The sequence below is a fragment of the Streptomyces sp. NBC_00376 genome, assembly GCF_036077095.1.
Classification (GTDB): domain Bacteria; phylum Actinomycetota; class Actinomycetes; order Streptomycetales; family Streptomycetaceae; genus Streptomyces.
This window is the reverse complement of record NZ_CP107960.1, coordinates 4,993,484-5,108,826: the sequence shown is the minus strand read 5'-3', so window position 1 is coordinate 5,108,826 and position 115,343 is coordinate 4,993,484. Positions and strand designations below refer to the sequence as shown.

At 70.1% G+C, this 115,343-nt stretch carries 99 protein-coding genes, 2 tRNA genes and 2 pseudogenes (1 of these 103 cut by a window edge); 47 read left to right on the top strand and 56 right to left on the bottom strand.

What is annotated here, in order from left to right; translation table 11 throughout:
* Window positions 1-301, top strand: the final stretch of a protein-coding gene (locus tag OG842_RS23140; RefSeq protein ID WP_266733769.1) for a MerR family transcriptional regulator. 359 nt of this gene lie to the left of the window's left edge; 301 of the gene's 660 nt are visible here — the last part of the coding sequence; the start codon falls outside the window, past its left edge; the stop codon is at window positions 299-301.
* 100 nt (window positions 302-401) lie between these two features.
* Here the strand turns inward: OG842_RS23140 and OG842_RS23135 are convergent, their stop codons facing one another.
* A complete protein-coding gene (locus tag OG842_RS23135; protein ID WP_266732224.1) occupies window positions 402-1,217 on the bottom strand; it encodes an exodeoxyribonuclease III in 816 nt (271 codons plus the stop codon).
* Between the two features lie 50 nt (window positions 1,218-1,267).
* Here OG842_RS23135 and OG842_RS23130 point away from each other — a divergent pair, with 50 nt between their 5' ends.
* The gene (locus OG842_RS23130; RefSeq protein ID WP_266732222.1) at window positions 1,268-1,747 is read left to right on the top strand and encodes a GNAT family N-acetyltransferase; all 480 of its coding nucleotides are present in this window, start codon (window positions 1,268-1,270) and stop codon (window positions 1,745-1,747) included.
* Window positions 1,748-1,783: 36 nt separating this feature from the next.
* On the opposite strand, the gene OG842_RS23125 is transcribed toward OG842_RS23130, so the two are convergent.
* Together OG842_RS23125 and OG842_RS23120 are read right to left on the bottom strand one after the other, a co-directional pair.
* Complete coding sequence (locus OG842_RS23125) at window positions 1,784-2,950, bottom strand: serine hydrolase domain-containing protein (RefSeq protein WP_266732220.1); 1,167 nt, start codon at window positions 2,948-2,950, stop codon at window positions 1,784-1,786.
* Window positions 2,951-3,021: 71 nt separating this feature from the next.
* Window positions 3,022-3,807, bottom strand: a complete 786-nt coding sequence (locus tag OG842_RS23120; protein WP_266732218.1) for an SAM-dependent methyltransferase — start codon at window positions 3,805-3,807, stop codon at window positions 3,022-3,024.
* A gap of 178 nt (window positions 3,808-3,985) precedes the next feature.
* Between OG842_RS23120 and OG842_RS23115 the strand changes: the two genes are divergently transcribed.
* Window positions 3,986-4,972 (top strand): aldo/keto reductase, encoded by a 987-nt coding sequence (locus tag OG842_RS23115; RefSeq protein WP_266732216.1) that lies wholly within the window; start codon window positions 3,986-3,988, stop codon window positions 4,970-4,972.
* Between the two features lie 93 nt (window positions 4,973-5,065).
* On the opposite strand, the gene OG842_RS23110 is transcribed toward OG842_RS23115, so the two are convergent.
* From OG842_RS23110 to galU, 7 genes are all read right to left on the bottom strand, one after another.
* A tRNA-Ala gene (locus OG842_RS23110) sits at window positions 5,066-5,139 on the bottom strand.
* 97 nt (window positions 5,140-5,236) lie between these two features.
* The gene (gene sepX, locus OG842_RS23105; RefSeq protein ID WP_266732214.1) at window positions 5,237-6,373 is read right to left on the bottom strand and encodes a divisome protein SepX/GlpR; all 1,137 of its coding nucleotides are present in this window, start codon (window positions 6,371-6,373) and stop codon (window positions 5,237-5,239) included.
* 158 nt (window positions 6,374-6,531) lie between these two features.
* Window positions 6,532-7,143 carry a GNAT family N-acetyltransferase gene (locus OG842_RS23100; RefSeq protein ID WP_266732212.1) on the bottom strand — a complete coding sequence of 204 codons (612 nt, stop codon included), beginning with the start codon at window positions 7,141-7,143 and terminating at the stop codon, window positions 6,532-6,534.
* A 17-nt stretch (window positions 7,144-7,160) separates the two neighbouring features.
* Window positions 7,161-7,691, bottom strand: coding sequence for a MogA/MoaB family molybdenum cofactor biosynthesis protein (locus tag OG842_RS23095; protein WP_266732210.1), 531 nt, complete (start codon window positions 7,689-7,691; stop codon window positions 7,161-7,163).
* Window positions 7,688-8,224: a cyclic pyranopterin monophosphate synthase MoaC gene (moaC, locus tag OG842_RS23090; RefSeq protein ID WP_266732208.1), complete on the bottom strand. Its 537-nt coding sequence runs from the start codon at window positions 8,222-8,224 to the stop codon at window positions 7,688-7,690. The genes OG842_RS23095 and moaC overlap by 4 nt, the downstream gene beginning before the upstream one ends.
* A gap of 123 nt (window positions 8,225-8,347) precedes the next feature.
* Window positions 8,348-9,658, bottom strand: coding sequence for a molybdotransferase-like divisome protein Glp (gene glp, locus OG842_RS23085; RefSeq protein ID WP_266732206.1), 1,311 nt, complete (start codon window positions 9,656-9,658; stop codon window positions 8,348-8,350).
* A 4-nt stretch (window positions 9,659-9,662) separates the two neighbouring features.
* A complete protein-coding gene (galU, locus tag OG842_RS23080; protein WP_266732204.1) occupies window positions 9,663-10,565 on the bottom strand; it encodes a UTP--glucose-1-phosphate uridylyltransferase GalU in 903 nt (300 codons plus the stop codon).
* A 105-nt stretch (window positions 10,566-10,670) separates the two neighbouring features.
* Between galU and OG842_RS23075 the strand changes: the two genes are divergently transcribed.
* Entirely contained in the window at window positions 10,671-11,252 is a 582-nt protein-coding gene (locus tag OG842_RS23075) for a 5-formyltetrahydrofolate cyclo-ligase (protein WP_266732203.1), read from the top strand.
* Window positions 11,253-11,264: 12 nt separating this feature from the next.
* On the opposite strand, the gene OG842_RS23070 is transcribed toward OG842_RS23075, so the two are convergent.
* Window positions 11,265-14,033: a penicillin acylase family protein gene (locus tag OG842_RS23070; protein WP_266732202.1), complete on the bottom strand. Its 2,769-nt coding sequence runs from the start codon at window positions 14,031-14,033 to the stop codon at window positions 11,265-11,267.
* 408 nt (window positions 14,034-14,441) lie between these two features.
* On the opposite strand from OG842_RS23070, the gene OG842_RS23065 reads away from it, so the two are divergent.
* The 6 genes from OG842_RS23065 (at window position 14,442) to OG842_RS23040 (ending at window position 20,443) form a co-directional block, all read left to right on the top strand.
* Window positions 14,442-15,926 carry a potassium/proton antiporter gene (locus tag OG842_RS23065; protein WP_266733767.1) on the top strand — a complete coding sequence of 495 codons (1,485 nt, stop codon included), beginning with the start codon at window positions 14,442-14,444 and terminating at the stop codon, window positions 15,924-15,926.
* Between the two features lie 426 nt (window positions 15,927-16,352).
* On the top strand, window positions 16,353-17,636 hold the full coding sequence (locus OG842_RS23060) for an MFS transporter (RefSeq protein WP_266732201.1): 1,284 nt from the start codon (window positions 16,353-16,355) through the stop codon (window positions 17,634-17,636).
* Window positions 17,637-17,702: 66 nt separating this feature from the next.
* A complete protein-coding gene (locus OG842_RS23055; RefSeq protein ID WP_266732199.1) occupies window positions 17,703-18,062 on the top strand; it encodes an FmdB family zinc ribbon protein in 360 nt (119 codons plus the stop codon).
* A gap of 89 nt (window positions 18,063-18,151) precedes the next feature.
* Complete coding sequence (locus OG842_RS23050) at window positions 18,152-18,985, top strand: S-methyl-5'-thioadenosine phosphorylase (RefSeq protein ID WP_266732198.1); 834 nt, start codon at window positions 18,152-18,154, stop codon at window positions 18,983-18,985.
* 315 nt (window positions 18,986-19,300) lie between these two features.
* Complete coding sequence (locus tag OG842_RS23045) at window positions 19,301-19,816, top strand: RcpC/CpaB family pilus assembly protein (protein WP_323185773.1); 516 nt, start codon at window positions 19,301-19,303, stop codon at window positions 19,814-19,816.
* Window positions 19,817-19,963: 147 nt separating this feature from the next.
* Window positions 19,964-20,443, top strand: a complete 480-nt coding sequence (locus OG842_RS23040) for an MscL family protein (protein ID WP_266733765.1) — start codon at window positions 19,964-19,966, stop codon at window positions 20,441-20,443.
* A 58-nt stretch (window positions 20,444-20,501) separates the two neighbouring features.
* On the opposite strand, the gene OG842_RS23035 is transcribed toward OG842_RS23040, so the two are convergent.
* The 6 genes from OG842_RS23035 to OG842_RS23010 are packed head-to-tail and all read right to left on the bottom strand — an operon-like array spanning window position 20,502 to window position 25,965.
* Window positions 20,502-20,711 (bottom strand): hypothetical protein, encoded by a 210-nt coding sequence (locus OG842_RS23035; RefSeq protein WP_266732195.1) that lies wholly within the window; start codon window positions 20,709-20,711, stop codon window positions 20,502-20,504.
* A 21-nt stretch (window positions 20,712-20,732) separates the two neighbouring features.
* Window positions 20,733-21,128 carry a hypothetical protein gene (locus tag OG842_RS23030; protein WP_266732194.1) on the bottom strand — a complete coding sequence of 132 codons (396 nt, stop codon included), beginning with the start codon at window positions 21,126-21,128 and terminating at the stop codon, window positions 20,733-20,735.
* Window positions 21,125-21,856 carry a Rieske (2Fe-2S) protein gene (locus tag OG842_RS23025; protein ID WP_266732192.1) on the bottom strand — a complete coding sequence of 244 codons (732 nt, stop codon included), beginning with the start codon at window positions 21,854-21,856 and terminating at the stop codon, window positions 21,125-21,127. The genes OG842_RS23030 and OG842_RS23025 overlap by 4 nt, the downstream gene beginning before the upstream one ends.
* Entirely contained in the window at window positions 21,853-22,455 is a 603-nt protein-coding gene (locus OG842_RS23020) for a 4Fe-4S dicluster domain-containing protein (protein WP_266732190.1), read from the bottom strand. Before OG842_RS23020 ends, OG842_RS23025 begins: the two co-directional genes overlap by 4 nt.
* A gap of 7 nt (window positions 22,456-22,462) precedes the next feature.
* The gene (locus tag OG842_RS23015; RefSeq protein ID WP_266732189.1) at window positions 22,463-24,817 is read right to left on the bottom strand and encodes a molybdopterin oxidoreductase family protein; all 2,355 of its coding nucleotides are present in this window, start codon (window positions 24,815-24,817) and stop codon (window positions 22,463-22,465) included.
* Window positions 24,814-25,965, bottom strand: a complete 1,152-nt coding sequence (locus OG842_RS23010) for a collagen-like triple helix repeat-containing protein (RefSeq protein ID WP_266732188.1) — start codon at window positions 25,963-25,965, stop codon at window positions 24,814-24,816. Before OG842_RS23010 ends, OG842_RS23015 begins: the two co-directional genes overlap by 4 nt.
* Window positions 25,966-26,099: 134 nt before the next feature.
* Between OG842_RS23010 and OG842_RS23005 the strand changes: the two genes are divergently transcribed.
* The 3 genes from OG842_RS23005 (at window position 26,100) to OG842_RS22995 (ending at window position 29,419) form a co-directional block, all read left to right on the top strand.
* Window positions 26,100-27,248: a low temperature requirement protein A gene (locus OG842_RS23005; RefSeq protein ID WP_401877328.1), complete on the top strand. Its 1,149-nt coding sequence runs from the start codon at window positions 26,100-26,102 to the stop codon at window positions 27,246-27,248.
* 99 nt (window positions 27,249-27,347) lie between these two features.
* Window positions 27,348-28,523 (top strand): P1 family peptidase, encoded by a 1,176-nt coding sequence (locus OG842_RS23000; RefSeq protein WP_266732185.1) that lies wholly within the window; start codon window positions 27,348-27,350, stop codon window positions 28,521-28,523.
* Between the two features lie 125 nt (window positions 28,524-28,648).
* Window positions 28,649-29,419, top strand: a complete 771-nt coding sequence (locus OG842_RS22995; RefSeq protein WP_266732183.1) for a DUF6227 family protein — start codon at window positions 28,649-28,651, stop codon at window positions 29,417-29,419.
* 90 nt (window positions 29,420-29,509) lie between these two features.
* Here the strand turns inward: OG842_RS22995 and OG842_RS22990 are convergent, their stop codons facing one another.
* Window positions 29,510-31,093 carry an MFS transporter gene (locus OG842_RS22990; RefSeq protein WP_266732181.1) on the bottom strand — a complete coding sequence of 528 codons (1,584 nt, stop codon included), beginning with the start codon at window positions 31,091-31,093 and terminating at the stop codon, window positions 29,510-29,512.
* Window positions 31,094-31,184: 91 nt separating this feature from the next.
* On the opposite strand from OG842_RS22990, the gene OG842_RS22985 reads away from it, so the two are divergent.
* Window positions 31,185-32,147: a helix-turn-helix transcriptional regulator gene (locus OG842_RS22985; protein ID WP_266733763.1), complete on the top strand. Its 963-nt coding sequence runs from the start codon at window positions 31,185-31,187 to the stop codon at window positions 32,145-32,147.
* A gap of 153 nt (window positions 32,148-32,300) precedes the next feature.
* Here OG842_RS22985 and OG842_RS22980 read toward each other — a convergent pair whose 3' ends face one another.
* A complete protein-coding gene (locus OG842_RS22980) occupies window positions 32,301-33,299 on the bottom strand; it encodes a sigma-70 family RNA polymerase sigma factor (protein ID WP_266732180.1) in 999 nt (332 codons plus the stop codon).
* A 147-nt stretch (window positions 33,300-33,446) separates the two neighbouring features.
* On the opposite strand from OG842_RS22980, the gene OG842_RS22975 reads away from it, so the two are divergent.
* Both OG842_RS22975 and OG842_RS22970 read left to right on the top strand, forming a co-directional pair.
* Window positions 33,447-33,986 carry a GNAT family N-acetyltransferase gene (locus OG842_RS22975; RefSeq protein WP_266732178.1) on the top strand — a complete coding sequence of 180 codons (540 nt, stop codon included), beginning with the start codon at window positions 33,447-33,449 and terminating at the stop codon, window positions 33,984-33,986.
* A gap of 72 nt (window positions 33,987-34,058) precedes the next feature.
* Window positions 34,059-35,093 (top strand): questin oxidase family protein, encoded by a 1,035-nt coding sequence (locus tag OG842_RS22970; protein ID WP_266732177.1) that lies wholly within the window; start codon window positions 34,059-34,061, stop codon window positions 35,091-35,093.
* 73 nt (window positions 35,094-35,166) lie between these two features.
* Here the strand turns inward: OG842_RS22970 and OG842_RS22965 are convergent, their stop codons facing one another.
* Window positions 35,167-35,949 (bottom strand): dioxygenase family protein, encoded by a 783-nt coding sequence (locus OG842_RS22965; protein ID WP_266732175.1) that lies wholly within the window; start codon window positions 35,947-35,949, stop codon window positions 35,167-35,169.
* A 151-nt stretch (window positions 35,950-36,100) separates the two neighbouring features.
* Between OG842_RS22965 and OG842_RS22960 the strand changes: the two genes are divergently transcribed.
* On the top strand, window positions 36,101-36,613 hold the full coding sequence (locus OG842_RS22960) for a MarR family winged helix-turn-helix transcriptional regulator (RefSeq protein WP_266732173.1): 513 nt from the start codon (window positions 36,101-36,103) through the stop codon (window positions 36,611-36,613).
* A gap of 153 nt (window positions 36,614-36,766) precedes the next feature.
* Here OG842_RS22960 and OG842_RS22955 read toward each other — a convergent pair whose 3' ends face one another.
* Together OG842_RS22955 and OG842_RS22950 are read right to left on the bottom strand one after the other, a co-directional pair.
* Window positions 36,767-38,299: an MFS transporter gene (locus tag OG842_RS22955; protein WP_266732171.1), complete on the bottom strand. Its 1,533-nt coding sequence runs from the start codon at window positions 38,297-38,299 to the stop codon at window positions 36,767-36,769.
* Window positions 38,300-38,495: 196 nt separating this feature from the next.
* A complete protein-coding gene (locus tag OG842_RS22950; protein WP_266732169.1) occupies window positions 38,496-39,158 on the bottom strand; it encodes a TetR/AcrR family transcriptional regulator in 663 nt (220 codons plus the stop codon).
* 304 nt (window positions 39,159-39,462) lie between these two features.
* Here OG842_RS22950 and OG842_RS22945 point away from each other — a divergent pair, with 304 nt between their 5' ends.
* Window positions 39,463-40,740: a M6 family metalloprotease domain-containing protein gene (locus OG842_RS22945; RefSeq protein ID WP_266732167.1), complete on the top strand. Its 1,278-nt coding sequence runs from the start codon at window positions 39,463-39,465 to the stop codon at window positions 40,738-40,740.
* 43 nt (window positions 40,741-40,783) lie between these two features.
* On the opposite strand, the gene OG842_RS22940 is transcribed toward OG842_RS22945, so the two are convergent.
* Window positions 40,784-42,511, bottom strand: a complete 1,728-nt coding sequence (locus OG842_RS22940; RefSeq protein ID WP_266732165.1) for a class I adenylate-forming enzyme family protein — start codon at window positions 42,509-42,511, stop codon at window positions 40,784-40,786.
* A gap of 86 nt (window positions 42,512-42,597) precedes the next feature.
* Window positions 42,598-43,170, bottom strand: a complete 573-nt coding sequence (locus OG842_RS22935) for a TlpA family protein disulfide reductase (protein WP_266732163.1) — start codon at window positions 43,168-43,170, stop codon at window positions 42,598-42,600.
* A gap of 880 nt (window positions 43,171-44,050) precedes the next feature.
* On the opposite strand from OG842_RS22935, the gene OG842_RS22930 reads away from it, so the two are divergent.
* Window positions 44,051-45,316 carry an IS701 family transposase gene (locus tag OG842_RS22930; RefSeq protein ID WP_443063998.1) on the top strand — a complete coding sequence of 422 codons (1,266 nt, stop codon included), beginning with the start codon at window positions 44,051-44,053 and terminating at the stop codon, window positions 45,314-45,316.
* Window positions 45,317-45,583: 267 nt separating this feature from the next.
* Here the strand turns inward: OG842_RS22930 and OG842_RS22925 are convergent, their stop codons facing one another.
* Complete coding sequence (locus OG842_RS22925; protein ID WP_266733870.1) at window positions 45,584-46,132, bottom strand: hypothetical protein; 549 nt, start codon at window positions 46,130-46,132, stop codon at window positions 45,584-45,586.
* A 29-nt stretch (window positions 46,133-46,161) separates the two neighbouring features.
* Between OG842_RS22925 and mycP the strand changes: the two are divergent.
* The 9 genes and pseudogenes from mycP to OG842_RS22875 form a co-directional block, all read left to right on the top strand.
* Window positions 46,162-47,256, top strand: a pseudogene (gene mycP, locus OG842_RS22920) (type VII secretion-associated serine protease mycosin); the annotation flags it as partial.
* 147 nt (window positions 47,257-47,403) lie between these two features.
* Window positions 47,404-47,871: pseudogene (locus tag OG842_RS45250) on the top strand (hypothetical protein).
* A gap of 9 nt (window positions 47,872-47,880) precedes the next feature.
* The gene (locus OG842_RS22905) at window positions 47,881-49,704 is read left to right on the top strand and encodes an alpha/beta hydrolase (RefSeq protein ID WP_266732159.1); all 1,824 of its coding nucleotides are present in this window, start codon (window positions 47,881-47,883) and stop codon (window positions 49,702-49,704) included.
* Window positions 49,701-50,255, top strand: coding sequence for a hypothetical protein (locus OG842_RS22900; protein ID WP_266732158.1), 555 nt, complete (start codon window positions 49,701-49,703; stop codon window positions 50,253-50,255). Before OG842_RS22905 ends, OG842_RS22900 begins: the two co-directional genes overlap by 4 nt.
* Before the next feature lie 257 nt (window positions 50,256-50,512).
* A protein-coding gene (locus tag OG842_RS22895) for an IS3 family transposase (protein WP_266732157.1) occupies window positions 50,513-51,675 on the top strand; the annotation gives its coding sequence in 2 pieces (ribosomal slippage) (window positions 50,513-50,797 and window positions 50,800-51,675; 1,161 coding nt in all).
* 129 nt (window positions 51,676-51,804) lie between these two features.
* A complete protein-coding gene (locus tag OG842_RS22890; protein ID WP_266732156.1) occupies window positions 51,805-52,755 on the top strand; it encodes a hypothetical protein in 951 nt (316 codons plus the stop codon).
* Window positions 52,756-52,989: 234 nt separating this feature from the next.
* Window positions 52,990-53,065 (top strand) — tRNA-Arg (locus OG842_RS22885).
* Window positions 53,066-53,153: 88 nt separating this feature from the next.
* On the top strand, window positions 53,154-54,767 hold the full coding sequence (locus tag OG842_RS22880) for a chaplin (protein ID WP_323185772.1): 1,614 nt from the start codon (window positions 53,154-53,156) through the stop codon (window positions 54,765-54,767).
* Between the two features lie 172 nt (window positions 54,768-54,939).
* Window positions 54,940-55,542, top strand: coding sequence for a GNAT family N-acetyltransferase (locus OG842_RS22875; RefSeq protein WP_266732155.1), 603 nt, complete (start codon window positions 54,940-54,942; stop codon window positions 55,540-55,542).
* A 154-nt stretch (window positions 55,543-55,696) separates the two neighbouring features.
* Here the strand turns inward: OG842_RS22875 and OG842_RS22870 are convergent, their stop codons facing one another.
* The 3 genes from OG842_RS22870 to OG842_RS22860 form a co-directional block, all read right to left on the bottom strand.
* A complete protein-coding gene (locus OG842_RS22870; protein WP_266733760.1) occupies window positions 55,697-56,149 on the bottom strand; it encodes a hypothetical protein in 453 nt (150 codons plus the stop codon).
* A gap of 165 nt (window positions 56,150-56,314) precedes the next feature.
* Window positions 56,315-58,207 (bottom strand): MFS transporter, encoded by a 1,893-nt coding sequence (locus OG842_RS22865; RefSeq protein ID WP_266732153.1) that lies wholly within the window; start codon window positions 58,205-58,207, stop codon window positions 56,315-56,317.
* Window positions 58,208-58,400: 193 nt separating this feature from the next.
* The gene (locus OG842_RS22860; RefSeq protein ID WP_266732151.1) at window positions 58,401-60,941 is read right to left on the bottom strand and encodes a D-alanyl-D-alanine carboxypeptidase; all 2,541 of its coding nucleotides are present in this window, start codon (window positions 60,939-60,941) and stop codon (window positions 58,401-58,403) included.
* A 195-nt stretch (window positions 60,942-61,136) separates the two neighbouring features.
* On the opposite strand from OG842_RS22860, the gene OG842_RS22855 reads away from it, so the two are divergent.
* The 3 genes from OG842_RS22855 to OG842_RS22845 all read left to right on the top strand — a co-directional run bounded on the left by OG842_RS22855 (window position 61,137) and on the right by OG842_RS22845 (window position 63,511).
* Window positions 61,137-61,859, top strand: a complete 723-nt coding sequence (locus OG842_RS22855; protein WP_148836626.1) for a GOLPH3/VPS74 family protein — start codon at window positions 61,137-61,139, stop codon at window positions 61,857-61,859.
* A 315-nt stretch (window positions 61,860-62,174) separates the two neighbouring features.
* A complete protein-coding gene (locus tag OG842_RS22850) occupies window positions 62,175-63,044 on the top strand; it encodes a helix-turn-helix domain-containing protein (protein WP_266732148.1) in 870 nt (289 codons plus the stop codon).
* Between the two features lie 260 nt (window positions 63,045-63,304).
* Window positions 63,305-63,511, top strand: coding sequence for a DUF397 domain-containing protein (locus tag OG842_RS22845; RefSeq protein ID WP_266732146.1), 207 nt, complete (start codon window positions 63,305-63,307; stop codon window positions 63,509-63,511).
* A 122-nt stretch (window positions 63,512-63,633) separates the two neighbouring features.
* Here OG842_RS22845 and OG842_RS22840 read toward each other — a convergent pair whose 3' ends face one another.
* Window positions 63,634-64,473, bottom strand: coding sequence for a hypothetical protein (locus OG842_RS22840; protein WP_266732145.1), 840 nt, complete (start codon window positions 64,471-64,473; stop codon window positions 63,634-63,636).
* 80 nt (window positions 64,474-64,553) lie between these two features.
* Here OG842_RS22840 and OG842_RS22835 point away from each other — a divergent pair, with 80 nt between their 5' ends.
* On the top strand, window positions 64,554-65,336 hold the full coding sequence (locus OG842_RS22835; protein WP_266732144.1) for an SDR family oxidoreductase: 783 nt from the start codon (window positions 64,554-64,556) through the stop codon (window positions 65,334-65,336).
* A gap of 326 nt (window positions 65,337-65,662) precedes the next feature.
* The gene (locus OG842_RS22830; RefSeq protein WP_266732143.1) at window positions 65,663-67,234 is read left to right on the top strand and encodes a sodium:solute symporter family protein; all 1,572 of its coding nucleotides are present in this window, start codon (window positions 65,663-65,665) and stop codon (window positions 67,232-67,234) included.
* Window positions 67,235-67,303: 69 nt separating this feature from the next.
* On the opposite strand, the gene OG842_RS22825 is transcribed toward OG842_RS22830, so the two are convergent.
* Window positions 67,304-68,419 carry an ADP-ribosylglycohydrolase family protein gene (locus tag OG842_RS22825; RefSeq protein ID WP_266732141.1) on the bottom strand — a complete coding sequence of 372 codons (1,116 nt, stop codon included), beginning with the start codon at window positions 68,417-68,419 and terminating at the stop codon, window positions 67,304-67,306.
* A gap of 157 nt (window positions 68,420-68,576) precedes the next feature.
* Complete coding sequence (locus OG842_RS22820) at window positions 68,577-69,302, bottom strand: DUF4232 domain-containing protein (RefSeq protein ID WP_266732140.1); 726 nt, start codon at window positions 69,300-69,302, stop codon at window positions 68,577-68,579.
* A gap of 225 nt (window positions 69,303-69,527) precedes the next feature.
* Here OG842_RS22820 and OG842_RS22815 point away from each other — a divergent pair, with 225 nt between their 5' ends.
* Window positions 69,528-70,172 (top strand): dihydrofolate reductase family protein, encoded by a 645-nt coding sequence (locus OG842_RS22815; RefSeq protein ID WP_266732138.1) that lies wholly within the window; start codon window positions 69,528-69,530, stop codon window positions 70,170-70,172.
* 172 nt (window positions 70,173-70,344) lie between these two features.
* On the opposite strand, the gene OG842_RS22810 is transcribed toward OG842_RS22815, so the two are convergent.
* The gene (locus OG842_RS22810; protein WP_266732137.1) at window positions 70,345-70,947 is read right to left on the bottom strand and encodes a PH domain-containing protein; all 603 of its coding nucleotides are present in this window, start codon (window positions 70,945-70,947) and stop codon (window positions 70,345-70,347) included.
* A gap of 1,079 nt (window positions 70,948-72,026) precedes the next feature.
* Window positions 72,027-74,609 carry a bifunctional FO biosynthesis protein CofGH gene (locus tag OG842_RS22805; protein ID WP_266732135.1) on the bottom strand — a complete coding sequence of 861 codons (2,583 nt, stop codon included), beginning with the start codon at window positions 74,607-74,609 and terminating at the stop codon, window positions 72,027-72,029.
* A gap of 146 nt (window positions 74,610-74,755) precedes the next feature.
* Between OG842_RS22805 and OG842_RS22800 the strand changes: the two genes are divergently transcribed.
* Complete coding sequence (locus OG842_RS22800; RefSeq protein ID WP_266732134.1) at window positions 74,756-75,292, top strand: VOC family protein; 537 nt, start codon at window positions 74,756-74,758, stop codon at window positions 75,290-75,292.
* On the top strand, window positions 75,285-76,088 hold the full coding sequence (locus OG842_RS22795; protein WP_266732133.1) for a MerR family transcriptional regulator: 804 nt from the start codon (window positions 75,285-75,287) through the stop codon (window positions 76,086-76,088). Before OG842_RS22800 ends, OG842_RS22795 begins: the two co-directional genes overlap by 8 nt.
* Window positions 76,089-76,136: 48 nt before the next feature.
* On the opposite strand, the gene aac(6') is transcribed toward OG842_RS22795, so the two are convergent.
* The 4 genes from aac(6') to OG842_RS22775 form a co-directional block, all read right to left on the bottom strand.
* A complete protein-coding gene (gene aac(6'), locus OG842_RS22790; RefSeq protein ID WP_266732131.1) occupies window positions 76,137-76,610 on the bottom strand; it encodes an aminoglycoside 6'-N-acetyltransferase in 474 nt (157 codons plus the stop codon).
* A 134-nt stretch (window positions 76,611-76,744) separates the two neighbouring features.
* Window positions 76,745-77,854, bottom strand: coding sequence for a serine hydrolase domain-containing protein (locus OG842_RS22785; RefSeq protein WP_266732129.1), 1,110 nt, complete (start codon window positions 77,852-77,854; stop codon window positions 76,745-76,747).
* Window positions 77,855-78,251: 397 nt separating this feature from the next.
* Window positions 78,252-79,358 carry a serine hydrolase domain-containing protein gene (locus tag OG842_RS22780; RefSeq protein WP_443063997.1) on the bottom strand — a complete coding sequence of 369 codons (1,107 nt, stop codon included), beginning with the start codon at window positions 79,356-79,358 and terminating at the stop codon, window positions 78,252-78,254.
* Between the two features lie 93 nt (window positions 79,359-79,451).
* Complete coding sequence (locus tag OG842_RS22775; protein WP_266732128.1) at window positions 79,452-81,671, bottom strand: MMPL family transporter; 2,220 nt, start codon at window positions 81,669-81,671, stop codon at window positions 79,452-79,454.
* Between the two features lie 265 nt (window positions 81,672-81,936).
* Here OG842_RS22775 and OG842_RS22770 point away from each other — a divergent pair, with 265 nt between their 5' ends.
* Both OG842_RS22770 and OG842_RS22765 read left to right on the top strand, forming a co-directional pair.
* Window positions 81,937-83,124 carry a sensor histidine kinase gene (locus tag OG842_RS22770; RefSeq protein ID WP_266732126.1) on the top strand — a complete coding sequence of 396 codons (1,188 nt, stop codon included), beginning with the start codon at window positions 81,937-81,939 and terminating at the stop codon, window positions 83,122-83,124.
* On the top strand, window positions 83,121-83,816 hold the full coding sequence (locus OG842_RS22765; protein ID WP_266732124.1) for a response regulator: 696 nt from the start codon (window positions 83,121-83,123) through the stop codon (window positions 83,814-83,816). Before OG842_RS22770 ends, OG842_RS22765 begins: the two co-directional genes overlap by 4 nt.
* Before the next feature lie 61 nt (window positions 83,817-83,877).
* Here the strand turns inward: OG842_RS22765 and OG842_RS22760 are convergent, their stop codons facing one another.
* Window positions 83,878-84,297 carry an ATP-binding protein gene (locus tag OG842_RS22760; protein WP_266732123.1) on the bottom strand — a complete coding sequence of 140 codons (420 nt, stop codon included), beginning with the start codon at window positions 84,295-84,297 and terminating at the stop codon, window positions 83,878-83,880.
* Between the two features lie 134 nt (window positions 84,298-84,431).
* Here OG842_RS22760 and OG842_RS22755 point away from each other — a divergent pair, with 134 nt between their 5' ends.
* The 6 genes from OG842_RS22755 to OG842_RS22730 all read left to right on the top strand — a co-directional run bounded on the left by OG842_RS22755 (window position 84,432) and on the right by OG842_RS22730 (window position 88,744).
* Window positions 84,432-85,289: a helix-turn-helix domain-containing protein gene (locus OG842_RS22755; RefSeq protein WP_266732121.1), complete on the top strand. Its 858-nt coding sequence runs from the start codon at window positions 84,432-84,434 to the stop codon at window positions 85,287-85,289.
* Window positions 85,286-85,531 carry a DUF397 domain-containing protein gene (locus OG842_RS22750; protein ID WP_266732120.1) on the top strand — a complete coding sequence of 82 codons (246 nt, stop codon included), beginning with the start codon at window positions 85,286-85,288 and terminating at the stop codon, window positions 85,529-85,531. The genes OG842_RS22755 and OG842_RS22750 overlap by 4 nt, the downstream gene beginning before the upstream one ends.
* Window positions 85,532-85,866: 335 nt before the next feature.
* A complete protein-coding gene (locus tag OG842_RS22745; protein WP_328512451.1) occupies window positions 85,867-86,733 on the top strand; it encodes a helix-turn-helix domain-containing protein in 867 nt (288 codons plus the stop codon).
* A gap of 388 nt (window positions 86,734-87,121) precedes the next feature.
* Window positions 87,122-87,523: an RNHCP domain-containing protein gene (locus OG842_RS22740; protein ID WP_266732117.1), complete on the top strand. Its 402-nt coding sequence runs from the start codon at window positions 87,122-87,124 to the stop codon at window positions 87,521-87,523.
* Between the two features lie 39 nt (window positions 87,524-87,562).
* Window positions 87,563-87,979: an RNHCP domain-containing protein gene (locus OG842_RS22735; RefSeq protein WP_266732115.1), complete on the top strand. Its 417-nt coding sequence runs from the start codon at window positions 87,563-87,565 to the stop codon at window positions 87,977-87,979.
* Window positions 87,980-88,096: 117 nt separating this feature from the next.
* A complete protein-coding gene (locus tag OG842_RS22730; protein WP_266732114.1) occupies window positions 88,097-88,744 on the top strand; it encodes an HAD family hydrolase in 648 nt (215 codons plus the stop codon).
* Window positions 88,745-88,766: 22 nt separating this feature from the next.
* On the opposite strand, the gene OG842_RS22725 is transcribed toward OG842_RS22730, so the two are convergent.
* The 5 genes from OG842_RS22725 to OG842_RS22705 all read right to left on the bottom strand — a co-directional run bounded on the left by OG842_RS22725 (window position 88,767) and on the right by OG842_RS22705 (window position 96,914).
* Window positions 88,767-89,522 carry a hypothetical protein gene (locus OG842_RS22725; protein WP_266732113.1) on the bottom strand — a complete coding sequence of 252 codons (756 nt, stop codon included), beginning with the start codon at window positions 89,520-89,522 and terminating at the stop codon, window positions 88,767-88,769.
* Between the two features lie 337 nt (window positions 89,523-89,859).
* Window positions 89,860-90,498 carry an RlpA-like double-psi beta-barrel domain-containing protein gene (locus OG842_RS22720; protein ID WP_266732112.1) on the bottom strand — a complete coding sequence of 213 codons (639 nt, stop codon included), beginning with the start codon at window positions 90,496-90,498 and terminating at the stop codon, window positions 89,860-89,862.
* Between the two features lie 278 nt (window positions 90,499-90,776).
* A complete protein-coding gene (locus OG842_RS22715; RefSeq protein WP_328512450.1) occupies window positions 90,777-94,277 on the bottom strand; it encodes a hypothetical protein in 3,501 nt (1,166 codons plus the stop codon).
* Window positions 94,278-94,459: 182 nt separating this feature from the next.
* Complete coding sequence (locus OG842_RS22710) at window positions 94,460-95,941, bottom strand: peptidoglycan D,D-transpeptidase FtsI family protein (protein WP_266732109.1); 1,482 nt, start codon at window positions 95,939-95,941, stop codon at window positions 94,460-94,462.
* Window positions 95,942-96,068: 127 nt separating this feature from the next.
* Window positions 96,069-96,914: an LLM class F420-dependent oxidoreductase gene (locus OG842_RS22705; protein ID WP_266732108.1), complete on the bottom strand. Its 846-nt coding sequence runs from the start codon at window positions 96,912-96,914 to the stop codon at window positions 96,069-96,071.
* Window positions 96,915-97,192: 278 nt separating this feature from the next.
* On the opposite strand from OG842_RS22705, the gene OG842_RS22700 reads away from it, so the two are divergent.
* On the top strand, window positions 97,193-98,701 hold the full coding sequence (locus OG842_RS22700; protein WP_443064069.1) for a CehA/McbA family metallohydrolase: 1,509 nt from the start codon (window positions 97,193-97,195) through the stop codon (window positions 98,699-98,701).
* Here the strand turns inward: OG842_RS22700 and OG842_RS22695 are convergent.
* Genes OG842_RS22695 through OG842_RS22685 form a run of 3 tightly spaced genes read right to left on the bottom strand, consistent with a single transcriptional unit; the run spans window position 98,658 to window position 101,608 of the window.
* The gene (locus OG842_RS22695) at window positions 98,658-99,680 is read right to left on the bottom strand and encodes a DMT family transporter (protein ID WP_328512448.1); all 1,023 of its coding nucleotides are present in this window, start codon (window positions 99,678-99,680) and stop codon (window positions 98,658-98,660) included. The two genes, OG842_RS22700 and OG842_RS22695, sit on opposite strands and share 44 nt — an antisense overlap.
* Window positions 99,677-100,288 carry a TetR/AcrR family transcriptional regulator gene (locus tag OG842_RS22690; RefSeq protein ID WP_328512447.1) on the bottom strand — a complete coding sequence of 204 codons (612 nt, stop codon included), beginning with the start codon at window positions 100,286-100,288 and terminating at the stop codon, window positions 99,677-99,679. The genes OG842_RS22695 and OG842_RS22690 overlap by 4 nt, the downstream gene beginning before the upstream one ends.
* A gap of 30 nt (window positions 100,289-100,318) precedes the next feature.
* Entirely contained in the window at window positions 100,319-101,608 is a 1,290-nt protein-coding gene (locus tag OG842_RS22685; protein WP_266732102.1) for an MFS transporter, read from the bottom strand.
* A gap of 282 nt (window positions 101,609-101,890) precedes the next feature.
* On the opposite strand from OG842_RS22685, the gene OG842_RS22680 reads away from it, so the two are divergent.
* Together OG842_RS22680 and OG842_RS22675 are read left to right on the top strand one after the other, a co-directional pair.
* Complete coding sequence (locus OG842_RS22680; RefSeq protein WP_266732100.1) at window positions 101,891-102,460, top strand: DNA polymerase ligase N-terminal domain-containing protein; 570 nt, start codon at window positions 101,891-101,893, stop codon at window positions 102,458-102,460.
* A complete protein-coding gene (locus tag OG842_RS22675; protein WP_266732098.1) occupies window positions 102,457-103,116 on the top strand; it encodes an endonuclease in 660 nt (219 codons plus the stop codon). The genes OG842_RS22680 and OG842_RS22675 overlap by 4 nt, the downstream gene beginning before the upstream one ends.
* Before the next feature lie 58 nt (window positions 103,117-103,174).
* On the opposite strand, the gene OG842_RS22670 is transcribed toward OG842_RS22675, so the two are convergent.
* The 10 genes from OG842_RS22670 to OG842_RS22625 form a co-directional block, all read right to left on the bottom strand.
* Window positions 103,175-104,362, bottom strand: coding sequence for a macrolide family glycosyltransferase (locus OG842_RS22670; RefSeq protein WP_323185771.1), 1,188 nt, complete (start codon window positions 104,360-104,362; stop codon window positions 103,175-103,177).
* A gap of 220 nt (window positions 104,363-104,582) precedes the next feature.
* A complete protein-coding gene (locus tag OG842_RS22665) occupies window positions 104,583-106,148 on the bottom strand; it encodes an APC family permease (protein ID WP_266732096.1) in 1,566 nt (521 codons plus the stop codon).
* A gap of 247 nt (window positions 106,149-106,395) precedes the next feature.
* Entirely contained in the window at window positions 106,396-107,862 is a 1,467-nt protein-coding gene (locus tag OG842_RS22660) for an aldehyde dehydrogenase family protein (protein WP_266732094.1), read from the bottom strand.
* Entirely contained in the window at window positions 107,859-109,598 is a 1,740-nt protein-coding gene (locus tag OG842_RS22655; protein WP_266732092.1) for an N-acyl-D-amino-acid deacylase family protein, read from the bottom strand. Before OG842_RS22655 ends, OG842_RS22660 begins: the two co-directional genes overlap by 4 nt.
* A 163-nt stretch (window positions 109,599-109,761) precedes the next feature.
* Window positions 109,762-110,883: an LLM class flavin-dependent oxidoreductase gene (locus OG842_RS22650; protein ID WP_266732090.1), complete on the bottom strand. Its 1,122-nt coding sequence runs from the start codon at window positions 110,881-110,883 to the stop codon at window positions 109,762-109,764.
* Between the two features lie 113 nt (window positions 110,884-110,996).
* Complete coding sequence (locus tag OG842_RS22645; protein ID WP_266732088.1) at window positions 110,997-111,794, bottom strand: SDR family NAD(P)-dependent oxidoreductase; 798 nt, start codon at window positions 111,792-111,794, stop codon at window positions 110,997-110,999.
* Window positions 111,795-111,804: 10 nt separating this feature from the next.
* Window positions 111,805-112,749: an LLM class F420-dependent oxidoreductase gene (locus OG842_RS22640; protein ID WP_266732086.1), complete on the bottom strand. Its 945-nt coding sequence runs from the start codon at window positions 112,747-112,749 to the stop codon at window positions 111,805-111,807.
* A 105-nt stretch (window positions 112,750-112,854) separates the two neighbouring features.
* Window positions 112,855-113,385: a hypothetical protein gene (locus tag OG842_RS22635; protein ID WP_266732084.1), complete on the bottom strand. Its 531-nt coding sequence runs from the start codon at window positions 113,383-113,385 to the stop codon at window positions 112,855-112,857.
* A 111-nt stretch (window positions 113,386-113,496) separates the two neighbouring features.
* On the bottom strand, window positions 113,497-113,928 hold the full coding sequence (locus OG842_RS22630) for a hypothetical protein (protein ID WP_266732082.1): 432 nt from the start codon (window positions 113,926-113,928) through the stop codon (window positions 113,497-113,499).
* A gap of 139 nt (window positions 113,929-114,067) precedes the next feature.
* Window positions 114,068-114,931: an isocitrate lyase/PEP mutase family protein gene (locus OG842_RS22625; RefSeq protein ID WP_266732080.1), complete on the bottom strand. Its 864-nt coding sequence runs from the start codon at window positions 114,929-114,931 to the stop codon at window positions 114,068-114,070.
* Window positions 114,932-115,343: the final 412 nt, after the last annotated feature.

Below are 115,343 nucleotides of genomic sequence, written 5' to 3'. Positions count from 1 at the left end.
CGGCGACGAGATCGTCCACATCAGCCGCCGCCTGCTGGAGGTCTCGTCCCAGCTGGTACGGGAGGGAGTGCCGCTCGCGACCGTGCTCGCGGCCGGCCGCCGCGTCCGCGAGCACGCCGACGCGCTCGCCGAACTCTTCGTGAGCGTCCTGGAGGACCAGGGCGGCCACGACGGCGAGGCCGAGCCGCCGCAGCTCCGGCCGCTGGCCCGCGCGGTGGTGGACGCCGAGCTGTCCATGGCGCTGGACCGGCGGCTGCGCCGCGAGGGCACCGGCGAACCGCCGCGGGACCCATCCCCCTGACGGACGGTCACGCGAAGACGGCCGCCGGTGGGGCTCTCCCGCTCGCACACCGGAATGCTTCCCGGACCGGGCCGCCCCGCACTCACCCCGTTCGCACGCTCTACTGTTCGAAGACCACCGTCACCGGCGCGTGGTCGCTCCACCGCTCGGCGTGCGTCGCGGCCCGCTCGACCCAGCCCTTCACCGCGCGCCCGGCCAGGCCGGGCGTCGCCACCTGGTAGTCGATGCGCCAGCCGGTGTCGTTGTCGAAGGCCCGCCCCCGGTAGGACCACCACGAGTACGGCCCCTCCTCGTCGGGGTGCAGCGCCCGTACGACATCGACGTACTCGGCCTCGCCGAAGACCCGGGTCAGCCACTCCCGCTCCTCGGGGAGGAAGCCGGAGCTCTTCTTGTTGGCCTTCCAGTTCTTGAGGTCGGCCTCCTGGTGGGCGATGTTCCAGTCCCCGCAGACCACCACCTCGCGACCGCCTTCCGCGGCCCGCTTCCGCAGGCCCTTCAGATACGGGAGGAACGCGGCCATGAACCGCTCCTTCTCGTCCTGCTTCTCGGTCCCGACCTCGCCGGAGGGCAGGTACAGGCTCGCGACCGTGACGCCCGGCAGGTCGATCTCGACATAGCGCCCGCTCGCGTCGAACTCCTCGCTCCCGGCGTCCCCGAACCCGCTGAACCCGATCTGCACGCGCTCCGGCGCACGCCGCGTGTACAGGGAGACCCCGGCCCGCCCCTTGGCGGCGGCCGGCGCGTGCACGGTGTGCCAGCCGGCCGGCTCACGCACCTCCTCGGGCAGCTGCTCCGGCTCGGCCCGCACCTCCTGGAGGCAGATCACATCGGCTTCGGTCCGGGCCAGCCACTCGACGAAGCCCTTCTTGGCGGCGGCACGGAGCCCGTTGACATTGACGGAGGTGACAGTCAGCATCCAGGCACGATACCGACATTCACCGCACGCATACATGTACGATATGGCGCATGAATATCCACCCTCGGCCCTTCGACCACCCCGACGCCGTCAAACTCAACGACCAGGTACAGCTCGAATACGCCGAGCGGTACGGGGACGAGGGCGATGTCACACCGCTCGACCCCTCGATGTTCGAGCCGCCGCACGGTCTGTATCTCCTCGCCTACGACGAGCTGGAGCGCCCCGTCGCCACCGGCGGCTGGCGCCCCCAGGACCGTAACGACGAGGGCTACTCGGACGGCGACGCCGAACTCAAGCGGATGTTCGTGATACCCGAGGGCCGGGGCAAGGGGCTGGCCCGCCGCATCCTGGCCGTCCTGGAGGAGGACGCGCGGGCGGCGGGCCGTGTCCGCATGGTGCTGGAGACCGGGGACCGGCAGCCGGAGGCGATCGCGCTGTACGTGTCCAGCGGCTACGCCCCGTGCGAGAAGTTCGGCCACTACCGCATGTACGAGAGCAGCCGCTGCTACGCGAAGCCACTGCGGTAGCCGAGGTACTGCGGCAGTGGCCGCACCGCCCGGCCGTCAGGCGCCGGCGGCGTAAGCCCAGAACTCCCGCGTCAGCGGGGGCGGGGTCGGTCCGGTCATCGCCAGCTGGGTCAGCAGGACGGAGACGGTGCCGGTGGCGGGCGTGAGATGTCCCGCCGTACCCGTGCCGCCCACCCAGCCGTAGCGCCCCGGAACGTTCCAGGGGTCGACGGCCTCGACGTCCACCGACCCGCCGTAGCCCCAGCCCTGGCCCTCCAGAAACAGCGTGCTGCGCTCGCGCTGCGCCCGCGTCAGATGGTCGGTGGTCATCAGCCGCACCGATTCCTCCGACAGCACCCGCCGCCCACCGGCCCTTCCCCCGGCTCCCCCGGCGAGCAGCATCCGGGCGAAGGCGTACCAGTCGTCGGCGGTCGAGACCAGCCCGCCGGCGCCGGACGCAAACGCGGGCAAGCTGCTCCACTGCCCGTCCGGAGCATCGGCCAGCCGGAGCCCGCCGCCCTCCGGATCGGCCCGGTAGAAACAGGTGAACCGGTCGGCCTTCGCCGTCGGCACCGCGAACCCGGTGTCGGCCATGCCCAGCGGCGCGAACAGCCGCTCCGCCAGGAACTCGGGCAACGGCCGGTCCGAGACCCGGGCGATCAGCACCCCGAGGATGTCGGAGCAGGTGTTGTACAGCCACTCCTCGCCCGGCTGGTGGAGCAGCGGAATGCGGGACAGCGCCGCCATCCACGCGTCCGGCGCCAGGACCTGCTGCGGCTGGAGCGACCCCGACCCCTGCTTCAACTCGCTGAACAGCAGCTGGACCGCGGGCAGCGAGAAGTCCGAGGGGAAGCCGTACCCGGCCCGGAAGGTGAGCAGGTCCTCCACCGTGATGACCCGGTCGGCGGGGACCACGTCGTCGGCCGGGGAGGCCGGCGTACGAACCACCATCGGGGCCGCCAGCTCCGGCAGCCACTGCCGGACCGGCTCGTTCAGCGCGATCCGGCCTTCCTCGACCAGCATCATGACGGCGGCGGCGGTGATGGGCTTCGTCATCGACGCGATACGGAAGATCGAGTCCCTGCGCATCGGGACCGTACCCTCCGCATCGGCCGACCCGACGGCCACCACCTCGACCCGGTCCCCCCGGGCCACCAGCCCCACGGCCCCGGGCGCCGCCCCGTCACCGACATGCTTCTTCAGGACATCGTTCAGATCGGTCATCGGTCCACCTTCCCGCTCATCGCCACAAAAGAGCAGGACCGCCGCACCGCCGAGAACTCATCGGCCCGGGTTCAGCGCACCCGGCCGACCCCCACGTAGAAACCGCTGCGCTCCCGCACCGGCGCGGGCTCCTCGCGGTACCACTCCGTGGCGAACACCAGTCCGGGCTCGACGAGCTCCAGCCCCTCGAAGAAGGGCTCGACCTCGCTCCGGGTACGCATCCGCAGCGGAATCGCCCCCTTCTTGTACGTGGCCTCGGTCTCGGCCTTCAGCTCCGGGTGCTGGTCGGCCGTGCCGTGCGAGAGCACCAGGAAGCTGCCCGACGGCAGGGCGTCGACCAGGGCGCGGGTGATGCCGTACGGGTCCTCGTCGTCCGGCAGGAAGTGCAACAGCGCGATCAGGGACAACGCGACCGGCCGGTCGAAGTCCAGCAGCTTGCGGGCGTGCTCGACGATCGCCTCCGGCTTGCGCACATCCGCGTGGATGTAGTCGGTGGCCCCCTCCGGCCTGCTGACCAGCAGCGCCTCCGCGTGCCGCAGCACGATCGGGTCGTTGTCCGCGTAGACGATCCGGGCGGACGGCGTGACACCCTGGACCACCTGATGCAGATTGGGCTCGGTGGGGATGCCGGTGCCGATGTCGAGGAACTGATCGACCCCGTTGCGGGCCAGCCAGGCGGAGGCCCGGTGCATGAAGGCCCGGTTCCGCGCCGCGTTGCCCCGCGCCTCGGCCGGCAGCTGCTCCGCCACCCGCTGATCGACCGGATAGTTGTCCTTGCCGCCCAGAAGCCAGTCGTAGACGCGCGCGGGGTGGGGCCTGCTGGTGTCGATCCGGAGTTCGGGCTTGTCGACCGTCACTGGGCGCTCCTCTCGGTGCGGTGAATTCCGAAGAATTCGAGAGCGGGTAACGCGCTCAGCGTAGGCGACACACATCCCGGACCAGCGGCCGGAACCCCCTTGCGTTGAAGTGCACTTCAACATCCACACTCCTTCCCACGGCCACCGAACGACGGAGGCCGGAACGGGAGGAACAGTCATGAAGTACCGCACCATCGGCACCGACCCCGCCACCCGCCGCGAGGTGAGCGTCCTCGCGCTCGGCGCGATGCTCTTCGGGTCGGTCACCGACGAGAAGACCTCGTTCGCCGTCCTGGACCACTTCGTCGAGGCCGGCGGCACCTTCATCGACACCTCCGACAACTACGCCTACTGGGTCGACGGCGGCCTCGGCGGCCAGAGCGAGCGGCTGCTCGGCAAGTGGCGGCGCAGCCGCGGCATCGGTGACGAGATAGTCATCGCCACCAAGCTCGGCGCCGAACCGCTCGCGCCCGGCACCGGGTTCGTCGACAACCCGGAGGGCCTGTCCGCGAAGGCGGTCCGCGAGGCCACCGAGCGCAGCCGGGAACGGCTCGGCGTGGACAAGCTCGACCTGCTCTACGCACACATCGAGGACCGGACCGTCCCCCTCGGCGAGACCGTCGAGACGTTCGGGGAGCTGGTGACCGAGGGAACGGTCGGCCTGCTGGGCGTCAGCAACCACGCCGTCTGGCGGGTGGAACGCGCCCGCGCCCTCGCCGCCGCCGCCGGACTGCCCGGCTACGAGGTCCTGCAGTACCAGCACAGCCACCTGCGCCCCCGGTACGACATCCCCACCCCGCTCTTCGAGGACGGCAGCCTCGGTCATGCCGGCCCCGAGATGCTCAGCTACCTCCGCGCCGAACCCGCACTGACCCTGGTCGCCTACTCCCCGCTGCTCGCCGGCGCCTACACCCGCACGGACAAGCCCCTCCCCGCGGACTACGACCACCCCGGCACCCCCGCCCGGCTCGCGGTCCTGCGCGAGATCGCCGCCGAGACCGGAGCCGGCATCAACCAGGTCGTCCTGGCCTGGCAGATCGGCCACCGCCTGCCCGTGATCCCGCTGGCCGGGGCGTCGTCGGTGGCGCAGTTGAAGGAGAACCTGGCAGCGGTGGACCTGGACCTGACGGACGACCAGCGGGCACGCCTGGACGCCGCCCACTGATCCGACGTTCGCCACCCCGGGCAGGCATCGAGCGCCCCCGAAACGACGAGATCCCGCCCGATCTTTCGATCGGACGGGATCTCGTGTGTGCGGTGGACCTGTGGGGATTTGAACCCCAGACCCCCTCGATGCGAACGAGGTGCGCTACCAGACTGCGCCACAGGCCCTTGCAACGAGTGAAACTCTAGCACCCCGAACGGGGTGCTCGGAAATCCGGTCCGTGCTGGTCAGCCGAGGCGGCGGCGCAGCGGGCCCGGAGGGGGCTCACTCGTTGGCGGCTCTGGGACGTTCCCCGTCCTCGTACTGGTCGAAGAGCGGGGTCCGGCCGCGGTCGCGGGTGCGACGGGACTGGTTGGTGCGCTGGCGCGGCGCCGGGTCGACCGGAGGTGCCGCGGGGTGCGAGGTACCCGTCTGGGTGGGCTCGGCGGCGCTGGAGCGGGCCGCGCTCCAGGTCTCCGGGTTGCCGACCTCGACGCCGCCGGTGGCGCGCGGGGCGACCGGGGCGGTGACGTAGGTCGGCAGCGGGACCGGGACCGGCTCCCAGCTGTCACCCTGGGCCCGGCCGCGTTCGCGCTGCTGGTCGACCCACTCCGCGTGGTCCGTCTGCTCGACCAGGGCCCGGCGGCCGGCCTCCTGCGGGGAGACCGCGGGCGCGGGCTCCGGCTCGGGGCGGCGCGCTTCGGGCTCCTCGTCGGGCTCGGCGGGGGCCGCCGCGGCCGGCTGGTGCCTGCGGGTGCGGTTCTCACGCAGGTGCTGCGCCGCCACCTCGGCCCGGCGCCGGTCCATGGTGAAGGCGAACCGGCGCCGCTCCTGTGCCCGCAGATGCACGATGTACGTGCTCAGCAGCACGGCCGGGACCGCGGGCGCCCAGAGGAAGTGCAGGCCGCCGACCGCCGCGACCACCGCGCCGAGCGTGAAGGCCAGGAAGAGGACGACCGTGGTGCGCCGACGGCGCGCGAGGACCTGGAGGCGCTGGGCGCGCCGGACGCGCTCGGCGTCCCTTCCGCCCTGGCGCGGGCGTGCGCGCCGGGCGGAAGCCTGAGCCGGTGCCTGGGCCTGGGCCGGTTCGGTGCGCTCCTCGGGCGCGCGCGCCGGGTCGTGCACGCGGGCCTCGGTGTGCGCCTCGGGCGCGGCGAAGGCCCGGACGTCCACGGAGACCATTCGGTCCGTGGCGACGTCCGGGTCGGCGTCGGGCCCCGCCTCCTCGGCGGTGCGCTCCCGCAGCTCCTTGGCGTACCGGCGCTCCATGGCCGCCCGTCCGGACAGCAGCCGGATGGCGGTGCTGAAGCGTTCCGTCGGACGGGCTTCGTTGAGCTCGTCCTGCCTGCGGAGCCACATCGGCACCAAGTAGGCGGCCCAGGCCCCGACGATGACTGCGTAGATGAGGCCGCTGCTGCTCACGTCTCACACCGTAGAGGGGTTTGCGCGGGGGCATCCGCCAATTGGCCCGGTGTGTCGCACGATCCGGCTGATATCACGGACTTTTTTTGTGATTGTTCGGATCAACCGTGGGCGTTTGTGCGTTCGCCATCGGTCAACTGCCGATCAATATCGAACACTTATTTCATTTCCCGTGGCGTCCCAGGTCGCGACCGGTGCCAGCGCCGAAGCAGCCCGTCGGGCACTTCCTCCGCGGTGAGCGCATAGATCAGGTGGTCCCGCCAGGCACCGTCGATGTGGAGATAGCGCGGGCGCAGGCCCTCTTCGCGGAATCCCAGTTTCTCCACGACCCTTCTGCTGGGCCCGTTCTCCGGCCGAATGCACACCTCGATGCGGTGCAGTCCGACCGCGCGGAAGCAGTGGTCGACGGCGAGGGCGACCGCGGTCGGCATCACACCCCGGCCGGCCACGTCCTGGTCGACCCAGTAGCCGACATGGCCCGAGCACATCGAGCCCCAGGTGATCCCCGCGACCGTCAGCTGACCGACCAGCCGGCCCTCGTACTCGATGGCGAAGGGCAGCATCCGGCCCGCGTTGGCCTCGGCGCGCAGGTGACGGATCATCTGACGGTACGTGGGCCGCTGGGCCACCGGTCCGCCCGGCGCGGGCGGCGGCACCGTCGCCTCCCAGGGGCGCAGCCAGTCGCGGTTGCGCCGGTTGACCTCGCGCCACATGCGCTGGTCGCGCAGCTTGATCGGACGGAGCACGATCTCGCCGTCGCTGAGGACCACCGGCCAGGTCGAGACGTTCAGCTCGGGCTCCCCGGTCGGGGGTGATCGCCGCCGCGCAACTGATCGACGGCGTGCACCAGGAGACGGGCGAGAACGGCGAGTCCGTCACGCACCCCGCCGGTGGAGCCCGGCAGGTTCACGATGAGGGTGCGGCCCGCGACGCCCGCGAGGCCCCGGGAGAGCGCGGCGGTGGGGACCTTGTCGCGCCCCTCGGCGCGGATCGCCTCGGGGATGCCGGGGATCTCGTGGTCCAGGACGCGGCGGGTGGCCTCGGGGGTGCGGTCGGTGGGCGAGATGCCCGTACCGCCGGTCGTGACGATGACGTCGTACCCCGCCGCCGCCCCGGCGCGCAGGGCCTGTTCGACCGGGTCGCCGTCGGGCACGACCTGCGGGCCGTCGACGGCGAAGCCGAGCTGCGTGAGCGCCTCGGAGATCAGGGGGCCGCCCTTGTCGGCGTAGACGCCGGCCGAGGCGCGGTTGGAGGCGGTGACGACGAGGGCGCGGTAGGGGGACGGGGCCGGAGCCGGTGGAGTCCCGGGCGCCGTCACGCGTCCGCTCCGTCCGGCCCGGTGCGCTGGAGGTCCTCGGTGCGCCGGGAGTCCTCGGTGCGCCGGTAGTCGCCGGACTTGCCGCCGGACTTCGACTCGACCCGTACGTCCGTGATGACCGCCGACTTGTCGACCGCCTTGATCATGTCGATCACGGTGAGCGCCGCGACGGAGACCGCGGTCAGGGCCTCCATCTCGACGCCGGTGCGGTCCGTGGTCTTCACGGTGGCCAGGATCTCCACTGCGTCGTCGGCGACGCTCAGGTCGACCTCGACCCCGGAGACGGCCAGCGGGTGGCAGAGCGGGATCAGGTCGGGGGTGCGCTTGGCTCCCATGATCCCGGCGATCCGGGCGGTGGCGAGGGCGTCGCCCTTGGGGACCCCTTCGCCGCGGAGCAGCTCGACCACGCGCGGCGAGACGAGTACCCGGCCGCTGGCGCGGGCCGTCCGCGCGGTGACGTCCTTCTCCGAGACGTCGACCATGCGGGCCGCGCCCGCCTCGTCGATGTGCGTCAGCCTGTTCTGCGTACTCAACTAACTCCGCCTCGCGGTAGGGCGCCGGTTGCCCGCACGGCCCGCACCGGGGTGCGGGCCTGGGGCCCGGGGGTGTCCCCGGGAAGGCACAGCGCCAGACACCGTACCGCCACCGCCCCGGGATCAGCGGAGCAGGATCACCTCGGTGTCCGTGCCGGGCTCGGCGGAGGTGACGTCCTCGGGCAGCACGATGAGCGCGTCGGACTGGGCGAGTGCGGCGATCAGATGCGATCCGGAACCGCCGACGGGGGTGACCGTGCCGGCCTCCGCGTCGTACGTGCCGCGCAGGAACTGGCGCTTGCCGGACGGCGAGGAGAGCGCCTCGCCGGCGTCGAGCGTGGCCCGGACCGTGGGGCGGTGCACGTCCTTGAGGCCCATCAGGGTGCGGATCACTGGCCGTACGAACAGCTCGAAGGAGATGTACGAGGAGACGGGGTTGCCCGGCAGCGCCAGCAGCGGGGTGTGGTCGGGGCCGATCGAGCCGAAGCCCTGCGGCTTGCCCGGCTGCATGGCGAGCTTGCGGAAGTCGATGCCGCTGCCCGGCTCGTCCTCGTCGCCCACCGAGGACAGGGCCTCCTTGACGACGTCGTACGCGCCGACGCTGACGCCTCCGGTGGTGACGACGATGTCGGCCCGGATCAGCTGGTCCTCGATCGTGGCGCGGAGCGTATCGGCGTCGTCGGTGACGGCGCCGACCCGGTACGCGATCGCTCCGGCGTCCTTGGCCGCGGCCGTGAGCGCGAAGCTGTTCGAGTCGTAGATCCGGCCGCCCGTCAGTTCCTCGCCGGGCTGGACCAGTTCGCTGCCGGTGGAGATGACGACGACGCGCGGCCGGGGCCGCACCTTCACCGTCGAGCGGCCGATCGCCGCGAGCAGGCCGATCTGCGGCGGGCCGATCACCGATCCCGCGCCCAGCGCCAGATCGCCCGGCTTCACGTCACTGCCGCGGGCCCTGACATGGGCGCGGGCCTCCACCGGGCGGTGCACCCGCACCTCGCCGCCCGCGCCCTCCGGGGCCTCCCGCAGGGAGCGCATGGTGTCGGCGGGGCCGCCGCCCGTACCGCCGTCGGTCCACTCGACCGGGACGACGGCCTCGGCACCGGCCGGCAGCGGGGCGCCGGTCATGATCCGGGCGGCCTCACCGGGGCCGAGGCTCCGGTCGCCGGGCAGTCCGTCGCTGCCCGCCGCGATGTCGCCGATGACGGTGAGCACCGCGGGGAACTCCTCGTCGGCGCCCTCGACATCGGCGACGCGGACCGCGTACCCGTCCATCGAGCTGTTGTCGAAGGGCGGCAGGGCGATCTGCACCATGACGTCCTCGACGAGCACGCAGCCCTGGGCGTCGTGCAGTTGCAGCTCGATGGGTTCGAGCGGTCGCACCGCGCCGAGAATGTCGTCCAGGTGCTCGTCCACCGACCAGATCGTGCTGCTCAAGGTGCTACATCTCCTCAGTGACGTAACTGCGGAGCCAGGTCTTGAAGTCCGGGCCCAGGTCTTCACGTTCGCACGCGAGTCTGACAATGGCACGGAGGTAATCGCTACGGTCACCGGTGTCATAGCGGCGGCCCTTGAAGACGACACCGTGCACCGGGCCGCCAGCCTTCTCGTCCTCGGCGAGGAGCTGGAGGGCGTCGGTGAGCTGGATCTCGCCGCCGCGGCCCGGCTCGGTCCTGCGCAGTATGTCGAAGACGGCGGGGTCCAGTACGTAGCGGCCGATGATGGCGAGGTTGCTGGGCGCCTCGGCCGGTTCGGGCTTCTCGACGAGGCCGGTGATGCGCACCACATCGCCCTCGGCGGTGGGCTCGACGGCCGCGCAGCCGTACTGGTGGATCTGCTCCGGCGCGACCTCCATCAGCGCGATCACGCTGCCGCCCTCGCGCTCCTGGATCTCGACCATGCGGGCCAGCAGCGGGTCGCGCGGGTCGATCAGGTCGTCACCCAGGAGGACAGCGAACGGCTGGTCCCCCACGTGCGGTGCGGCGCACAGCACGGCGTGGCCGAGGCCGCGCGGGTCGCCCTGCCGGACGTAGTGCATGGTGGCCAGGTCGCTCGACTCCTGGACCTTCCTGAGCCGTTCGGCGTCTCCCTTGCGGGTGAGCGCGGACTCCAGCTCGTAATTCCGGTCGAAGTGGTCCTCCAGCGGACGCTTGTTGCGGCCGGTGATCATCAGTACGTCGGAGAGACCGGCGGTCACCGCTTCCTCGACGACGTACTGGATCGCGGGCTTGTCGACCACAGGCAGCATCTCCTTGGGAGTGGCTTTGGTGGCCGGCAGGAAGCGGGTACCGAGTCCCGCGGCCGGAATGACAGCCTTGCTGATCCTGGGGTGCGACTGAGTCATGCGCAGAACCATAACCGGTGCGTATGTGAGGAAGATGAGGCTCCGGTTAACTTTGTACGCCTATACGCACATGTGAGAGATCTGGGGTGCCCGTTGAGCACAGAGATGTCCCGAAAGACGCTGCTCCGGCGTGAACTGCTGGCCGCGCGACGCCTTCTGACCGGGGAAGACGTGGAGAACGCCGATGCGGTTCTGTCGCGGAACGCATTGTCTCTTCCGGAGTTGTCCGGGGCCCGTACCGTCGCCGCGTACGTCTCGGTGGGCACCGAGCCCGGTACCCGCACCCTGCTGGACGCGCTGCGCGCCCGGGGCGTGCGGGTGCTGCTGCCGGTGCTCCTCGCGGACAACGATCTGGACTGGGCGCCGTACGAAGGGCCCGGTCGTCTCGTCCGGGCCGGCCGCGGGCTGCTGGAGCCGGACGGGGAGCCGCTGGGCCGCGACGCCGTCCTGGAGGCCGACGCGGTCCTGCTGCCGGGGCTCGCGGTGGACGCCCGGGGCATGCGGCTCGGCCGCGGCGGCGGCAGCTACGACCGGGTGCTGGCGCGGCTCACGGCGGCGGACGCGCATCCGGCGCTGATCGTCCTGCTGTACGACGACGAGGTGGTCGCGCGGGTCCCGGAGGAACCGCACGACCACCCCGTCGATGTGGTGGTGACACCGGCGGCGAGCCGCCGGACGAGCCGCTAGGGCCCTCTCGTCCTATGGCTTGAGGGTCAGGGTGTCGGTCGTCGACTTGCCGACGGCGTTGGTGCCGAAGGACCAGTCGAGCAGTTCACCGTTGACCCACTTGTCGGTCTGGTCGGTGTAGTGCGCGCTGAACGCGTGCCCGGAGGCGCCGGTGAGGTTGATCCAGCGGGACTTGTCCCAGTCCCCCACGTTGACCACCATCCGCATCGACGGGACCCAGACGACCTCGTAGCCGCCCGCCGCGTTCCAGCCGGTGGCGTTCACCGCGGCCTCGCCGCCGCCCAGGTTCCACGGGCCGCGGTTGAGGGCCCGCTGGAGCAGGCCGGGGCCCTCGGTGCCGAGGGTCTGGTTCTTCAGGGTCAGCTGGTGCAGCCGGCCCCAGCTCCAGGTGGTGATGTCCTTGCCGAGCTTGGCGGTCAGCTCCCAGCGGGCGTCCTCCATGGCGCGGGCGAAGAGCTGGTCACGGTTCTCGGTCGGCTCGTCCCGGCCGCTCTTCGGCGCCTTCCACCAGTCGCTGTTCTGGTCGTCCATCAGCTCGGCGACCACCTTGTACCAGCGGTCACCGCCGTCGGGCTGGGCGGAGTCCGCGTCCCGCTGGCCGCACTCGCGCACCAGCCTGCCCTGCTCGTCGACCGGGCCCGAACCGCCGGCCCGGGGCACGTTGAGGCAGTCGCCCTCGACCCGCAGCTCCTTGGGCAGCTTGTTGCCGAAGGCCAGCTTGAGGATGTTGCGCCAGACCGCGTTGAAGTACGCGGCCGCGGCCGAGTCGGACTCCTGGGTGTAGTCCCAGCCCTCCAGGAGCTTCTGCGCCTCGCGGACGCTCTTGTCCGAGACATTGATCTTCATCAGCTCGGGCACCAGCAGCGCGGCGATCTCGCTGGTGTTGTCCATCTGCATCTTCTGCATGTCTTCGGTCGAGATCTTCCCGCCGCCCTTGATCTTCGACTGTATGAGGTCGTCGATCCGCTGGCTTCGGCTGCCGTAGCCCCAGTCCTTGGTCAGCAGGTGCGGGTACTTCTTCTCGTCGATGACGGCCTGGTTGGCGGTGACGATGTAGCCGCGCTTCGGGTTGTACTCGTAGGGCAGCTCGTCGAACGGGATCGGCTCCTTCTTCCAGCCGTACTTCGAGGACCAGCCGGGGCTGGGCATCGTCCCGTCGCCGTCGACGCGGACCGGGATCTTCCCGGGCGCCTGGTAACCGATGTTGCCGTCGGTGTCGGCGTAGATGAGGTTCTGCGAGGGGACCTCGAAGTGCTCGGCCGCCGCCCGGAAGGTCTTGAAGTCCTTGGCCCGGTTCAGCTCGAAGACGGCGTCCATGGACTTGCCGGGGTCCAGCGCGGTCCACTTCAGGGCGACCGCGTAGCCGTCGGCCCGGTCCGGGGCCGAGTTGGTGACGGGGGCCTTCTGGCCGACCTTCTCCATTTCGCTGCTGCGGTCGGAGACCAGCGGGCCGTTGTTGGTCTCGCGGATGGTGATCGTCCGGTCCTTGCCGCCCGCGACCTTGATGGTCTCCTCACGGGTGGTGAAGGGCTTGACCTTGCCGTCGTACAGGTAGCCGTCGCCGGAGACCTTCTCCAGGAAGAGGTCGGTGACGTCCGCGCCGAGGTTGGTGAAGCCCCAGGCGATGTCCTGGTTGTGGCCGATTATCACGCCGGGCATGCCGGAGAAGGTGTAGCCCGCGGTGTCGTACTGGCACTTCGCGCTGATCTCGCGGCAGTGCAGGCCCATCTGGTACCAGAGCGAGGGCAGCTGCGGCGCCAGGTGCGGGTCGTTGGCGAGCAGCGGCTTGCCGGTCGTCGTGTAGTTGCCGGAGACCACCCAGGAGTTGGACCCGATGCCGTTGCCGTTCGGGCCGAGCAGCGCCGGGATCTGGTCGAGGGTGTCGGAGAGCGCGGAGAGCTGGGTGTTCAGGCCCTCGGTGGCGCCCTGCGCGGTGTCCGAGCCGATGTTGTCGGACGGGGTCGCGTCCGGGTCGAACTTCCCGGTGACCGGGGAGATCGCACCCTGGTCGACGATCGGCCGGTGCTTGTCGTACGGGTACGCCGGGTAGAGGTCCTCGATCTGCTTCGCGTCGAGCCTGCTGGTCATCAGCGAGCGGTCGATCTCGTCCTGCATGTTCCCGCGCAGGTCCCAGGCCATGGCCTTGAGCCAGGCGACCGAGTCGACCGGGGTCCACTCGGTCGGCTTGTAGTCGTTGGTGAAGCCGAGGGCCGCGTACTCGACGGAGATGTCCTTGCCGTCGCGCCCCTTGAGGTAGGCGTTCACGCCGTCCGCGTACGCCTGGAGGTTCTTCTTGGTCTCCTCGGACAGGACGTTGTCGTACTCCTCCTGCGCGACCTTGCGCCAGCCCAGCGTGCGCAGGAAGGAGTCCGTCTCGACCTGTCCGGAGCCGAACATCTCGGAGAGCCGGCCGGCCGTCATGTGACGGCGGACGTCCATCTCCCAGAAGCGGTCCTGCGCCTGGACGAAGCCCTGGGCGCGGAAGAGGTCGGCGTCCGAGTCCGCGTACAGCTGCGGGATTCCGTAGCTGTCGCGTTTGACGTCGACGTTCCCGTCGAGGCCGTCGAGCTTCGTCGACCCGGTCGTCTGCGGGTACGAGGCCCGCACGGTGGATACGGACCAGAACGTCCCGTAACCGATACCCGCGACAAGCGCCAGCACCAGAACGATCACGATCAGGCGGGCACGTCGCCCCTTCTTCCTGCCGGTCTTCGCACCGGCGGCACCGGCCGAACCGGTGGTGCCGGTGGAACCGGAAGGGGCGGTTGTGTTGGCGGGCATCGCTGTCCTTCGAGGGGCAGGTGGTCCTGGGAGTGCAGGAGCAACCATAGGCGCAGCGCCGGGACGGCTCTGACGCGGCATCGGGATGATTCGAATTGCGTAGCGATCGTACGAATGCTCGAAGGCATCAAGAAAACGTTAAAGATTAGGTAAGGTAACGAAGTACCGGCCGCCAACGGCCGATGCCGAGGGGTGATCCGGTCGATCCGGTCGCACCGTCCGATCGGATCGATTCCTTCGACCGGATCGCTTCGTCCGGTCAGACCGATTCGCTCGGTCGGATCGATTCGTCCGACCGGATCGATTCGTCCGACCGGATCGCGTCGTTCGATCAGATCGATTCGTTCGACTCGGCAGGCGCACGCAGGGAAGGAACGGCCACTGTCTGTCCACACGCTCAACGAACTCCTGCTCGTCTGCTCACTCGTGCTGCTCGTCGCGGTGGTGGCGGTGCGCGTCTCGTCCCGCAGCGGGCTCCCCAGCCTGCTCCTGTACCTCGGTATCGGGATCGCCATAGGGCAGGACGGCTTCTTCGACGTCAAGTTCGACAACGCCGAGCTGACCCAGGTCATCGGCTATGCCGCACTGGTCGTGATCCTCGCCGAGGGCGGCCTCGGCACGAAGTGGAAAGAGATCAGACCGGCGCTGCCCGCCGCGGCGATGCTCTCGCTGGTCGGCGTCGCGGTGAGCGTCGGCGTCACGGCGGCCGGGGCGCACTACCTGGTCGGCCTGGACTGGCGGCAGTCGCTGATCATCGGCGCGGTCGTCTCGTCGACGGACGCCGCCGCGGTCTTCTCCGTGCTGCGCAAGGTGCCGCTGCCCGCCCGGGTCACCGGCGTACTGGAGGCCGAGTCCGGCTTCAACGACGCCCCCGTGGTGATCCTGGTGGTCGCCTTCTCCACCAAGGGGGCGGTGGACAGCTGGTACGTACTGGTCGGCGAGATAGCCCTGGAGCTCGCCATCGGCGCCGCCATGGGCATCGCCGTCGGCTGGCTCGGCTCGTACGGGCTGCGTCGCGTGGCACTGCCCGCGTCCGGCCTCTACCCGATCGCCGTGATGGCGATCGCGGTGTCCGCGTACGCGGCGGGCGCCCTGGTCCACGGCAGTGGCTTCCTCGCCGTCTATCTGGCGGCGATGATCCTCGGCAACGCCAAGCTGCCGCACTGGCCCGCCACCCGCGGCTTCGCCGACGGGCTCGGCTGGCTGGCGCAGATCGGCATGTTCGTGCTGCTCGGCCTCCTGGTCACGCCGCACGACCTGCTCGACGACTTCTGGCCCGCGGTCATCGTGGGCCTGGTGCTGACCGTGGTGGCGCGTCCGCTGGAGGTCTTCATCTCGCTGGCGCCGTTCCGGCTGCCCTGGCAGGAGAAGGCACTCATGTCCTGGGCCGGGCTGCGCGGTGCCGTGCCCATCATCCTGGCGACCATCCCGATGGTCGCCGGGGTCGAGGGCTCCACCCGCATCTTCAACATCGTCTTCGTGCTCGTCGTCGTCTACACCCTCATCCAGGGGCCGACCCTGCCCTGGCTGGCGAAGGCCCTGAAGATCGCCGACGATCCGGCCGAGACCGCCGACCTGGGCATCGAGTCGGCGCCGCTGGAGCGGCTGCGCGGTCATCTGCTGTCGGTGGCCATCCCCGGCCGGTCGAAGATGCACGGCGTGGAGGTCGGGGAGCTGCGGCTGCCCGCCGGGGCCGCCGTCACCCTCGTCGTACGGGACGGCAAGAGCTTCGTACCGGCGCCCTCGACCGTGCTGCGGCGCGGCGACGAGCTGCTGGTGGTCGCCACCGATCCGGTGCGCGACGCGGCGGAGGAACGGCTGCGCGCGGTCGGCGAGGGCGGCAAGCTCGCGGGCTGGCTGGGGAAGACAGGCGGCCCGAGGACGCACCACTGAGAGCACCCCACCCGTGGGCACTTTCGATCCGAGGCGTCGATGGAGTCCTTGCACACAATCACAGGTGCGCAAGGACCTCTGCCTGTATCATGAAGGGGCTCGATCGCCCCCGATTACGGGGCCGGTCGAGCCCGATCGACGAAACCGATCGACCGACCCGATCATCGAAACCGATCGGCCAACCCGATCGGCCAACCCGATCCACCAACCGATCGACCAACCTGAACGACCAACTCTGCCTGACGCAGAGCTGGCGCGACCGTATGGCGGTCGTGGCGTCCTCCGCCTCTGCTGAGCGCCCGGCATCTACCGCAGTTCCGCGCGAAGAGGACAGCTCTCGGCAGCACCCGCACGAACGAGCCCGCACCCATCCGTGCCGGCCACCCCGCGGGAGCTCGGCCACCAGGCGGCAGAAAGGCATGGACCGTGGCGTCCACGGTCACCGACCGCCCCGGTTACGGGCAGTTGCTGCGCACCCCGGGTGCGTGGACATTTCTTCTTCCGGGCTTCGCCGCACGGCAGCCCTTCGCGATGCTGACCATCGGCATCGTGCTGCTGGTCCAGCACACCACCGGCTCGTACGGCAGCGCGGGCGCCGTCGCCGCCGTGACCGGTGTCTCCATGGCCCTGTTCGCGCCGCAGACCGGCAAGCTCGCCGACCGCTTCGGCCAGCGTGCCGTGCTGCTGCCCGGCGTCCTGGTGCACGCGGCGTCCGTCTCGGCACTGACGACGCTGGCGCTGGCGGGCGCGCCCCTGTGGGCGCTGTTCGTGGCGGCCGTGCCGACGGGTGCGTCCGTTCCGCAGGTCGGGCCGATGGTGCGGGCCCGCTGGGCGGCCGTGCTCGGTGCGGCACCCGGCCGCGAGGCCTCGCCGCTGATGTCCACGGCTGCCGCCTTCGAATCGGTGACGGACGAGTTCACCTTCGTCATCGGCCCGGTGCTCGCCACCGCGCTGTGCACGGGGGTGCACCCGGCGGCCGGTCTGATCACGGAGGCCGCGCTGACCCTGGTCGGCGGGCTGCTCTTCGCCGCGCAGCGCCGCACCCAGCCCACGGTGCGCAACGCCGAGTCCGGCACCTCCCAGCGGCAGGCCTCCGCCCTGTCCGTACCGGGGGTGCGGGTGCTCGCCGTGGCCTTCCTCGGGATCGGCGCGGTCTTCGGAGGCATGCAGGTCTCGCTGACCGCCTTCGCCGAGGAGATCGGCCGCCCGGGAGCGAACGGTCTGCTGTACGGGGTCTTCGCGGCCGGCAACATGCTGGCCGGGATCGCCTGCGGTGCCATCGCCTGGAAGAGCGGGCCGCGGCGGCGGCTGATCGTCGGGTACGCGGCACTCACCCTGACCGCGTCCGGGCTGTGGGCGGTGCACTCGGTGCCACTGCTGGCCGGGCTCGGACTTCTGGTCGGGCTCTCCATCGCCCCGGCCCTGATCAGCGGCTACACGCTGGTCGACGCGCTGGTGCCGGGGTCCGCCCGGACCGAGGCGTTCACCTGGCTGACCGGCTCGGTCGCGCTCGGCCAGGCGGCAGCGGTGACGGTCGCCGGACGGCTCGCGGACGCCCACGGGGCCAGCACCGGTTTCCTGGTGCCGCTCGTGGGGACCGTACTGGCCCTGATCACCCTGGTTTCGCTGCGTTCCAGGCTCGCGGCCGCCGCCCCGGGACAGACCGTGGCACGTGGTGTCGGTCACCGGAAGCCGGTCACGGTGGACTGATGCTGCGGAATACGTCAGTATGGAGCGTCGTTAGCACTCATTGAGTCAGAGTGCCAGGAGGAGCAAGTGCCGACCTATCAGTACCAGTGCACCGAATGTGGCGAGGGCCTCGAGGCGGTGCAGAAGTTCACCGATGACGCCCTCACCGTGTGCCCGAGCTGCGATGGACGCCTGAAGAAGGTGTTCTCGGCGGTCGGCATCGTCTTCAAGGGTTCCGGTTTCTACCGGAACGACAGCCGCGGCTCCTCGTCGAGCAGCACGCCGGCTTCGTCCTCGGCGAAGGCTTCCGGTTCCGCTTCGTCGTCCGACTCCTCGTCGTCCGCGTCCTCGACGTCGGCTCCCACTGGGTCCGACTCGAAGTCGTCCGCGTCCTCTTCCACGGCCTCCGCCTCCTCTTCCTCGAAGAGCGGCACTTCGGCCGCCTGAGTCGCACACCGCACCGCGCTTCCGCCGGGAGCCCCACCGATCCGTTCGGCGGGGCTCCCGGCGTTTTCGCGCACCGATACTGTGACCGCATGGTGAACGCAGAGATCGGTGTCATCGGCGGCTCGGGCTTGTACTCCTTCCTGGAGGACGTCACGGAGGTGCGCGTGGACACCCCGTACGGACCGCCGAGCGACTCCCTCTTCCTCGGCGAGGTCGGCGGCCGCCGGGTCGCTTTCCTCCCCCGCCACGGACGCGGCCACCACCTGCCGCCGCACCGCATCAACTACCGGGCCAACATGTGGGCGCTTCGCTCCGTCGGTGTACGTCAGGTGCTCGGCCCGTGCGCGGTGGGCGGTCTGCGCCCGGAGTACGGGCCGGGCACCCTGCTCGTGCCCGACCAGCTGGTGGACCGCACCAAGGCCCGGACCCAGACGTACTACGACGGGGTGCCCCGGGCCGACGGGGCGGAGCCGAACGTCCTGCACCTGGGCTTCGCCGATCCGTACTGCCCCGACGGGCGCAGGGCCGCGCTGGCGGCGGCTCGGGCGAAGAACTGGGAACCGGTGGACGGCGGGACGCTGGTGGTCGTCGAGGGGCCGCGCTTCTCGACCCGGGCCGAGTCGCGCTGGCATGCGGCGATGGGCTGGTCGGTGGTCGGGATGACCGGTCACCCGGAGGCCGTCCTCGCCCGTGAGCTGGGCCTCTGCTACACGACGATGACCCTGGTCACGGACCTGGACGCGGGCGCGGAGGCCGGCGAGGGCGTCTCGCACGGAGAGGTGCTGAAGGTGTTCGCGGCCAATGTGGACCGGCTGCGCTCGGTGCTCTTCGACGTGGTGGCCGCACTGCCCGCGGAGGCGGACCGGGACTGCCCGTGCTCGCACGCGCTGGACGGACTCAAGACGGGGATCGAGCTGCCTTAGCGCGATGGCCGGGACGGTTGCGGCGTGAGTGGGTGACGGAGTTGTCCACAGCTCCGGGGCTGTCCACAGGCCTCGGCGGGAATCTCGCGAACGGTGGATCGTGAGGGGTGTTCGTCCGAAACTCCCCATGAATCCTCACAGCAGGTGGTGTCGACCATGTTCGCGTCTTCCGCACCCATTCCGTCGTCTTCTTCTTCGTCGTCTTCTTCGTCGGCCTCTCCGTCCTTTTCATCGTCGCCCGCGTCTTCCCCGTCCCCGTCGTCTTCGTCGTCGGCGCCCCCGTCCTGTGGGGTGCCTGCGTTCGAACCTCTGCGGGTGCGCGGAGGCAGCGGGCACCGGCTGCGGCGGGCGTTGTGGCGGCAGCGCCGTGCCCTTGCGGCCGGGCTGGCCCTGACAGCCGCCGCGCTCGCCGCCACGGGGCTGGGCGGTGACGGCGCGGGGGTGGGCGGCAATGCCGCGTACGGGGCGGGAGCCGGGCGTACGACGGGGGCGCCGCCGGAGCGGGCGCGGCGACCGGCTCGGTTGGTGTCCGCGCCGGTCCGGATCGCGGATGCGGGGACGGTGCGCTTATTGCGTCCGGGTGACCACGTCGACGTGATCGCCGCCGGGGAATCCGGGGCCGAGGTCGGGGCCGCGGCAGGGGCAGGGGTCCGGGTGCTGGCGAAGGGTGCGCGGGTGGCGGAGGTGCCGCACAGCCCGGCGGGCGGCTCCGGCGGCTCCGACGGCTTCACGGAGGATGGTGCGCTGATCGTGCTGGCCGTCCCCCGGGAAACCGCCACCGCACTGGCCGGCGCGGGCATCTCGTCCCAACTGGCGGTGACTCTTTGCTGATTCGCACTGATGACTGGCCAAGTCACCTTGCCAAGCCCGAGGATTGGGTGTTTTCCACGCGTACTGCCCTAAGTTGCGGAGGGGTTTGCTCCGCCTACGGCACACGCGAGGCAAGGCTCACCTGCGAGCGAGAAGAAGGTCGGTCTGCTGGAAGGGTTCAAAGCCTTCTTGATGCACGGCAATGTGATCGATCTGGCGGTCGCCGTCGTCATCGGTGCCGCGTTCACCCAGATCGTGAACTCGATCGTCAAGGGAGTCATCAACCCGCTCGTCGGTGCGTTCGGCACCAAGGACCTGGAGGGCTACAGCTCCTGCCTCAAGGGCCCCTGCATCACGGACCCGAAGACGGGCGAGGCCACCGAGGGCATCCGGATCCTGTGGGGCTCGGTGCTCAGCGCCACCCTCGGCTTCCTGATCACGGCAGCCGTCGTGTACTTCCTGATGGTCCTGCCCATGGCCAAGTACCTGGCCAAGCGGGCGGCGATACAGGCCGCGAAGGAAGGGGTGCAGGAGACGCTGGAGATGAGCGAGCTGGAGGTGCTGAAGGAGATCCGCGACGCCCTCGTCTCGCAGCGCGGCGGCCCGGCGGGCGGGACCGAGAACCCCGGCCGGGGTCACGACCAGTAGCGCGACACGCAGCGGAAAAACCGGCGGCGACGCCGCCGGACCACCACGGAGCGGGGAATCAGATGTGGTGGGGCGGCTTCTCGTCGAGGAAGCGCGCCAGATCGGCGGCGCTGCCACCGGCCGGGGCCCGCTCGCCCCATCCTCGGTCCGTATCGTCCGCGGACTGCTGGTCCAGCGGATCGTCGAAGATCAGAGCCGGTTTCGGTTTCGGCCGGTCCGACTGGGAGGGCTTCGAATCACGCGGGCCGGGGGCGGGGGCGGTGCTCATACGTCAAGGGTACGGCGACGGTCAGCGGTCCTTCGGATCGATCAGCCACAGCCCGAGGACGACGAGGAACGACAGGCAGAGGAAGCCGGCACCCCACCAGGCCGTGTCGGTGTTGCCCTCCATCCATGCGTCGATGATGACGGTCAGTCCCCAGAGCTGTCCGATGACCACCGTCATGGCGAGGGCCAGCCGGGCCGTCAGTTTCGCGGACCGCTCGGGCTCCTGGTCGGTACCGGCTCCCGGTCCGGGGCCGGTGTGGCGGATCCGGGGGTCGCCGTAGCCGCTGGTGGCCCGGATCTGCGGATAACGTTCGTGGACGGGCCGGTTGAGTTCGGGGCGAGCACTTCCCGGGTGGTACTCCGGATACTCATGACGCTCCGAGTACTCCTGGTTCCGGGGCTGCCGGGCGTCGCTCATGTCCGCCTGCCAAGGGTCTCGCCCTCAGCCCCTGCCTCGGCCCCGGCCCCGGCTCCGGCTCCGGCTCCGGCTCCGACGGTCCCCGGTGTCGCGGCCGCGGGTCCCTCCGCGCCGCCGCCCTCGACGGCGGGGCAGCCGATACGGGAGGCGAGGTCCGGGCGGTCGGCGCGGAGCCGGCGGCACAGAGCCTGCTCGACGCTCTCGCCCGAGCGCGTCGTGCCGATGGCCCAGATGCTGCCGTCGGCCTGTTCGATGAGCACCACCTTGGGCAGCGCCCGGGGCGGCGGTCCGGCAGTCACCTCACCGGTGCGGGCGTCGAAGACGCCTTCGTGGCAGGGGCAGTACAGCTCCCCCTCGGAACCGCGGTCCTTGCGCCAGAGCACGGCACAGGCGAGATGGGTGCAGATCGCGGAGTAGCCGACGAGGGTGCCGTCGTCCAGCCGGACGGCGACCGCCTTGTCCTCCTCGTCCGGGTAGTGGAAGGCGAGGGACTCACCGGGCAGCAACTGCGCGGCGATCTTCTTCGGCGAGGGTGTCCTGCCGTCGTCGGGGTCGCCGTGGCGCGGCAGGATCCCGCCCGCCACGCCGAGACCGCCGACGGCGAGCCCGCCGGAGACGGTCACCACGATCCGGAGGTAGTCGCGCCGGGTGGTGAGGGAGTCGGCGGCGATCCGGTCGTGCAGGGCTTCGCGCGGATCGCCGGAGGGCGGCTGGTCGGTGACGCTCATCGGCGGACGTCCTTCCCGTTGATCTCGACGACGGGAAGGCCGCCGGGCACCGGCCACTGCACCCGGTCGGCGGGAACGACCATGGCCACGCCGGTGCGTACCTCGCTCCGGCCGAAGGTGAAGGTGTCGGCGACCTGGACGCCGGGGCGCTCCGCCTGGAGCTCCTCGACGGTCCCGTAGAACAGCGCCCCGGTCGGGCAGACGGTCGCGCACATGGGGGCGAGGCCGTAGGCGGTGCGGTCGTAGCAGAGGTTGCATTTCATCTGCAGCTTCGCCTGGAGGTCGATCTTCGGGACGCCGAAGGGGCATGCGTTGACGCAGTTGGCACAGCCGATGCAGCGGGTGGTGTCGGCCTGCTGCACCACACCGTCGACGGTCACCAGGATCGCGTCGGCGGGACAGACCTCGGCGCACGGGGCGACCGGGTCCTCGCAGTGCATGCAGACGGTGGGAAGGGAGGCCACGGACCGGCCCTCGTCGGTGTAGTCGAGATGGATCATCGACTTGCCGCGGTGCGAGTCGCATTCCCGGCAGGCGGAGACGCATGCCTGGCAGCCGATGCAGCGCCCCGGGTCGATGAAGATCGTTCTGCCCATCATGGGGTGGTCAGCTCCTCTCCGAGGTGCCACGCCCCTGGGGGGCCGTGGGCGGCAACGGGTCGGTACGGGAGACCTGGGTCTCCGGGTAGCTGACCTGGCCGGGTGCGACAGGCGGTGCGGGGACGTCGTCGATCTTCTCGGCGTGCTCGATACGGCAGGCGCACACCTTGTACTCAGGAATCTTGGAGCGGGGGTCGAGGGCGTCGATGGTGAGGGCGTTGGCCGCGGTGGGGACGGGCCAGTGGTACGGGACGAAGACGGTGTCGGGGCGGATCGCCTCGGTGACCAGGGCGGGGAAGACCTCGCTGCCGCGCCGGGTGACGACGCGGACCGGTTCGCCGTTGCGGAAGCCGTGGGAGGGATGGAGCTCGGCCCAGGGGCGCGGGGTCTGTTCCACGAGGGCGCCCAGGCGGCGGGTCTGGTTGCCGGAGAGGAAGTGGGCGACGGTGCGCCCGGTGGTGAGCGACATGGGGTACGCGTCGTCGTACGGGTCCATCGGCGGGTGCCATTCGACGGCCTGCATGTGGATCTTGCCGTCGGGGTGGTAGGTCCTGCCGTCCTCGAAGAGCCGGGGGGTGCCGGGGTGGTCGGTGGCGGGGCAGGGCCAGGCGATCCCGCCGGTCTCCTCCAGACGTTCGTAGGTGATGCCGTAGTAGTCGTTGACGGTGCCGGCGGAGGCGGTCCGCAGTTCGTCGAAGACGGCGCGCGAGTCGGCGAAGGCGAATTTGTCGCCCGCGCCGAGGCGCCTGGCGAGTTCGCACATCACCCAGGTGTCGGTCCGTACACCGGACGGCGGGTCCTGGGCCTTGTTGTGCTTGACCACCCGGGCCTCGGCGTTGGCCATCACCCCTTCGTCCTCGGCCCAGGTGGTGACGGGGAAGACGACATGCGCGTTGGCAGCGGTCTCGGAAAGGAAGAAGTCGAATTGAGCGTGGAACTCCATGGCGTCGTACCCCTCCTTGACCACCCCGTAGTTGGGGAGGGAGACGAAGGGGTTGTTGCAGATGCCGATCAGCCCGCGGATCTCGCGGCGCTGCATCTGCCAGACCATTTCCATCATCGAGGTTCCGGCGGGCGGGAGTTCGGACTCCTCGATGCCCCAGATCTCGCAGATCTGCCTGCGGTGCTCCTCGTTCATGATCGAGCGGCCGCCGGGCAGGAGGTCGGCCTTCTGCCCGTGCTCGCGCCCGCCCTGCCCGTTGCCCTGGCCGGTGATGGTGCCGTAACCGGCGCCCGGTCTGCCGATGTGGCCGGTGGCGGTGCAGAGGTTGATCACGCTGAGGCAGTTCTCGACGCCCTGCGAGTGGTGCTCGATGCCTCGGGCGTGCCAGGCCATGGCCTTGGGCGCGCGGGCGAAGGCGCGGGCGACCTGGGTGATCTGCTCGACGGGGATGCCGCAGATCTCGGCGGCCCGGGACGGCGGGTACTCGGCGACCTTGGCCTTCACCTCCTCCCAGCCGGTGGCGTGGGTGGCGAGATAGGCCTCGTCGGTCAGCCCCTCCTCGATGACCATGTTCAGCACGGAGTTGAAGAAGGCCGAATCGGTGCCGGGCTTGAGTGCGACATGGATGTCGGCCGTGCGTGCGATCGCGGTCTCTCGCGGGTCGACGACGATCAGGCTCGCACCGCGGTCCCGCGCTCCCCACACGTACTGGGTCATCACGGGGAAGCACTCGCCGACGTTGGAGCCCGCGATCAGCAGGCAGTCGGTGAGCAGGATGTCGGAGAAGGGGTTGCCGGCCCGGTCGATGCCGAAGGCGAGTTTGTTGGCGCCCGCGGCGCTGACCATGCAGAGCCGGCCGTTGTAGTCGACATGCCGGGACTTGAGTGCGACCCGGGCGAACTTGCCGACCAGATAGGTCTTTTCGGAGAAGAGGCTGGCGCCGCCGAGGAGCCCGAAGGCGTCGTTGCCGTAGCGCTGCTGGATGCGCTTGATCTCGGCGACGGTGAAGTCGAGCGCCTCGTCCCAGGAGACCTCGCGGAAGTCCTCGTCACGGGAGCGGCGCAGCAGTGGGGCGGTGAGCCGGTCGGGGTGGTTGACCTGCTGGTACGCATTGATCCCCTTGGGGCACAGCCGCATCCGGTTGATGTCGTGGTTGCGGGGTTCGACGCCGAAGACCTTGCCGCCGCGGTCGACGCGCAGATACATCCCGCACTGCACCCCGCAGAAGCAGCAGTGGGTGGGGACGAGCGTCTCGCCGTCCTGGTCGGCGTGCCACCGGTCGGCGGGGATACCACCCGCGTCCCGGAAGGCGCGGGTGCCGGGCGGCGCGAGAGAGGGGTCGAGAGGAACAGCCGTACGGGAGCCGGCGGCACGGGATTCGGTTGTGCCGGGGTCGGCCGCACGCGGATCCGCGGTCACTTGTAGCCCTTCTTCACCTGGGAGAGATAGGCGCTGCCACGCAGCACCCGCTTGCAGCGCGGGCAGTATTCGGCCCACTCGTCGAAGTCGAGGCTGAGGTCGCGCATGGTGCCGCGGAGGTTCTCGACGTAGGGCCCGGTGTCGATGGGTTCCTCGCAGCGGCGGCAGGCGAAGACCTCCTCGTCCTGCCTGGCGGTGTACTTGAACAGCTGCATGCCGACCGCGGCCGGGCGCTGGACGATGTGGAAGAACTTCCCGAACGGGATGTAGATGAGGGTGAACACCACCGACACCATGTGGAGGACCGCCAGGAATTCGTATCCGCCGCCGTGCAGGAAGAGCGACGAGAAAGTGAGCAGCAGACCGGTCACGGAGATGACGATGAGCGCGATCAGCGGGACCAGGTCGTAGGTGAAGCGCTGGCCGGTGATGGCGCCGCGGTCCTTCATCCGGCGCCACAGGAAGTACGAGGCGCCGGGGATGACGAGCACGGCGGCGATGTCCAGGCCGTGGAACATCAGCCACCCCAGGAAGTCCAGGGAGTCGAAGCCGATGATCTTGAAGCCCCAGATACGCATCTCGTAGCCGGGCCCCGAGCCGCTGCCGGAGGTGAAGGTGAACCAGCCCCAGGTCAGCGGAAAAGTGATCAGTGCGGCGAGGACGCAGCCCCAGAAGATCAGCTGATGGGCGGCCCAGCGGGCGTGCGAGCGGGCGCCGAGGAATTTCTGGAAGCCCAGATAGGTGACGGTCATCCGGGGCAGCGCGGTGGGGGCCTTGCGGAAGTTGGCCACCGAGAAGAAGCTCCGCCACCCCTGCTTGAACAGCCTTCGGGCGCCGGGCGCGGAGACCCAGACCGTGTAGCGGTAGGCGACGCCGAAGGCGAGGAAGACGGTGGCGACGGCGTACGGGAGAAGAGCGGAGTCGAAGTTCTCCAGCAGCCGGCTGCCGAGCACGATCGCGAGGATCAGGAGGGCGGAGACGATGCCCCCGGCAGCGGTCGCCCGGCCGGTGACGGAGCGGGAGCCGGTGGGGCCTGTGGATCCGGTGGGGCTGGTGGGGCCGTCAGAGCCGGGCGCTCCGGCGGAGCCGGTACGTGCACCGGGGGCGGGCTGCGCGTCTTCGGCGGAGGCTTCTGGCGGCTCGGTCACCCCGTCACCGTAGGGTGGTACCTGACGCTTGGTCCTGATTTGCGGCTCGCACGGGTGAGCCCGGTCGTGCATTCGGGGCATGCCCGGATCAGCGCGGCCGTCCCCTCTCTGGTGTGCTGGCTCCCATGCCCGTAATGATGGCTCGCAGCCGCACCGAGGAACACCGCGCCTCGACCCCACTGGAACTCTTCTTCGACCTGTGCTTCGTCGTCGCCGTGGCCCAGGCGGGCGCACGGCTGGTGCACGCCGTCGCCGAAGGCCACGCCGCCACCGGAATCGGCAGCTACGCCGCCGTCTTCTTCGCGATCTGGTGGGCCTGGGTCAACTTCAGCTGGTTCGCCTCGGCCTACGACACCGACGACCCGCTGTACCGCGTCGTCACACTGGTCCAGATCACCGGTGTGCTCATCCTCGCCGCCGGGGTGCCGCGCGCCTTCGACACGGGCGACTGGGCGGTCGTCGTCATCGGTTACGTGGTGATGCGGCTCGCGCTGACCAGCCAGTGGCTGCGCGCCGCGCACTGCACCCGGGGCGGGGAGCGCCGCGTCGCGCTGCGGTACGCCGTCGGGATCTCGGTGCTGCAGCTGGGCTGGATCGCCATGCTGCTGCTGCCCGCCGAATCGCGTGGAGCCCGCACCGCCGTCTTCGTCGTGCTCGTGCTGGCGGAACTGTCAGTTCCGATGCTTGCCGAGCGCGACCGCTCGACGAGTTGGCATCCGCGCCACATCGGTGAGCGGTACGGGCTGTTCACGATCATCGTGCTGGGCGAGACCATCGCGGCGGCCACGGTCGCGGTCCAGCAGACGGTGTACGAGCACGACGCGCTCGGTGAACTGCTGCCGATCGCCGCGGGCGGGCTGCTGATCGTCTTCTCCGCCTGGTGGATCTATTTCGCCGTGCCGATCCATGACTACCTGCGCGGCAGCAGGGAAGCGTTCATCTGGGGATACGGACACTTCCTGATCTTCGGTTCCGCGGCCGCCATCGGCGCGGGCATCGAGGTCGCGGTGGAGGAGGCCGTGGGCAAGGCCCACGTCTCGGACACGGTGGCCGCCGCCGCGGTGACCATTCCCTCCGCGCTCTTCCTGCTGACGGTGTGGGCGCTGCACGCCCGCCACTTCAAGCGCGACCTCGCGGAGCAGTTGCCCCTGCCCGTGGCCGCGCTGGCGATCCTGGCCTGTACGTTCGTCGGGGGGTGGGCGGTCTTCGCGGCCGGTCTGGTGGCCGCGGCGACCGTGGCCGCAGGAGAGCTGCTGTCCCGGCGGCCCGCCCCGGCCGGGTGAGCGCGACGGATGGACGGCGCGACAGCCCGCGACGGCTCACGCGGTGAAGAACACGCGGCGAGGAGCACGCGGTCGGGAGCACGCAGTGAGGAGCACGCGATGACGGAACGACCCCGGAGGCCGACGGGCCCCTCCGCCCCGCCGGAGGCCGAACCCCCGCATACGGCCGGGCCGCTCGACGCCCTGACCGATGTCGCGGGGCTCCGCGTCGGCCACGCCCAGGTGCCGGGCGAGGGCGCGCTGAGCGGTACCACCGTCGTCCTCGCCCCCGAGGGCGGTGCGGTCGCGGCCGTCGACGTACGCGGAGGCGGTCCCGGCACCCGGGAGACGGACGCGCTCGATCCGCGCAACCTGGTGCAGCGCATCGACGCCGTCGTCCTGACGGGCGGCAGCGCCTACGGCCTGGACGCGGCGTCCGGGGTGATGGCCTGGCTGGAGGAGCGGGGGCGCGGAGTGCGGGTCGGACCCGACCCGGCGCAGGTGGTGCCGGTGGTCCCCGCCGCGTGCGTCTTCGACCTGGGGCGCGGCGGCGACTGGCGGGCCCGCCCCGACGCCTCGACGGGCCGTGCTGCGGTGGAGGACGCGGCGGCCACGGAGCCGGGGGCGCCGGTGGCCGAGGGGAACGTGGGCGCCGGTACGGGCGCGGTCGCCGGGCAGCTCAAGGGCGGCGTGGGCACGGCGAGCCTGCGGCTGCCCTCCGGGGGGATCACGGTGGCCGCGCTCGTCGTGGTGAACGCCGCGGGCTCGGTGGCCGATCCGCGTACCGGGGTGCTGTACGGGGAGTACGGCGCCGCCGAACCGCCGGTGCACCCGGCGCCCGAGGTCCTCCGTGCGGCGGAGCAGCGGCTCGCCGAGGTGCGCGACGCGAACGCCCGGCCCCCGCTCAACACCACGCTCGCCGTCGTCGCCACGGACGCGGACCTCACCCGCCCCCAGGCGCAGAAGCTCGCGGGGACGGCGCACGACGGACTGGCGCGCGCCGTCCGCCCCGTACATCTGCTCACCGACGGGGACACCGTTTTCGCGCTGGCCACCGGCGAACGGCCGCTGGATCCGCGGAATCCGATCGCGCTCAACGACCTGCTGGGGGCCGGTGCGGATGTGCTCGCGCGCGCCATCGTGAAGGCCGTACGCGCAGCTCGGAGCATCGACGGCCGACCGGGCGCCGCCTGTTACCCCGCCTACAGCGACCTCTACGGCATACCGCCGCTCCCCTCACGGCAGTCGGCGGGCGGCACCCCGGAGCCCGACTCGCCTGCCGGGCAAGGAAGTTAGGACGAACCGACAGGAACCATCTGCGTGCGTCATACGTTTTTCTGAACCCCGGTCACGATGTCAGACCCAGGGACTACGTTATGCACGCAGCAAGTAACACGCGGCAACGGCCTGGAGACAGCACCTTGAGCGATCCGTACGAGACAACCGAGCAGCACCTCGAGCGACTCCTGCGACGGGCACTCAACTCTTTCGACCTGCCCGACGACACGGTCGAGAGACTCGGTACCGCGCTCGCCCACAGCAGTTCCCTGCACTCCTCGCACCACAGTTCCGTACTCCACCGAGAGACCTACCGGCACACGTATCTGCTTGCCGACGGCACCGCTCTGTCCCTGTGGGAGCTGGTGCACGGAGGCCCGCGCGGCGCGACGGACCGGCGGTCCCGTACGGAGCTCGACCTCACGCACCACGAGCTGTACGACGACGAGGCCGACGCCCATGTCGCCGCCGCCAGGCTGACCGGCAGTTTCGGTGAGGACCCGGTGTTCGGGGACGACGGGCCGCAGGCCGACCTGGAGATACTCACGGTCCTGATGGCGGCTCCCCCGGCCCCGCTGCCCCGGATGTACGCCCCGGACAACTCCGCCGACCACGCCCGCCGCGTCCTGCGCCGCGCGGAGAACAGCGACGGTCCCGGCGAGGAGACCGCCCGGCTGCTGCGCGCCGCCTTCGCCCACCACATCACCCAGGTCTTCGGCCGGCAGTGCCGGGTGGACGGGCGGGACGCCGGATTCACCCTGTACGAGCACGCCTTCCTGCTCCTCGACGGCAGCGAGACGAGCCTGTGGGAGGTCGAGCACACGGCCACGCCGGACGGCCGCCACATGTGCGAGGTGTACGGCGACGAGGACACCGCACGCGGGGCCATGGAGAGCCGTACACGCATCTGCTGACCCCGGCCCCCGGCACGGACGGCGAGACGCGCAGGTGCCCGCCCCCGAGGGGTGCGGGCACCTGCGTTGCTTCTTCCCGGCGGTGACCGGTCAGGTCGCCAGAGCAGGCTCCTTCGCAACGTCGGAGCCGTCCGAGCCGTCCGCGACACCCGCCGCGCCCTCGACACCGGCCTCGTCACCGTTCGCGTCGCCGCCCTCCGCCTGCCGCTGCGGCCGCGCGGGCAGCGCGAACATCACCAGGAAGATCACCGCGAGCACCCCGGCCACCCACCACAGCGAGTGCTGGAACGCCTCCGCGAAGGCCGGACCCGCGTCCCGCGGCGCCAGCCGGTCGCTGATCGAGCCGAAGAAGACGACCGCGACCAGCCCGAGCCCGAGCGCGTTGCCCATCTGCTGCACGGTGTTGATCAGCCCGGAGGCCGAACCGGAGTGCTCCTTCGGCACCTCGGAGAGCACCATGTCGGTCAGCGGCGCCACGATCAGGCCCATCCCGATGCCCATGACCACCAGCGGCAGCGCCATCTGCCAGGACGTGATGCCCATGCCGTACCGGTCGGACTCCCAGATGTAGATCAGCAGACCGGCGATCATCAGCAGCGCGCCCGTCTGGAGGACCTTGCGGCCGAAGCGGGGCACCAGCTTCTGCACGGAGATCCCGGCGGCGAACGACACCGCGATCGAGAACGGGATGCCGGTCGTGCCGGCCCGCAGCGCGCTCCAGCCGAGACCCATCTGCATGTAGAGCGTCCAGACCAGGAAGAAGATGCCGAGCCCGATGCCGAAGGTCAGCTGCACCGCGATGCCCGCCGCGAAGCTCTTGACCCGGAACAGCGACAGCTCGACGAGCGGCGAACCGTCCCTGCGCGCCTTCGCCCGCTCGAACAGCACCAGGACCAGGAACACCAGCAGGCTGCCCACCATCGACACATGGCCCCACACCGGCCAGCCCAGCTCGCGCCCACGGGTCAGCGGGTAGATCAGCATCAGCATCCCCAGGGTCACCAGGACGACGCCGATCAGGTCGAGCCGGAGCGCCTTCGGCGCCTTGGACTCGCTGATGAACTTCCGCCCGAGGATCAGGCCCGCGATGCCGACCGGCAGGTTGATCAGGAAGATCGGCCGCCATTCGAGACCGGCGATGTTCCACTCGGTGAGCAGCGCGCCCAGCAGCGGGCCCAGCACCGCGCCGAGACCGACGATCGCGCCGAAGAGACCGAAGACCTTGCCCCGCTCGTGCGCCGGAAAGGTGGCGTGCACGATCGACAGCACCTGCGGAACCATCAGCGCGGCGGTGCCGCCCTGCAGGATCCGGGACGCGACCAGCATCTCCGGGCCGGCGGCGAAGCCGCAGAGCGCGGAGGCCAGGGTGAAGCCGCCTATGCCTATGAGGAACAGCCGCTTGCGGCCGTAGATGTCACCCAGCCGGCCACCGGTGATCAGACCGGCCGCGAAGGCCAGCGAGTAGCCGGCGGTGATCCACTGGATCGCACTGAACGAGGCGCCGGTGTCCTCCTGGATGCTCGGGATGGCGATGTTGACGATCGTGACGTCGACCAGGTCCATGAAGGCCGCGGTCATGACGATGGCGAGTGCGAACCAGCGTCGCCGGTCCGACGGGTCCGAGGACACCGTGGGCCCGGCTGCCGTGGACGGCAGAGATGAGGAAGAAGTCATGGGAAGAAGGTAGACAGTCATTAGGTCGGCCCATGACCTAATGAGTACGCATCCTGGTGAGACGACCGACACCACGGCAGAAGGCGAGGCCATGACCGACACCCCGGCACGACTGCTGAATCTGCTGTCGCTCCTCCAGACACCCCGCGAGTGGCCGGGCAGCGAGCTCGCCGAGCGGCTCGACGTCAGCCCGCGCACCATCCGCCGCGACATCGACCGGCTCCGCGAGCTGGGCTATCCGGTCGAGGCCTCGCGCGGATCCATCGGCGGCTACCGGCTCGTCGCGGGCACCGCGATGCCGCCACTGCTCCTCGACGACGAGGAGGCGGTGGCCATCGCGGTGGGCCTGCGGGCGGGGGCCGGGCACGCCATCGAGGGGGTGGACGAGGCGTCCGTACGGGCGTTGGCGAAGCTGGAACAGGTGCTGCCGTCCCGGCTGCGGCACCGGGTCTCGACCCTGCAGAACGCGACGATGCCGCTGACCCGGGGCGACGGCTCGACCATCGACCCGCGGACGCTGACCGTGATGGCGTCGGCGATCACCGGGCAGGAGCGGCTGCGGTTCTCGTACCGCGCGGGCGACGGCGCCGAGACGAAGCGGGAGGCCGAGCCGTACCGGCTGGTGAGCACGGGGTGGCGCTGGTATCTCGTCGCGTACGACCTGGGGCGCGGGGCCTGGCGCACGTTCCGGGTCGACCGGGTGAGCGAGCCGTTCGCGACCGGGGCCCGGTTCGCGCCGCGCGAGCTGCCCGCGGGGGACGCGTCGGAGTTCCTCGCCGGTTCCATCGCCCGGCGGCAGCCCCGGCTGGCGGTGGACGTGAGCTTCGCGGCCCCGGCGGACTTCGTGTCCGCGCGGCTGCCCGCGTCGATCGGCCCCTTGGAGCCGACCGGCGGGAACAGCTGCCGACTGCGGGCGGTGCTCGCGGACTCGCTGGAGTGGGTGGCGCTCCGGCTGGCGCTGGTGGACTGCGAGTTCACCGTGCGCGAACCACCGCAGCTGGTGGAGTACCTGGGCGATCTGAGCGCCCGCCTGGCCCGCGCCGCAGCCCGCTGACCCGGCCTCCGGGGGCACGTGCGGGCCGAGCCGGGCAAGCGAGCACGCCGCTCATGAAAAGGATGAGCCCCGGCGCCAGGGGGGGGTGGGCGCCGGGACTCAGCTCAAGGGGTCACTCGAAGCGACCTATTTCGGAGGTTACTGGACGAAGGCTCACGCCGCAGCGTCAAAACCCGTGTCGTGGGCCATTCGCTTCAGTTCCAGCAGTGCGTGCTTCTCGATCTGGCGGATCCGCTCGCGGGTGAGCCCGTGCTGCTTGCCGACCTCGGTGAGGGTCCGCTCTCGGCCGTCCTCGATGCCGTACCTCATTCGAATGATGGAGGCGGTGCGGTTGTCGAGCTTGCCGATCAGGTCCTCCAGCTCCTCGCTGCGCAGCAGCGTCATCACCGACTGCTCGGGCGACACCGCCGAGGTGTCCTCCAGCAGATCGCCGAACTGGGTCTCGCCCTCGTCGTCGACGGACATGTTGAGACTGACCGGGTCACGGGCCCAGTCCAGCACGTCGCCCACGCGCTCCGGCGTGGAGTCCAGCTCGGCCGCAATCTCCGCGTGCTCCGGCTCGCGGCCGTGCTCACGGTTGAACTCGCGCTGCACCCGGCGGATCCGGCCGAGCTCCTCCACCAGGTGGACGGGGAGCCGGATCGTGCGGGACTGGTCGGCTATGGAGCGGGTGATGGCCTGACGGATCCACCACGTCGCATACGTGGAGAACTTGAAGCCCTTGGCGTAGTCGAACTTCTCGACCGCGCGCACCAGGCCCGCGTTGCCCTCCTGGATCAGGTCGAGCAGGGGCAGCCCGGCCCGCGGATAGCGGCGGGCGACGGCAACGACGAGCCGGAGATTGGAGCGGATGAATACGTCCTTGGCGCGCTCGCCCTCGGCGACCAGCGCCTCCAGTTCCTCGCGCGTGGCTCCACCGGCCTTGCTGTCCGCCGTGCCGTCGAGTATCTGCCGGGCGTAGACGCCCGCCTCGACGATCTGCGACAGCTCGACTTCCTTTGCGGCATCGAGCAGCGGCGTACGCGCGATCTCGTCCAGGTACATGCCGACCAGGTCGCGATCGGCGATCTCCCCGCCCGCGGCGCGAACGCTGCTTGCCCGGCTGGTCCCACCGGTGGTGGACGAACGACGGGCGACGGCACGGGTTGCCATGCGTGCTCCCTTGCTGAGTAGGTCGCGACACCCTTCCGGGTGCCCTGCATCCGATGGAAACAACGACTGGAATCCGGACAGAATTCCCACGCCTGGCATTCATTTTCGTGATCATGCAGTACCCTGTGCCGCCACGAGGAGGTGCGCATGCCGACGAGCCGGACAGAAGTGCAGGTCAGGCCGGGCATCGAGGGCGATCTGGTGGCACTCACGGACATCTACAACCATTACGTGCGTGAGACCGCAGTCACATTCGACACGATCCCCTTCACCCCCGAACAGCGGCTGCCGTGGTTGCGTTCCCACCCAGAAGACGGCCCGCACCGTCTTCTGGTTGCTCAGGATGTCCGGATCGTCGGCCCCGCTTCGGTCCTGGGATACGCCACCAGCAGCGCTTTCCGTCCCAAGGCGGCGTACGCGACCTCGGTCGAGGTGAGCGTGTACTGCGCCCCGTGGGCCACCGGCCGCGGCATGGGCACACTCCTCTACACGGCCCTGTTCGAGGCGCTCGCCGGTGAGGACCTGCACCGCGCGTACGCCGGCGTGGCCCAGCCGAACGACGCCTCCGTCCGGCTGCACGAGCGCTTCGGTTTCCGCCATGTCGGCACGTACGCCGAGGTGGGCCGCAAGTTCGGCGCGTACTGGGACGTGGCCTGGTACGAGAGGCGACTGGGGCCACAGCCCTAGGCCCGGGGCCGGGGCCGACCCGGGTCCCTGGTCCGTTACGCCGCGCGGACCCCGCGCCTAGCGTGCTCCCGTATGGACGACACGAGGAACACCGCGGACGACACCACCGGCACGCTCGACGAGGCGCTGGAGCGTCTCCACTCCTCGGGCCCCGAACGCAACGGCTGGCTGAGCAATCACGGCCCCATGGCCGTCGAGGCGCTGGTCCGGCACGGCCAGGCGCCGGCCGTGCACCGCTGGCTCGACCACTACAGCCACAAGCTGGAGGACATGCCGGACCCCCTGACCCGGGTGACGGCGGAGAACTGGCGCGAGGCCCTCGGCGACCCGCGCCGGATCGCGGACTGGACGGCGTACTTCGAGCGGGAGACGGCTGAGCGCCCCTGGCGGGACGTCCTCACCGAGTGGTGGCCGCGGCTGCTCCCCGGCATCGCGGCGGGCGCCACCCACCCCGTGATCCGGGTCGGCCACTGCGTACGCACCCTGCTCGCCGGCGAGGCGACCGCACCCCGGATCACCGAACTCGCCCACGGCCTCGGCTACTGGGCCGCCCGCCACCAGCCGCTGCCCGCCCTGGCCCCGCTCGCGCCCGCGCCGACCGCGGCGGCCGCGCTGGACGCCGTACCGCCGGTGCCCGAGCAGGAAGGCGGCATCCGGGACCGGCTGGCGCAGCTCACCGCGTTCCCGGTGTGGCCGCAGCGGTTCACCGACGACCCGGACGAGGCGCGGGCCCGGCTGGCGGAGCTGGTGCGGGCCGCGACCCACCGGTTCGCCACGCACGGGCACGGCGAACCGATCATGCTGGTGCACGCCGCGACCGCGCCCAACGCCGTGCTGCGCACCCTGCCCGCGCTCCCGCGCGCGCTGTGGGTGCCGAGCCTGGGGGCCGCCTGGGCGGCGAGCGCCGCGGTCACCGCCGCGTACAGCCCGGCCGAGCCCGCTCCGTACGCGCCGGCGACCGCCTCCGCCGACGAGCTGTTCGCACGGGCGGCGGCACACGGCGACGACCACACCATCAAGTTCACCGACACCGCGCTGGACGTCGGCGACGCGACGGCCCTCGCCGCCGCGCTCCGCTCGATCGAACTGAACCCGCCGGCCCTGTGACCGGGACGCGGACCGGGACCGGCGGGTTGACGGGGACCGGGCTCAGCCACCGGCGGGTTGACGGGGACCCGGCTCAGCCGAACTGCACCGACCGCTTCGCGAGCCCCATCCAGAACCCGTCGATGACGCTGCGGCCCCGGTCCAGCTCGCCCTCCGAGGCGCCGAGCGTCACGAAGAGCGGTGCGAAGTGCTCGGTGCGGGGGTGGGCCAGCCGGCCGGCCGGGGACTTGTGCTCGAAGTCCAGCAGCGCGTCGATGTCCTGCGCCTGGAGCGCCCGGCTCCCCCAGTCGTCGAACTCCGCCGACCAGCCGGGGACACCGCCGCCCGCATGACGCAGGGCGGCCAGGTTGTGGGTGAAGAAGCCGCTGCCGACGATCAGCACGCCCTCGTCGCGCAGCGGCGCGAGCTTGCGCCCGATGTCCATGAGCTTCTGCGGGTCCAGCGTCGGCATGGAGATCTGGAGTACGGGGATGTCGGCGTCCGGGAACATCTCCACGAGCGGGACGTACGCCCCGTGGTCGAGCCCGCGGTCCGGGATGTCCTGGACCGGCGTTCCGGCGCCGCGCAGCAGCTTGCGTACGTTCTCGGCCAGTTCCGGGGCGCCCGGGGCGGCGTACTGCACCCGGTAGTAGTGCTCGGGGAAGCCCCAGAAGTCGTAGACGAGCGGGACCGTCTCCGTGGCCCCGAGGGCCAGCGGGGCCTCTTCCCAGTGCGCGGAGACCATCAGGATCGCGCGGGGACGGGGCAGCCCGGCGGACCAGGCGGCCAGTTCGCCGGGCCAGACCGGGTCGTCGGCCAGCGGCGGGGCGCCGTGAGAGAGGTAGAGGGCGGGCATGCGCTCCGCGGTGACTGTCATGGCACTCCCCATCCGCTTCTGATCCGGGTAAGTCTTCTACCGGGCCTTCTACAGGCGCGTTCTTGAGAAGGAAGGATTCTTTAATTTTCAAGCTTCCTTCCTCCGGAGACCTTAGCTCTATCTAGTTCAACTTTCAAGAAAAGGTCGTACAGTGGAGTACATGACCACGGCATCCACCGGCGAGCCGCGCTGGCTCTCCGAAGAAGAGCAGAGCGTCTGGCGCGCGTACCTCCACGCCACCACGCTCATGGAGGACCACCTCGACCGCCAGCTGCAGCGCGATGCCGGCATGCCGCACATCTATTACGGCCTGCTCGTCCAGCTCTCCCAGGCCCCCCGCCGCCGGAAGCGGATGACGGAACTGGCCAAGGACGCCAAGATCACCCGCTCACGGCTCTCGCACGCCGTCGCGCGGCTGGAGAAGAGCGGGTGGGTGCGCCGCGAGGACTGCCCGTCCGACAAGCGCGGCCAGAACGCGGTCCTCACCGACGACGGCTTCGAGATGCTGCGCCGGTCCGCACCGGGCCATGTCGACGCCGTGCGCCAGGCGATGTTCGACCGGCTCACGCCCGAGCAGGTGCGCTCGCTGGGCGAGATCATGCAGGTCGTCGCCGCCGGACTGCAGCCGGAGGGCACGGACGCGGACCTGCCCTGGCTGCGCTGAGCCCTGCACGTACCGACACGGCTGTGCCCCGGTCCCGTCCGAGACTTCGGACAGGACCGGGGCACAGCCGCGTTCACTTCACCTTCGTGTCACATCGCACCCCATGTGTCACGTCGCGCGCAACGGTGTCACGTCGCGCGTCACGCGTCGGCGTCAGTGCGCGACGACCGGGACCCTGAACTCGTCCTCGACCCCGTCGGCGTCACCCGAACCGGAGCTTCCGGCCGCCGGGCCCGCCGAAGGCCGGCCGGCGTTGATGAAGGTCAGCGCGATCGCGGAGGCCACCACCAGGATGCCGACGGCCCACCAGATGGCACCGGTGAAGCCGTGCACCATCGACTGGAGCTTCAGCAGCTCCGGGTCGGTGGCTCCGAGTGCGGCGTGCGAGGTGGCGTACGCCGTCGCGGCCGAGGCGGCGATGGTGTTCAGCAGCGCCGTGCCGATCGCGCCGCCCACCTGCTGCGAGGTGTTGACCATCGCGGACGCGACGCCCGAGTCCCTGGGCTCGACCCCGTGCGTGGCCAGCGACATCGCCGGCATGAACGCCGTACCCATGCCAAGGCCCAGCAGCAGCTGCGCGGGCAGGATGAGCCCCGCGTACGAGGATCCGATCTCCAGCTGCGTCAGCAGCAGCATGCCGACGGCGGCGGTCAGGAAGCCGGGGCCCATGAGCTTGCGCGCCGGGACCCGGATCATCAGCCGGGCACCGATCTGCGTCGAGCCGGTGATCATGCCCGCGATCATCGGGAGGAAGGCGAAGCCGGTCCTGATCGGCGAGTAGCCCTTCACGACCTGGAGGTAGTACGTCAGGAAGAGGAACAGCCCGAACATCGCGATGATGGCCAGACCCAGCGAGAGGTAGACACCACCGCGGTTGCGGTCCAGCAGGACGCGCAGCGGCAGCAGCGGCGACTTGACCCTGGACTCGGTCAGGACGAAGGAGAGCAGCAGCACGGCGGACGCGACGAACATGCCGATGGTCAGCCCGTCCGACCAGCCCGCGGACTCGGCGCGGGTGAACCCGTACACCAGCGAGACCAGACCCAGCGCGGACAGGACGACGCCCGGGATGTCGAGCGAGGAGCGGTTGCGGCTGCCGGCCGGCTCACGGATCACGAAGTACGCGCCCGCGGCCGCGATGACTGCGAACGGGATGTTGACGAAGAACGTCCAGCGCCAGTTCAGCGCCTGGGTCAGGAAGCCGCCGAGGATCAGCCCGACGGCGCCGCCGCCACCGGCGATCGCACCGTAGATGCCGAACGCCTTGGCGCGCTCCTTGGCATCGGTGAACATCACGGCGAGCAGCGACAGGGCCGCCGGCGCGAGCAGCGCGCCGAAGACGCCCTGGAGCGCGCGGGAGCCGAAGAGCATGCCCTGGTTCTGCGCCGCGCCGCCGAGCGCGGAGGCCAGCGCGAAGCCGATCAGGCCGACGACGAAGGTCCGCTTACGACCCCAGAGGTCGGCGATCCGGCCTCCGAAGAGGAGCAGCCCGCCGAAGGCGAGCGCGTAGGCGGTGATGACCCACTGCTTGTTGGCATCGGATATGCCCAGGGCCGTCTGGGCGTGCGGCAGCGCGATGTTCACGATCGTGGCATCGAGCACGACCATCAGCTGCGCGAGGGCGATGAACGCCAGCGCTTTCCAGCGACTGGGGTCCGGAAGTCGGATATCGGCTGTTTTTGACATGGGGGTACCCACCTAAGGACGTGCACGCGCACACATGCACGCGAAGATTCATGAACCGGGATGAAACGCCTGTCGAAGGACAGACGGTGAACGGGCGGACGACGAACGGGTGACGAAAGGACGGATGGCGAAAAGGAATGCTCAGGGCGTGGCGGGCACCCCACCGGGCCGCTGGCTCAGCAGCCCGGTGCGGATCTCATGGCCGACGCCGCAGATCCTCCAAGGTCGCTGCCGTTCCGGGCAGTTCGGACCGGGCCGGGGCCTGCAGTCCGTCCAGGAACAGCTGTAGATGACGATGGGTGAACCGGTCGATGTCCAGGCAGCCGATGCCGGGCAGCGGACGGGTGAGCTGGGAGAGGGCGACGATCACGTCACCGACGGCGATGTCGGCACGCAGCCGCCCCGCGGACATGGCGCGCGACACGAGCCCCTCGACGGCCTCTTCGAGGCGCCGGCGCTCGGCGAGCAGTTCGGGATGGTCCCTGTCGAAGCCTCCGGACAGCATCGGGCACAGCGCCCCGATCCGCTCGTCGGCCGCCGCGTGCACGAAACGGCTGAGCGCGGCGAAGGCGTCGGCCTCCTCGGCCGCCGCCTCTTCCGCACGGTCGGTGGTCCGGGAGGTGACCGCGAGCACGACCTCGTGCACCAGCGCGGCCCGGTCGGGGAAGTTCCGGTAGAGGGTGGCATTGCCGACGCCGGCACGCCTGGCGACCTCGTCGAGCGGCACATCGGGCCCGAACTCGACGAACATCTCGCGCGCGGCCGTCACGATCCGCTCCCGGTTGCGCAACGCGTCGGCCCGCGGACGGGGCGTCCGGGACTGCGTCGCTCCGGTGACAGCGCGGCTGACGGTCTCCACGTCGACGACCTCCTTCTCCTTCTGACTCTCCCACCACTCCCGCGGTGACGGCCGGTCGGCCCCCGCTCTTACGGAGCGCCTCCCCACAACCGGGGACCATCTCCCCGTTTCGCGGGGGACACGGATTCAAACGGGGAACAGCTCCCCGCTTATTTCCGCATCGCAATGTGACCTGAGACACATCCATGGGCGGGGAAACCAGCCGAACGGCGCACCCAACGAGCGGCACCGCACCACCCGCAACAGGCTGATCCGCAGAGTGCAGTCAGGGCCGGCCGACTGCCGCGGACCCCGAGGCGCCTGTATGCAAAAGTCCCGCCACCGGATACGCAACCATCGCCACCCGATCGCTCTCGCCTCCGCAACATCCCTGGTCATAGCCACGATGGCCACGGCCAGCAGCGCTCTCCCGATAGATAGCCGGGCCTCGGCCGGCCCGATAGCCACCGCCCGTTCCGCGGGCATAGCCGCATGCCGGATACCGGCGACCATGGGCGTACAGATGTCGGAGGGCATGCCGACACCGGAGGGCTACGCCCGCTCCACGGGCAAGGTCCACGCCCTCAACCTGATGATCGACTTCCCGGACGCACCGGGCGCCGGCAAGGCGATGGACCGGTACGCCGAATTCTTCCCGCAGACCACCAACTGGTTCCGGACCGGATCGTACGGACGGCTCACGTACGTCCCCGAAACCCCGCTGAAGTCCTGGCTGCGGATGCCACTGCCGTTCTCGGAGTACGGGGTGGACCGCGGCTCACCGTACGAACCGGGCTACCGCCACCTCATCGAGGACATCATCACCGCCGCCGATCCGAAGGTGGACTTCGCCGCGTACGACCTGGTCAACATCCTGGTCACCCCGAACGCCGGGCCCTCCGCACTGGACACCGTCCTGTCCGTGACGTTCTCCGGCAACGACGACGCCCCGAGGGCGGACGGCGTCCCGCTCGGCAACACATCCTTCATCTACAGCCACCAGGACGACGGCTCGGGGTCGTTCAAACAGACCGGATTCCGGGTCCTGCCGCACGAGAACGGCCATGTCTTCGGCCTCCCCGACCTCTACACGATGGAGGGCGGCGGCTCGGTCGGGCACTGGGACATCATGTCCGAGGACTGGGGGGCCAACAACGACCTGCTGGGCTGGCACAAGTGGAAGCTCGGCTGGCTGGACAACAGCCAGATCAGCTGCGCCGCCCGCTCCGGCACCAGCGACCACGTGCTCGGCCCGCTGGCCACCAAGGGCGGAACCAAGCTGGCATTCGTACCGCTGAGCGGCAGGTCCGGCTACGCGGTGGAGGTACGGACCCAGGCCGGCAACGACCAGGCCATCTGCCGGCCGGGCGTACTGATCTACAAGGTGAGCTCGGACGTCGACACCGGACAGGGCCCGGTATCCGTCGCGGACAGCACCAAGGGCAGCACCGGCTGCACCCGACTGCCCAATGTGCACGCCGAACTGTCCGACGCCCCCTTCCAGCCCGGCGAAACCTTCACCGACCGGGCCGGCGGGATACACATATCCGTGCTCGACAAGGACGAGAAGGGAAACTACCGAGTCCGAATAACCCGTCCCTGACGACTCTGCACCCCGCCAACGACGCCCCGCACGCCCACGCCTCTCACCCTTCGCCCCGGACCTCCGCTTCGACGGGTCCGCGCAGCTCGCGCTTGAGGATCTTCCCGGTCGGGTTCCGGGGCAGCGGCTCCTCCCGCACGAGCACATGGGCCGGGACCTTGAACGCGGCCAGGCTGCGCCCGACGTGCGCCCTCAGCTCCTCGGCGGTGACGGTGGCACCGGCCCGCAACCGCACGACCGCGGCGACCTCCTCGCCCAGGACCGGGTGCGCCACCCCCAGCACCGCCGTGTCCTCGACGTCCGGGTGATCGTGCAGCACGGCCTCGACCTGGACGCAGTACACGTTCTCCCCGCCGCGGATCACCATGTCCTTGATCCGGTCGACGACATCGACCCGCCCCTCCCGCACCACGGCGAGATCACCGGTCCTGAACCACCCGTCGGTGAACGCCCGAGCGGTCGCCGCCTCGTCGCGCCAGTAGCCGCGGACCAGCGACTGACCGCGCAGCCACAGCTCCCCGACCTCGCCCTCGGGCAGTGCCTCGCCCGCCGGCCCGGCGATCCGCACCTCGGTGGTGGGGGTGGGACGGCCGACGCTGCCCGGGTGGAGCCGGTACTCGGCACCGAAATTCGCCAGGACGCCACCGCTGGTCTCGGTCAGGCCGTAGCCGTTGCGGGGTTCGATGCGGTCGCCGTGCCGGGCGGTCAGCCGGGCGACCAGATCGGGCGGTGCGGCGGCCCCGCCGGTGTTCAGCATCTGCAGACTCTCCATGCCGTCACCCGCCTGCTCGGCCGCGGCGAGCAGTTGGAGCGCGGTCGCCGGGACACCGGCGTAGTGGGTGACGCCGTGCTCCCGGATCAGCCGCAGCGCCTCCTCGGCGTCCCACTTCCGCATCAGCACGATGGCACCGCCGGCCGCCATCGCGGCGTAGAAGCCGGTGAAGGCGGCGACGTGGAAGAACGGGAACGTCAGCAGCGACACCGGGGCGGGCCCCTGCCCCGGGATGATCCCGCGCCCGAGCGCGGAGGCGGCCGCGTGGTACCGCGGATTGAGCACCGCCCCCACCTGGGCGAGATGGGTGGCGACCGCCCCCTTGGGCCGGCCGGTGGTGCCGGAGGTGTAGATGATCGTCGCGTCGTCCTCGGGCCGGATCTCGACCTCGGGCGGCGCGGCGAGCGGATCGGGCGCGGGCAGCTCCTCGTACCGCTCGACACCCTCCGCGACCGCTCCCTCCCCGTGGAAGACGACCACACGCGCCCCGTTCTTCGCCGCCCACCCGGCGACCCTGGGCAGCCGCTCACCGTCCACCAGGAGCACCCGGGGCCCGGAGTCGTCCAGCGCGTACGTGAACTCGTCCTCGGTCCACCAGGCATTGAGCGGTACGGCGACCAGGCCGGCCAGCTGGGCCGCCCAGAAGGCGATCTGCCACTCGGGGTGATTGCGCATCGCGACGACGGCCCGGTCCCCCGGGCGGAGCCCGTGCACCTCGGTCATCCGGCAGGCCAGCGCGGACGCCGCGGCGAAGAACTCGGCGTACGAGTAGCTGCGCTCCTCCGAGATCAGGAACGGCCGGTCCCCGAAGGCCCAGGTGGTCTCCACGAACTCCCGGAGCGTCCGGGGCCCGTCCGCGTACACGAGCACCCCGGCGTGCACCCCGTCCTCCGCCCGAACGACGGCGAACGGGGCGCCAGGCCCGGTCAGCGCGGCTTCGATACGGCCGGCCTCAGCAGAGCAGGGATCGGGGACGGGGGCCGGATCGACATGCGGCACGAACAACCCCTCCAAGCATCGTCATCACCTAAGCACTTGCTCAGTAATCAGTACATTCGCGACGCTATGCCCGCCCCCACCCCGCGTCAAGACGCCCGAGCGGCCGCCACGAGAACCTCCAGCCGGCCCTCGTCGAGCGCCTCGGACGCCGTCGACGCAATGCGCCCACGCGCGTCGACGACAAGGGTGACGGGCTGCCCCTGCGTGGTCAGCAGCCCCTTGGGCAGCGCGAAGAGCTGCTTGCCGCCGGGATCGAGAATGCTGGGGTAGGGCATCTGGAACTCACGGGCGAAGGCCCGCGCCGCGTCGGGGTACCTGTCCCGGTTCAACCCGAGGACGACAACGCCCTGCGCCTCCATCTTCCGGTGGTACCGCACCAGGACCGGGGTCTCCTTGCGGCAGGGCCCGCACGAGGAGGCCCACGCGTTGACCACGACCGTCTTCCCCGCGTAGTCGGAGAGCTGGACCGGCTTCCCGTCGGCGTCGGCCCCGGTGAAGTCCGGCGCGACGGGACGGTGCGCACGGTCGATCGTCAGCGTGCCGTCCTTGCCGCGGTGGTAGCCCGCGGGCGTACCCGGACTGCCTCCGATCGAGATCCCGACGACGAGAGCCGCGGTGCAGCCGAGGGCAGCCAGAAAAGGAACAAACGGGCGTTTCATGGGAGGTCCTTCGGGGCGGCGTCGGTCAGGCGCCACCCGACGTCCGGGCCGGGGCCCCGAACCCACGCCACGCCGCACCACTTCCCCCAGCCGCCCATGCGGCGACACCCGGCACCCCGGGAGGCCCCGGAATCCTCAGTGCGGTGCGGACACGGCATGCGGGCATACGGGAACACCCCGTGCATGCTGAACAAACGGATCTTGCTGGTCGCCCAGAACGGTACGCCCACCCCCAACTCCCCCCACAAACACCCCCCTTGTAAGCCCCTCCTCCACGCCCATGCCCCCACCGCCCCCTCCGCCGCCCCCACCACGGGACAGCCGGCCGCCCGGCCGGGGCCCGATGGGGGGCGACCTCTGCAAGCCCCATCCGCTAGGCTGTCAGCGCCGCCTTCGTAGGATGTGTCGAAAACCCCCGAGGCCCAGGTCAGCGCCTTAACGCGGACGCCTCCAAAACGGCCCACCCCGGATTTCAAAACGCCCCCAGCTTGTACGCACGCACCCCAGCGCTGGGGTGCCCGCTGCGGGGACCGGCCCGAAGGCATCAGTACAGGACCTCGTCGTGCCGTGCACCAATCGATAGCACCTCGCGCTGCGCTGGCCGTCGTGTGCGCTGCGTGGGATGCGCCCTTCGGCACGATGGGCCCTGTCCTCGATGCACCAAGTAGTGCGGGACGCCGGTCTCGGCGCCCTTGCGGAGCTTCACTATGCGGTCCCGGTAGGCGGATCCCGCGTCGATCAGCTCGGTGGGTCGGGGCGCCGCAGGGAGACGGTCCAAGTCCTTCGCGAATCAGCCTTCCGCGGGCAACCCCTAGTAGTGCTTGGTCATGTGCGGTCTGCGATGGCGTGTCTTCTTGATGGGTCGTGTCGTTGACAGGACGTGCTGAGTGGGGAGTTGGCTGCGGTCCGGTGTGATCTGGAGGACTTCGCGGCGGAGATGTTCGAGCCGTTCGCGCGAGCGGATCAGCGTCGGTGGGGTGGGGTCTATCTGCGGGGCCTGCTGCTGGACGGCGGGCGCAAGTCGGTGGAACCGATGGCCGCCCGCCTGGGCGAAGACGGGAACCGGCAGGCGCTGGCCCACTTCATCACCTCCAGCCCGTGGGATGCGGCGCATGTGCGGGCCCGTCTGGCCTGGCGTATACAGCCGGTCGTCAAGCCCACCGCGTTGATCATCGATGACACCGGGTTCCTCAAGGACGGGGATGCGTCGGCGTGTGTGACCCGGCAGTACACCGGCACTGCGGGCAAGGTCACCAACTGCCAGGCCGGGGTGTCGCTGCACCTGGCTTCCAACGGCGCCTCGGCGGCGGTGAACTGGCGTCTGTTCCTGCCCGGGAGCTGGGATCCCGCCTCGCCGAAGGCCGATCAGGCCAAAGTGGCCCGCCGTGGCAAGTGCGCCATCCCTGCCCAGGTGGGCCATGTCGAGAAGTGGCAGCTGGCCCTCGACATGATCGACGAGACGCGGTCCTGGGGCATCGAGGTGCCCCAGGTCATCGCCGACGGCGGCTATGGTGACACCGCCGCCTTCCGGCTCGGCCTGGAAGAACGCGGTCTCGATTACGTGGTGGGCATCTCGACCTCGACCACCGCACAGCCCGAGGACGCACAGCCGTCTGCCCCGGCCTGCACAGGCCGGGGCAGACGGCCGGTTCCTGCCTACCCCGAGCCGGCCCGGAGGGTGAAGAGCCTGGTCATCGCGGCCGGAAAGTCTTCCGCGCGGCCGGTGCAGTGGAGGGAGGAATCACGGCCGGGCAGTGGCCGCAGCGGGCACAAACGCATGTACTCGCGCTTCGTGGCCCTGCGGATCCGGCCCGCCGGACGCGAGATCCGCAAGGCCACGGCCACCACCGAGCTTCCGGTCCGCTGGTTGCTGGCCGAATGGCCCGCCGACCAGGACGAGCCCGTGCAGTTCTGGCTCTCCAACCTGCCCGCAACCACCCCGTTGCCCGTCCTCGTGCGCACCGCGAAGCTCCGCTGGCGCATCGAGAACGACTACCGCGAGATGAAACAGGCCCTGGGCCTGGCCCACTTCGAAGGCCGAACCTGGCCAGGCTGGCACCACCACGTCACCCTCGTCTCGGTCGCCCACGCCTTCTGCACCCTGCAGCGACTGAGCCGATCCCCAAAAGAGACGGCGTCGGCCTGAGCCTCTACCGAGTCGTCCACGAGCTGCAGATACTCCTCGCGATCTGGACCGGCGCCTGCCCCACCTGTCACCGCAACATGCCAGACCCCGCACCAACATGACCAAGCACTACTAGCGATTGCGGCCGTCACGAGGGTGGCAGTGCCGGTAATCCACACTCGGCGCATGGATGGCGAGCGGAGCCAGGAGTGATGAGGGCACTCCGACGCAGGCCCAAGGGGTCGACTCCGTCGGGAGTCGACCCCTTGGGCCTTCAGTGGGGAGGCCCTACTCCGACAGATTTTCCCATCGGCGGGACAGCGCTTCGGCTCGGCGGACTGAGTCCAGGGCCAGGTCGTTTCGGAGGACCAGGCGCAGGCCGCTGTAGATCGGCTTCCACTCGTGGAGCAGCTCGGCGATCGGGGTGGACCATTCCGGGAGGTCGCACTCCGTGGCACTCTCCGCCAACGACATCGCCGACTCCAGATAGGCGAACGCCGTCACGCGGTTCGCCCGGTCCGAGGCGAGGGCCACGTCGAAATGCTTCTTCCCGCGCTGGTGGAATTCCTGCCACCGGTTGTCGCGCTGGCCAGCGAAGAAATTGCCCTTGTTGATCAGGATGGTGCCGCAGGTGGTCCGGGTGAACGCGTCGTCCAGCAGGTTAACGGCCCGTTCGGCGAACGACTCGGCGCGCGACCAGTCGTTCTGGTGTTTTGCGTGGATCGCCCGCTGCTCCCAGTAGCGGGCGTTCCAGCTGCCGAACTGGGGAAGCAGGTCGTCGTAGAACCTCTCCACGTCATCGTTCGGGAAGATACTGGTCAACAGTTTCTGGGTCATCGCGTAACGGACGAACATCGCCGCCCTGCAACGAACGCACGGACTACGACGGCCACGGCACCACCATGGCCGTCCTCATCGCCGGCACCGGAGCCAAAGGCACCACCACGGGCTCCTACGGCCTAGCCCCGGGCGCGAAGATCCTGCCGATCCGCATCCCGGACTTCATCGAGCACAGCCGTAGTGACGGTAACCCGGACGACTACCCCACCTACATGGCCAAGGCCATCCGGTACGCGGCGGACTCGGACGCCCAGGTCATCAACATCTCGCAGGGCAGCACCGAGCACTCGCGGGAGCTGGCCGAGTCCGTCGCCTACGCGCTGTCCAAGGGCAAGCTGATCTTCGCGGGAGTGGGCAACACCGGCGATGCTCTCAACGAACTGGAATATCCGGCAGCGACTCCTGGCGTGGTGGGCGTCGGGGCAATCGACAGAAACGTCAAGACGACGAAGGAATCTCAGCACGGCCCCCAAGTCGACCTGGTCGCGCCGGGCGAGGACATGTTCGCTGCCTGTCTCGGCGCCACGAAACTGTGCAAGACGCACGGCACCAGCGACGCCACCGCCCTCGCCTCCGCCTCCGCAGCGCTGATCTGGTCCAAGCATCCCGACTGGACGAACAACCAGGTACTCAGGGTCATGCTCAACACGGCAAGCAAGCCCAAGAGCAGCAAGGAGCGCACGGACTACCTCGGTTACGGCGCCGTACGCCCCCGCATTGCTCTGCAGAACCCTGGCGATCCGGGCCCCGCCGACGAGTACCCCCTCCCGGACCTCACAGCCGCAGCGTCGCAGTCGCCATCTCCCGACGCCTTCAGATCCAACGGCACCGATGCGCCGGCAAAGGATGACCACTCCGCCACGGCGGCCTCCGCGCCCAAGGACGACGACAGCATCCTCTGGATCACTCTGGGTATCGGGACGGTGGTACTCCTCGGAGCGGCGATCACGGTTTCCGTAGCCATCCGCAAGCGTCGGGCCCCTGCAGCGTCATTCCAGGCGGCCACGATCTACCCGAGCCAATTCCCTTACACAGATACAGGGTTCACGCATGCTCCGGATTCGGCCCCGAGCGCACCGGGCAGCGTCGACCCTTCCGGCCGAGGCCCCGGTTCCGCATGAGTACAGATACTCAGGCGCGATGGTTACCGGTGCAGATGGGGCACGTGATGAACGGACGCTACGGTACTTCTCGATCACCAAAACGTTGCTGTCGCACGTTCATATCCGCTCGTCGGTGTACGACGAGGCACGGGGAGGGGGCCACGCATGGCGTGGGATGAGTGGGAGCAGCTCAAGACCGCGGCGGTCGAGCGGCACACCACGCAGATGCAGCTCAACCAACTGCCCGCCGACCCCGGAGGTTCCGCCTCCGGTGGCAGCGGCGGCGGTGCCGGCAAGCTGAGGTCCGACAAGGCGGCGTAGACCAAGGCAGGGGAAGGCGTTGGCTCGTTGCGGGGGGACCTTGACAAGGCGTGGGTGAAGGCGGAGTTGGGCCAGACGGGACTCGGGAAGGAGTCCGGGTGCCTGACCTCGGCAGCCCAGCAGGATGTCTACGATTCCTGGAGGCGCTACGTCAAGGATGTCGGCGAGGTATGCGACGGGCTTGCCAACGTGCTGGAGAAGTCGGGAAATGACCAGCTACGGACCGACGAGGCCATCAAGGCCGAGATCGCCAAGCTGAAGACCGAGTACTACGAGGATCCGCCCGCCGGCGGCCAGGCCAAGGGGCGGTGACCCGGAAGCATGGACCACCTGACGCTCAAGGCCCTCAAACCGACCGAGTACGTGGAAGCGGCGGACGGGTACCGCGCGATCAGCGCCATGGCCGACTCGGCCAAGGACCGCATCGACAACCAGATCACCGCGGCCATGCGGAAGGCCAACGCGGGTGAGGCCGCGGAAGCGGCGCTCAAGCAGTTGCGGAAGCTGTCGGAGAACTTCCACTACACCCAGGTCGAGTGCAGTCTGATCACCGGAGCTCTCGACGGCTTCTCGTCCGAAATCACCGCTCCGAAGCGGCGCCTGACTGAGGCACTTGACGATGCGGCCACGCTGGCATACTCCGTGAACGAAGACGGCACCGTCACGTATCCCGCCGGCGGTAAGAGCGAGCTCACCGGTGAGCCGATCGCTGGCGGCACAGTCCTGGGCAACACCTACCTGATCACGGGCAACAACGCAAATTTCCAATCGCCGGGACTGCTACCGAGCGACACTCGGCTCAAGAACCCGAACCCACACCACGCCAAAGCCGTGGACATCGCCGACCGCATCGCCCACGCCGTACGGGAAGCCCAGGAGATCGACGATCGGTACAGCAAGGCGCTGCGCAAGCTCAAGGCGGCGCCGGGGCTGAACGTCGACACCAAGACGTGGGCAAATGTGGCAGCCGATGTCGACGCTGTCAGCTCGGCCGCCGGCAAATACCTTCAGGATCAGATCCCGTTGGACAAGTCGCCGGCCGACCGCAAGGAGTGGTGGGACAGCCTCAGCAACGAGGAGCGCGAGGAGTACAGGACGGCCTTCCCGGAAGTCATCGGCAACTTGGACGGCATCCCGTCAGCGGTCCGGGACGAGGTGAACCGGGAGAACATCCACCTTCTCATCGCACAGTTGGAGGGCCGGCACGACGAGGCATCCATAGAAAAGCTCGGCGGACTGAAAGGTATCCAGAACAAGCTCAACTCGGGAAGTCAGCCGCCGATGTTCCTCCTGGGGATCGGTCTCGAAGGAAACGGGAGGGCGATCGTCGCCTTCGGAAACCCTGACACCTCAAAGAACGTCTCGGCTTATGTGCCTGGCTTGGGCACTAAATTCAACGCCGAATTTGCCGACGGCACAGTGAAACGCGCATTCGAAACAGCAACGGGCGCCCAGGATATCGACCCCTCCTCATCCGCAATCGTATGGCTCGGCTACGATGCCCCTCAATCGATCGATGTGATGACTACGGTCGACGCCGAGCACGGTGCTCCCGCGTACAACAGTTTCATGAGTGGAATTTCGGCAACCAATGAGAACGCCGATTCCCATATCACTGCCATTGGACATTCCTATGGTTCTCGACTCGTGGGGGCCGCCACGCAGGAGCCAGGAGGGATTCCGGGGGCTGATGACATCATCCTCGTCGGAAGTCCCGGCGTTGGTGTCGACAGGGCGGACGACCTGGGTGTGGGCAAGGAGCACGTCTGGGTGGGAGCGGCTGAGAACGACATCGTCACCAAACTCCCTTCGAAAATGGAAGCTGCGGCAGGAACCATGGGATTCTTCGGAGGAGGGCCGCCTCTCGCGTACCTCATGGGAGAAATTGCCGACCAGGGTGACGACGACATCTGGTTCGGCAAGGATCCGGCAAGCAAGGCGTTCGGCGCCAACAGATTCGAGACCTTGCCCGGACCGGAGGTGGTTCAGCCTTCCTTCCCCAACGTGCTGGACTCGAAGTTGGATATCGAAGCCCATAGCAATTACTTCTCTCCAGAAGAAGGGAAGGACAGGGTCTCTGCGCGAAACATCGCTGCCATTGTCGCAGGACAGCCGGGATACGTCACGAGGGAGACGCCGCGATGAGGAAAAGGGTTGCAGCGGCCGCCGTACTGGCTCTGCTTCTTTCCGGATGCGGCGCGACAGGTACCGCGTCCTCAACCAAGGAAAGCCAGTCGAAGATGAACATGCAAGAGGCGGCCGAGAGAGCGGACACGATCCTGGACGAGACGTTTGCGTCCATCAAGCCTCCCGTTCACTGGACACATAGGTACTCCATGTCGGGTGACTGCTATGTGGACCGCGAGCGTTCCGTCATGACGATCATCTCTGCTGAACGGCGTGGCGGCTTCCTCGGCGTGCTGGAACGCCACTGGAAAAGCAAGGGCTACAAGCTCGTCGCCACGAGTCCGAACGGGATGGCGGCCAACTTCGAGACCCAGGACGGCTTCCAGGTCGAAGTCCTGATCGGGACCACTGGCCAGGCCCACGTGAGCGTCACCACCCCGTGTGCAGAGAAGTCTGAGGTTGCTCCGCCGACCAGCAAGCCGAACGGCCCGGACTACTCGAAGCAGGAGTTGCCGGCGCCGAACGTGAAGTCGACGTTCTGGTCGAGCGACGCGCCCCTCTCGAGCTGACGCGGCGGATCTCAAGTTCCTCAGCCCACGACCGCGCGTGCTCCGGCCGGTGTCGGATCCGCTTGCCCTCGGCCAGGTCCTGCTCCAACTTGCCGGTCTGGGCGTACCAGTCCTGCTTCAGACGTTGTTCGACCTGAGTGTGGGTGCGGTCGATGACCGGGAGGAGGCGTTCACGAGCCGAAGTGAGGGGGTCTGCCGCACGATCGGGTGACATCTGATCTGGCTTGCCCTGTGGGGCGGGTGGGAAGGATGTCGCTGTGCCCAAGCCTTATCCGCAAGAGTTCCGCGAGGATGTCGTACGGGTCGCGAGGAACCGCGGCCCGGGCGTGACGATCGAGCAGGTGGCCGCCGACTTCGGAGTCCACGCGATGACGCTGTGGAAGTGGATGCGCCGGGCGGACATCGACGACGGCACAAAGCCCGGAACGACCAGTCAGGAGAGCACGGAGCTACGGGAAGCGCGTCGACGGATCAAGCTGCTGGAGCAGGAGAACGAGGTCCTGCGCCGGGCCGCGGCCTACCTGTCCCAGGCGAACCTGCCGGGAAAAGGATCTACCAGCTCGTGAAAGAGCTGGCCACGGACGGAATCTCCGTCACGGTCACGTGCCGGGTCCTCAAGCTCGCCCGCCAGCCCTACTACCGCTGGCTCGAACGGCCGGTGACCGATGCCGAGTTCGAGCAGGCCGCTCGCGCGAACGCGTTGTTCGACGCCCACCGCGAGGACCCGGAGTTCGGCTACCGCTTCCTGGCCGACGAAGCCCGCAGCGTGGGAGCCGGCATGGCCGACCGGACCGCGTGGCGGATCTGCCGGGACAACAGCTGGTGGAGCGTGTTCGGCAAGAAGCGCGGCAGGATCAAGAAAGCTGGCCCGCCGGTGCACGACGACCTCGCCCGCCGGGACTTCACCGCCGACGCACCGAACCGGCTGTGGCTCACCGACATCACCGAACACGTCACGGGAGAAGGGAAGCTGTATCTCTGTGCGGTCAAGGACGTCTTCAGCAAGCGGATCGTGGGCTACTCCATCGACTCGCGGATGAAGTCCCGTCTGGCCGTCGCGGCCCTGGACAACGCTGTTGCCCGACGTGAGAACGTCGCCGGCTGTGTTCTGCACAGCGATCGCGGGTCGCAGTTTCGGTCCCGGAAGTTCGTCCAAGCGCTCGGCCGGCACCAGATCGCCGGCTCGATAGGGAGGGTCGGGGCGGCAGGCGACAACGCGGCCATGGAGTCCTTCTTCAGCCTGCTGCAGAAGAATGTCCTCGACCGACGGAAGTGGGCCAACCGCCAGGAACTACGGATCGCGATCGTGACCTGGATCGAGCGGACCTACCACCGACGCCGCAGACAAGCCTCACTCGGTCGGCTGACCCCCGTCGAATACGAAACCGTCATGACCACACCGGCCCTCCTGGCCGCGTGACCAAACCTGTCACCCAACCCTGCATCAGACCCTCTCAAGCCCGCCTGGGAACATGTACGAGACGTCAGCCGCGATCTGTGGATCCAGCAGGCCCTCGACCACGGAATGATGCAAGAGCCAGCCACGCGGGTGAGCCGCATCCACCCCGAGCGCCACCACGTAGTGCACGGCGATGCCACCGTCGCGGAGCCTCCCTCCTCCCATACCGAACACGAAACCGTTGACGAGAAGACCGGAGAGATCCGCAGGCACCGTGTCGACCCGGACGCGGGGCTCACCACCGAAGGCGGCGACAAGCTGGTCTACGGCAACAAACTGCTCTCCATCGCCGTCCGCCTCGCGAACACGCCGCATAGCCGCGTGATCCTGGCTCTGGAGTCCATCCGTCACAAGTCAGAGGAAGAAGACCCGGAACGTGGGGCCGAGGGCCACGCCTTCGTCGAGATGATCAAGCATCTGCTCAAGCACGCTCCCGGTCTGCGGGCCGTCACCTACGACAAGGCCCTCCGAGGTGTCCACCGGGCCCCGCTTATCGCCGAAGGCCTCCTCGTCTTCACCCCCCAGTACTCGGGGCTCCCGCCCCAATCCCTGGAGCGCTACCAGGACGGGCCCTGCACCCACAACCTATACGTCACCGAGGCCCGGGTCTGCGAACGCCGCATCACCGTCGACGGACAGACCCACTACACCCCGCTCCCCGTCGAGGAACTCGAATACCGAAAGGGCAAGCGGACCCGCTTCTACCACCACATCACCATCCCCTGCAGCACCAAACAGCACAAAGTACGGATTCGGGTCGACGAGACCGAGGACGACCGCCAGGTTGACCCCACCACACGAAAGAAGCGCTTCAACCGCACCGAACACCTCCGGCAGGTTCCGCCCGACACACCCGCCGGCCGCCGCCTCAAGGGATTCCGCCAGGACAGCGAATCGGCGCACTCCCGATTCGACCAGAGCTATCCCCTCGAAAGGGTCCCCGCGTACGGAGCCAAAGCAGCTCTCCTCATCTACATCGGCTACGCCTGGCTGAACAACTCCATCACCCGCGCCAGAAACGACCTGCCCCTCGGCGCCTGAAACCGCAGATCCCCGGCCCCAACCCTCTGCACCTCGCCCACTGGCAGCACCCCAGCTCGCCCGCCACAGGCGCGCGCGGTCATGGACCCGAGGTACCGACCTCACCCCACCCGCTACACTGTCGGCGGTGGCCCAGCCTTCACGGGCCAGGCCACCGCAACCCTGTCGGCAAACCGACCTGAAGCCCCTCGCCCACCCGGGCCGGGTTTTGGACACGTTTTCCTACAGATCCCCGCCTTCGTAGCTCAGGGGATAGAGCACCGCTCTCCTAAAGCGGGTGTCGCAGGTTCGAATCCTGCCGGGGGCACCAGGCAGAAGGCCCCGGACCGATCATGGTCCGGGGCCTTTGGCGTCGGTCGTACGGCGCTCCTCGCGGGCAGGTCCGGAGCCCGCCCGCCTTGCCGAACGGGGCGCGGCCCCCCGATCATGCTCGGCCCGGGACCGGCCAGGCCCTTTCCGGCGGCTCGATTCAATACAAGCCCACAGCGCCCGTTTCCAGTTCGGCCAACGCGGTGAAAGCTGCGGCCACCTCGATCGCTCACCGTCTCCCACCGAGGGCGCGTGCTGAAATTGGGGCGACCTGCCCATCGGAGTGCATAGCCAATGGTCTGGGCTGCGCAATTTCTGCCCATGTCCGCTGCTGCTTGTACGCCGCGGTAATCGGAAAAGAGATGGTGGAGATTTCCGCAATTAAGCTTTCCCGGCGCACGCGCACCGCATCGATTTCCCTGGTAGCACTTGCGATCGCGGGTGCCCCGCTGGCCACTCAGGCCCAGGCGCTGGCCCTGCCGCTGGGCGGCAACGCCCGCCAGGCACCCGGCGCTCCGGGGGTCCCGCAGGCCCCGGTCGCGGTGTTCGCCGAAGGCTTCGAGAACGCGGGCGGGACTCCGGTCTTCCTGGAGGACTACGTCGGCGCTCCACCGCTCGACGAGACGTACACCGCCGACCCCTCATGGCTCGACCACGGGCAGTGCAACGGCATCATCCTCAATCAGACCGGCGCTGTTCCGTCCGACTGTCCTGCAGTTCTGAAGGACATGGCCAATGCGCTGGGACAGGTGGGCGGAACGAATCCGCCGAGCAACCACGTGGTCGCGGCCTACACCAACTGGGTGGCGCCCGGAGCCGACCGGGTGGAGTTCCGGACCGAGCAGCCGATCCCGATCGCGAAGCCGAACCGGTACATCACCTTCGCGGTGGACGCAGCCGCCGTGAATTGCGACCAAGCGAATCCGCAGCTGAAGTTCTATCTGACCGGCAACGGGTCGGACATCCCCACCTTCACCACCCCCATCAATCCCTGCACCGATCCCAACTCGAAGTCCTATCCCGAAGGAAGCGGGCTGAAGGCCGGGACATTCGCCGGCAACAGAGCCGTTCTGTTCAACGAAAGCCAGTTGGGCATCAAGATGCTCAACGGGCAGGGCGAATGGTTCGGTAATGACCACGCATTCGACAACATCCGGATCCTGGATGCGACTCCGCAGCTGGACAAGGCGTTCAGTCCTGCCACGATCGATCGGCGTGGCACCTCGACACTGACCATGACGGTGACCAACACCAGTGAACTGGCGGCGAAGGACGACTTCGGCTTCACCGACCGTCTGCCCGCCGGGGTGAGGGTGGCTTCGCACCCGAACGCGTCGACGACCTGCGGCAACGGCACGGTGTCCGCGACGGCAAGGGGCACGCACATCGCTCTGAACGGCGGTGACCTGGCCGCCGGCGAGAAGTCCTGCACCGTCACGGTGAACGTCACCGCCGCCAGGCCGGGCACCTACGTCAACCGCCCCGAAGCGATCACCGCAGTCGGCCTGGACCTCCCGGCCCCCGCGCCCCTGACCGTCAACAGGAAGGCGGCAGCGGTGGGCACCGCGACGGGCTCGCCCGGTCTGCTCTCCGGCAATCTCGTGCAGGCCCCCGTGGAAATCCCGGTCAATGCCTGCGGCAACTCCGTGAACGTCACCGGAGCGCTCAACCCGGCGACGGGCAACGTCTGCGTCAACGAGTAGAGCGTTTCTCTTTGACGAGTGGGTCGGCTGACCGGATGTGTCCCTGCTCGCCCTGGCGGGATCTGCCAGGGCGAGCTCGTGTGCCGAGGCCGCGCTCCTGAAACAGCGGCGCCGGGTCGCTGAGCAGGGAAATCCGGTGGTCCCGGCTTGAAAGCACCCATAGCATCCGCCCATGACCGAAGACACCGGGATCGCGGGCAACGAGCATGGCTCAGAGGCTGAAAGGGAACTTTCCTGGCGTGCCAAGTCCGTCGGTCTCGCGGCAGTCGACATGGACGACGCCGAGCTCTTGCACGGTTGGCGGTCCGACCCGGTAATCGCCCACGAGATCGGCGTCTGGCCGCGCTCCCTCACCGCGATGCGCGAGCGCATCGAGCGCGACAGTGACGATGACGATCGCGACGACTTCCTCGTCCTGCTCCCTGACGGCACCCCTGTCGGCCATATCGCGCTGAGCGGCCAGAACATCGTCAACGGCACAGCACAGGTCGAGCTGATGCTGGCTGCTCAGTACCGCGGGCACGGCCACGGCACCGACGCCCTCGACGCCCTGGTGGACCTGGCGTTCGGCGAACTCCCGATGTACCGCCTCACGGCGGAGGCTCACACCGACAACGCCCCGGCCCTCGCCGTCCTCGCCAAATCCGGCTTCGTGCACGAAGGCATCAGCCGCGCCGCCTGTCTTCATCGCGGCCGCCGCCACGACCTCGCCGTGTTCTCACTGCTCCGTCCCGAATGGGAAGAGCTGGACCGCCCTCGCGCCTGGGACGCCTGACCGGACCGAGAGAGTGTTTGGCCATCTCCCGGCCCAGTCCGGCGGGACACACTCCGGCAGCCGTCCCAGGGCCTCTCGCGCCCGCACGTGGAGCGGCTGCTCCGTCTCCTCGATCCGGCGCGCCCATCCGGTCGTCGCCATGGGCTATGCCGCGTCACCGGCCGACTGGGCGGCCGCACGGGGCGCCTGACCGCACACGCTGGTCGCCCACGGAGTCCGCGTAGTAGACCGACTCGGCCACGTGGAAAGCGAGCTGGCGGAAGGTCCACCCCGTGCCGGGCGACCGGTCGAGCTCGTCGGGCGTCAGGGCGTCCAGGCGGGTTGCCCAGATCCTGGCCAGGCGGGTGAGCCGGCTGTGTGCCTCGTCGAGGTCGGCTCGGGTGAAGGGTGCGAGGTCGGCCGCGGTGGTGGTCGCCGAGGCGTGCCAGTGGTCGGGCTGCGTCTCCTCGCCGGCGAGCCGGGCCTCCATCTCGGCGAGGTGGTCGACCATGTGGTCGGCGACGCGGCGGATCGCCTTGTGCGGGGTGTAGAGCCGGTCGCCCGCGGGGACGGGGCGGCCGTCCCAGTCGGTCCAGGTCGCGGCGAGGGCCAGGACGTGGCCGACCATGGCCGTCAGGACCTGCGCGGGGTCACGGTCGTCCGTCGCCGGAGTCTCGTCAGGGGTGGGGGCGGTGGTGGGAGTGCTGGGGCCGCCGGAAGCGGCGAGTACGTGGTTCGTGTCCGTCATGGCTCGACGCTAGATCGGTGACCCTTCGGTACCCGCCGAACTGTTTCAGCGCAGTTCCTCCGGGCACGGCGTGCCGGGCGTCAGCTGGTAGGGGGCGGCCAGTCGGTACACACCCGGCCGCGGTGCGAGCAACTCCGTCCACTCGTCGCCGTCCGCGTCCTCCTCGGCCTTGAACAGACAGCCGTTGGTGTTGACGAAGGTCCGCGGCGTGCTCTCGTCCGTGCGCTGCTTGGACTCCTCGGTCTCCTGCGGCCGCTCCACGCTCCGGCCCTCGCTGTCGACCACGGCGAGCCAGGGCGAGTACGGAATGCGGATCAGGATCCGGCCCGGTGTCTTCACATGGATGGTCAGCTCGTCCGCGCCGGCCTCGTCCACCGTGGCCGGCGGATCGGCGAGCGGCACCGGGCTGTCCACCTCGAAGAGCCGCCAGTTGGTGTCGGACCACACCGGCTTCAGATACGGCAGCCCCTTGTCGACCAGCTGCGCCTCCTGCACCGCGCCGGTGGCGTCCGGCCTCCCCTTGGGCAGCACCACGTAGTGCACCGCCCAGCGGTCGAGCCACTGGCGGTAGTTGGCGCTGTCCAGGGTGTCGTCGTAGAAGAGCGGGTTGCGCTTCATGTCCGCCTGCCGGTTCCAGCCCCGGGCCAGGTTGACGTACGGCGCGAGCGCGGACGCCTCCCGGTGGCTGCTCGCGGGCACGACCTCGACCCTGCCCCGCTCGGCGCCGACCTCCTGGAGTTCGTTGACCAGCGGCGCCAGCTCGCGCGCCCAGGAGGCGGTGGGGGCGGTGCGGACGATGTCGTCGACGCCCTTGAAGCCGATCCAGAAGTTCAGCCCGACGAACGCGACGACCAGCGCGTACCAGCGCCGGGAGCGCGGCGTGGTGTACGGCAGCGCGGCCAGGAGCACCACTCCGGCGAACAGCATCGCCATCCGCGTGATGTTCGAGCCGATCTGCGAGTCGATCACATAGGTCAGCAGCGTCCCGACGCCGTACACGGCGGCCGCGGTGCGGACCGTCTTCCAGTCGCGCGGTACGAGGACGAAGACGAGGACCGAGAAGAGGAACGGCAGCGAGAGCGTGGCGATCGACATCGGCTGCGTACCGGAGAACGGGAACAGCCACGCGGACAGCGCCACCACCGCGACCGGGGCCAGGCCCAGCGCGTACGCGCCGGGGCGCCGCTTGTTCAGGAACAGCGCGGCGGCGACCACGCCGAGGAACAGCCCGGCCACGGGGCTGCTCGCCGTCGCGAGCGCGGCGAGCGGCGCGGCGACGGCCGCCTTCGCCCACCTCTTGTACCGCCAGCGGTACGGCCAGCAGAACACCGCGGCCGTCGCACCCACCGCGAACATCATGCCGAGCCCGAACGTCACCCGACCCGACAGCGCGTTGCACAGATACGCGAACGCCCCGGCGAGCGAGCAGGCCAGCGGGTTGCGGACGGCCCGGACCCGGACCAGGATCAGCGCGGTCAGCGCCGCCGACACGGTCCCGACGACCATCATCGTCGTACGGACGCCGAGCACCGACATCAGATACGGCGAGACGACGCTGTACGAGACGGGGTGCATGCCCCCGTACCAGGCCAGGTTGTACGCGGTCCCGGGGTGCCGGCCGACGAACTCGGCCCAGGCGTCCTGGGCCGCGATGTCGCCGCCGCTGTTCGCGAAGAAGAAGAACCAGAGCACGTGGGTGACGGCGGCGACGGCCGTCGTGATCGTCACCGGATGCCGCAGCAGCCGCTGGGTGCGGGCCCTGCGCGACGGGTCGGTGCGTGACGGGTCGGTGCGCGGTGGCCGGGAGGCGCCCGCGGCTTCCGTGTTCTCCCGGGCGGGCGCGGCCGTCGTCCGCGTGCTCCCGCCCCTGTTGTCGCTGCCCCTCGTGCCTGTGCTGTCGGCCGCCCCATGGCCGGGTCTCGGCTCCGCGGTGGTCACTACGGCTCTCCCCGTCTCCCCGAATCCGCCTGCCTCGTACCCCGTGCCCCGTGCACTCACGAGGACGCCGTCCCAGCGTCATCGAGTTGCCTCGGGACGCTAACACGTACGCAGTACAAAAGGGGGCGCCGGGGATCGGCGCCCCCTTCCGTCATCGGCCGTTATGGCCTCCGGGCCGTTCCCCGTCGGCCGGTCAGCCGATCCGGGTCAGCTTGTCGCCGAAGGCCGGTTCGGTCAGGTCGCTCTGCAGCGCGACGGCCACCTTCACCTGGCTGGTTCCCTCACCCACGGTGAGCGTGCCCACATGGGTGCCGGCCGCCGCCGAGTTCGGGATCGTCTTCCCGTCGTCGGTCAGCTCGATCCTGACCGTGAGGCCGGGCCAGCCGACCGCCGACACGTCCTTGGTCGCGACCACGGGGACACTGTTGCCGAAGCCGTCCTCGACGGTGCCGACGACGTCGCCCTTCTTCACGACCTTGGCGCCTTCCAGCAGGTCCTGCGTCGCGAGCATCACTTCCTTGCTCACCGCGTTCACGGTGTCGATGATGGCCGGCTTGTGCTGGCCCAGTACGGCGCCGACGATCAGCTGGTCGGTGTCGCCGACCATCTTGTGGGCGGCGAAGAGCAGGTTCCCGCCGGCCTTGCTGGTGGAGCCGGTCTTGATGCCGAGCGCACCGTTGTAGGGCACGAGGGTGTTGTAGTTCCGCCAGTTCTTGCCCGACGGGTCGGTCCACGACGGCAGCTTGGTGATCTCCATCAGGGCCGGGATCTCAACCAGCTTCTGCCCCAGCTTCACCTGGTCCTCGGCCGAGCTCACCGTGGTCGCGTTGAGTCCGGACGGGTCGGTGTACGTGGTGTTCTTCATGCCGAGCGACTTGGCGGTCTCGTTCATCTTCTTGACGAACGCTTCCTCGGACCCCGCGTCCCAGCGCGCCAGCAGCCGCGCGATGTTGTTCGCGGACGGGATCATTATGGCCGAGAGGGCCTCCTGCTCGGTGAGCTTGTCACCGGCCGTCACGGTGTTGAGGGTCGACTCGCCCTCGGCGTCCAGCTTGCCGTCGGACTCCGCCTTGGCGTCGATCTCGATGGACGGACCCTTCTCGCCCTTCTTCAGCGGGTGGTCCTTGAGCACGATGTACGCGGTCATCGCCTTGGCCACGCTGCCGATCGGCACGGCCTTCTGCTCGCCGAACGAATCCACCGGGCCCAGACCGGTCGCGGCCATGTAGCCCTGGCCCTCGTCGGGCCACGGCAGGGTCGGCTTGCTGCCCTTGAAGGTGTACGTGTCCTTCGCCGACATCTGGAGCTCGGGCTCCGGGAGCGGGCGCACCATCTGCACGATCGCAAAGGCGATCAGCAGGAGCAGCACCAGCGGGGTCCAGATCTTGACCCTGCGGACTGCGGTGCGGACCGGTGTCTCCGGCGGCGGAGGCGTGTTCGTCAGCTCGGCCAGCAGGTCGAGCGGCGGCTTCGGCGGCATCGGCTGCTGCGTGGTCCGCTCGGCGGTGGACAGCGAGGCGGGAGCCGGTGCGGCGGAGGCGGCAGGCGTCTCCGGCTTACGGGGCGCGGGCGTCGCGGCCGGCGCCGGCCGTACGTCGTCCCCGCGCAGGGGCACGAACTTGCTGGTCCGCTCGGCGGCGGACTCGGGCTTCGGCTCGATCGGGGGGATCTTCAGCGCGGTCGTCGGCTGGTCGACGTGGGGCGCGGTGGGCGCCCTGAAGATGGCGGTCGGCTGATCGATTCCGCCCTTGTCGTCGGCGCCCTTTTCACCTTCGGCGCCGTCGGCCTCGGCCTCGGGGCCCTCGGCGTCGGCCTTCTTCTCCTCGACGGAGGAAGCCTTGTCGTCCGCGTCGGACGTCTCCTCCGCGTCCTCGGCGTCATCCGAGGCCTCGGCGGCGTTCGACGCGGTCGCCGCGTCGGGAGTTACGTCCTCCGCGTCCGAAGTCACGTCCTCCGCATCCGCGTCGTCCGCAGCCCCGCCCTCCGAAACCGCGGCCTTCGCTTCGCCGTCCTCCGCGCTCTCCGCGTCCTCGTCGCCGTCCTTCGACACCCAGGCGGCAACGGCCGCACGCAGCCGCGCATCGCCCTCCCCGGAGCCCTCGGCGGCCTTCGACGCGTCGTCCCCGTCACCGGACCCGTCACCGGACTCGTCAGCGCCCTCGGCCGCATCCGGGCCCTCCGGCGCCTCAGCCACCTCAGCCTCGGCCGCATCCACGCTCTCCGGCGCATCCTCCGCTTCGGCTTCGGCCGCGTCCGCGTCCTCAGGCGCCTCAGCCGCCTCAGGCTCCTCCTCCGGACCGTCGGCGCGTTTCCCGCTCTGCTCGGCCTCGTCGGCCTCCTCGGCGCTCACAGCGCCCGCAGCGCCCTCGGAGCCCGCGTCCTCGTCCGCATTCGCGTCCGCGCTCTCCGACCGCGAACCGTCACCGGCCTCAGCAACCTCACCGGCCTCAGCGCCCTCGCCGGCCCCGGCGCCCTCGCCGTCCCCGGACGGCATCGCGCGGAAGACGGCCGTGGCCGTGTCCGACTTGGCGTCCTTGGCTTCCTTGGCGACCTCGCCGGCCCCGGCGACCGCGTCCGTACGGAAGACCGCCGTGGCCGTATCCGTCTCTCCGCTACCGGCGGCCGCGTCATCGGCGGACGGTTCGCGGAAGACGGCAAGCCGCGGATCGCTTTCGCTCCGAGCCGTACCCGACGACTTCTGCTGCTCCGACTTGTCGGGGGACTCGCCCGCCACCGATGCCTCCTCCATGCGGCACGGGGGACACCCCCGCGCTGTCCGAACCATCTACCAGTGTCCCGTGTGAACCACCGGCCCGGCTGCTAGACGAGAACGACATACCTACTGGTTCCCATATAAAGCACCCAGGCGCTCTCGACAGACCAATGTGAGAGGGGTCACCCTGTCATTCATCCACGCGGGGAGGCATGGATGGGCAGGAGCCGCAGAACAATTCCGGAGGAGCTTCTGCTGCTCGCTCTGGACCCGACCACGGGTACCACAGCGCAGCCGCAGTCGCTCGACCTCGGCCTCGCCGGGGCTCAGCTAGTGGAGCTGGCTCTGGCAGGACGGATAGCCCCTGACGGGGATCGTATCGCCGTGGTGATGCCACGGCCGACAGGAGATCCGACTCTGGACTCCGCACTGGAACTGCTGCGGCGACGCGGCAGCCCGGTTCGGGCGGTCCACTGGATTGGCGGGCCCCGGCTGGGGCTGCGTCAGATCTACCTCGCTCACCTGGAGCGGTGCGGCATGGTGCATGCCGTGGCGGGCCAGATGTGCGGAGTGCTGCCGACGACTCGCTACCAGGCGACGGACACGGCAATCAGCCGGGACATCAGAGCCAGGCTGGACAGTGCGATCCGCACCGGTGTACCGCCGGACCCGCGGACCGCGGCGCTCGCCGCGCTGGCCCACGCGGTCGGACTCGGCAAGCACCTGTATCCCGGGAACGAGGGGCGTTCATCCCGCTCCAGGCTCCGGGACCTGATCAGGCACGACCCCATGGGCGGACTCGTGGCGCATGCCGTGATGGACGTCCAGAACGGGGCGGTCGCACAGCCGCGCCGCAATCAGGCGGCCGGAGTTCCGTTGCAACCGCAAGTGCAGTCGCAGTCACGCCGCGGCAGCATGGCGCACACCGCGGCCCACTAGGCGCACCACGCCCCGGGCCGCACACACCGCACCGCACCGCCGCGCGACCGTACAGCCGCACAACCGCACGGCAAGCACAGCCGTGCAGCGAACACAGTCGTGCAGCGAGCACGTCAGCACGGCGAGCACCAACCGAATACCGCCGCACCGTCGTCCCCAAGACCCGGTTCGGGAGCCGCACCAAGCGCGGGGCAGCCGGAATACCGGCTGCCCCGCGCGCTTGCGTGTGGCCATTTCCCAGCGCGGCCGGGGCCGGGGGTGGCAATCTGCTGAGCAGTAGATACGCACAGCTACATAGCCGGAGGTGCCGTTTCCGTGCCGTCCAACGTCAATCCCACCGTCAGGCGACGCCGGTTGGGCCAGGAATTGCGCCGCCTGCGCGAACTCAAAGGCATGACGGCCGAGGAGGTGGCGGAGCGGCTGCTGGTCTCGCAGTCGAAGATCAGCCGCCTGGAGAACGGCCGCCGTTCCATCAGCCAGCGCGATGTCCGCGACCTCTGCGGGGTGTACGAGGTCGCGGATCTCCGGGTCGTCGACTCGCTCATGCAGATGGCCAAGGATTCGCGCCAGCAGGGCTGGTGGCACGCGTTCGGGGACATCCCGTACAGCGTCTACATCGGTCTGGAGACGGACGCCGAATCCCTGCGGGTGTACGAACCCCAGGTGGTCCCGGGCCTGTTGCAGACGCGGAGCTACGCCGAGGCGCTGATCAACGGAGCGCTGCCGGAGGCTCCGCCGTCCGACATCGACAAGCGCGTCAGCGTCCGGGCCCGCCGCCAGGACCGGATCACCGACCGCGAGCATCCGCTGCGGCTGTGGGCGGTCATCGACGAGTCCGCGCTGCGCCGGCTGGTCGGCAGCAAGCAGGTGATGATCGAGCAGTTGGAGCAGCTGATCGAGCTGTCCCATCTGCCGCATGTCACCGTGCAGGTACTGCCGTTCGAGATGGGCGCGCATCCCGGGATCAACGGGCAGTACGCCATTCTGGAATTCCCGGACGCCGCCGATTCCAGCGTCGTCTACATCGAAGGCGTCACCAGCGATCTCTATCTGGAGAAGGCCAACGACGTGCAGCGGTACAGCGTCATGTACGAACACCTGCGGGCGCAGGCGCTGAATGTGGAACAGACCCGGCACTTCATCACCGGGATCGTGAAGGACTACACCGGGCACAGCATCGGCTGAACGCCGGGAACCGGACGCCGGACGTCGCGCGCTGGACGCCGGACGGCCCGCAAAGTCCGGAATGAGGAAATTGAAGTGATGCCACGGGAAGGGCGGCGGCAAGGTACACCGCCGCCCGCCCCGGGCGGAAGATCTACCTGGTATATACCACTCGGTCGAGTGAACGCCCCCTTCGCGCCTGGAGCTTGGCGAGTAGCGTCGATCACGCCAACCGGAACGCTGTTGGTGTCATTAACGCGACTCTTTGAACCGGAGTGAACATGGCCATTCGTCAGGGTGCTACGGACAAGTGGACGAAGTCCTCGTATTCCGGGGGCAACGGCGCCTGCGTCGAAGTCAAGTCCCCTCTCGTGCGGGCAATTGCCGTACGTGACTCGAAGGCCCCCGAGGGCCCTTCGATCACGTTCGTCCCCGCCGCATGGAACGCATTCGTGCGTGATGTGGGCAAGGGTGCGGTCGACGCCTGACCGATGATTTCCCGTTCGCATCGCGGCGCCGGATCCGGTGCTGCCGTCAGCCCTCTCGACTGGTCCGCCGTCCTGGCCGAGGGGGCTCGGTGCTTTCCGACGGGAAATCCCGGTGAAGCCGCTCAGCGCAACCGGTCCACGTACAGATCGGTCCCCGGCACCGTCGGGATGAACGGCGCCACCAGCTCCACCCGCCCCAGGCCGGATTCCGCGACTGCCGCGTCGAGCCCGGTGAAGTGCTCGGCCCAGCACTCCCGCGGCTCCTCCTGGAGGAACCACAGCAGGGTCAGCCGGGTGTCGACGCCCTCGACCTGCTTCACATAGCTCATCCGGTCACCGGGCAGCGGCGTCGGGCGGAAGACGGTCACCATCGCCGCGGGCGAGCCGGCCAGCCGCTTCGGCAGATGCCGTGAACGCAGCCACTCCAGCAACTCGCCCCGCGCCTCGGCCCCTTCGGCGTCGATCACTTCGAGGACGAGCCCCCGGTAGGGGTGGTCCAGGGCGTGGAAGTCCCGCGGTCCCGCCGCACCGTCCCGGTAGACCGTCGCCTCGTGGTCCTGGAACGCGGTGAACACATGAGTCCGGGCCTGGTGGACCCGGCCGTCCCGGTTGAGCCTCTTGTTGATGCCGACGGTCCACTTCATGTGGTCGTCGTAGCGCCCGTCCGTCACCCAGTACGTCGACAGGTAGCAGCCGGCCGTGACGGGCCGCGCGACCGCGGACGCCTCCGGGTAGCGCAGTTCCTGGAGCTCCCGGGTGGCCACCCAGCGCCGCCCGGCGAACATCCAGGGCATCGCCATCGCGCCCGCGTAGTAGTGATCGTCCTCGTACCAGCGGTTGTACGCGTACTCATGGCCCGGGTGCGGTTCCACCATGGTGATCAGCGCGTGGCCGGGATGGACGCCGTACGGCCCCAGCGCGGCCAGTTCGGCGTAGGTGTCGCTCCGCGTCTCGTCGCTCATGCCGTTCCCCTTCCGTACTCCGCAGCGGCGTCCTACTCTGACGCCCCGTCAGGAGAACTGCCAGAGCCGGGAGGCCGCCGATGTTGCTCGCGGGGAAGACCGTCATCGTGTCCGGGGTGGGCGCCGGGCTCGGGCACCGGGTCGCGGCGGCGGTCGTACGGGACGGCGGCGACGCGGTGCTCGGGGCGCGCACCGCCGCGAATATCGCCAAGTCGGCCGCGGAGATCGACCCGGACGGCCGGCACACCGCCCAGCTGGCCACCGACATCACCGACGAGGCACAGTGCGAGGCGCTCGCCGCACTGGCCCTGGAACGGTTCGGGCGGATCGACGCGGTGGTCCATGTCGCCGCCTGGGACAGCTACTTCGGCGGGATCGAGGATGCCGACTTCGCCACCTGGCAGTCGGTGATCGACGTCAATCTGCTCGGCACGCTGCGGATGACCCGCGCCTGCCTGCCCGCCCTCAAGGAGCGCGGCGGCTCGGTGGTGATCATCGGTACGCAGTCCTCGGTGGCCGCGCCGACCCAGGTCCAGCAGGCTGCGTACGCGGCCTCGAAGGGGGCGCTCACCTCGGCCATGTACTCCATGGCGCAGGAGCTGGGCCCGCACCGGATCAGGGTGAACACGGTGCTGCCGGGCTGGATGTGGGGGCCGCCGGTGCAGGCGTACGTGCAGTTCACGGCGCACAGCGAGGGGGTGCCCGAGGCCGAGGTGCTGGGCAGGCTCACCGAACGCATGGCGCTTCCGGAGCCGGCCACCGACGGCGATGTCGCCGAGGCCGTCACGTTCCTGGCCTCGGACCGGGCGCGGGCGATCACCGGACAGTCGCTCCTGGTCAACGCGGGTGAGCTGATGCGGTAGGCCTGATGCGATGAACCTCCTCTTCTCCGCCGCACGGGACCCGCATCCCGTGCGGCGTTCCTCGTTGTCCTCTGCACAGCCTGACGAAGTGCCCGCTCATCGTGTGGCCGCCGTCACGTCGGCGACAACGACCACGTAAGTCAAGAGCGGGCAAAATCGTTCGAATTGCTGATCCGCGTTCACATCCCTGACCGTCGCAACCTTGACCGGGGCACGGGGCAGGCGGTTCAATCCCCGATGTCCCCGCTCCCGCACGGGGCCCCGCTGAACGGCCGTACTGGCGAAGTGCGCACCCCGTTCACAAGGCGGACCCCAGGAGGGGGCACATGAACAGTCTCGACTGGGTCGTGCTCATCGGCTACTTCGGCGTGATGGTCGCGATCGGGCTCTGGTCCCACAAGCGCGTGGACAACGTCAGTGACTTCTTCACTGCGGGCGGCAAGATGCCGTGGTGGCTGTCCGGCATCTCGCACCACATGTCCGGCTACAGCGCGGTGATGTTCACCGGTTACGCGGGCATCGCGTACCAGTACGGCGTCACGTCCTTCGTCACCTGGTCGCTGCCGATCGCCATCGGCATCGGCATCGGCGCCCAGCTCTTCGCTCCCCGGCTCAACCGGCTGCGCTCGCGGCTGCATGTCGCTTCGCCGCTCGAATACCTGAAGAACCGCTACAACATCCAGACGCAGCAGGCGCTCGCCTGGTCCGGGCTGCTGCTGAAGATCGTGGACGTCGGCGCGAAGTGGGCGGCCATCGCCACCCTGCTCTCCGTCTTCACCGGCATCTCCATCACCCAGGGCATCTTCATCACCGGCTGCATCACCGCCGTCTACTGCACGGTCGGCGGTCTGTGGGCGGACGCGCTCACCGAGCTGGGCCAGTTCGTCATCCAGCTCCTCGCCGGCGTCGCGATGCTCGTCACCGCCATGAGCGAGCTCGACGGCGTCAGCACCCTGTGGACGGTCTGGGACAAGCTGCCCGAGGGGCATGCGGACCCGACGGCCGGCCCGTACACCGTGACCTTCCTGCTGGCGTATCTGTTCATCAAGACCTTCGAGTACAACGGCGGCATGTGGAACCAGGCGCAGCGCTACATGGCCACGGAGTCCGCCGCGGCCGCGAAGCGTTCGGCCCGGCTCTCCGCCGTGCTGTGGCTGGTCTGGCCCACGGTCCTGTTCTTCCCGATGTGGTGCGCCCCGCTGCTGGTGCACGCGCAGAAGCCGGACGCCTCGGACAGCTACGCCCTCATGACCGAACAGCTCCTGCCGCACGGCCTGCTGGGGCTGGTCGTCGTCGGCTTCTTCTCGCACACGATGGCCATGTGCTCCTCGGACGCCAACGCCATCTCGGCGGTCTTCACCAGGGACATCGCCCCGGTCCTGGCCAAGTCCGCACGCGACTGGGGCACCCGGGCGGGCCTGCTGGCGGCCCGGCTGTCGACGCTCGGCTTCCTCGCGCTGTCGATGGCGCTCGCCACCCAGATCAACTCGCCGACGTTCAAGGACATCATCTCGGTCGTCATCAAGTGGGTCGCCGGTCTGATGGGTCCGATCGCGATCCCGTTCATGCTCGGCCTGCTGCGCGGCTTCCGCAGGTCCGGCCCGACGGCGGCGCTGACCAGCTGGGCGGCGGGACTGCTGGCGTTCTACTTCACCAACTACGACTTCGACGGTTCGGTGAAGACGGATGTCGCGCTCCAGTACCAGGTGGCCCTGCCGCTGGCCATCTCGCTGGTCCTCTACATCGTGATCGGCTTCGTCAAGCCGGAGGACACCCCCGAGCGCGATGCGGTCATCGAGCAGATCAACTCGGACGGTGACGGCGCGGCGGCCGGGACGACGGTGCCGGCTCAGGCCGGTCCGGGGGACGCGGCGGTCACGGAGGACGTGAAGGACTGACGCTCGCCGCTCCGAGGGGTGGGGTCAGAGGGTCGGATTGCCCCCTGCCCCCGCCCCCGCCCCGGGGGGTCAGCCGCGCGGGTAGCGGGCCAGCCAGCCCGGTGCGGCGGCCGACGGGCTGTGCAGGGCCGGGCCCTGTGTCATCTCCATGGCGAAGTCGTCCGCGAGCTCCAACACCGTCGGCCTGCCCTCCAGTTCGGCGAGCCAGGCGGGCGGCAGCGCGGTCTCCCCGTGCAGCGCGCCGAGCAGCGCCCCGCACAGGGCCCCGGTGGCGGCGGAAGGCCCGCCGTGGTTGACGGCCAGCCGCAGCCCGTGACGTATGTCCTCGCCGACCAGCGCGCAGTACACGGCGACGGCGAGAACCTCCTCCGCCGCGTCCGTGGCCCCCAGCGACTCGATCAGGGCGGGCCCCGGAATGCCCTGGCGCACGGTGCCGAGGGCCTGCTTCAGCGCCTCGGTGACCGGTTCGTGCCCCGGGCGCTCCGCGAGCAGGGCCAGCGCGTGCTGGCCGGAGCCGTCCAGGGTCTCGCCCCGGGCCAGGCCGTGCACCATGACGGCGAGGGCGCCCGCGGAGAGCAGCGCGGTGGGGTGGCCGTGGGTCTGGGCGGCGCACTCGACGGCGAGTTGCAGGACGAGCTGGGGCTCCCAGCCGACGAGCAGCCCGAACGGTACGGACCGGGTGAGGGCGGCCGAGTCCCGTGCCTGGGGGTTCTTGGGCTGGTCGAGGGTGCCCATGGTGGTGTCGCCGAGCCCCGTCAGGCATTCCCGGGTCGGGCCGCGGCGGGCGTACAGCCACTCCTGCCGGGCCAGCCAGCCGTTGTCCTCGCGGCGCTCGTCGGGCCCCCAGTCGTGCTGGGTGGCCGCCCACCGCAGATGGGCCCGGTGCACATCGGTGGGCGGGTGCCAGGCCCCGATGTCGCGGCGGACCTGGGCGCGGATCAGCCCGTCGACGGTGAAGAGGGTGAGCTGGGTGACGGCGGTGACGGTGCCCCGTCCGCCGAACGCGGGTACGAGGTCGGTGACCGCGTCGGCACCGTGCGCCGCCCGGATCTCTTCGAGCGTGAGCCCGTCGACCCCTGCCCCGAGCGCGTCCCCGATGGCACCGCCCAGCAGCGCGCCGCGCACCCGGCTCCGGAAGTCCTGCTGCTCGACACGGCCCCACACAGCCGTGGTCCCTGTGCTCACCGTGTCCCTCCCCCGTCGGCCGGCGCACCGGCCGACCTGCGACTGCGCAGCACTGTAATGGAACGGGAACGGCCGGTAGAGAGAGCGGAACCGAGTACGCGTGGGTATGTGAGCGGACGTCCCGCAGGTCGTTTTTGACCGTCACTTCGACATACCGTCACTTCGACATGATGAAGTCCAGTGCGTAGCCGGAAGCCGTCGTCCAGTAGGTGACGAGCTGGCCGTCGTCCGCGTACAGCGTGTCCACGGGCATGGGGACGTCGACCGGCTTCCCGGCACCGCTGCCGGACTTGCCGCCCTGGAGGCCGAGGGTGATGCTCTTCGCCTCGTACTCGTCCCTGGCGCCGCCGCTGACGAGCAGAGCGGCGTATGCCTCCTCTCCCGGAGCGATGGTGACCGGCCTCCCCGCGTCCGGGTCGCTGTCCTTGATCACCGGGACCGTGGTCCGGGCATCGGCCCCGAGCCGTACGAGGGGGTACCGGTAGAGGTCGCACTTCCTGTCGCCGGCGTTCTGGACGGTGAGCAGGAGGTGCCTGGCCTCCTTGCTGTCGGCGGGCTCCTTCACGGCGGAGACCGCGAGGTCCTCCGTGGTGCAGGCGGCGGTGGTCGCCTTGCCGCCGCTGTCACCCTTCCCCCCGGATTCGCCCGAGGTGCCTTCGGGTTTCGGTGCGCCCGTCTCCCCTGGCTTCACCGAGCCCGTCGGGCTCGTCGGGCTCGTCGGGCCCCGGCCCTTGGAGCCGTCCGAACCGTCGTCCCCGCCCGGCTCGCACGCGGTGGACGCGAGCAGTACGGCGACCACCGCGCCCCCGAGGGCGTAGGACCTCCATCCCCTCGGGTGCAGGCGGTCCTTGCGGCCCTTGCGGGCATGCGTACGCAGATTCATGGTGTCCCCCGTGGTCGGCCGCGAGCGGCCGTTCCCGACTGCCGATCGCACATCGCCGATCGCACATCGAGTCTGCCCCCGGAGCCATCGCCAACTTGCCCTCTTCTCTGGCATGTTGCCGAACAAAGACGGGGACGCAATCGTTCCGCAGGTACCCGCGTCCACTCCGATGAGTTTGCCCGGCCCGGGGAGTCTCACCATTACCGACAAGCACAGGAGAAGCACATGTCCCAGCTATTGAGAGTCCAGAACTTCAACGTTTCGAGCGATGGATTCGGCGCCGGTGAGAACCAGTGCCTGGAGCGTCCCTTCGGCGACGCCGATCCCGGGGCGATGTTCTCCTGGGCCGGGGCCACCGCGAGCTGGCCGATGCGCACCGACCCCGGCGGCAGCCGCGGCCTGGACGACTACTTGACCCGTGACTACGCCCGCAACATCGGCGCCGAGATCATGGGCCGAGGCAAGTTCGGCCCCCAGCACGGGCCCTGGGAGAACCTCGACTGGCGCGGCTGGTGGGGCGACAAGCCCCCGTTCCGCACCCCGGTGTTCGTGATGACCCACCACGAGCGCCCTTCGTTCACGCTCTCCGACACCACGTTCCACTTCGTCGACGCCGACCCGGCCACGGTCCTCGAACAGGCACGGGAGGCGGCGCAGGGCAAGGATGTCCGGCTCGGCGGCGGGGCCACCACCATCCGGGAGTTCCTCGACGCCGACCTGGTCGACACCCTGCATGTGGCGGTCTCGCCGGTGGAGATCGGATCCGGGTCACGGCTGTGGAAGTCGCCCGACGAGCTGCTCGACCGCTTCCACGTGGATGTCGTGCCCAGCGCGAGCGGCGTGACGCACCACCTGTTCTGGCGGAAGTGAAAGGAGGGGGCGGGCGGCGCCCCGCCCGCCCCCGTCACCTGGGCGGCCTCGGTCCGGCAGCACCGGCAGCAGCTCCGAGAGGTGCCCGTCGGACGCCGCCGCAACCGACACCCCCCTCGGGGACCTCCCCGTACGAGGACACCAGGGGTGTCCCGCACTGCGCATGTCTCGACTACGCCGAGGCGCCCGCCCCTGTCGCGCCGCCCTTGCCCAGATTCCAGGGCTCGACGGTGTACCTTCCCGGGCCGAACCGCTCGACCGCGTCAATGATCAAGTCAGCGTGAGCCGGCCTCCGCCGGCGCCAGAGGGAGTTTCCGAGCGAATACATCACAACCGTCCTCGGCCCGCCAATGGCGTTCGGCTGCCCCGGGAGTGCGCCTGCCTTCAGCACCAGCAGCAGGTAGCTCCGCCTGCTGTTGAACCGGACCTCGTCGATATCAGCCCAGCGCATCGTCGCCGTGCGGCCACGCCACACCTTGCTGATGCCCATTGAATCGATGCGCAGGGCCGGATATCGCGACGCAATGGCGATCAGCAGCAGCAGACTAACTACTCCTCCCATCGCCGGCAGTCCCGCATATCCGACGACGCCCACACTGCCCACGAGCTCAACGCCTTCACCCAAGATCAGCGCGCCGGCAACAAAAACCGCGAGTGCTTGCAAAAGCACCAGGCAGAGCATCGCAGCGAGGATCAGACCGAGGTAGAACCCGCCGCGGCGCGCCCGCTCAGCGGGGAGCAATAGCCCTTCGGCGGGACCGGGGAGTGTGGACATGATGTTTCCTCCATTGAGTCTCGGGCGGCGAGTGCACCTCTCACAACTCTCCGCGGCCAAGCCGATCGGCACCCAGGGCACCGCACAGGGTCCCCGTCGGCCGGCACACCGCCCGACCTGCCCGGCCCGCTCGGTGTGACGCACCACCATGCCTGTTCCGCGGAAGTGACACGAGGCAGCCGCCCTATACATACGCGTCGATGTGTTGACCGGAGACGGGGGCGAGGTCGAGATGGTCGGGATGAGCGCGGAGTCGTACGTGCAACCAGAGCTGTTCCAGGCGCTGTTGACGATAGCGGTCTGCGCACTGGTCGCGCGGTTGGTGTCGCTTCCGCTGCTGCTCCGTTCGCAGCGATCGCTCCGGGAACGGGAGGCCGACGCCTTCTCGGGTGCTCCGGGCGGTGGGGTGAGCCGGGTGACGTGGTCGGCCGAGCAGGCGGTCGCCGTGGTCCTGGCAGTCGTGCTGACGGCGGTCCTGCCCGTAACCAATGTCCCGTTCGAGCTCCGGGGTTTCGCGAATGCACTCTGGGCGGGCAACCCGCTCGATGTGGGCGGCTGGGTCCTCGCCATGGTGGGCTGGGGCCGCATCTACCAGTGGGGGCCGGATATCGGCATCACGGTTTCCGTCTGTCTGATCCTGTGTCTGCTACTGCTGCTGCGGTTCCTCACCCGTCGGAATCTGTTGACGTTCGGCATGCCGCCGGGGCTGTGGGCGTCTTCGCGTACCCGTAAGCGGCTGGTCATCGGCTCTGCCGTGTCCGTGATCCTGCTGGTCTCGGTGGTGCCGATGGGGGTGGCCGTGGCGGCCCTGGTGTTCCAGGCAGTCGCCTTCGCCGCCGGCTTCCGGTACCGCCCCCCGGCCGCCCTCACCGGGCCTGCCCTGGCCGCCGCCCCGGCGTGCCTCACCAGGCCGCCCCGTACGCCCCAGGCATCCATGCCGCGCCGACGACCCCCGCCGCCGCCCCGCCTTGCTCGGCCTGCTCACCCAGGGCCCCGGACACACCGCACCGGACCAGCGAGCGATCCGCGAAGAGATCACCCGGGGCTGGCAGACCCTCCCGCAGGTCTGAGACCGACCCTCAGTCCGGCAGTACCGGCAGCAGCTCCGGAAGGTGCCCGTCGGACGCCGTGGCCGCCGCCACCCGCTCCTCGGGGACTTCCCCGTACAGCGTCGTACGCGGCTTCGCCGGCCGGCCCGCGAGTTCCGCGATGGCGATCAGGTCCTGGATGGAGCGGTACGAGCCGTAGCTCGACCCGGCCATCCGGGAGATGGTCTCCTCCATCAGGGTGCCGCCCAGGTCGTTGGCGCCCGAGCGGAGCATCTCGGCCGCGCCCTCCGTGCCGAGCTTGACCCAGCTGGTCTGGATGTTGGTGATGTGCGGGTGGAGGAGCAGCCGGGCCATGGCGGTGACGGCCCGGTTGTCGCGGTCGGTCGGGCCGGGGCGGGCGATGCCCGCGAGGTAGACCGGTGCGTTGGTGTGGATGAACGGCAGCGTGACGAACTCCGTGAAACCGCCGGTCTCCTGCTGGAGACGGGCCAGCGTCCGCAGGTGGCCGAGCCAGTGGCGGGGCTGGTCCACGTGCCCGTACATCATCGTGGAGGACGAGCGCAGGCCCACCTCGTGGGCGGTCCTGATGACTTCGAGCCAGGTCGCGGTCGGCAGCTTGCCCTTGGTGAGGACCCAGCGGACCTCGTCGTCCAGGATCTCGGCCGCCGTGCCGGGGATCGAGCCGAGCCCGGCCTCCTTCGCGGCGATCAGCCAGTCACGGATGGACATCCCGGTGCGGGTGGCGCCGTTGACGACCTCCATCGGCGAGAAGGCGTGCACATGGATGCCGGGCACTCGTTCCCGTACCGCCCTGGCGATGTCGAAGTACGCGGTGCCGGGCAGGTCCGGGTGGATGCCGCCCTGCATGCAGACCTCGACCGCCCCGACGTCCCACGCCTGTGCGGCCCGGTCCGCGACCTGGTCCAGGGAGAGGGTGTACGCGTCGGCGTCGGTGCGCCGCTGGGCGAAGGCGCAGAAGCGGCAGCCGGTGTAGCAGACGTTGGTGAAGTTGATGTTCCTGGTGACGATGTAGGTGACGTCGTCGCCGACCACGTCGCGCCGCAGGGCGTCCGCGATCCGGCAGAGTTCGTCGAGCGCCGGGCCGTCCGCGTGGAGCAGGGCGAGCGCCTGCTCGTCGGTGAGCCCGGTCGGGTCGTCGGCCGCCTGGCTCAGCGCCTCGCGCACATCGCCGTCGATCCGGGACGGCACCATGCCGGGCGCGGCGGCCTCGCGCAGCGCCTCCCAGTCCCCGTACACCTCGTCGAAGTCCTCGCGGCGGTCTCCGGTGCGGCCCTCGGTGTCGATGGTGCGGTGCAGGTCGGTGCGGCCGGTGGCGCCGAACTCCTCGTCGGGCTCCTGCCAGGGCAGTCCGGCGGGGGTGGCGTCCTCGCGGGCGAGCCCCGTCTCCGGGTCGGCGAGAGCGCGGACGTGCGGGAGGAGGCGGGGGTCGAGCCACGGCTCGCCGCGCCGGATGAACTCCGGGTAGATGGTGAGCCGCTCCCGCAGCACGAAGCCCGACTCGGCGGTCTTCGCGGCGAGTTCGTCGATGTGCGGCCAGGGGCGCTCGGGGTTCACATGGTCGGGGGTGAGCGGTGAGACTCCGCCCCAGTCGTCGATCCCGGCGCCGATGAGCAGCGCGTACTCCGCGTCGACGAGGTTCGGCGGGGCCTGGATGCGGGCGGACGGGCCGAGGATGTGCCGGGCCACGGCGATGGCGGCGGCCAGCTCCTCCAGCTCGGCGTCCGGCATGCCGCGCATCGCGGTGTCCGGCTTGGCGCGGAAGTTCTGGACGATGACTTCCTGGATGCCGTGGTAGGCGCGGGCGGTCTTGCGCAGCTCGAAGAGGGAGTCCGCGCGCTCCTCGTACGACTCCCCGATGCCGATCAGGATGCCGGTGGTGAACGGGACGTTGGACCGCCCGGCGTCCTCCAGCACCCGCAGCCGCACGGCCGGCTCCTTGTCCGGGGACCCGTGGTGCGGGCCGCCGGGCTCGGACCACAGGCGGGTGGCCGTCGTCTCCAGCATCATCCCCATGGACGGTGCGACGGGCTTGAGCCGCTGAAGGTCGGTCCAGCTCAGTACGCCCGGGTTGAGGTGCGGGAGCAGCCCGGTCTCTTCGAGCACCCGGATCGCCATGGCGCGTACGTACGCGAGGGTGTCGTCGTACCCCTCGGCCTCCAGCCACTCCCGCGCCTCGGGCCACCGGTCCTCGGGCCGGTCCCCGAGCGTGAACAGCGCTTCCTTGCAGCCCATGGCCGCGCCCTCGCGGGCGATGGCCAGCACCTCGTCGGGTGAGAGGAACATCCCGTGGCCCGCGCGCCGCAGCTTGCCAGGCACGGTGACGAAGGTGCAGTAGTGACACTTGTCGCGGCAGAGCCGGGTCAGCGGGATGAAGACCTTGCGCGAGTACGTGATCACCCCCGGCCGCCCCGCGGCTTCCAGCCCGGCGTCCCGCACCCGGGCCGCCGAGGCGGCGAGGTCGGTCAGGTCCTCCCCCCTCGCCTGGAGCAGGACGGCGGCCTCGGCCACATCGAGAGCGACACCGTCACGGGCCCGCTTGAGGGCACGCCGCATGGAATTGGTCGTCGGACGTCCGCGCTGAGGATCGGTCATGAACCCGAGCATACGAGCGGGCCCCGCGCCCGGGACCAGGGCATCTGCCCCCGGAGCTCGGGCGGCTCCCCGGCGGGCCCGCGCCGTGCGCGTACCGACGGACTCGGCTTGACCCTCACGTTGCGTGAGGCCGGAGGGTGGGGTGCATGAGCGACTACTACAACGCGTTCGAGATGAGTCCCGTGCCCACCCCCGGCCCGGACGCGGTTCCGCCGGAGCTGTTCCGTGGCATCTATGGAATGCCCGCGTTCGCGACGATCCCCACGACCGATCTGGCGGCGTCGGTGGACTTCTGGATTCGTGGGCTCGGATTCTTCGAGCTGTTCAGCATCCCCGGCACCCTCGTGCATCTGCGCCGGTGGGCGTTCCAGGACGTGCTCCTTCTCCGGGCGGAGAGCGTTCCGGATGAGCCGCCGGCGATGAGCCTCAGTTTCTCGTGCGTGCTCAGCCAGGTCGATTCCCTCGTCGAGGCCTGTCGTGCGCTGCGCCCGGACTCGGTCGACGGTCCACGGGACACCCCCTGGAACACCCGCGACGTGGAGGTGATCACCCCCGAGAACGCACGAATCGTTCTCACTGCGGCAAAGCCCTTCGATCCGGCCAGTCAGGAGGCTCGGAACCTTGAGGCCATCGGGATCACCCCACCCGGCGCCGGTCACGGCGACAATCAGGAGCATGCCTGATGCCACTGACGCCGACGGTCTGCCCGTCGGTCAGGTCTCGACGCGCCTGGGCGTGACGGTCCGCGCGCTGCACCACTGGGACGAGATCGGTCTCGCGCGACCGTCGCTGCGCACGGCTGCCGGATACCGGCTCTACACCGCTGGTGACCTGGAACGCCTGCACCGCGTCGTCGTCTACCGCGAGATCGGTCTCGGCCTGGACAGGATCCGGGCCGTCCTGGACGACTCGACCGCAGACGTACCTGGCGCGCTGCGCGCGCAGCGCACCCAGGTCGCGGAACGGATCGAACGCCTCCAGCAGCTCGGCGCCGGACTGGACCGGATGATCGACGCCCACGAGCGCGGCCTGCTGCTGACCGCGGAGCAGCAGGCCGCGATCTTCGGCCCCCGGTGGGACCCCGACGGGCCCGCCCGAGCCCGTCAGCGCTGGGGAGACACGACGCAATGGAGGCAGTACGCCGAACGCTCCGCCTCCCGCGGCCCGGAGGAATGGCAGGCCATCGCCGAAGCCGTCGCCGCCCTCGACCGCGCCCTCGGCGACGCGATGGACGCCGGCGTCACACCTGGCAGCCCGGAAGCGAATCAACTCGTCGAACGGCACCGCGAAGTCTTCGCCTCGTACTTTCCCCTCACCAGGCAGATGCAGGTCTGTCTCGGCCGCATGTACGAGACCGATCCGGCATTCGCTACCCACTACGACGGCATCCGCACCGGCCTTGCCACGTGGTTCCGTCACATCGTCGACGCCGACGCGCGCGCCCACGGCATCGACCCCGACACCGCGACCTGGGAGTAGGGCGCGGGCCCGGATGCGTCCGTCAACGGGCGGCACGGCACGGGGAGTTCAGGTCAGCTCGTCCGCGAGCAGATCCATCAGCAGACCGTCCTGCCAGGCGCCCGTCCGGTGGTTCCGCCAGTACGCCCGCATGATTCCCACGGGTTTGAACCCGACCTTGCCGTAGCACCGGATCGCCGCCGAATTGGCCGCGGCGGGATCGATGGTCAGCCGGTGATGGCCGCGTTCCCCCACCAGCCACCGGGCCAGGGTGCGCACCGTGTCGGTACCGAGGCCCTTCCCGTGGTGCCTCGCCGTCAGGAAGATGTCGATGCCCGCGTGACGGAACTCGGGATCGTTCTCCTCGTTGAACTGGACGGCACCGATGACCTCGCCCTCGAAAACGACGGCCAGCATGCGCTCGTAGCCGTCCGGGGGCGACCACCACGCCGCGACTTCCGGTTCCCTCACGACCCTTTCGAGGATCGCACCATCACCATCGGCCACCGGCCGCAGCACGACCTCGTCCCCACGCAGCTCCATGCGCTCATTCTTCCCGAGAGGTACGGAGAACGCCGAGGCAATTCCGTCCAGCTCCCGGCCACGGAACGCGGCCGGGCCCGCCGGAACGCGCCGGCGACCCCGCGGGCCCGTCTTCCCGCCTGTCTCCGCCTGGATCAGCGGCACAGCGCCGTGTCGACGGCGGCCTCCACCCGCTGGGAGGCTGCACCCGTCGGGGCGGTGGTCACCGCGATGCCGGCGGCACGTCCGTCCTCCGTGACGCCTCCTCGTGTCCGGTATCCCAGGGCGGTTCCGCCGTGACCCCAGTAGACGCCGCCGCATGACAGCGGTGTGCTGGTCAGGCCCAGTCCGTAGCGGACGCCGGGGCCACGTGCCTCTGCGGGGACGGTGGTGCGCATCTGGGCGAGCTGGGCCGGGGGCAGGAGTTCGCCGTCGAGGAGGGCGCTGTAGAAGCGGTTGAGGTCGCTGTTGGTGGACACCAGAGCACCCGCGGCCCACCCCATGGACATGTCCATGGTGGTGTAGTCGATCAGAGGTCCGTCGTCCGTTTCCCGTTCGTAGCCCTTGGGGTGGGGCTCGTGGAGGGTCGTCTCTCCGGGCTTGGGGAAGTAGGTGTGGCGCAGTCCGATGCGGTCGACGATGCGCCGGTCGATCTCCTCGCCCACGGGGCGGCCGGTGACCTTCTGGATGATCAGGCCCGCGACCAGGTAGTTCGTGTTGCTGTACTCCCACTTCGCGCCCGGGGAGAAGTGGGCCTCCTGCTTCAGGGCGCCGTCAAGCAGGTCGCGCGGCTCGAAGTACCGGTACCGGACGGCGGGGAAGTCCGCGAAGATGTCGGATTCCATGTATTCGGGCAGGCCGCTGGTGTGCTGGAGGAGCTGGCGGACGGTGATGTGGCGTCCGTCGATCCCCTCACCGCGCAGCAGGCCGGGCAGGTAGGTGTCGACAGGGGCGTCCAGGGCGATCTTCTTCTCGGCGACCAGCTGCAGCACGACCACGGCCGTGAACGCCTTGGTGTTGCTGCCCGCCCGCACCTGCCCGTCCTTCGGTACCTTCGCCCTGGTCCTGAGGTCGCCGACACCCGCGGTGTAGTGACGCGTCCGGCCCTCACGGTCCGTGACGCTCGCCAACGCGGCAGGCATCCGGTCGTCGAGCACCAAGGCGTTCAGGCTGCTCTGAACGGCGTCCGGCCTGGCGGCGGAGGCCGCGGACGGCACCAGCGCACCCGTGGTCATGACGGCCCCGGTGAGCACGGTCACGGCCATCAACGCCTTACGCCGGCCACCTCGCGAAAGCGTGGGACGAAACCTCGGCGATACACGTGCGTACATGGAACAACTCCTGTCGTGACAGTGAAGAGCGATCGAAGCGTGAGTCGGTACGCGCCTCGGTGACGGTGGCGGATTCCGACTCCGGGACCGGATGCGGGCTCTTGCGAGATGTGGGGCAAACTCGGACGGGCCGTCGCTCCGGTGACCTGGCGACGCTTGCGAGCACGGGCCCGCCGGGGTATCGGTCGCCGCTCCCGCGAGCGGGAGCGGCGACCGATACCGTCAAGCGCCGGTGGCGGCAGGGGCCCGCCCACCGGCCCGCCCCGCCCTCATCGGGCGTCTGCGGCCGCGGTGCGGGAGCGGCGGCTTTCCGGTTGGGTCAGTGAGGGTTTCAGCGGCACAGGGTCGTTTCGACGGCGGTCTGCGCGTGCTGTGCGGCGGCGGCGTCGGTCGGGATGGCGGTCAGTGCGATGTTGACTGCACGACCGTCCTCTGTGACACCTCCCAAGGTGTCGTATCCCGGAATGGTGCCGCCATGGCCCCAGTACAGGCCGCCGCACGGCAACGGCCTGCTGGTCAGGCCCAGTCCGTAGCGGACGCCTGGGCCGGCCGCGTCTGCGGGGACGGTGGTGCGCATCTGGGCGAGCTGGGCCGGGGGCAGGAGTTTGCCGTCGAGGAGGGCGGTGTAGAAGCGGTTGAGGTCGCTGTTGGTGGAGATCACCGCACCCGCGGCCCAACCCCAGGACGGGTCGAGTTCGGTGACCTCGCGCCAGGGCGAGTCGGCTGTGTCCCGGTGGTAGCCCTTGGGGTGGGGCTCTTGGATGGTCATGTCTCCGGGGGTGGGGAAGTAGGTGTGGCGCAGTCCGATGCGGTCGGCGATGCGCCGGTTGATCTCCTCGCCCAGCGGGCGGCCGGTGACCTTCTGGATGATCAGGCCCGCGACCAGGTAGTTCGTGTTGTTGTACTCCCACTTCACGCCCGGGGCGAAGTGGGCCTTCTGTGCGAGTGCGCTGTCGAGGAGCTCGCGCGGCTCGTAGTACCTCTGCCGATCTTCGAGGATCGCGCGCGTGTCCACGTATTCGGGCAGGCCGCTGGTGTGCTGGAGGAGTTGGCGGACGGTGATGTGGCGTCCGTCGATGCCTTCGCCGCGCAGCAGGCCGGGCAGGTAGGTGTCGACAGGGGCGTCCAGGGCGATCTTCTTCTCGGCGACCAGCTGCAGCACGACCACGGCCGTGAACGCCTTGGTGTTGCTGCCCGCCCGCACCTGCCCGTCCTTGGGTACCTTCGCCCCGGTCCCGAGGTCGCCGACACCCGCGGTGTAGTTACGTATCCGGCCCTCGCGGTCCTCGACGCTCGCCAGCGCGGCGGGCATCCGGTCGTCGGCCACCAAGGCGTTCAGGCTGCTCTGAACGGTGTCCGGCCTGGCGGCGGAGGCCGCGGACGGCAACAGCGCACCGGTGGTCATGACGGCCCCGGTGAGCACGGTCACGGCCAGCAAGGCCTTACGCCGGCCACCTCGCGAAAGCGTGGGACGGAACCTCGGCGATACACGTGCGTGCATGGAACAACTCCTGTCGGTAGGGGAACAACATCAGTGGGTCAGGGAGAGGTGGTCGTGGTGCGACGGGCCTGCCGGTGGCCCGGCCTGGTGGCGGCCCTTGGAGCGTCCCGGGCGGACCGGCCACCACGTGGCCCGGCCCAGGAGCGCGACGAGCGCGGGTACCAGCACGATGGAGATGACGAAGGCGGAGAGCATGATGCCGAGCGCCGTCGCGAAGCCGATCTGCTGAGTGCCGGGGTTGGAGTTGGCGCCGAGGCTGCCGAAGGACGCGGCGAGGATGACACCGGCCGTGGCGATGGCGGGAGCGGTGTGGCGCACGGCGCGGGCGACGGCGGCGCGGGCCGGCCCCGGCCGGTCCATCTCTTCGCGGATGCGGTCGCTGATCAGGATGTTGTAGTCGGTGCCGAGGGCGACGACGAAGAGGAACAGCACCAGCGGCAGGACGAAGTCGACACCCGGCCGGTCGAGAAGGTGCTGGAAGAACAGGGCCGATGCGCCGAGGGTGGCGGCGAAGCCGAGACCGACGGCGAGCATGAGCACGACCGGGGCGAGCAGGCTGCGCAGCAGGACGATCAGGATGAGGGCGATCAGCGCGGCGGCGACCGGGAACACGGTCTTCAGGTCGTGGTCGACGGCGGTGGAGATGTCCGCGAAGATCGCGGCCGTACCGCCGACATGGGCCTGCGCACCAGGAGGCGTGTGGTCGGCGACGGTGTCACGGACGGGGCCGGACACAAGGTCGCGGGCCTGCTGGCTCTGGGTGTCGACGGTGAGGTAGACGTCGATGCGAGCCGCGGTGCGGTCCTTGTTGAAGAGGGTCTCGCCGACCTGGCCGACGCCGTTGACCTCGGCCAGGGCCTTGGGTATCGCGGCGAGACCTTGGGCGGTCAGCGCGCCGCCGTCCTTCGCCGTGATGTAGACCGTGGCCGGATCGGATACACCGGCAGGCAGAGAGCGGGCGATTTCGGTGGCGGTGACAGCCGCCGGGGTGTCCTGGGTGCCGGGCGTCTGGCCGTAGTCCATCCGCATTCCGACGAGTCCGGCGGCCAGCGCGCCGAGCAGCGCGACGGAAGCGACGATCAGGGTGAGCGGGCGACGGGCGACCAGATCGCCGACGCCGGCGGCCGTGCCGGCGCGCGGCTCGTGCCTGAGCGAGCGGGAGGGCCAGAACATTTTGCGTCCGGTGACCGCGAGCAGCGCGGGCATCAGGGTGAGGCTGGCGAGGAGCATGACGAGTACCGAGACGGCGATGGCGGGGCCGAGCACCCGGAACTGCCCGAAGGTCGCGACGCCGAGCGTGGCGAAGGCGGCGACGATGGTGAGCGCTGCCGAGGTGATCGCCGTGCCGACCCGAGCGCTGACCTCCGCGGACACGGTGCGTGCCGGCAGGTCGGGGTGGGCCCGCAGCTGTTCGCGGAAGCGGAAGAGCAGGAACAGGAAGTAGTCGACGCCGATGCCGATCAGGACGACGCCGATCATGCTCGGAGTGGAGGCGTCGAGGTTGATGCCGGTGAGCATCGAGGCGCCCACGACCACGCCCCCCGCCGCACCCCCGATGATGGCGACCGCGATCAGGGGGACGAAGGCGGCCAGTGCGCTGCGAAACACCAGAATGTTGATCAGTACGATCAGACCGACCATGAGGGCGCCGACGACCGTCGTGGTGGTCTTCTCCGCCTCGGTCGTGTCGACGAGGTCGGCCAGGCCGCCGGTGAATCCGGTGCGCATCCCGGCATCGGCGAAATCGTCCTTCGCCTCGTCGCGGAAGGCCTGGTAGAGGTCGTGCATGCCGGGGTCCGTGATGTTGCCGGTCAGCTGCGCGGAGAGCAGCTCGAAGCTGCGGTCCGGCGCGACCATGGCGGGACTGACCTTCGGGGTCTGGGAGTAGTCCTCGAACATGAACGCGGGCGCGTCGTCCTCGCGCTCGGGCATTTCGACGCGCTGGCGGCCCAGCTTCTCGGCGACCTCACCGATGCGCTGCTGGTCGGCCTGTGTGAGGGGCTTGCCGTCCTGCCTGCCGACGAGCACGGTGACCGCGTTGGCGTCGGACTTCACCCCGAACTTCTCCTCGGCGACCTTCAGCGCGGCTGCCGAGTCGTACTTCGCGGGCAGGAAGTCCCCGTTCTGGGTCTGCGTGACTTTGAAGACGAGCGCCTGGCTGAGCAGGGTGAGGAAGATGCCCACCACCGCCCAGAGGGCGATGATCTTCCATGGGTTGCGGGTGGAGAACCCGGTCAGGGCGCGGATCACGTTCTTCTCCAACGGTGGGTGGGATGCGGCGTTTTCGACACAGGAAAAGCTCACCACCGCAGAACGCGCGGATCGTCCGAGCGCGGGATGAGAAGCGGCCTGGGAGCGAGGGCCGGGCGTGGCCGCCGACCAGGATCCTGGTCCCAGGACGAGGATCGGCCCGGGGGCCCAGGGGCGCCGGGATCCCGGTGCGAGACTGGTATCACGAGCGACAGGCGTGCTGCACCGCTAGCGGCCGGTGAGTGCGGCCCAAGAAAGGACTGTGATGGTGACGAAGCGCCCCGCCCCCGGTGCCCCGGGGATCCGGACGGGCGGCGAGGCGCTGCCGTGGACGCGCAACGACGCCCTGGTCATGATCGGTGCGGCGGCCATGGACCTGATCGGCTTCACGCTCAGCAGCCAGGCGGAGCAGGGCTACGTCCCGGTGGCCGGCTGTTTCCTCGTGGTGCTGGCCGCGCTGCCGCTGCTCGTCCGGCGCCGAACGCCGATCCTGTCATTCGCGGCCGTTCTGCTGCTGGGGCTGGCGCCGTACCTGACCGTGCCGATGACCCAGCACTTCAACTCCGCAATGGTCGTCGCGCTCTACACGGTCATACGGTCCCGGCGCACGGCCGTGGCGGCTGCGGCATCGCTGGCGGCCGTGGTGATGTCACTGGTGGCCACGACGTCGTGGCCGAAGCCACCGATCGTAGACATCGTGGGCACCGTCTCCGCCGCGGCGATCGTGGCGATCGCCGCGACCGTGATGAAACACTGGCAGCGGGACATCGAGACCAAACGCCGGCTCCTCGCGGACCACGCGGTGGCGGCGGAACGACGGCGTATCGCCCGGGAGCTGCATGACATCGTGGCGCACCACATCACCACCATGCAGCTGATGTCCGGGGGTGCTCGGGCCAACCTCGCCCGTGACCCGGAGGTGGCCAGGGAGGCGCTGGTCACGCTGGAGGGGTCCGGGCGGGTGGCATTGCGCGAGATGCGGCAGCTGCTGGACGTGCTCCGGGCCGGAGACGAGACGGAGAAAGAGCCGACCGCACCGCAGCCGGGGGTCGGGGACCTGGAGCGGCTCATCGCCGAATCGTGCCGGGCCGGACTCCCCGCCTCGCTCGACGTACGGGGCGAGGAGCGTACGCTGCCGCCGAGCGTGGGCCTGAGCGTGTTCCGAATCGTCCAGGAGGCGCTCACGAACGCCCGCAAGTACGCCGGTGACGCGCGGGCTCAAGTACGGCTGACGTACGCACCGGACGGGGTGACTGTGGAGGTTTCCGACGACGGACCGGGCGCGGGCCCCGCAGGACCGGGCGCCGGTTCGGGGCCCGGCTACGGTCTGGTCGGGATGCGCGAACGGGCCGTGCTGCACGGCGGCACACTGGAGGCCGGACCGCTGGACAAGGGCGGGTTCCAGGTGTCGGCCCGGCTGCCGCTGCAGCCCGAAGAGGGAGCACTGCGGTGAGCGAGACGACACACGAGCCGGTCATCAGGGTACTGATCGCGGACGACCAACCACTCGTGCGCCGCGGGTTGGCGTTGATCCTCGGCCCCGACCCGGCCTTCGACGTGGTGGGCGAGGCCGCTGACGGCGCGGAAGCGGTCGCCCTCGCACACCGGCTGCGGCCCGACGTCGTCGTGATGGACATCCGCATGCCGGTGCTCGACGGCGTCGCCGCGACCGGCCGACTCGCACGGGAACTGCCCGGATGCCGCGTACTGGCGCTGAGCACCTTCGACCTGGACGAACACGTGGTGGCCGCGCTGCGCGCGGGCGCCTGCGGATTCCTGCCGAAGGACACCTCGCCCGAGGAACTGGTGGCGGCGATCCACGTGGTCCACACGGGCGAGGCGGCCGTCGCCCCCCGGCTGCTGACCCGGCTGATCGCTACCTACGTCACGGCCCCGCAGCGCCCCGTGCCGCCCGTCGCGGTCGACACGGGCGAGCTCACGCCGCGCGAGGCCGAGGTGTGGCGGCTGATGGCCACGGGCCTCGGCAACGCGGAGATCGCGCGGGACATGTGCGTCAGTGCGTCGACTGTGAAGAACCACATCACGGCCGTCTTCGGGAAACTAGGTGTCCGCGACCGTGCTCAGGCCGTGATCGCGGCGTACGAGACCGGGCTGATCGAGGCGAGCCGACAAGGCGAAGGCTAAGACCGTGTCCTAGAGGCCCAGGTCACATCATCGTGATCCACGTCGGCCGCCTCGGCTGACTTCACCGGGTCGTGGCCAGCTCGGCCCAGACCGTCTTGCCGACGACCCGGTCCTTCACGCCCCACGAGGTCGCCAGCGCCCCGACCAGGTGCAGGCCGAACCCCGATTCGGCGCCGGGTCCGGAGGCCCTGACCTCCGGCCCGCGTTCCCCTCTCGCGTCCGACACCTCGATACGGAGCGTGTCCGCGAGAGCGACGAGCCTCAGCTCGAAGTCCCGCCCCGGCACCAGCCCGTGCTGCACCGCGTTGGCCGCCAGTTCGGACACGATCAACGCGACGTCCCCGGAGAACTCACTCCCGTACGGGACGCCCCACGCGTCGAGTTGGTGAACAACAAGCCGGCGGGCGAGCCGGGCGCCCCGTCGGGTGGAGCTGAAACGTTGGACGAACTCGGCGCCCGCAAGGGTGATTTCGGCGTTCATGTGACTCAGCGTGTCCGGTTGCTCGTACGCTGACCAGCAGTGACACCTCGACGCCGAGCAGCTGTACGGGCACGCCCGGTCGGCTGTACGGACCGTCGGCCGTGACCGGGCGAACAGAGAGCGGTGCGGGGCAGATGGAGAAGGAAGTGCGGCCCGAGCGGCCGGCCGAATCGGATGGAACGGCGCACCTTTTCAGGGCGCTGGGAAAAATGATCAAGATGCTGCGCGAGCGCGCGGGCATGAGCCAGAAGGAACTGGGCCTCGCGACGCACTGCGGGGAGGACCTGATCTCGGCGATGGAGCGAGGGGTACGGACGCCTCAGCCGGAATTCCTCGAACTCGCGGATGACGTGCTCGGTGCGGGTGGCCTGCTCCGGGCGACGACCGGGGAGGTGCGGGAAGCACTGGCGAAGGCGCGTACGCGGCATCCGGAGTGGTATCGCGGCTACGCGAATCTGGAAGCCGACGCATCGCAGCTTTACGACTACAACAACCAGGCCGTGCCTGGGCTGCTCCAGACCGAAGCGTACGCGCGGGCGATCTTTACCCAGCGACGCCCGCTGCTCAGCGAGGAGACCATCGAGAAGCGCGTGGCCGACCGCATGGACCGGCAGCAGGTCTTCGAGCGCTGGCCTCCTCCGACGTTCCACTTCATCCTGGACGAGAGCGTGCTGATGCGTCCCATCGGAGGCCGGGATGTGCACCGGGAACAGTTGCAGGCACTCCTGCGCATCGGCCGTCTCAGGACGGTGCAGCTCCAGGTGGTGCCGCTCGACCGCACCGAACAGCCCAGCCTCGACGGGCCGTTCACCATGATCACCCCCAAGGGGAAGCAGCAGCTCGCCTACCTGGAGATTCACGGATACCCGAGGCTCATCACCGAGCCAGAAGAAGTCCGGGTGCTGGCCATCCGCTATGGAATTATGCAGTCCGTGGCTCTCACTCCGGGGGAGTCCTTGGCCGCGATCGAGAAGATGCTGGGAGAACGATGAGCATCGGGCAACTGAACTGGTTCAAGAGCAGCTACAGCAGTGGCGAGGGCGGTAACTGCATCGAGGTCGCCTACAACTGGCGCAAGTCGAGCCACAGCACCGGCGAAGGCGGCAATTGCGTCGAAGTCGCGACCTGCCCCACCACCATCCACGTCCGCGACTCCAAGAACACCCAGGGCCCCCACCTCGACCTCGCCCCCGGCGCCTGGTCCGCGTTCGTCACGTACGCGCGTCAGGGCTGATCGCACCAGGTCAGCCCCCACTCGCCCGCCCCGCACCGGATCGCGACAGCCGCGACCCGGTGCGCCGCGACCCGGGGGACCGCGACGCGGCGGGCCCCGACGTAAAAAGGCTTTTAAAGGCTTTGGGAAGAAGGAACTTCCCCAACCCAACCCTTCCCCCAGCCACGTACAGGGGCCCGTCACTCGCACGGGTGAGGTTCGCCAACTGAGCTGGGTTTCACAGGGGTTCGCTGGCATATGCTCGCCGCGACAACCCCCAGACATGCGTCGGCCCCCGACCGGGATTGCGACTCCCACCCGAGGGCCTGACCACCGAGGAAGTTCGGAGCTTCCTGATGGATACACAGCAGGTTAGCGCGGCCCCGCGCGCCCCGTCTCCCGTTCGCAGGAGCGCCACGCCGACATCCGGTGTCATGCACATCAACACCCGGCACACCAGCCGCTTCACCGTCATCGGCAACCACCTCGCCCAGCACCGCGAGCTCTCCCTGCTCGCGATCGGGCTCTCGACGTACATCCAGTCACTTCCCGCCGGGGCGCGGATCGGCATCAAGTCGCTCTCCGAGCGGTTTCCCGACAGCGAGGCCCGCATCGCCGCCGCGTTACGTGAGCTGGAGGCGCACGGCTACCTGAGCCGTACCCGCGAGCGGCTGCCCAACGGCCGCGTCGTCACGCGTACTTGCTCCTACAACCAGCCGAACGGCGCCGCACAACGACGCTCAGCCCCCACGCCCAAGCCGCGCCACCAGCCACCCGCACCGGCCCCCGCGCCCGCACCCACGGCCGCAACACCCACGCCCCCGCCGCTCCCTCAGCCCCGCAACCCGCTCCCCCAGTACCTCCGCGCCGCCACCGCGCTGCTCACCGATCTCCACCGGCACTCGGCCGCGATCACCCTCACCGAGAAGGACGTCGTCCTGCTCGCCCCCGCCGCCGCCACCTGGTTCGAGCGCGGCGCCACGCCCGCCGCCCTCCGGCACGCGCTCACCCACGATCTGCCCCAGCCCCTCAAACGCCCCGCCAAGCTCCTCCGGTACCGCCTCACCGCTCTCCTGCCGCCCCCGCCGACCCCGGAGCACCCCACCGTCCTGCTCCAGAACTGCGACCGCTGCGACCGGGCCTTCCGCTCCCCCACCCCGGGCAACTGCCCCGGCTGCTCGGCCGACGACGCCCCCGCACGGTTCCCCGTCCCGGGCGGATGATCACTGGCCCCGGGCCACCCCGCACACGTCCGCACCGATATTCGCTGGATCCGGCGGGAGTGCGTTGTTACGGTGCTCGCACCTCCACCACGGTGCCGACCGTCGGTGACCTATGGGCGTTCGCCCTGGAAAGCAGTTGATGTATGCCCCGGCCAGTAGTTCCGAGCCTCCCTCGCCGCGTCTTCATCCGCGCCGGGGCGACCGGAGCCACGTGCACGCGCACGCCTGCGGCATCGCACTGACCCGCGCGACCTGACCGGTACGCGCGTCCTTTCCGTCAGTACGTGATTCCCGGCCGCCGCCTCATGCCTCTTCGGCCGCCGCCCCCGAGGGCCGCTCGGTACTTCCCTGCTGCATTGCTCATCCTCTTCGGCAAGGAGAAACCCGGGTGTCCACCGACAACCCCAAGCACCGTACGACCAAGTCCTCCCACCACGGCCCCAGCGCCTATCTGAGGACCGACACCTTCACCTGCCTGTGGTGCGGGCTGACCATCGCCACGCTCGCGCCCGACGGCAGCCGTCGCAACCACTGCCCCAGCTGCCTGCACTCGAAGCACTGCCTCGACCACGTCGAGGGCGGCCCGTCCGACTGCGGGTCACGTATGACCCCGATCTCCATCGCGGTACTCCGCACCGGTGACTGGATGGTCATCCACCGCTGCACCTGCTGCGACGAGCTGACCTCGAACCCGGTCTGCGGGGACGACAACCAGCTGATCCTGATGCGGATGGCTGTGCGCCCGCTGGCCCAACCGCCCTTCCCGCTCGAAGCGTTCGGCGATCTGTGACCAGCCGGAAACGACCGAGGAACGGACGGAGGACCCACCATGCCACGACGTGGACCCCGGCAGTCGTCGTACCGCCCGCAGAGACGGAAGGACGTCCTGCACGGGCCGGGCGGCACCCGTGGCGACGCGTTCCGTTGCGCCGGCTGTCGGCTCGACGTACCACTGACCGCCCCGGGCACCACCCATCGCAACCACTGCCCGCACTGCCTGACCAGCCTGCACGTCGATCTGCGGATTCCGGGCGACCGGGCCGCCGACTGCCGCGGGCGGATGACGGCGCTCAGCCTGTCCGTCCGGCAGGACGGGGAATGGACACTCATCCATGAGTGCCTGACCTGCGGTGAGCTCAGTGCCAACCGCATCGCGGGGGACGACAACGCCCTCGCGCTGATGCGCATGGCCGTACGCCCCCTGTCGGACACTCTCGTCCCCGCACGGGCGCTGCTCATGCTGTGACGCGGATGCCGCCTCTGCCCGAGCCACCCGGCTCGGGCAGAGGCGTCCGGTCCCGCCCGGCGCCCGTCCCGCCCTGCTCGCATCTTCGCCGACCGGCGAAGTCCCTATCCTGAGTGGATGATCACCGCTCCTGAACTCGTCATATTCGACTGCGACGGCGTGCTCGTCGACAGCGAACGGATCGCCGTACGCATCCAGGTCCAGGTGGGCGCCGAGCTGGGATGGCCGCTGACGGCGCAGGAGGTCGTCGAGAAGTTCGTGGGGCGGTCGAACAAGTCCATCGGCGAACTGGTCGAAGCGATCCTGCCCGGCGCTTCCGCCGCCTGGCAGAAGCGCTTCGAGGACCTCCACCGCGATGCCGTCGAGACCGAACTCGTCGCAGTGGAAGGCATCCACGAAACGCTGGCCGCCCTCGCGCTCCCCACTTGCGTGGCGTCCAGCGGCAGCCACGAGAAGATGCGCCACACCCTGGGCCACACCGGGCTCTACGCGCACTTCGAGGGACGCATCTTCAGCGCCACCGAGGTCGAACGCGGAAAGCCCGCCCCCGATCTCTTTCTGCACGCCGCCCGGCGGATGGGTGTCGAACCCGCCGCCTGCGTGGTCGTCGAGGACAGCAAGTACGGGGTGCAGGCCGCCCGTTCAGCCGGGATGCGGGCATTCGGCTTCGCGGGCGGGCTGACTCCGGCGCACTGGCTGGAAGGTCCGGACACTGTGGTCTTCGACGACATGCGCAAGCTGCCGTCGCTGCTGTCCGGGAGCTGATGACTCGCGGGGCTTCAGGCCGTCACCACTCGTCGCGGCCGATCACCCGGAAGCTGCCCGCGACGCCGTTGTTGATGAACACGCCGCCTTGGACGTCGGGGGTCACGACACCGTAGGTGCTGCCGTAGGGGCCGACTGTGGCGACCGGAGCACCGCCGTCACAGGCGAACCCCCGGAAGACCTCGACCGCGTGCCGACTGTTGTTGGTAATGCTGAAGCTGCTCGATCCAAGCCCGCTGGCCGCGGGGACGCAGCCCCCCGGATAGGCGGCGTACTCCCGCTCGTTGAAGTAGATCCTCTCCTCCCCCTTCCGGTCGTAGCCGCGCTCGCGCCCGCCCCGGCCGCCGCCCTCGTCGCCGCGCCCGCCCCGGCCGCCGCCCTCGTCGCCGCGCCCGCCCCGGCCGCCGCCCTCGTCGCCGTACCCGCCGCGGTCGGAGCCCTCGTCGTCGCGCCCGCCGCGGTCGGAGCCCTCGCGGTCGGAGCCGCCGCGGTCGCCACCCTCGCGGTCGCCGCCCTGGTCTCCCTGGCCTCCCTCGTCCGCCTTGTTCCCCTCGTCCGTCTTGCCCTCCGTTCCGCTTCCGCTGTCGCTTTCGCTGCCGAGGGGGGCCGGTGCGGGGGCGGCCTGCCGGGCGGGCGGGGCGGCCTGGTGAACGGGCTGCTCGGCCCGCGCGGCGGCCGGTTCGGCCTGGGTGGATCCGTCAGTCGCATAGGTGATACCGGTGGCAAGGGCCGCTGCGCCGACTACAGCGGCCGCCACGGCGAAGGTACGCGAAGGCATGTCACTTCTCTCCGTCTCAGAGACGTCGGCCGGACGGCCAACCTGCGGCGAACGTACCGACGGGCCCCATACCTGTCATTTCGGGCAAGCCCAGGGCGTGACACCGCAGGACCGGTCGGGTACAAAGAAGGCATTCCACGCATACCCATACCGCTGCCGATGCCGTTGCCGATGCCGCTGTCCAGGAGCTGAGCGTTCCGGACCCGGGTCGCGTGCCAGTGGTCGCGGACCGGCCGGACAGTGCGGCGATGGACCCCCGAAATTCGCGAGGCGGGACCCGGACGACCGGGTCCCGCCTCGCGACATTTTCGAAAGCCTCTGCTCAAGGGCGAGCCGGCTACTCCACGAAACGCCAGGTGACGTCGATCGAACCCTGGTCGAGGGAGGCGAGCGCACTGTATGCGCCGGGCGTCAGATCGAGGCCGTACCTGCCCGCACCCGGGCTCTGGTCAACGACCGTCGCGGTTATGGACTTTCCGTTGTGCGTGATCTCGACCTGCTTCCCGCAGGAGGGAGACGGGTATCCGGATTCGAACATGCTGGAGTCGAGCGCAACAGCGAAATCACTGTCCGTGACCACGATGCCGCACGCCGTCAGTCCGGCCTGGTAGTACGTCGCGTCTCCGTGGTAGCCGCTCGACGGCGGCTCTGCGGGCGGCCCCGACGTCCGGCCCGACGCCGGGGGTGTCGCCTTGCCCTGCTCCGGGGGCGGTGTCGTTGTCTGGCCCGGCTCCGGGGGTGGCGTCGTTGTCTGGCCCGGCTCCGGGGGCGGCATCGTCCCGCTGGGTTCCGGGGCGAGAGTGGAACGGGGCGACTCGGTCAGGCTGGGGGCGGGGTCCTCCGGTTGCCCTGAAGCGCTCGATGCCGGGACGGGGATGTCGGTGTCCTCCGAGGCGGAGGCGGTGGCGACGATCACGGCAGCGGAACCGACGGCCAGTAATGCGGCCGCCGCGATTTTGACGATCTTTGCTCTCAACGTTCCCTCTCTGAATGTCACATTCCGGACGGCGCGCATGCGAAGCATTCGCGGCGGGGGGTGCCATGAAGTTTCCTCGCGACCACGCCGCCGCGATCGTCGGCCCACGGGGACCGACGATCGCGGCGGCCTCATGATGACCAATCCCGCTGATGCCCCACTGATGCCCCACTGACGTTCGGAAACGGACGGCGAACTCCGGTCGCCCATAAGCGAAAGGGCCGGGCGCCGCACCGTCTGGTGCGGGTCGCCCGGCCCTTGCGTTCGACTCGGCTACGTCAGCGGGCGACCGCCTTGGTCGCCTTGCTGGTGGCGGTACCACTGGCGTGGCCGGTGCGGCGGGCGGTCACCTTGACGGTGATCTTCTTGCCGCGCTGGGCGGACTTGAGCGTCAGCGAGGACTTGGTCGCGCCGGAGATCGCCTTGCCGTTCGCGTACCACTGATAGCCGTACGAGGTCGGGGTGGGCGTCCAGGTGCCGTGGGCGGCCTTGAGGGTGCGGCCGACCTTTGCCGTGCCGGAGATCGTGGGCTGCTTGGTGGCCTTGGGCGCGCTGCCCTTGGCGACCTTCACCGAGGCGGGCGTCGCGGAACCGTCGGCGTGACCGGTGCGGTGGGCCGTGACGGTGACGGTGAGGTACTTGCCGAGCAGCGACGCCGGGACGGTGTACGTCGATGCCGTCGCGTCCTTGATGGCCTTGCCGTCGGCCTTCCACTGATAGCCGTAGGAGGTGGCGGCGGGCGTCCAACTGCCCCCCGTGGTGGTCAGCTTGGCGCCGACCTTCACAGTACCGGTGATCTTCGGGGCGGTCGTCACCCTGGGCGCCGCGCCCTTGGCGACCGTGAGCGCCGCCGAGGTGGCCGGGACGTCCGCCGTGCCGGTGCGGCGGGCCGTGACGGTGACGCCGATCTTCTTGCCGAGCAGCGAGACCGGGACGGTGTAGGTGGCGGCGGTCGCGCCGGTGATCGGCTGCCCGTCGGCGTCCCACTGGTAGGTGTACGAGGTCGGGGCAGGGGTCCAGGTGCCGGGGGACGCGGTGAGGTGGTCGCCGACGCGGGCGGTGGTGCCGATGGTCGGTGGTGCGCTGTTGCGGAGCGGGGCCGAGGTGACGGTGAAGTCGCCCCGCGAGTACTCCGCGCTGCGGTGGGTGATGACGCTCGCGCTCCAGGCGCCCTCGGCCGCGCCGGTCAGGTCGAGCTCGGCGGTGAGGGTACGGCGGTCGGGCGAGACGGAGACCGTGGTTCCGGTGATCTCGCGGCCGGCGTTGCGCAGTACGACGTGGTCGTCCTCGTGCAGGGCGGTGCCGGTGACCGTGACCGTCGTCCTCGTACCGGAGGCGCCGGTGACCGGGGCCAGCTTGGTGACGGTCACCCGCTCCAGGCCGCAGAGCCCCGGGCAGACCGCCTCGGCCTTGTACGAGGTCCGCGAGGCCTTCTCCGGCAGGGAGAGGACCAGGATGCTCGGGGTGAGCTCCCTGGAGTACCGCTCGATCACCGAGCACTGGTAGCCGCCGGGGGTGCCGTGTACGCAGCCGTTGTCGAGGCTCGGGTCGTGCAGCGCGGGCACCGCCGTGTCGGTGGCACCGGTCGTGTCGCTGATGTCCATCGTGAAGCGGTCGCTGTACGCGGTGGGCAGCGCGGCGCAGACGGCGGTGTGCTCCTCGTCGAGGGTGCCGGTGACCGGGCCGTAGCCGTACGCGATGCTCGCGACCTTCTCGCACTCGGCGGCCGGTCCGTCCGGGCCCGCGATGCGCAGGGCGTCGAAGCGGTACGAGTCGGCGGCCTTCAGCGTCGTGGGAACGGTGACCAGGACCTGGTAGTGGGTGGAGCCGGTGACGGCGCACGCCTGGTTTCTGTCGCAGAGGGGGGTGCCGTCGGCGCCGTACACCACCGCGTTGGCGGTGCCGAGCGCGTCGCGGACATTGATGTGCAGGGTGTCCTTGGCGTCGGCGGTGGTGACCTGGCGGCAGCGCAGCTCGCCGGGGGCGCCCATGGTGCCGCCGGTGGACGGGCCGCCAGGCTTCGTCGCCGGGTTCGGGGTGCAGCCCTTGGCGGTCGCGGTGACGTCGCGGCGGGCCAGGATGTATTCGGCGGGGGTGTCGCGGCCGGTGACCAGCACGGTGTGGGCGACGCCCGGGGTCAGCGCGCAGGTCGTCCAGGTGGAGACGGAGGGGCGGGTCGAGCAGATCTCCTTGCCTTGGACGTCCACGACGACGAACTGGGCCAGGGCCGTGGTGCCGGGTGCCGCCCGGAGCTGGATGTTCTCCTCGGCGCTGTGGTCGTTCGCCGGAATGCTCAGGCAGCGCGAGAAGACGCCGTCACCGGTGGCGACGCGGGCGGTGGGGCCGGTCGCGGTGAAGTCGCCCGCCGGGAGGACCGGGCAGTCGGCCGGCGCGTCGGTGCGGTACAGGGCGAGGGTGTACGGGCCGGTCGGCTTGGACTCGCTGTCGTTGGTGACCAGGGCCCGGAACGGGGCCTTGCCGGTGAGCCCGCAGGTGCCGTTCGCGGGCCGGGAGGGGACGCAGACCTGAACGCCGTCGGCATCGACGACAGAGACGGCCGGGTACGGCGCGCCGTTGAAGACGGGCTCCAGCGCAGCCATCCGGGAGCCTGCGGGCAGCGGCAGGGACAGACAGTCGATCTCGCCGCCGACAGTGAACTCGGAACGGTGCACGCCCATGTCGACCGGCTCGCAGCCCGTGGTGGCGGAGCCGTCGATGATCAGTGTGGCGGAGTTGGTGTAGACGGTGTACTCACCGGCGGCCGGGAGTGTGCAGAAGTCGTTCCAGGTCTCGCAGGCGGTCCGGCCGTTCCGGTCGTACACGGTGAGCGCGGAGCGCACGCCGTCGTAGACGGAGTACGCGTCGAAGCGTCCGGCGGCCGGGGCGGTGAAGGTCCGGCAGCCGTGGGCCGGGTCGGCGGCCGTGGGACCGGAGTTGTATCCGTTCAACGGCGGGTGGGCGCAGCCGGCCGGGTCGGAGATACGGCGGACGGCGAGGGTGTACTCGGCGGGGAAGCCGTGCTCGGCCTCGCCGACCTGCGAGAGGACCCGGTAGGGGCCGTCGCCGGGCAGTACGCAGCCCTTGTTGCCGTCCTCGTTGAGGTGCGGGCAGATCCGGGCGCCGGTCTCGTCGGTGATCCAGGCCAGGGCCTGGCCGTACGCGGTCGTCCTGATCTCGGTGGTGATCCGCTCGCCCGGCTTGCCGGTGAAGAGCCGGCACTGGATGGCGGTCGGCCCGGCGGCCGAGCCGACGACGGGGGCGGTGTCCCAGGCGGTGCCGATCTCCGGCGCGCAGCCCTCGGTGGTGACGAGGGAGGTGACGGCGACAGTGGGCCTGCTCGTCTCGGACCAGCCGTTGTACAGCTGGAGCGTGAACTCGCCCGCGCGGGGCAGCCGGCACCAGCCCTCGCCCCACGAGGGGTCGTAGCAGTCGATCTTCGTGTCGCCGTCGTAGACGGAGAAGTACGTGCTGGCGTTGGCGCCGCCGACGAGCACGACCTTGTGCAGTCCGGCGACCCCGGCGGTGAACGTGAAACAGGCCGTGCCGTCGCCCGGGATCGTCGGCCTGCCCTGGGCCGGGGCGGCCTCGCCGAAGCCGGAGAGCGGCAGGACGGGACAGTTCTCGTCAACCGGGGCATCGGCCGCCGTCACCGCGGGGGCGTACGCCTGTGCGGCGCTCGCGGGTACCAGCAGCGGGAGCAGGACCGACAGCGCGAGCAGCAGCGCGGCGTACGCCGCCGCTCTCCTGGATCTCGCCGCCGTATGTGGATGGCTGGGCATTCCGTTCCCCCCGGACCGGTGAAGTGTGCGCCTCTGCCAGGGGTTTCACGGACGACGCGCGAGCGCGCGAACGCGGGACGGCCCGGAACACAAGCGAGATGTGTGCGACTCGTAGAGATGAGCGCACGTGATCATCGCACAGGTGTCCGGGGCCGCCGAGGAATTTCCGTTCCGGTCACGGGCTACTTGCCCAGCACCGCCTTCATCACGCTCTTCGCGATCGGCGCGCCCAGCCGGCCACCGGAGATGTCGGACCGGGAGATGTCCATGGCCGTCGGGTCGATGAACACCGCCACCGCCACCGACTTGCCGCCGGACTTGCCGTACGAGACGAACCAGCCGTACGGCACCTCGTCGTTCACATCGACACCGCGCTGCGCCGTGCCGGTCTTGCCGCCGACCGTGACGCCGTCGATCAGGGCGCGCTGGGCGCTGCCCTCCTTGGCGGTGAACTCCATCATTTCCTGGACCTTCTTCGCCGTCTCCTCGGAAACGGCCTGGCTCTTGAGCTTCGGCTCGTTCTTCTCCAGGACCGACAGATCGGGGCCGCGCAGCTCGTCCACGATGTACGGCTGCATCAGCTTGCCGTCGTTGGCGAGGGCGGCCGTCACCATCGCCATCTGCATGGGCGTGCTGGTGAGGCTGCCCTGCCCCATGCCCGTCAGCGCGGTGCCGGGCTTGTCCAGCTTCTCCGGGTAGAGGCTCTTGGTGGCGAGCATGTCGCCGAACTCGTCGGAGTACACATCGGCGTTGAAGCCGAACTTCTCCGCGGTCTCCCGCATCTTTTTGTCGCCGACCTTGGACGCCGCGTCGAGGAAGACGTTGTTGCAGGAGTACTGCATCGCGGTCTTCATGGACGCCTTGTTGCACACCGCGTCGCCGGCCTCGCTGCCGATCTTGTTCGTGGAGAGCGGCAGGGGGTACGGGGAGACCGCGTCGGACCGCGCGTCGACATCGGTGACCACGCCGTTCTCCAGGGCCGCGGCCGCCGTGAGGATCTTGAACGTCGAGCCGGGCGGAAAGGTCTCCCGCAGCGGGCGGTTGGCCAGCGGCTTGCTCTTGTCCTTGACGAGCGCCTGGAACTTGTCCCCCTCCTTGAACGAGTTCCCGGCGAAGACGGACGGGTCGTACGAGGGCGTGGAGACCAGGGCCAGGACCTTCCCCGTCTCCGGTTCCAGCGCGACGACCGCGCCGCGCGCGCCGAGGTCGGTCAGCCCCTTGTAGCCGGCCTTCTGCGCCTTCGGGTCGATCGTGGTGATCACATCGCCGCCGCGCCGCGGCTCGCCGGTGATGACGTCCTTGGCGTGCCGGAAGGCGAAGCGGTCGTCCTGGCCGCTGAGGATGCTGTCGTACGTCTTCTCCAGGAGGGACATGCCCTGCGACTGGGAGGCGTATCCGGTGACGGGGGCGTACATCGGGCCCTGCTTGAAGGTCCGCTTGTACTTGAAGTCCGTTCCGTCGACCGCCTTGGAACCGGTGATCGCGTCGCTGCCCACGACGATGTCGCCGCGCGGGGTGGCGAACTGGGTGATCTTGACCCGGCGGTTCTGCTCATGCGTGGCCAGGGGCTCGCTCTGGAAGTACTGGAGCCAGTTCGCCCGCAGCAGCAACGCCATCACCAGCAGCCCGCAGAATATGGCTATGCGCCGCAGCGGCCTGTTCATCCTGATCCACTCCCGTAACTCATCTGCTCACGTGCTCACCAACGATTCGGCCCTTAGCCCGTAAGGATGCTGATTCCGGGCGGATGGTTGCGCCCGCAACCATCCAGAGGTCCAGAGGTTCAGGGATTCAGAGGTACTGGGCGTAGGCGTCGAGCGCCCGCAGCACTTCCGGCTCGCCCGCCGGGGGTAGTTGCAGGACGATCTCCTCGATACCCAGGTCCGCGTAGTGCGCCAGCTTGCCCGCGCTCGGGAGGACGGCGTACGGGACGATCTGGAGGTGCTTGGGGTCGCGGCCCGCCGCGTCCCAGGCCGCGCGAAGCTTCGGGACGGACTCGGTCAGGCCCCGGCCGCCGATGGGGAGCCAGCCGTCGGCGTACTCGGCGATGTGGGCGAACAGCTTCGGGCCCGCCGCGCCGCCGATCATGGTGCGGGGTCCGTTCACCGGACCGCGCGGCTCCTGGACCGGCTTCGGGTACGCGTGGCTGGCCCGGACCGAGCCGAACTCGCCCTCGTACGCGGTGGGTTCGTCCGCCCACAGGGCGCGCATCTGGGCCATCCGGTCGCGGACCAGGTCGCGGCGGGACGGCCAGTCGACGCCGTGGTCGGCGGCCTCCTCGACGTTCCAGCCGTAGCCGACGCCCAGGGTGAACCGGCCGCCGGAGAGGTGGTCGAGGGTGGCGATCTGCTTGGCCAGGTCGATCGGGTCGTGCTGGGCGACGAGTGTGATGCCGGTGCCCAGGGTCAGGCGTTCGGTGACGGCGGCGGCCTGGGCGAGGGCGACGAAGGGGTCGAGGGTGCGGCCGTACTCGGGCGGGAGTTCGCCGCCCGCCGGGTAGGGGGTGTCCCTGCTCACCGGGATGTGGGTGTGCTCGGGCAGGTAGAGCCCGCCGAAGCCGCGCTGTTCGAGTTCGCGGGCGAGCCGCAGCGGCGTGATCGTCTCGTCGGTGAGGAAGATCGTTGTGCCGATCCGCATCTGAGGACACCTCCGTCGTGATCCGGTGAGGGACGAGAACCCAACGTATGCCGTGCGGTGCGGAAAGCCGAGCTTCCGGGCTTCCGGGCTTCCGGGCTTCCGGAAGGGCGGGGGCGAGGAGTCGGTGGCCCGGTCCGGTCAGGTCCACCGGCGTTCTTCCGTGGTTCACCGCCGGCCGCCAGGGTGTCAGGGGCGTGTCATTCCTCGCCACCCGCGACACCCACGACACCCGGGGAGCCCCTCTCATGTCCGGATCGCACTCCGCTCACGGCCGCCCGATGGCCAGGCGCGGCCTTCTCATCGGTACGGCCGCCACCGCTCTAACGTTGGGCACTGTGAGCTTCGCCGACGCCACCACCGCCTCGAACGCAGGCAACGAGGACACCAGGACCGTGCGCGGCACCCTGCCGGCCGGGTCGCCGGACTTCGTGTACCTGCCGGTCGAAGTACCGCTCGGGGTACGGGAGATCGCCGTCTCGTACGCGTACGAGAAGACCCCCGTACCGGCCGGGACACAGGGCAACGCCCTCGACATCGGCATCTTCGACGAACGCGGCACCGAACTCGGCGGGCACGGGTTCCGGGGCTGGTCCGGCGGGGCGCGCGGCAGCTTCTTCATCCGGGCGGACGAGGCGACGCCCGGCTACATCGCGGGGCCGGTGCGGGCCGGTACGTGGAACATCGCGCTCGGCCCCTACACCGTGGCGCCCGAGGGGCTGCCGTACGAGGTGACGGTCACCCTGCGGTTCGGGCCCGCCGGGTCCACGCCGGAGCCGGTGTATCCGCCGAAGCGGGCGAAGGGGCGCGGGCGGGCCTGGTACCGGGGCGACTGCCATCTGCACTCCGTGCACTCGGACGGCAGGCGCACCCCCGCCGAGATCGCCGCCGCCGCACGCGCGGCCGGGCTCGACTTCATCAACAGCAGCGAACACAACACGTACTCCGCGCACGGGGCGTGGGGCGGGCTGTGGGGCGAGGACCTGCTCGTCCTCACCGGCGAGGAGATCACCACCCGCAACGGGCACGTGCTCACGGTGGCCACCGATCCGGGCACGTTCGTGGACTGGCGCTACCGGGCCCGCGACAACCGGTTCGGGCACTACGCGAAGGCCGTGCGCCGGGCCGGCGGTCTGGTGGTGCCCGCCCATCCGCACGCCACCTGCATCGGCTGCCACTGGAAGTTCGGCTTCGGCGAGGCGGACGCGGTGGAGGTGTGGAACGGGGCGTACACCCCGGACGACGAGATCGCCCTCGCCGAGTGGGACAACTCCCTGGTCGCCGCCGTCCGTTGGGCGAAGCCGTGGGTCGCGGCGATGGGCAACAGCGACGCGCACCGGGAGCCGGACGTGGTGGGGCTGCCGCAGACCGTCGTCCTCGCCGACGAGCTGTCGCGCGAGGCGATCGTGGCGGGCATCCGGGCCGGGCACTCGTACATCGCGGAGTCGTCCGCCGTCACGCTCTCCTTCGGTGTCTCGGGCGGGCGCGGACAGCACGCGGGGATCGGTGAGCGGCTGCGGGTGGACGGGGACGACACCCCGGTCACCGTGCGGCTGGAGGTGACCGGGGCGCCCGGCTGCACCGCGCACTTCGTCACCGACCAGGGCACGCTGTTCACGGCCGGGCTGCCCGGGTCGGGCACGGGGGCGGTGGAATGGCGTACGACTCCGGCCTACGCCGCCTACGTACGGGCCGAGGTCCGGCATCCGGCGACGGTGCCGGGGCTGCCCGGAGCCATGGCGGCGCTCACCAATCCGGTGTTCCTGGAGGGGCGTCAGAGGCCCATGTGACCTCACGCCCCTGGCCCGGCTCCGGCTCCGGCACTGTCGCGGCGCGGAGACGGCGGGAGGGGCGGGACGGGGCGGTCAGTACGCCGAGGCAGGCGATGACCAGTGCGATGCCGGTCCAGCCGAGGGCCGGCAGGTGTTCGCCCACGACCAGCACCGCGAAGACCGCCGCCACGGCGGGTTCCAGCAGGGACAGGGTCGTCGCGGTGCTGACGGGGATCCGGGACAGGCCGTAGCCGAACAGGACGTACCCGGTGAACATCGGCACCAGCGCCATGTAGATCCCGACGCCCGCGTTCGTCCAGGAGGCGACCAGCGGCGCCCCGGTGGCCAGCAGCACCGGTACGAGCATCAGCCCGCCGAGGCCGAACACCGCGCCCATGGCCGCCCGCGAGGTGACGCCCCGGGTGATGAGGCGGTGGGCCGCCCACGCGTACACGGCGTACGTCAGGCCCGCGACCAGCCCGAGCAGCACGCCGACGACGGTCTGCCGGGCGGAGCCGGTGCCCGTTCCGGCACCGGCCTGCGCGGCCTCGGCCGCGCAGAGCAGCACCGTGCCGGCCAGCCCCAGGGCGGCCCCCGCCAGCCATCGCCGGGACAGGGTCCGGCCGTCCGCGAACCGCTCGATCAGGGCCGATGCCAGCGGGGCCGAGCCGATGGAGACGACCGTCCCGACCGCGACCCCGGCCAGATGCATGGAGGTGTAGAACGCGAGCGGATACAGCGCCACGCCCGCTCCCCCGACGAGCACGGTCCGCCACTGCGCCCTCAGCTCCGTGCGGGCCCCGGCGATGCGGCGCCCGGCCACCAGTGCCTGGAGCAGGCCGCCCAACCCCATCGCCGCCGCACCGATCGCCAGCGGGCCCACCTCGGGCGCGAAGGTCGCGGCGGTGCCCGTGGTGCCCCAGAGCACCGAGGCGAGCAGCACCGCGAGTGCGCCGAGGCCCGCTCCAGCTGTGGGCCGGGCCGCCGCCCCGGTCACAGGGCGCCCACCAGGGATGCCGCCAGGTCCCGGGCGCGCCGCATGCGCGTGCCGTCGCCTTCGAGGCCCGCGCGCACGATGGCCCCTTCGAGCAGGAACGCCAGGTGCTCCGCCACGGACCGGGCCTGCTCGTCGCGGCCGGGCAGCAGCTCCTGGAGGTGGGCGGCGAGCAGGCCCTCGACCTGTTCCTTGTGGTGGCGCACCACGGTCCGGCCCTCGTGCCCGGTGGGCAGTTCGGCGGCCGCGTTGAGCAGGCCGCAGCCCCGGAAGCCGTGCTCGTAGGCGAAATCGGCGTGGTCGGCGTAGGCGTCGAAGACGGCCAGCACGGCCTCCGCCGGTCCCTGCGCGTCGGCCAGGCGCCGCCGGTAGAGGTCGAGCCACTCCTCGTGCCTGGCCCGGAGGTAGGCACAGACCAGGTCGGCCTTGGAGTCGAAGTTGTTGTAGAGGCTCATCTTCGCGACGCCGGCCTCGGCCGTGATCGTGTCGATGCCCGTCGCCGCCACGCCGTCCGCGTAGAACCGGCGCGCGGCGGCGTCGAGAATCCGCCCGCGCGCCGCCCCGCGCCGCCGCTTCACCGGCTGCTTCTCCTCGGGCTTCGCCTCGCCCATGCCGCCCACCTCCTAATTAGGTAGGTCAGTCTACCTAACAGTGAGGGTGGCGGCATCCTCGGACCGGGGCGAGCCGATGCCGAGCCGCCGCACACAGGCCCGTCGCTGCACGACCGCCAGGCCCGCGACCGCCGCCCCGAGCACCAGCCAGCCCACCGGTCCGGCGGCCATCACCACACCGGTCAGCAGCGGTGGCCCGGCGGACTTCTGGATGGACTGCGACATTCCGGCCACCCCCAGATACGCGGCGCGGGCGTCCTGCGGCGCGAGCAGCACCGCGAGCTCCCACGAACTCACCGACCGCATCAGCTCCGCCAGCGTGACCAGCAGCGCCGCCGCGAGCAGGACCGCCCCGGCCACCCAGGCCCCGCCCCGGGTGGCGGCGGCCAGCAAGCCGCAGCACACGAACATCAGGACTCCGTACAGCAACACCGCCCGGGTCGCCCGGCGCGGCCCCTCCGCCCGCTTCGACACGCTCAGCTGGAGCACCACCACCAGCACGGTGTTGATGACCAGGAAGGCCGGGACCAGGGCGTGCGGCGCGGAGGTGCGGTTCACCAGCCACAGCGGCAGGCCGACGGCGAGGACCGAGTCGTCGAGGTTCATCGGGATGTCCAGGAGGGCGAACTTGAGGTACCCCCGGTCCCGCCACGGGCTGGACCTCCGGGCGGGAGCCCGCCCGTCCGGTACCGGAGCAGCGGGTGCCGCACCCCCGGACCGCGCCACCTCGACGGCGCTCCCCGCCGGCTCGCCGGTACGCCACACCAGCACCGCGGCGACGACGAACGAGAGCGCGTTGCCCAGGATCAGGACGCGGTAGGCGCCCGTGGTCCCCACCGCCAGGCCGATGGCCGCGAGCCCCGCGCCGACGCCGTAGCCCGCATTGGCCGCGCTGCGCGACAGCGCCTGGTACGCGGCGCGGCGCTCGCCTGCGGCCCGGGTGGCAAAGAGCATCTCCAGCGTCTTGGCGGCCCGGTCGCCCAGATAGGTCACGGCGACCACGGGGAGCAGCGCGTCGAATCCCGTGCACACCAGGACCAGGCCGAGCGTCACCAGCCGGAGCAGGTGACAGCCGATCAGCAGCCCGCGCACCGGGAAGCGGCCGGCCAGCCGCCCGGCCAGCGGGGAGCCGGCGATGCCCGCGACTCCGGCCACGCCCAGCAGCACCCCGATCTGCTGGGCGCTCAGATGCGTCACGAAGGTGAGGTACAGGACAGAGGACGCGGCCCACAGCCCCGAGCCCGTCCGGTCCACGGCCAGCGCGAGCAGCATGATCCGCGCGTTGCGGCCGCCCGGCGGATTGCGCAACTGCGCCAGCAACCCCGGCCCGCGCTCCCGCCCGCTTCCCTTTCCTCGCCCTTCGCGTCGCCCTTCGCCTCGCCGCATCACGCGCCCCCTCGGACAAGAGATCTTGAACAGCAGGACGAAGACTGCCGGGGAAACAGTCTCGATGTCAAGATACTTGATGGCGAGATACTTGCGTGAGGGCCGGTTCCGGACGGGCCCCGGACCGGCGCCGGAACCCGTCCCGGTGCGCTTCGCCACCAGGGGCGTCACAGTGGAAGGGGAACACCGGGCGGGGCTGCCGGAGGAGGTGTCCGGATGGACAGGACCGGCGACAACGGCGATCGGACGGGGCCGGCCCCCTGCTTCGTCGTGCAGATCCATCAGGCGCGGCGCATGCACTTCGACTTCCGGCTGGAAGTCGGCGGCGTACTGAAGTCGTGGGCGGTGCCGCGCGGCCCGTCGGAGAACCCTCGCGTGCGACGGCTGGCCGTCCCCACCGAGGACCATCCGCTGGAGTACCGCACCTTCGAGGGCGTCATCGCGAAGGGCGAGTACGGCGATGACACGGTGATCGTCTGGGACCAGGGCACCTACCGGCCGCTCAGCCACGACCGGTGGGGTGCGCCCGTGCCGTTCGAGCAGTCCCTGGAGGACGGGCACGCGACGTTCTGGCTCGACGGGACCAAACTGCAGGGCGAGTTCGCGCTCACCCGCTTCAAGGGCGGCGACGCCCCGGGCGAAGAGGTGTGGCTGCTGATCAAGGCCAAGGACGGACGGGCCACCCAGGAGAGTGCCGACCTGCCGGACCCGTACCTGGCACGCTCGGCCCGCACCGGCCGCACCCTGGCCCAGGTCGCGGCCGAGGAGGGCAGCGGGCCCCCGTGACCGCCCGCGACACCGTGGACGCCCTGCTCACCCGCTGCGGAACCACGTACGCGGCCGAAGCCGGGATCCGGCTGCGGAACACCCCGCAGCCGCTGTACCAACTCCTCGTCCTCAGCGATCTGCTGAGCGCCCGCATCCGCGCCTCCGTGGCGGTGTCGGCGGCGCGTGCGCTGTTCGCCCACGGCATGCGCTCACCGCAACGGATGGCCGGGGCGACCTGGCAGCAGCGGGTGGACGCACTGGGCGAGGGCGGCTACCGGCGTTACGACGAGCGGACCGCGACCCAGCTCGGCGAGGGGGCGCAGCTCCTGCTGGCCGACTGCGGCGGCGATCTGCGGCGCCTGCGCGAGGAGGCCGACGGCGACCTGGACGCCCTGCGGGCCGGGCTGCGGCGCACCCCGGGAATCGGCCCGGCCGGTGCGGACATCTTCGTCCGCGAGGTGCAGGCGGTGTGGCCGGAGGTGGCCCCGTTCGTGGACGGGAAGGCCCTCCAGGGCGCCGAACGGCTGGGGCTGCCCGCCTCCCCGGCGAAGCTGGTGGAGCTGGCGGGGTCGGCCGGGCCGACGGACGGGCACGAGGTCGCCGTGCTCGCGGCGGCCCTGGTGCGCGCCGCACTCGACAAGCACGTCGTGGACGACGTCAGGTCTCACGCCTGAGGGCGGCTCTCACCCCTGAGAACCGCCCTCCGCCCGAGGCGCCGCTGCGGCGCCCCGGTCAGCCCAGCATGTCCTCGATGAGGTCGGCGGCCCGCGAGGTACCGCCCTCCGCCCGCGCCTCGGCGCGGAGCGCCGCCGAGCGCCTGGCGACCTCCGGATCGGCGACCAGTTCGGTCAGGGCGGTCCGCAGGGCCTCCGCGGTGGCCTCGTCGGTGTCGATGCGGCGGGCCACGCCCAGCTCGACGAGCCGGTCGGCGTTCATGAACTGATCGGCGGCCTGAGGGACGGCGATCATCGGCGTGCCGGTGAACAGCCCTTCGCTGCTGCCGCCCATGCCCGCGTGGGTGACGAAGGCGTCGGACTGTTCCAGGATCGCCAGCTGGGGCACCCAGGAGTGCACTTCCACATTGGCCGGGATGGCGCCGAGCTCCGCGGGGTCCGTGTACTTGCCGATCTGGAGCACGACGTGCCAGCCGGGCAGGTCGCCGTAGGCGGCCAGGCACTGGCGGTAGAACTCCGGCCGCCTCGTGAACGCCGACCCCAGCGAGACCAGCAGCACGTTCTCGGCATCGGCGGGACGCGTCCACTCCCCCGTGTCCGCCCGGGTGCCGAAGCACGGGCCGACGAAGGTGACCGTGCCGGTGTCGACCCGGTCGGCGTGCGGCTGCATCGCCTTCGGGATCAGCGCCAGGGACCGCGCGGGCGGCCCGCAGAAGGCCTCCACGTCGCCGGTGGTCGCCCCGCAGTCGGCGAGCCAGCCGGTGAACCTGGCCAGGTAGGCGTCGGCGCCCGGCAGCTGCCACAGGGCCGCGGCGACCTCCTGGTCGTACCCCTCCCAGCCCACATAGGTCGGGGACAGCTGCAGGAGGGGGCGGTCCTGTGTCTCGCCGAGGACGCGCGCGGGGTAGGCGCCGATGTCGTAGAGATACAGGTCCGCGGGGTCGCGGTCGTAGACGGCGCGCAGCTGCGGAAGCGCCTGGACCGCGTCGTCGAGGAAGACGCCCATCGCGCCGATGGGGTCCTCGGGCCAGTCGTTGTCGGCGACCGGCAGCACGGAGCTGTAGGGGACGAACTCGGCGCCGGTGGCCTCGATCAGCCCGGCCACCGCCGGGTCGTTGGCGTAGGTCACCCGGTGGCCCCGGGCCACCAGCTCCCGGACGACCTCAAGGCTGGGCAGGACGTGGCTGACGGCGGGGATACCGATCATCGCGACATGGGCGCGGCGACGTGAGGTGCGACGTGACATGAAGGATCACTTCTTTTCAGATCTGCGGTGAATGGGACACAGCGATCCGGTGCGCCGGCCACGGGAACGAAACACCGTGGGCGCACTCGGATGCGGCGGGACGGGGTACGTGCCCCGCCCCTGTGTCAGCCGTAGATCTGATACATGAAGTACATGCCGGGACCCTAACCCGTCCCGGTGCGCACGCGCACGGGGTTTTCGGGACGCCCCACCGGTCCGCTCAGTCCTCCACGACCAGCGCCGGGGTCTCCTTGGTCAGCACCTCGCCGCGGAAGAACGACGGGCTGCGGCGCTGCATCACCAGCATCAGCACCACGCCGAGCAGCAGCAGCCCGACACCGATGACGAACACCGAGCCGACCCCGAGGACCGACGAGCCGGAGCCGTAGGCCGGGTCCCACATGTCGTAGAGGGTCTTGCCGAAGACCGCGGTGAGCAGGATGCCGCCGACACCCGGGAACAGGCCCTTGAAGACCAGGTCACGGAAGGAGCGGGTCAGGTCGGCGCGGAAGAACCAGACGCAGGCGAACGCCGTCAGCGCGTAGTAGAAGCAGATCATGAGGCCGAGCGCGTAGATCGTGTCGACCAGGACGTGCTCGCTGACCAGGGTCATGACCGTGTAGAAGACACCGGTCGCGACGCCCGCCGTGATCGTGGCCTTCCCCGGGGTCCGGAAGCGCGGGTGGACCCGGGCGTACGAGGCGGGCAGGGCCTCGTACGTGGACATCGCGAGCACCGTGCGGGCCACCGGGATGAAGGTGGTCTGCAGGCTCGCGGCGGCCGAGGCGAGCACGGCGACGAAGAGCAGGATGCCGAGGCCGGGGCCCATGACCGGACCGGCCAGCGCGGCGAAGACGTTGTCGGAGGTGCCGGGGTTGGCCAGGCCGAGCCCGGAGGTGCCGGATCCGACTGCCATCTGGGCGGCGACGCCGGTCGCCAGGTAGGAGCCGACGAGCACGACCATCGCGATGAGCGCGGCCCGCCCAGGGGTCTTCTCGCTGCCGGTGGTCTCCTCGTTGGCGGTCAGACAGGCGTCCCAGCCCCAGAACATGAAGATCGACAGCGACAGGCCGGCGGTGAACGCGGCGAACGACTGCACGGCGAACGGGTTCAGCCAGGACCAGGAGAAGTCCAGCGACGAGGCGAACTCGCCGCTGTGCGCCTTCTGCACGGCCATCGCCACGAACACCGCGAGGACGACGAGTTGGAGCCCCACCAGCGCGTACTGGATGCCCTTGGTGGCCGTCATCCCCCGGTAGCTGATCGCCGTGGCGACCGCGATCAGGGCGAGGCAGGTGACGATGTGGACGGGCTTGTTGTCGTCCAGGGCGGCGATGGAGCTGTTGCCGGTGATCTCGCCCGCCAGCAGCCAGAAGTACGACGTGGCGACGCCCGCCAGGTTCGACAGGACGATGATCGTCGCGATGACCAGGCCCCAGCCGCACATCCAGCCGACGCGCGGACCGAACGCCTTGACCGTCCAGGTGAACGAGGTGCCGCAGTCCGGCATCGCCTTGTTGAGCTCGCGGTACGCGAAGGCCACGAGCAGCATCGGCAGGAAGCCGGCCAGGAAGACGGCGGGCATCTGCACGCCGACCTCGCCCGCGGTGGAGCCGAGGGTGGAGGTGAGGCAGTAGACGGGGGCGACGGTGGAGATGCCGATGACGGCGCTGCCCATCAGGCCGACGGAGTTCCCGCCGAGGCCCTTGCCGCGTACGCCGCCGTCGACCGGGTCGGCGCCCCTCACTGTGTCTCCGGCCTGTGGCCGCGCGTCCAGCTGAGTCATGAAAAGGACGATAAACGCTACGATTTCCACATCCGGAACGCGAGACTCCGCTGTCTCATCCTTGAATTCCAGGTAACAATACGGAAAGACCTTGATTAATTGAAGGCCGTTCGCGATTTCTACCTTTCGATGCGAGGTCGAGACCCGACCGCAGCACCGTACGGGAACCGCAGCGCTGTCCGTTTTGTGGGCATTCAAAATTTCCCGTGGGTGTCCGCTGAGCGGACACCCACGGTCGCGTACCGGTTCAGCCGGGCCAGACGATCGACTGGAGTTCGCTGTACGCGTGCAGGGCGTACGAGCCGACATCGCGCCCGACACCGCTCTTCTTGAACCCGCCGAACGGGGCCTCCATGTTCCGCCCGATGGTGTTCACACCGACCCCGCCGGCCCGCAGCCGCCGGGCCACCCGGAAGGCGCGGGCCACGTCCGAGGACCAGACGTAGTCGATCAGCCCGTAGTCGCTGTCGTTGGCCAGCGCGATGCCCTCCTCCTCGTCGTCGAAGGGAACGACCACGACGACCGGGCCGAAGATCTCCTCGCGGACGACGCGCATGTCGTTGGTGCAGTCGGCGAGCAGGGTCGGGGCGACATAGAAACCGCGGTCGAGTCCGGCCGGGCGTTCGCCGCCCGTGACCACCCTCGCCCCCTCCTTCCGGCCCAGCTCCACGTACGACTCGACGCGGTCGCGGTGGGTGGCCGAGATGACCGGGCCGACGACCGTGCCCCTGGCCGCCGGATCACCCACCTTCAGATGACCGGCGTAGACGGCGAGCTTCTCGATCAGCGCGTCATGGACATCGCGCTGGACCAGGACCCGGGTCGGAGCCGTACAGATCTGACCGCTGTAGAAGGAGAACGTGGTGCCGATGCCCGCCACCGCCGAGTCGAGGTCCGCGTCGTCGAGGACGACCGCTGCGCCCTTCCCGCCCAGCTCCATCAGCTGCCGCTTCATCCCGCGCCCGCACACCTCGGCGATGCGCTGCCCGACCCCCGTGGAGCCGGTGAAGCTGACCATGTCGACGTCCGGGGAGTCGACGGCCGCCTCGCCCGCCTCCGGGCCCGACCCGGTGACGACGTTGACGACGCCCGGCGGAACGCCCGCCTCCTCCAGTGCCTCGGCCATCCGGAAGACGGAGAGCGGGTCCTGCGGGGCGGGCTTCACGACAACCGTGTTGCCCATGGCCAGCGCGGGCGCCACCTTGCCCGCCGGGTTGGCCCAGGGGTTGTTGTACGAGGTGATGCAGGTGACGACTCCGACCGGCTGGCGCACGGCCAGGGCCCCGAAGACCCCCGCCCGCCCCATCGGCCCGGCCTCGTTGATCTGCGGCGTGATCGCCTCCTCGACCGGCTCCAGCGCGCCCTTGGCGTACCGCCGGAAGCGGGAGGCACCGACGGCGACCTGCATGCCGCGGGCCGTCCCCGTGGTGGCACCGCTCTCCGCGCGGGCGAGCGCGGCGTTGCCGTCGAGGTCGCGCAGCATCAGGCCGGCCGCCCGGTCGAGGATCTCGGCCCGCTCCTCGGGGCGGGTGCGCGACCAGGTGCCGAAGGCCTCCCGGGCCGCGGCCACCGCCGCGTGCACCTGCTCGCGGCTCGCCTCCGGGGCGAGGCCGACCACCTCCTCGGTGGCCGGGTCGATCACCTCGTAGTGGCCGTGGTCGGGTTCGGTCCACCGGCCGCCGATGAACAGGCGGCGCTTCTTGTCGTCGCTCATACCGTGCTCACCGTCCGGGTGTCGCGGCCGGAACGGAGCACCGTGCCGGGGACCGCGCCGGTCACCTTGTCGTCGCGCAGCGTCTCCACCCCGTTGACCCGGACCGACACGATGCCGATGGCTTTGGAGTCGAGCCGGGGGCTGTCGCCGGGCAGGTCGTGGACGAGGGTGGCGGGACCGGCGTCGATGCGTTCCGGGTCGAAGAGGACGAGGTCGGCGTGGAAGCCCTCCTCGATCCGGCCCCGGTCGCGGAGGCCGAAGAGCCGGGCGGGGTCGTCGGTCAGCATCTTCACGGCCCGCTCCAGGGGGACGAGCCTGCGCCCGCGCAGGCAGTCGCCGAGGAACCGGGTGGTGTACGGGGCACCGCACATCCGGTCCAGGTGCGCGCCCGCGTCGGAGCCGCCGAGCATGACGTCCTCGTGCTCCCAGGTCTCGCGGCGCAGTGCCCAGGACGCGGGGTCGTTGTCGGTGGGCATCGGCCACAGCACGGTGCGCAGCTCGTCGGCGGCGCATATCTCGACGAGGCAGTGGAAGGGGTCGAGCCCGCGCTCGGCGGCGATGTCGCGCACCACGCGCCCGGTCAGTCCTTCGTTGGCCTCGCTGTAGGTGTCGCCGATGACGTACCGGCCGAAGTCGGCGAGGCGGCGGAAGACTCCGGCCTCCTTGCTGTCGGCGCGGCGGAGCATCTCGGCGCGGGTGTCCGCGTCGCGGAGCCGTTCGATGCGCTCGGGAACGGGGAGGGCGAGGATCTCGCCCCAGCCGGGTATGAGGTTGAGGGCGCAGAAGGTGCCGAGCGACATGTTCATCGGAGTGAGGATCGGCATGGTCAGCGCGACGATCCGGCCTCCGGCCCGGCGGGCCCGTTCGCTGGGCACCAGCTGGCGCGGTACGCGTTCGGGGACGGCGGCGTCGATGGTGAGGACGTTCCAGTTCAGCGGGCGTCCGGCGGTGGCGGTCATGTCGACGAGCAGCTCGATCTCCTCGTCGGAGAGCTGGTCGAGGCAGCCGGCCACGATCGCTTCGAGCTGGGTGCCCTCGTGCTCGCCGACGGCCCGGGAGAGGGCGAGGAGCTCCTCGGGCAGGGCGTGCCGGGAGGCGACAGGCTGCCCGTCGCCGTCGGAGTGGGTGCTGGACTGGGTGGTGGACAGCCCCCAGGCCCCGGCGTCCATCGCGTCGTGGAACAGCGCGAGCATGGCGCCGAGCTGTTCGGGGGTGGGCTGTCCGCCGGTCGCGTCGGCGCCCATGACGTGCCTGCGCAGGGCGCAGTGCCCGACCATGAACCCGGCGTTGACGGCGATCCGCCCTTCGAGGGCGTCGAGGTACTCGCGGAAGCTGGACCAGGTCCAGTCGACGCCCTCCTCCAGCGCCTTGAGGGCCATGCCCTCCACCCGCGACATCATCCGGCGCGTGTAGTCGGCGTCCTCGGGGCGCTCGGGGTGCAGCGGTGCGAGAGTGAACCCGCAGTTGCCCCCGGCGACGGTGGTGACGCCGTGGTTCATGGAAGGGGTGGCGTAGGGGTCCCAGAAGAGCTGGGCGTCGTAGTGGGTGTGCGGGTCGACGAACCCGGGCGCGAGGACGAGGCCGGTGGCGTCCTCGGTGGTGACGGCCTCCTCGGTGAGCGTGCCCGGTTCGGCGACGACGGCGATGCGGCCGTCGCGGATGCCGATGTCGGCGGGGTACGAGGGCCCGCCGGTGCCGTCCACGACGGTCGCTCCGCGGATGAGGTGGTCGAGCATGGCGGGGTTCCCTTCTGTGGTGGGTGGATGTGCAGCCGGGGTGCGCACGGCCGCGGTACGCACCCCGGCCCCACGGAGCGGCGGTCCGGGAAGACGCCGCAGCTCTGGAAGCCCCTCCGGCGATCGAGGAGCGGAGGGCCGGGGGCGGAGCCCCCGGAAACCACTACGCCGCGTCGCGGAAGCGGGACGTCCGGTGCACCGGGTCCGTGTCGATCTTCGGGATCACGTGCTCACCGATCAGCTTGATCGAGTTCAGCGTGTCCTCACGGCTCACCCCGATCGGCAGCCCGAAGCTCAGCTGGTCCGCCCCCGCCTGCTCCCACCTCTTGCACTGCGCCAGCACCTCGTCCGGGTCGCCGCAGATCATCAGCTCCTCGGCGATCAGCAGCTCGATGATCTCCTCGGTGTACTCCGGGAGCAGCTCGGGCCACTCCGGGATCCCCTCCGGCCGGGGGAAGGTGTCGTGGTAGCGGAAGAGCAGCGACTGGAGGTAGTTCAGCCCGCCGCCCACCGCGATCTCGACGGCCTTGGCGTGCGTCTCGGCGCAGATGGCCGTGGAGGTGACCATGACGTTGTCGTTGACGAAGTCCCCGACGGGCTCCGCCTCCTTGACGGCGTTCTTGTAGGACTCGACGACCCATTCCATGTCGGAGACCTTCTGCACGCTGAAGCCCAGCACGCCGAGCCCCTTCCTGCCCGCCATCGCGTACGAGGACGGCGAGCCGGCCGCGTACCACATCGCCGGGTGCGACTTCCCGTACGGCTTGGGCAGGATCTTGCGCGGCGGCAGCGACCAGTGCTTGCCCTGGAAGCCGACGTACTCGTCCTGGAGCCACATCTTGGGGAACTCGGCGATGGTCTCTTCCCAGAGTTCCTTGGTGTGGTTCATGTCGGTGATGCCCGGCATGAACCCGAGGATCTCGTGGCTGCCGGCCCCGCGCCCCGAGCCGAACTCGAAGCGCCCCTCCGACAGGTGATCGAGCATGGCGACCTTCTCGGCCACCTTCACCGGGTGGTTGACCGGGGCCAGCGGGTTGAAGATGCCGGACCCGAGGTGGATGCGGTCGGTGGCGTGCGCGAGGTAGCCCAGGTACACGTCGTTGGCCGAGATGTGCGAGTACTCCTCCAGGAAGTGGTGCTCGGAGGCCCAGGCGTACTTGAAGCCGGACTTGTCCGCCTGGATGACGTACTCGGTCTCCTCGATCAGCGCCTTGTGCTCTGCCCCGGGGTCGACCTTGGCCCGCGCGGCGGGCACATACCCCTGTACAAAGAGCCCGAATTCCAAGGGGGTTCACCGTCCTCAATCGTTTCTGACACTCCGTCAGATCTTGATGCGTCCGACTGTTCCACCGGCACCGTTACCCGTCAATAGCTGACACACCGTCAGCTTGGGTCGGCTCAGAACAGGCTGACGCCCGCCAGCCATCCCCCGTCGATGACGAACGGCTGCCCGGTGATGTACGAGGAGTCGTCCGAGGTCAGGAAGAGCGCCAGCGCCGCCACCTCCTCCGGCTGCCCGATCCGCCCCAGCGGCACCAGCTTCCGGTACAGCTCGGCCACCGCGGCCTTGGACTCCTCCGGGTCGGCGGACGGGTCCAGCGCCGCCGGGTTGGTCATCGCGGTGTCCACGGCCCCGGGGCAGACGGCGTTGACCCGTATCCCCTTCGCGGCCAGCTCCATCGCGGCCACCCGGGTCAGCCCGAGCACCGCGTGCTTGGTGGCGGCGTACGCGCCCACGAACGCCATGCCCGTGAGCCCGGTGTACGAGGCGGTGTTGACGATGGTCCCGCCGCCCGCCGCCTCGATCTCGGGCGCGACGTTCTTGATCCCGAGGAACGCGCCCACCTGATTGACCTGCACCACCTGCTGGAACTCCTCCAGCGGCGTGCTCAGCAGCTCGTTGAACCGGAGGATCCCGGCGTTGTTGACCAGCCCGTCGATCTTCCCGTAGGCGTCCTTCGCGGCGGCGACCGCGCCCTGCCAGTCCTCCTCCCGGCTCACGTCCAGGTGGACGAACCTGGCGGCCTCCTTCCCCAGCTCGCCCCGCAGCTCCTCGGCCAGCGCCTCGCCCTGCTCGTCGAGCACATCGGCGATCACCACCCGCGCGCCCTCCGCGGCGAAGAGCCGCGCCTCCTGCTCGCCCTGCCCGCGCGCCGCCCCGCTGATCAGTACGACCCGCCCGTCCAGCTTGCCCATGGCCTGACTCCTACCTGTCGAGATGGGGTGCGACCTCGGCGGCGAACGCCGCCATCTGGTCGGTCAGTTCGCTGCGGCTCCGGCTGCGGAACCGCACCTGGATCTGGTGGACGCCCATGGCCGCGTACGCGCGCAGCGACTGAGCGAGGGCCTCCGGCTTCCCGGTGAGGGTGCGCCGCCCGACGGACCAGTCCGGCTCACCGACGTACAGCGGCTCGGTGATCGCACCGATGACGATCGGCGCCTCGACCCCGGCCGCCTCCCGCAGCTCCTTCAGCCGGGCGATCTGCGCGGGCAGCTTCTCCCGGGGATCGCCCTGCGGCAGCCAGCCGTCGCCCCGCACGGCCGCCCGGCGCACCGCCGCCGGCGAGGAGCCGCCCACCCAGACCGGCACCCGCTCCTGGGCCGGACGCGGCAGCTGCCCGAGGCCGCCGAAGGAGATCCGCTCCCCCGCGAACTCCGGGTACTCCTCCGGGCCGAGCGCCGCCTTCAGCGCGTCGATGGTCTCGTCGAGCACCCTGCCCCGCCCGTCGAAGTCCGCCCCGAGCGCCTCGAACTCCTCCGCCACGTGCCCGGCGCCGACGCCGAGGATCAGCCGGCCGCCGCAGAGGTGGTCGAGGGTGGCGTACTGCTTGGCGGTGACCAGCGGGTGGCGCAGCCCGACGACGGCGACATGGCTCATCAGCAGGACCCGCGCGGTGATCCCGGCGAGATAGGCGAGGGTGGCGACCGGGTCGTACCAGACGGTGCTCATGACCCCGGCGAGCCGCCGCGGGATCGCGACATGGTCGCAGCTCGCCAGATAGGCGAAGCCGGTGCGGTCGGCGGTCCGGGCGATCTCGGCGAGGTCGTCCGGACCGGCCGCCGCCTCCCACCCCTCGGCGTAGATGGTGCTCTGCGACTGGATCGGCAGCTGCATCCCGTACGACAGCGGCCCGGTGGTCGATATCGGCATCGAACGGCCTCCTCCCCGAGGGAATCTGACACACCGTCACTTGACGGGCGCGGGGGCCATCGTGATACCTGACGCCTCATCAGGCAAGGGGCGGGGAAGGAGTGGTTACGAGGCCGGGGGCCTGCCGTCGGCGTCCCGGAACAGGAACTCGCCCTCGATCTCCAGCCGGGTCGGGGCCTTGCTCCCGTCGTAGAAGTTCACGTCGTCGCACTCCCCGGTCCAGCGCAGCCGGAGCAGCTCGCCGTCGCGCGCGACCACCGTGATCCGGTTGTCCCGCAGCGGCTCGTGCTCGAAGTAGTAGAGCAGCGACATGGCCGAGTCCTCGCCCTCGGCCACCCCGGGCATCAGGAACGTACGCCCGACCAGCCGGTCGATGTCCGCCTCGGCGGCCGCCATGGCGACGCCCACCTCGGCGGACGGGGCCGCGCCCGCGTCGGCCGTGTCCTCGCAGCGCCGCGCGGCGTCCGGGTCCGCCAGCGCCTCGAACCAGACGGTCACCCCGGCGTTCGCGTCACCGTCGTGCGAGCGGATCACCCGCACCACCGCCGTGTCGAGGCCGTACTCCTCGTCACCGTTGAACCGGTGCAACACCAGGCGCCCGCCGGGGACCGCCCCCTCGCCCCGCGACCCTCCCATGGCCACCACCTCCGGGCCCAGCCTCGCACGGCAGAGCGGGCGTCTCCGCGGAGGTCGGAGCAGGGGCGGAGAGGGGGCGGCGTCCGGCACCGCGTCCGACGGGCAGCCGGCCTAGGCCTCGGTGTCGGCGTCGCCCTCGTAGTCGTCCCCGCCGGTCGCCGCGCTCTCGGGAGCCGCGTCGCTCCCCAGCGCCGCGCCCTCGTCCTCGTCCTCGTCGCCCTCGTCCTCGTTCTCGTCCGGCGCGGCCTGGACGCCCACGCCCTGCGAGGAGGACACGTTCTGGTCGATGGCGCCCCCACCGCCGTCGTGGTCGCTGCCCGCCGTGCCCTTGCTCAGGGGGGCAAGCACATTGAGCGTCCGGTCCACCTCCAGCCAGGAGTCGGCGTTGGAGTTGTCGATGGTGATCACGGACGGACCGTGGTGTGTCTCCATGCCGCCGTCGGGGGCGTCGGCCCAGGCCGCTCCGGCGGCCAACTGGCCCTGGCAGAGCGCCCCGAGGGCGATCACCAGGACCGCACGCGTCTTCGACGAGGTGAATCCCATTGTTCCTGCTCTTCCTTCTTGCCTGTGGTGCACATGGCGCCGGGACCCCGCAGTGCACGGTGACACACCATCGGGGCCCGGCATTCGGACGGTCAGGTGACCAGCCGGGCCGACCGCACCCGGCTCCGCCACGTCCGGATCAGACGGTCGCGGGCTCAGGGGCGGGGTGGTGCCTGCTGATGTTCTTCTCCAGCAGCTCCGTCGAGCGCTGCACCCCGATCCCCTCGGAGGCCACGAACTCGGGAAGCCGCCCGTCGGACCGCTTGAGATCCGTCAGCGCGCTGTCGATGGCCGCGTGCGCGGCGAAGAGGCAGGGCGTGCTGTAAATGGCCACCTGGCACTCCAGGTCGGTCAGTTCGGAGAGCGAGAGCCTGGGCGACTTGCCGCCCGCGATCTGGTTGAAGAGCAGCGGCTTGTCGCCGACCACCTTCCGGATGCGCTTGATCCACTCGACGCTGCGCACCCCGTCGACCAGGACGACATCGGCGTCCGTCTCGGCCAGCGCCTCCGCGCGGCGCAGGATGTCGGACTCCTCCGTGGCGTCCGTGCGGGCCACGACCACCAGGTCACGCCTGCTCTCCAGTACGAGGTTGAGCTTCTCCAGGTACTCCTCCAGCGGCAGCACCTGCTTGCCGTCCGCGTGACCGCACCTGCGCGGGCGCTTCTGGTCCTCCAGGATGACGCCGGAGGCGCCGATCCGCTCCAGTCGCTGCACCACGTGGCAGGCCACCTCGGGGTCGACGTAGCCGTCGTCGATGTCCACCAGCAGGTGGTGGGAGGGGAAGGCCAGCCGCAGCCGCTCCACGAAGGCGACCATGTCCGGCCAGGCGATGAAGCCGATGTCGGGCAGCCCGTAGTGGGAGGCGGCGAAGCCGAAGCCGGACACGAAGAATCCGTCGTAGTGGCGGGCCACGACGGAGGCCGAGTACATGTCGTAGATACCGATGAGCGGAGTCGTTCCCGGGGACCGGACTTCGGCCCTCAGCTCAGTTCCGTAACTCACAGCGCCTCTCCTTGACCAATGGATGAACGAGTGTTGAGCGATGCCGTCCCGGGCACTGCGGGCTCCGTCGACGCCGGGCCCCGGAGCCACTGATGCCGCGGGCGCGGAAGCACCACGCGCGGACTCGCCCGCCAAAAGAGGCAGCGGTATTCCGACCGCACGGGACGCAAGAAAGCTGCCCACTTGCGAAGGCTCGTATATCCATACATCCGTGACCGTGTCTTTACTCTGGGACGCGCCGCTTTTTACCCTGCGTGCGAGGCTTCTCGGGTGCACGCCGGGGGCTCGTTGCGGGCGCACGAAATCCGGCGGACGCTTCCTTTCGGATCATCCGAAACAACAACTCGGGAAAGCGTCGAATGCCTTGCGTATACGCTGTGTTGACGCCCCAAGGGACCGCCGGAGCGGCGGC

Bases quoted from the DNA above. Each gene is read 5' to 3' on its own strand.
- OG842_RS22870 (WP_266733760.1), bottom strand. From the start codon at position 56,149: ATGGTCGGCCACGTCCTGGCCCTCGCCGCGACCTGGACCGACTGGGAC.
- OG842_RS23000 (WP_266732185.1), top strand. From the start codon at position 27,348: ATGACGGAACGACCCCGGAGGCCGACGGGCCCCTCCGCCCCGCCGGAG.
- OG842_RS22680 (WP_266732100.1), top strand. From the start codon at position 101,891: ATGGACAGGACCGGCGACAACGGCGATCGGACGGGGCCGGCCCCCTGC.
- OG842_RS23025 (WP_266732192.1), bottom strand. From the start codon at position 21,856: ATGAGCGTCACCGACCAGCCGCCCTCCGGCGATCCGCGCGAAGCCCTG.
- OG842_RS22750 (WP_266732120.1), top strand. From the start codon at position 85,286: ATGAGCATCGGGCAACTGAACTGGTTCAAGAGCAGCTACAGCAGTGGC.
- OG842_RS22715 (WP_328512450.1), bottom strand. From the start codon at position 94,277: ATGCCCAGCCATCCACATACGGCGGCGAGATCCAGGAGAGCGGCGGCG.
- galU (WP_266732204.1), bottom strand. From the start codon at position 10,565: ATGACTCAGTCGCACCCCAGGATCAGCAAGGCTGTCATTCCGGCCGCG.
- OG842_RS23130 (WP_266732222.1), top strand. From the start codon at position 1,268: ATGAATATCCACCCTCGGCCCTTCGACCACCCCGACGCCGTCAAACTC.
- OG842_RS22690 (WP_328512447.1), bottom strand. From the start codon at position 100,288: ATGGGCGAGGCGAAGCCCGAGGAGAAGCAGCCGGTGAAGCGGCGGCGC.
- OG842_RS22835 (WP_266732144.1), top strand. From the start codon at position 64,554: ATGTTGCTCGCGGGGAAGACCGTCATCGTGTCCGGGGTGGGCGCCGGG.
- OG842_RS22840 (WP_266732145.1), bottom strand. From the start codon at position 64,473: ATGAGCGACGAGACGCGGAGCGACACCTACGCCGAACTGGCCGCGCTG.
- OG842_RS22830 (WP_266732143.1), top strand. From the start codon at position 65,663: ATGAACAGTCTCGACTGGGTCGTGCTCATCGGCTACTTCGGCGTGATG.
- OG842_RS22815 (WP_266732138.1), top strand. From the start codon at position 69,528: ATGTCCCAGCTATTGAGAGTCCAGAACTTCAACGTTTCGAGCGATGGA.
- OG842_RS22730 (WP_266732114.1), top strand. From the start codon at position 88,097: ATGATCACCGCTCCTGAACTCGTCATATTCGACTGCGACGGCGTGCTC.
- OG842_RS22970 (WP_266732177.1), top strand. From the start codon at position 34,059: ATGGACGACACGAGGAACACCGCGGACGACACCACCGGCACGCTCGAC.
- OG842_RS23115 (WP_266732216.1), top strand. From the start codon at position 3,986: ATGAAGTACCGCACCATCGGCACCGACCCCGCCACCCGCCGCGAGGTG.
- OG842_RS22975 (WP_266732178.1), top strand. From the start codon at position 33,447: ATGCCGACGAGCCGGACAGAAGTGCAGGTCAGGCCGGGCATCGAGGGC.
- OG842_RS22665 (WP_266732096.1), bottom strand. From the start codon at position 106,148: ATGACTCAGCTGGACGCGCGGCCACAGGCCGGAGACACAGTGAGGGGC.
- OG842_RS23070 (WP_266732202.1), bottom strand. From the start codon at position 14,033: ATGCCCGCCAACACAACCGCCCCTTCCGGTTCCACCGGCACCACCGGT.
- OG842_RS23125 (WP_266732220.1), bottom strand. From the start codon at position 2,950: ATGACCGATCTGAACGATGTCCTGAAGAAGCATGTCGGTGACGGGGCG.
- OG842_RS22660 (WP_266732094.1), bottom strand. From the start codon at position 107,862: ATGAGCGACGACAAGAAGCGCCGCCTGTTCATCGGCGGCCGGTGGACC.
- OG842_RS22900 (WP_266732158.1), top strand. From the start codon at position 49,701: ATGAGGAAAAGGGTTGCAGCGGCCGCCGTACTGGCTCTGCTTCTTTCC.
- OG842_RS22800 (WP_266732134.1), top strand. From the start codon at position 74,756: ATGAGCGACTACTACAACGCGTTCGAGATGAGTCCCGTGCCCACCCCC.
- OG842_RS22875 (WP_266732155.1), top strand. From the start codon at position 54,940: ATGACCGAAGACACCGGGATCGCGGGCAACGAGCATGGCTCAGAGGCT.
- OG842_RS22845 (WP_266732146.1), top strand. From the start codon at position 63,305: ATGGCCATTCGTCAGGGTGCTACGGACAAGTGGACGAAGTCCTCGTAT.
- OG842_RS22640 (WP_266732086.1), bottom strand. From the start codon at position 112,749: ATGCCGATATCGACCACCGGGCCGCTGTCGTACGGGATGCAGCTGCCG.
- OG842_RS22855 (WP_148836626.1), top strand. From the start codon at position 61,137: ATGGGCAGGAGCCGCAGAACAATTCCGGAGGAGCTTCTGCTGCTCGCT.
- OG842_RS22935 (WP_266732163.1), bottom strand. From the start codon at position 43,170: ATGAAACGCCCGTTTGTTCCTTTTCTGGCTGCCCTCGGCTGCACCGCG.
- OG842_RS22980 (WP_266732180.1), bottom strand. From the start codon at position 33,299: ATGGCAACCCGTGCCGTCGCCCGTCGTTCGTCCACCACCGGTGGGACC.
- OG842_RS23135 (WP_266732224.1), bottom strand. From the start codon at position 1,217: ATGCTGACTGTCACCTCCGTCAATGTCAACGGGCTCCGTGCCGCCGCC.
- OG842_RS22965 (WP_266732175.1), bottom strand. From the start codon at position 35,949: ATGACAGTCACCGCGGAGCGCATGCCCGCCCTCTACCTCTCTCACGGC.
- OG842_RS22985 (WP_266733763.1), top strand. From the start codon at position 31,185: ATGACCGACACCCCGGCACGACTGCTGAATCTGCTGTCGCTCCTCCAG.
- OG842_RS22770 (WP_266732126.1), top strand. From the start codon at position 81,937: ATGGTGACGAAGCGCCCCGCCCCCGGTGCCCCGGGGATCCGGACGGGC.
- OG842_RS22955 (WP_266732171.1), bottom strand. From the start codon at position 38,299: ATGTCAAAAACAGCCGATATCCGACTTCCGGACCCCAGTCGCTGGAAA.
- OG842_RS22785 (WP_266732129.1), bottom strand. From the start codon at position 77,854: ATGGCCGTGACCGTGCTCACCGGGGCCGTCATGACCACGGGTGCGCTG.
- OG842_RS22755 (WP_266732121.1), top strand. From the start codon at position 84,432: ATGGAGAAGGAAGTGCGGCCCGAGCGGCCGGCCGAATCGGATGGAACG.
- OG842_RS22805 (WP_266732135.1), bottom strand. From the start codon at position 74,609: ATGACCGATCCTCAGCGCGGACGTCCGACGACCAATTCCATGCGGCGT.
- OG842_RS22670 (WP_323185771.1), bottom strand. From the start codon at position 104,362: ATGTCACGTCGCACCTCACGTCGCCGCGCCCATGTCGCGATGATCGGT.
- OG842_RS22725 (WP_266732113.1), bottom strand. From the start codon at position 89,522: ATGCCTTCGCGTACCTTCGCCGTGGCGGCCGCTGTAGTCGGCGCAGCG.
- OG842_RS22925 (WP_266733870.1), bottom strand. From the start codon at position 46,132: ATGACCCAGAAACTGTTGACCAGTATCTTCCCGAACGATGACGTGGAG.
- OG842_RS23035 (WP_266732195.1), bottom strand. From the start codon at position 20,711: ATGAGCACCGCCCCCGCCCCCGGCCCGCGTGATTCGAAGCCCTCCCAG.
- OG842_RS22630 (WP_266732082.1), bottom strand. From the start codon at position 113,928: ATGGGATTCACCTCGTCGAAGACGCGTGCGGTCCTGGTGATCGCCCTC.
- OG842_RS23050 (WP_266732198.1), top strand. From the start codon at position 18,152: ATGGTGAACGCAGAGATCGGTGTCATCGGCGGCTCGGGCTTGTACTCC.
- OG842_RS22655 (WP_266732092.1), bottom strand. From the start codon at position 109,598: ATGCTCGACCACCTCATCCGCGGAGCGACCGTCGTGGACGGCACCGGC.
- OG842_RS22905 (WP_266732159.1), top strand. From the start codon at position 47,881: ATGGACCACCTGACGCTCAAGGCCCTCAAACCGACCGAGTACGTGGAA.
- OG842_RS22820 (WP_266732140.1), bottom strand. From the start codon at position 69,302: ATGAATCTGCGTACGCATGCCCGCAAGGGCCGCAAGGACCGCCTGCAC.
- OG842_RS23075 (WP_266732203.1), top strand. From the start codon at position 10,671: ATGTCCCGAAAGACGCTGCTCCGGCGTGAACTGCTGGCCGCGCGACGC.
- OG842_RS23030 (WP_266732194.1), bottom strand. From the start codon at position 21,128: ATGAGCGACGCCCGGCAGCCCCGGAACCAGGAGTACTCGGAGCGTCAT.
- OG842_RS22710 (WP_266732109.1), bottom strand. From the start codon at position 95,941: ATGAACAGGCCGCTGCGGCGCATAGCCATATTCTGCGGGCTGCTGGTG.
- OG842_RS22735 (WP_266732115.1), top strand. From the start codon at position 87,563: ATGCCACGACGTGGACCCCGGCAGTCGTCGTACCGCCCGCAGAGACGG.
- OG842_RS23005 (WP_401877328.1), top strand. From the start codon at position 26,100: ATGATGGCTCGCAGCCGCACCGAGGAACACCGCGCCTCGACCCCACTG.
- OG842_RS22645 (WP_266732088.1), bottom strand. From the start codon at position 111,794: ATGGGCAAGCTGGACGGGCGGGTCGTACTGATCAGCGGGGCGGCGCGC.
- OG842_RS22635 (WP_266732084.1), bottom strand. From the start codon at position 113,385: ATGGGAGGGTCGCGGGGCGAGGGGGCGGTCCCCGGCGGGCGCCTGGTG.
- OG842_RS22760 (WP_266732123.1), bottom strand. From the start codon at position 84,297: ATGAACGCCGAAATCACCCTTGCGGGCGCCGAGTTCGTCCAACGTTTC.
- OG842_RS22945 (WP_266732167.1), top strand. From the start codon at position 39,463: ATGCAAAAGTCCCGCCACCGGATACGCAACCATCGCCACCCGATCGCT.
- OG842_RS22705 (WP_266732108.1), bottom strand. From the start codon at position 96,914: ATGCGGATCGGCACAACGATCTTCCTCACCGACGAGACGATCACGCCG.
- OG842_RS22700 (WP_443064069.1), top strand. From the start codon at position 97,193: ATGGCCAGGCGCGGCCTTCTCATCGGTACGGCCGCCACCGCTCTAACG.
- OG842_RS22810 (WP_266732137.1), bottom strand. From the start codon at position 70,947: ATGTCCACACTCCCCGGTCCCGCCGAAGGGCTATTGCTCCCCGCTGAG.
- OG842_RS22795 (WP_266732133.1), top strand. From the start codon at position 75,285: ATGCCTGATGCCACTGACGCCGACGGTCTGCCCGTCGGTCAGGTCTCG.
- OG842_RS22745 (WP_328512451.1), top strand. From the start codon at position 85,867: ATGGATACACAGCAGGTTAGCGCGGCCCCGCGCGCCCCGTCTCCCGTT.
- OG842_RS23020 (WP_266732190.1), bottom strand. From the start codon at position 22,455: ATGATGGGCAGAACGATCTTCATCGACCCGGGGCGCTGCATCGGCTGC.
- OG842_RS22990 (WP_266732181.1), bottom strand. From the start codon at position 31,093: ATGACTTCTTCCTCATCTCTGCCGTCCACGGCAGCCGGGCCCACGGTG.